The following is a 111,037-nucleotide window of genomic DNA, read 5'->3' as shown; positions in this document are numbered from 1 at the left end:
GCTGCGTGACCAGGAGGTTCAGGAACGCCTGCTTGTCCAGGTCGCCGCTGGGGGCGCTCGCGGGGGTCGACGCGCCTGCGGCCGCGCCGGTGGGCGACGTGGCGTACGAGGTGTCGATGGACATGGTGCCTCCGGAGAAGTTCGGGCGGTACGGGTGCCGGCGGGTTCCGGCGGTGTGTGGTGCGGCCGGTACGGCCGGTACGGCCGAGGGACGGTCAGACGAGAAGGTCGAGGCGGCCCGGCGACGCGCGGGACGTGGTGGGGTCGGGCCGGTGCCCCGCTGCATCGGCCGGCCGGGCGCCGGTCGTGCCGCCGCGGCGGTCGTCGGCCTGGCCGGCGCGCCCCCCGCCCTGGTGGCTTCCCGGGGCGTCCCCGAGCGCGTCCTGCGCCGAGCCGCCGCGCGGGCCGACGTCGACCTGCACGCCGGCGGCCGTGAGGTCGCGTCGCAGGTCGGCCAGGGACGACTTCAGCGCGTCGCGCGCGGCGTCGGTGGCGCCGACCAGCTCGACGCGCACGGAGTCGGGGCCGATGTGCGCGACGATCCGCACGGGTCCGAGGTGCTCGGGATCCACCGGGACGGTGAGGATGTGCGTGCCCTTGGCCAGCCCGTTGAGCGCGGTGAGCCGCGCTCCCAGCTGCTCCGCGAGCGGCGCGGGCGCGGGTGCCGTCGGGACGTGCGCGGGCGCCACGGCCGCGGCTGCCGGTGCCGGCGCGGGAGCGGCGGTCGGCACGGCGATCGAGGTGGCGACGACGGGCGCGGGCGACTCGTCGCCCGACGGGGTCGGGATCGCGGCCGGGCGCACGGCGGCCTCGGGGCCGGGCGTCGCCGCGGCGACTGCGGGCGTGGGCACGCCCGTCGCGGCGGTGGGCGTCGCGGCAGAGCTCGCCGCGGTCGCCGGTGCCGGCGCGGGGAGCGCGTCCGCGGCCGTCGCCGAGGCGTCGGCGAGCGGCGTCGCGACCGGTGCGTCGTCGGGTACGCCCGACGGGGCGCCGGTGGCCGGACTCGTCGGGGCTGCCGCCACCGGGGCGGTCGGGGTGGGCACCGTGGCCGCGGCGAATGCACCCGTCGGGCCGGAGGCCGGCACGGCGGACGCGTCGGCGGTCGTCGGCGCGACCACGGGCTCGGCCGGCGGCACCGTGGGCGCCACCTGAGCGGCGACCGCCAGCGCGGCAGCGGTGTCGATCGTCGCCGGGGCGGGCACCAGGGGTGCGGCAGGCGCGGTGGGCTCCGCGACAGGCAGCTCGACGCTGCTCGCGGCAGTGTCCGAGCCGGTCGCGGTGGCGTCGTCGGCGGCGGGCACGCGCGCCTCCTCGTCGTGCTGGCCCTCAGCGCGCCCGGCGCCCTCCGCACGGGCCGCGTGCGGCCGCTGCGTGCGGGGCTCGGTCGACCGCTGGGCCGGGGGCTCGGGTGCGGACGCGTCGCGCAGGGCGGTCGCGAACGGGTCCGCGGAGGCGGCGGCACGCTGGCCGCTCGTGGAGCGCACCGACGTGGCGGACGCCGCGGGGCTCGTGGCGACGGCTGCGGGCATCATGCCGCCGCTCCCGACAGGAGGTCCCACGCGAGACGCGAGGAGTCGGTGCCGCGGCTCGCGTCCTGCGAGACCTCGCCGGCCTGCGGCAGGATGCGCCGGATGGCCGTCGGCTCCGCGTAGACCTCGCGGATGTTCACGTGCTTGCCCGGCTTGGGTGCGTCGATCATCGTGCCGTTCCCGAGGTAGATCCCGATGTGGGTGCCGCCGTGGAACACGAGCAGGTCGCCCGGCTTCGCGGCCGCCATGGAGGGCACCGCGGTGCCGAGGTGCATCTGCTCGCGCGCGGTGCGCGGGACGCCCGTGATGCCCAGGTCGGCCAGCGAGCGCTGCACCAGGCCCGAGCAGTCCAGCCCGCCCTCGGCCAGGGACTCGCCGCCCCACACGTACGGGACGCCGAGGTACTTCTTCGCGGTCGCCACGAGGTCCTGCGCGGTGACGTCCGAGGCCGAGCCGGCCGACGAGACGGTCGACGACGGGACGGCCGAGACCGTCGAGGGCGCGGACGTCAGGGCAGCGGGCGACGCGCCCGCCGCCGACGTGCCGATCGCGGAACCGCCGCTCGACGTCTGCGAGGACGCGGCCGCGAGCGCGGCCTGGAAGTCGGCGGACGCAGCGGCACCGGTGGCACCGGTCGCGGCACCGGACACCGACCCGGCCGGCATGGCGGACGCGGACGGCCCGGCGAGCAGCGCGCGCAGCTCCTGCACGCGCGCCTGCACCTGGGCGATGGGATCGATGCTCACAGGGCGCCGCTCCCCACCCGGAGGGCGGCGGCCGCGCGCGCGCCCACCTCGTCCAGGACCACCTGCTCGGCGTGCAGCTCGGCCGCGCGCTCGGCGAACGCGTGGCGCTCCTCGAGCAGCTCGAGCGCGCGTGCGTCGCGGCGGGCCACGGACCACGCCTCGGTGCAGTCCTGCGTCACTTGGGTGGCCTGCGCGGCCAGGCGGTCGCGCTCGCACAGCAGCGCCGCGAGGGTCGTCCTGCTGGAGACGGCGGCGACCCAGGCGATCGCGTCGTTGGTGGAGGGCAGCCCGGCGCCCGCGAGCGCGGCCGCGGTGGCGCGGCGCAGCTCGGCGGCGCGGGCCTCGTCGCGACGCGCGACCGCCAGCTCGGCGACGGCTCGCTCCTCGGCGCGGCCGCGCAGGCGCAGCAGCCCGGCAAGGGGGAAGGCGCGGGTCATGTGAGGTCTCCCAGGGTGTGCACGAGCGCGGCGAGGCGCTGCCAGGACTCGTCGGACGTCGCCCGCTCGTCCATGGACTGCTGCAGGAATGCGTCGATGGCGCGCCCGTGCGCGACGGCCGCATCCACGAGCGGGTTGGATCCCGTCACGTACGCGCCCACGTCCAGCAGGTCCTGCGCCTGCCGCCGGGCGGCCATGACGAGCCGCAGCTGCCGGGCCAGGTCCCGCTGCGCCTGCGAGGTCACGCGGGTGGCGACGCGGCTGATCGAGCCGAGCGCGTCGATGCTCGGGAAGTGCCCGGCGACGGCCAGGCGGCGGTCGAGGACGACGTGGCCGTCGAGGATGGACCGTGCGGCGTCGGCGATCGGCTCGTTGTGGTCGTCGCCGTCCACGAGCACCGTGTAGAGCCCGGTGACCGAGCCCGTGGGGCCGGTCCCGGCGCGCTCGAGCAGCTGCGCCAGCAGGGCGAACGTGCTCGGCGGGTAGCCGCGCGTGGCGGGCGGCTCGCCGACGGACAGGCCGATCTCGCGCTGCGCCATGGCCACGCGGGTGAGCGAGTCCATCATGAGCACCGCGTGCCGGCCCTCGTCGCGCAGCTGCTCCGCGATGCGGGTCGCCACGAAGGCGGAGCGCAGGCGCACCAGGGCCGGCTCGTCGGACGTCGCGACGACGACCACGCTGCGGGCCAGCCCCTCGGGGCCGAGGTCGTCCTCGAGGAACTCGCGCACCTCACGCCCGCGCTCGCCCACGAGGGCGATGACCGACACCTCGGCCTCGGTCCCGCGCGCGATCATGGACAGCAGGCTCGACTTGCCGACCCCGGAGCCGGCGAACAGCCCGAGGCGCTGGCCGCGGCCCGCGCTCACCAGGGTGTCGAGCGCACGGACGCCGAGGCCCAGCGGCTGGTCGACGCGGGCGCGCTCCAGCGGGTGGGGCGCCTGCCCGTCGACGGGCACCCAGGCGTCCGCCCGCAGCGGCCCACGGCCGTCGATCGGGCGACCGAGGCCGTCGAGCACGCGGCCCAGCAGCCCCGATCCGACCGGGACGCGCAGGGCGCCCGCCGGCGTGACCGGCGTGCCGGCGCGCAGCCCGCGGGTCGCGCCGAGCGGCATGCAGCGGGCCGTGCCGGCCGACGACGCGACGACCTCGGCGAGCACGGCGTCCGGACCGGTCCCGATGCGGACGAGCTCGCCCACGGCCGAGCCCGTGCCGACCACCTCGAGCGTGAGCCCGACGATGGCCTGGAGCCGGCCCACCTGCTGCGGGCGGCCCGCGGCGAGCACCGACTGCGGCAGGGACGCGGTGAGGGTGGTGGTGGGACGCTCGGCGACGGCGGTCATGACGCCACCTCCAGCAGGGCGGCACGCGCGCGCCGCAGGGCGGCACCGATCCGTGCGTCGAGATGACCGTCGGCGTGCTCGGCCACGGCGTCGCCGGGCTCCAGGCTCGGGTCGGCCTCGAGCACCACGTCGACCGCGTCGGCGGTGCCGCTGGCCAGCACCGCGGCCACGTCACGCGGGTGCAGGCGGACGGTCACCGGGCCGGGACCTAGCTCGGCGGCGCGCACGCGCGCCAGGGCGGCCCGGGCGGAGCGCTCGTCGTCGGCGAGCTCCACGCCCAGCACCACCTCGGCGAGCTCGAGGGCCGCGGCGTGCACGGCAGCCGTGGTGTCCGTGAGCACCGGCGCGGCGATCTCCCGCACCACGAGCGCGGCGCGGGACAGCCCGCGCAACGCCTCGTCGACGCGGGCGGACGCCAGGACCGCGGCGCGCGCGGCCTCGGCGGCGACGGCCTCCGAGGCGACCCGCGCCTCGCGGTTGGCACGCTGCACCCCCGCCGCGTAGCCGGCGGCGAAGCCCTCGGCGCGCGCGTCGTCGTACGCCTCGGCGCGCGCGGGCGTGCTGCCCAGCGGCACGGGGCGGAACGTACGGACGTCGTCGTGCGACCCCGCAGGGGTCGACGACGCGCCCGGTGCGGCGACGTGGAACTCAGGCAACGTACTCGTCCTCGCCCTCGCGCCGGACGGTGATCTGGCCGCTCTCCTCGAGGCGTCGGATGGACTGCACGATCTCGGCGCGCGCCTCCTCGACCTGCGACAGGCGCACCGGTCCGAGCAGCTCGATCTCCTCGACGAGGTTCTCGCGCGCGCGCTCCGACAGGTTGCGCAGCACGGTCTCGCGGACCTCGTCGGCAACGCCCTTGAGCGCGACGGACAGCTGGTTGGTCTCGACCTGGCGCAGGACCATCTGCATGGCCCGGTCCTCGAGCAGCACGATGTCGCCGAACACGAACATGCGGCTGCGCACCTCTTCGGCGAGCTCCTCGTCGCGCGTCGCGAGGCCCTCGAGGATCGCCTTCTCCGTGGTCGGGTCGGCGCGGTTGATGATCTCGACGAGCGGCTGCACGCCACCGACGGCGGCGAGCTCGCGCGGCGCGAGCACGGTCGACGCCTTGCGCTGGAGCGCCTCGGCGATCACGGTGACGACGTCCGGCGAGGCACGCTCCATGAGCGCGATGCGGTGCGCGACCTCGCCCTGCAGGTTCGGCTCGAGCCCGGCCAGGATGGCGGACGCGTGGTCGGGGCGCAGGTGCGCCAGCACGAGCGCGATCGCCTGCGGGTGCTCGGCCGAGAGCAGCGAGACCACCTGGCGCGCGTCGGCGTGCTGGAGGAACTCGAACGGCTGGCCGGCCATGCTGATCTGCAGCCGCTCCAGGACACCCGCGGCCGCGTCGGCGCCCAGGGCGCCCTCGAGCAGCTGCTGGGCCATCCCGAGGCCGCCACCCACGCCGGGACCGATCACCGAGGCGGCGTAGAACTCCTCGAGCACCTCGTCGGCGACGCCCTGGTCGATGCGCTCCAGCCGCAGGATCTCGGCCGTGAGCTCCTCGATCTCCGCGACGTCGAGCGTCGACATGACGCGCGCGGCTCGCTCGCGGCCCAGCTGCATGAGCAGCATGGCCGCCTTCTGCGAGCCCGTCAGTGCGACGGCCATCAGCGCGCCCCGCTCGGGGATCCGAGCCACGTCCGCAGCAGGTCGGCGACCTCTTCGGGCTGCTCGTCGGCCAGGGCGGTGATCTCGGCGCGCTTGAGCGCGATCGGGTCCGGCTCGAGCGGGCGCGGTGCCGGGGGCAGCACGGGCAGCTCGTCCGCCCCGACGCCCTCGATGCCGAGCGCGGCCGCGCCGGGCGTGCCCAGCACGGGCAGCTCGCCGAGGTCGACGGCCGTGCGCCGGGCACGGCGCGAGCGACGAGCGAACACGATGAACGCGATGATGGCGAGGAGCACGAGGCCGCCGGCGATCGCCAGCTCGCGCACCTTCGCGTTCTCCGCGGCCACCTTCGCGTCGGCGTCGGCCTGGGCCAGCGCCGTCGCGGCGGCATCGGCCTGCGTGGTGTCGAACGCGGCCGCCTGCACGGCGAGCGTGTCGCCACGGGTGGTGTCGATGCCCGCGGCAGCGGCGATGGTCGCCTGCAGCTGGGTCAGGTCGAGGGCGGCCGCGGCCTTGTCGTCGACGACGACGGCCACGGACTGGCGCTCGACGCTGCCGGGGGCGGCCTTGACCACCTCGGTGGTCTTGTTCACGGCGTTGGTGAGGTCCTCGGTGGTGGACTTGTACGCGCCGGACTGGTCGTTGCCGTTCGGCCCGACGACGTTCTGGTCCGGGCCGAGCACGCCGGTCGCGGAGGAGTTCGAGCCCGAGTACTGCTCGGTCTTCTTCGAGGAGGCGAGCGGCGGGGTGTTCTTGGTCGCGTCGAACTTCTCGGTGGTGCGCTGCGCCTCGTCGAAGTTGAGCGACGCCGTGACGGTGACCGCCGACTTGCCGGGGCCGATCACGCGGTCGAGCAGGGTCTGCACGGACGTGCGGACGCGCTCCTCGTAGTCGGTCTCGCGGCCGCCGCTGACGCCGGTGGTGCCGGTGCCGACGGCGGAGAGCACCTTGCCGCTCGCGTCCACCACGGACACGTCGGTGGGCTGCATGTCGGGGATGCCGGCCGAGACGAGGTGCACGATCGACTGCACCTGGTCCACCGACAGCGTCTTGCCGGCACGGGTCCGCACGAACACCGACGCCGTGGGGTCCTGCTTGGTGTCCACGAAGACGGTGTCCTCGGGGATCGCGAGCTTGACGGTGGCCGCGTCGACCCCGTCGATGGAGCCGATGGTCTTGGCCAGCTCGCCCTCGAGGGCGCGCTGGTAGGTCTTCTCCTGCTGGAACTCGCTCGACGTCATGGGCATGTCGTCCAGCAGGGAGTAGCCGGCGCCGTCGGCGTTGGCGGGGATGCCGGCCGCCGCGAGGTGGATGCGCTGGCTGTACAGGTCCTTGGCCGGCACGAGCACCGTCGACCCGCCGTCGGCGAGCTGGTAGGAGACGCCCTGCGAGTCGAGCTCGTCGACGACGGCGCTCGCGTCCGCACCCGAGAGGCTGGTGAACAGCGGGCTCATGCTGGGACGGGACATCCAGCTGCTGAGGCCCACCGCACCGAGCACGAGCACGGCGACGCCGATGATCGCGAGGGTGCGCTGGGCGACGGAGAACTGCTTGACCGCGCCGGTCAGCCTCTCGAGCGCGGCCTGCATCTGCGCGGGCATCAGGCCTGCATCCGCATGATCTCGGTGAACGCCTCGACGGCCTTGTTGCGCACCGCGGCGGTCAGCTCGATCGCGAGCGAGGACTCAGCCGCGGCGATCGTGTAGTCGTGCACGTTCTCGAGCGAGCCGGTGGCGGCCTGCACCGCGAGGTCGCTCGTCGTCGACTGCAGCTGCTGCAGGCTGTCGACGGAGCCGAGGACGTTGTCGAAGGCGGCGCCGTGCGACGCGGGCATCGCGGAGGGAGCGGCCACCGAGGTGGCGGGCGCCGCGGCGGTGACCGCGCTGACGGCGGCGACGGGGAGGGTCATCAGGAGCGTCCGATCTGCAGTGCTGCGGTGTAGGTCTCCTTGGCGCGGTCCACCACGGCGGCGTTCGCCTGGTAGCCGCGCTGGGCCATGATCAGCTGGGCCATCTGGCTCGACATGTCGATGTCGGGGTAGCGCACGTAGCCCTGCGCGTCGGCCAGCGGGTGGTCGGGCTCGTACACGAGGCGACCCTCGGCGCTGCCGAACTCCACGCCGGCCACCTGCGCGCCGCCCTCGGCGCCCGGGGTCTCCTGCGCGACGACGTAGCGCTGCTGGAAGGCCGCCTCGGAGGTGGAGCGCACGGTCGAGACGTTGGCCAGGTTGTCGGACACCGCGTCGAGCCAGGTGCGGTGCACGGTGAGACCGGACTGCGCGATGCCGATCGCGCCGAAGATGCCCATCAGGCGGTCCTCAGCGCGGCGCGCATGGAGGCGAAGTCGCCCGAGATGGCCTGGGAGGCCACCTGGTAGCGCAGGTTGGTCTCGACGTTGAGCAGCGTCTGCTCGTCGAGGTTGACGTTGTTGCCGTCCTCGCGGGTCGCGGCGAGCGAGCGGTGCATCTGCGCACCTGCCGCGCCGTTCCCGTTCCGCACCGCACTCTCGAGCGCGCCCTCGAACTCCACGACGCGGGCGTGGTAGCCCGGCGTCTGGAGGTTCGCGACGTTGTCCGCGATCGCCCGCTGCCGCAGCGCGAGCCCATCGAGCGCGCTGCCGAGCGCGACATGGCTCACCGAGTCCATCAAACCCATGACAGGGTCACCCCATCGACGATGTGTGGTGCGGCCTGTCCGTGGCCTGAGAAGCGAGCGATCCGTGCTCGCTGTCCCCATCGGGCCGGTTCACGGCCATGTGAGGATTTCGCTGCGCGAGTTCGCGCGGCACTGCGCGAGGGTGGTCGTGCAGGTCAGGCCTGCGTGTCGACGTACACCGCGACCTCGTCGGGACGCGTGCGCAGCGCGTCCAGGGCCACCGAGTGGCGGCGGCTGCGCGTGATGGCCTCGACGGTCACCTGCGCCGCGCGCGTCTGGCGCTCGAGCAGGGCGGTGGCGCGGACCGTCAGGCTCGCCGGGAGCGGTCCGAGGCCTGTGGGCGGGACCCACGCGGCGAGGCGCGCGACCTCGGCGGGCGCGGGGAGGTGGGCGCTGCGCAGCGTCTCCTCGACCCAGGCGACGTCCAGCTCGAGCGCGTCGAGCGCGCTCGTCCAGGACGCGTCCCAGTTCCCGGTCGTGGACATCAGCCCACGCCGAGCAGTCCTGCGCCGTGCGCGTCGGTCGCCGCGGTGGTCTGCGGAGCGCTCACGGAGACGGCCTGAGCGGCGGCGTGCCATGCGGCCCGCAGCGGCTCGACCATGTCGCGGCACTCGGCCACCTTCTCGGAGTCGCCCTGAACGCCGGCGTCGACCAGCGTGGTGAACAGGTAGCGGTAGATCGCCATGAGCTGCTCGCCGCCGTCCCACACGCGCTCGTCGAGGCTCGACATGAGCTCGGCGACGATGTCCTGGGCGTGCTGCAGGTGCGACGCGCCGGTCAGCCGGTCGCCCATCACGAGCGCGGAGCACCCGCGGTCGAGGTCGAGCAGCAGGCGGTCGTACAGCATCGTGAGCAGCCTGGCAGGGCCGACGGTGGAGACGGCGTCGGTGACGTAGCGGGAGCGGGCGTCGATCATGGCGGTTCCTCGGTCAGCTCGACGTGGGGAGTGAGGACAGCTGGCCGGCGAGCCAGCTCGACTGCGACTTCAGGCCCGAGAGGGTGACCTCGAGCGCGGAGTAGGTGGCCTGCAGGCTCGCGCGGCGCAGCTCGAGCCGGACGTCCCAGTTGTCGATCTGGCTGCCGAGGTCCTTCACGAGCGTCTGCTGCCCGGCGATCTGGAGCGTGAGCGAGCCGTCGACCGAGTCGGAGGCGCCGTCGGCGACGTCGGCCACCCGCTGGGCGACCCCGGCGACGATCTTCTGGACCTGGGCCGGGTCGGCGGCGAGCGCCACGCTGAACGCCTTCTCGTCGAACGAGAACGTGCCGTCGCGGCCGATCACGATGCCGACCGTGGACGGTGACACGCCGTCGACGGGGTAGGAGGCGGCCTGCTGGAGCCGCTGCGTCAGCTCGCGGGTCGCGGCGCTGCCGGAGAAGATCCCGCCCGTGACGACGGAGCGGCCGTCGTCCCCGGTGGTCGTGGTGCTCCCGCTGCGGCTGGCGATCTCCGACAGGACCAGGCCCACCTGGCTGACGAGTCCGGACGCGAGCGACTTCGCGGCGTCGGTGTCGCGGGCGACGTCCAGGGTCACGGGCTTGCTCTCGACGGCCGAGACCGTGATGGAGACACCGGAGAGGACGCCGTCGAACGTGTTGGTGGACGACGTGACCGGCAGCGCGGCACCGGTGCCGGACCACAGGGTGATCGCCGCGTCGCCCGCGGCGCGCAGCGTGGTGGTCGCCAGCGCGGGCTTGCCGGCGCTGGCCGCGGCGGGACCCGCCACGAGCTCGAACGCCTTGCCGGCGCCCGTCTCGGCGCCCGTGAGCTGCAGGCGCGTCTGGCCGCCCGCCGTGACGACGGTGGCCGTGACGTTGGCGCCGGAGCCGCTGATGGCGCTGGCGAGGTCGGCGGCGCTGGAGCCGACGGCGACCTCGGTGGTCGAGCCGTCCGGCCGGCGCAGCGTGAGGGTGGTGGCGCCGCCGAGCCCGGCGACGAGGTCGTCGTACGAGACGAGCGAGACCTGGCTCGCCGCGACGGCGTCGACGGTGAAGGAGAGGGAGGACGGCGTCGCACCGGCGGTGGTGGTCGCCGTGACCGAGGTGGCGGAGGAGGTGGCCTTGGTGACCTGCCACGACGACGCCGTCGCGGCCTTGGTGGCGGCCTCGCCGAGCGAGGCGACCTTGGTGTTGAGCGCCTGCAGCGCGGTGACGAACGACGTCGTCTGCGTCTGCTTCGTCTTGAGCAGCGACTGCGGCGCCGACTCGACCTGCATGAGCTGGTTGATCAGGCTCGTGGTGTCGAGCCCGCTGACCAGCCCGTCGATGCCGAGCGAACCCATGTCTTCCTCCGTGCGAGTCAGGTGGCGCCCGGCGGCGGGCGACGGTCTGTCAGCCCGCCACCGGGCGGTCGAGCACCGGTCCGGGTCCGCGGCGTGGATGTGGTGCCTGCGGACCCGGCCCGGTCGAGCGATCAGCTCAGGTCAGGTCACCGCAGGAGCGAGAGCACGCCCTGGGGGATCTGGTTGGCCTGCGCGAGCATCGCCGTGCCGGCCTGCGACAGGATCTGCGAGCGCGTGAAGTTGACCATCTCGGAGGCCATGTCGGTGTCGCGGATGCGGGACTCCGAGGCGGACAGGTTCTCGACCGCGACGTTGACGTTCTTGATGGTGTGCTCGAGGCGGTTCTGGTCCGCACCGAGCTTGGCGCGAGCGGTCGAGACGTTGCCGATCTCGGTGTCGACGGTGCCGATCGAGGCGAGTGCCTTGGTGGCGTCCGAGACGTCGAGGCCCTTGACCGTGGCGCCCAGCGTCTTGATGTTCGCCATGTTGACCGTGACCTGGTCGTCGGCGGCCGTGGAGCCCGCGCCGACCTGGAACGTCAGCGACGCCTTGGAGCCGTCGAGCAGCTTGGTGCCGTTGAAGTTGGTCGAGCCACCGATGCGCGTGAGCTCGTCACCGAGGGAGTCGATCTCGGTCTTGATGTTGGCGCGAGCCGCCGCGTTGTTCGAGTCGTTGCCCGCCTGGACGGACAGGTCGCGCACACGCTGCAGGATGGAGTGCACCTCGGTCAGGGCACCCTCAGCGGTCTGCACGACCGAGATGCCGTCCTGGGCGTTGCGGGCCGCCATCTTCAGGCCGCCCACCTGCGAGCGCAGGCCCTCGGAGATCGCCAGACCGGCCGCGTCGTCCGCAGCGCGGTTGATGCGGAAGCCCGACGAGAGCTTCTCGAGCGACTTGCTCAGGTCGTTCTGCGTGTTGGACAGGTTGCGGTACGAGTTGACGGCCGCGATGTTCTGGTTGATCGAGAGACCCATGATGATCTTCCTCCTGAATAGGGGTCGGACTGCCCATCCGTGGGCATGTCCCTCCTATCGACCGCGCCACCGGGCCGATGAGGGTTTCTTCTGAAGCAGCTGCAGACATGAGAAGACCCGGCGGCCGGCCGGCACGAAGCCGACCCGCCACCGGGTCTCGTCGGGTGGTCGCCCCGAGGGGCTACCGGTCAGGTCACCGCAGGAGCGAGAGCACGCCCTGGGGGATCTGGTTGGCCTGCGCGAGCATCGCCGTGCCGGCCTGCGACAGGATCTGCGAGCGCGTGAAGTTGACCATCTCGGACGCCATGTCGGTGTCGCGGATCCGCGACTCCGAGGCCGACAGGTTCTCGACCGCGACGTTGACGTTCTTGATGGTGTGCTCGAGGCGGTTCTGGTCCGCACCGAGCTTGGCGCGAGCGGTCGAGACGTTGCCGATCTCGGTGTCGACCTTGCCGATGGAGGCGAGGGCGTTGGCCGCGGTGTCCACGGTCAGGGCCTTGACCTTGCCACCGAGGGCGCTGATGTCCGCCATGCCGACGGTGACCTGGTCGTCCGCGGCGACCGAGCCGGCGCCGACCTGGAACGTCAGCGAGGCGTTGGAGCCGTCGAGCAGCTTGGTGCCGTTGAAGTTGGTCGAGGCACCGATGCGGGTGAGCTCGTCGCCGAGGGAGTCGATCTCGGTCTTGATGTTGCTGCGAGCGGCCGCGTTGTTGGAGTCGTTGCCCGCCTGGACGGACAGGTCGCGCACACGCTGCAGGATGGAGTGCACCTCGGTCAGGGCGCCCTCGGCGGTCTGCACGACCGAGATGCCGTCCTGGGCGTTGCGGGCCGCGACCTTGAGGCCACCGACCTGCGAGCGCAGGCCCTCGGAGATCGCCAGACCGGCCGCGTCGTCCGCAGCGCGGTTGATGCGGAAGCCCGACGAGAGCTTCTCGAGCGACTTGCTCAGGTCGTTCTGCGTGTTGGACAGGTTGCGGTACGAGTTGACGGCCGCGATGTTCTGGTTGATCGAGAGACCCATGATGATCTTCCTCCTGAATAGGGGTCGGACTGCCCATCCGTGGGCATGTCCCTCCTATCGACCACCCCCGCGGGGCGATGAGGACTTCTCCCGTGGGATTCTCAGGCAGACGCGGGCTGCGCGGTGCGCGCCTCAGCGGCGTCCGACGCACCCACGGGCGTCGGCACGAAACCCAGACGCTCGCCGGCGAGCTGCGAGCTCTGGGCGGCGCGCGTGGCGATCGCCGCGAAGTAGGTCTGACGGCGACGCTCGGCGACACCGTCGGGGCGCTCGGCCTCGGCCACCAGGCTCGGCTCGAAGTGCGTGTTGAGCCCGTCGCGCAGCAGCAGCAGGGCCTCGGTGCGCAGCTGGCTGATGCGCGACTGCGTGACGCCCAGCGACTCGGCCACCTCGGCCACGGGGCGGTCCTCGAGGAAGATCGCGGTGACCACGCCGCGCAGGCGCTCGGGCAGGGAGTCGACCGCGGCGCGCAGCCACTGGATGCGCTCGGAGGCGAGCACCGACTCCTCGGGCGTGCTGGTGGAGTCGACGATCATGTCGGCGATGACGCCCTCGCTCGCGTCGATGCTCAGCACCCGGCGCTCCGCGTCCCCGCGGGTCTTGTCCACGGTGCGCACGTCGACGCCGAGCGCGGTCGCGAGCTCCTCGCGCGTCGCCGCGCGTCCCAGCGAGGCGGCGAGCTGCTCGGAGGTGGCCGCCAGCTCGCGGACGCGGGTGCGGGTCCCCCGGGTCGCCCAGTCCATCGATCGCAGCTCGTCCACGAGCGCCCCGCGGATCCGCAGCGACGCGTAGCGCGCGAACGGCACGCCGGTGCTGGGGTCGTACGCCCGCGCCGCCAGCACGAGGGCGAGGCTGCCCGCCGAGGCGAGGTCGTCGCGCGAGACGGTGGGGGGAACCCGCCGCAGCACCTCGGAGACGGCGTAGCCGACGAGCGCGAGGTTGGCCACGACGAGGTCGTTGGCGGAGGAGGTCTCTTGGGTCACAGGTCATCGCTCGGCGTCGCGGCCGCGAGGCTTAAGCAACTTCGTAAAGAAAGTTTTCGAGCGGCCGACTAGGCCGAACGGGGACTTTCGGCCCTGGTCCACAGTGTGACCTGGGCAATTACTGGCCTGTCAGCCACTGGGGGCTAGCACCCAACTACGGTGTGACATGAATCACACTCCGGCGTGGCGTCAACTGGACGTTTGTCTACGTTCTTCCGCTAGAACACGCACCACGCCCTCTGCCGGCTCGCGGCGACTCTGGACCGGTCGGGCAAAACGGGCTCAACTGGCCTCCCAGAAGATTCAGGACCACCACCCGGTTGCCGATAGTTCAGGGCGGAAGCGCGCCGACACCCCTCGTGCCGGCCGCGCGCAGACGACAGGAGGAACCGATGGCTCTCAACAGGCTGTCCGAGGTGCTGTGGCACGAGCGGAACCTGCTCGAGCTGCTGCTCTTCAAGCTGGAGGAGGAGCAGCTGCTGCTCACCAGCGGCCGTTCGCGCTGGCTCGCCCACGCGACGCGCGAGGTCGAGACGGTGCTCGCGCAGATCCGCGACGCCGAGCTCGGTCGCGCCGTGGAGGTGGCGACCGTCAGCGCGGAGCTGGGCCTGCCCGAGGGCGCCAGCCTCTCCGCACTGGCCGAGGCCGCGCCCGAGCCGTGGTCCGACCTCCTGCGCGCGCACCGCGAGGCCTTCGCCTCGCTGACGACCCAGATCTCCCAGCTGGCCGACGGCAACCGCGAGCTGCTCGCGATGTCGCACCGCGCCACGCAGGAGACTCTCGCCTCCCTGCACGACGTCCACACCTACGACGGCAGCGGCCAGAGCGCGGCCGCCGAGCCGGCGGCTCGCCTCGTCGACCGCACGTTCTGAGGAGAACGACACCGTGAGCACCTTTTCCGGCCTCGGCACCGCGCTGAGCTCCCTCGTCGCCCAGCGCCAGGCCCTCGAGGTCTCGGGGCAGAACATCGCCAACGCCAACACCGTGGGGTACACCCGCCAGCGGGCCACCCTCACGTCGATCTCCGCCACCCAGGGGGCGTCGATGTTCTCCACCGGCACCGGTGTCGGCCTCGGCACGCGCGTGAGCAGCGTCGACCGGCTCGGCGACATCTTCCTGGACGCGAAGGTCCGCACCAGCACGTCTGCGTCGTCCTACCTCGCCGCGCGCGCCGAGGCGTACGCGGCGCTCGAGAAGGGCGTGGGCGAGCCGGCCGACACCGGCCTGGCGTCGCAGCTGTCGACCATGTGGTCGGCGTGGCACGACGTGGCGAACGCTCCCGACAAGGCCTCGACGCGGGCCGTCCTCATCGAGGACTCCAAGGCCGTGGCCGAGCGCGTCGGCACGCTGTACTCCACCGCGGAGACGCAGTGGAACCAGACGCGCTCGACCACCGTCGCGCTGGTCGACCAGGTGAACACGGCCGCCGCGGGCATCGCCGACCTCAACAACCGCATCCTGCAGATCACCAACTCGGGCGGCACCGCGCACGAGCTCGCGGACCAGCGTGACCAGCTCGCGACCCAGCTCTCGAGCCTGGTCGGCGCCTCCACCGAGGTGCGCCCCGACGGTCGCGTCGACGTCTTCGTCGGTGGCAACGCCCTGGTCTCGGGCAACCGCTCCAACCCGCTGGCCGTGACCGGTGCCACCACGTTCGGCGAGGTCACCGCGAGCCCCGGCACCGCCGTCTCGGTGGTCTGGGCCGACCGCCCCACGCAGGGCGTGGGCCTCGAGGGCGGCCGGGTCGCCGGCCTGCTCTCGGTGCTCGCCCCCGCGGACGCGACCGGGACGGGCGGCGTCCTGGCCGAGGCCGCCGCGCGCTACGACGCTTTCGCCCAGACGCTCGCGACGCAGGTGAACGCGCTGCACGGCTCCGCGGTCACCCCGGGCGGGGCCGCGGGCGGGGAGTTCTTCACGTTCACGCCGGGCGTCCCCGCGGCCCTCGGGCTGCGCGTCGCCATCACCGACACCGCGGACATCGCCGTCGCCGCGCCGGGCGCGGGCGCGTTCGACTCGTCGGTCGCGGACGCGATCGCCGGGCTCCGCACGCGGGACGACGGCCCCGACGCCACGTGGAAGCACACCGTCGTCGAGGTCGCCACGCGCACCGCGAGCGCGGGCGCACGTGCCACGGTCGCCGAGGCGGCCCGCTCCACCGCCGAGGGTCAGCAGCTCGCGCAGGCGAGCGTCGACACCGACGAGGAGACTGTCAACATGCTCGCGTTCCAGCGTGCCTACGAGGGCGCCGCGCGGGTGCTGTCGGCCATCGACGAGATGCTCGACACCCTCATCAACCGCACCGGTCTGGTCGGAAGGTAGAACCCATCGTGATCACCCGAGTGACCCACCAGTCGATCCAGCGCAACACGCTGGCCAACCTCCAGGGCAACCTGACGGCCATGTCCGCGCTGCAGTCCAAGCTGTCGAGCGGCAAGAACATCACGGTGCCGTCGGACGACCCTGCCGCCGCCTCGGACATGCTCCAGCTGCGCGGCGACCAGCGCGCGATCTCGCAGTACCAGCGCAACACGTCCGACGCCGACTCGTGGCTCACCACGGTCGACTCGGCGTTGACCGGCTCGCTCGCGACGCTGCGCCGCGTGCGGGACATCACCGTCCAGGGCGGCAACGGCGCGCTCGGCACCACGTCCCGCGAGGCTCTCGCCGCCGAGCTGGACGGCCTGCGCTCCGCGCTGCTCGCGCAGGCGAACACCACCTACATGGGGCGCACGGTCTTCGCCGGCACCTCTGACGCGGGAGTCGCGTTCGACGCCTCGTACTCCTGGACCGGCACGGGCGCGCCCGTCGAGCGCCGGGTCGGCGCCGACGCCACCGTCCGCGTCGACGCCGACGGTGCCGCCGTCTTCGGCACGGGCGCGGGCTCGGTGTTCCAGCTGATCGACGACATCGCGACGACCCTGCGCGCGGGCGGCGACCCGACGTCCAGCCTGGGCGCGGTGGACACGCGCATGGACGCGATGCTCAACCAGCTCGCCGGCGTCGGCGCGCGGCACAAGCAGGTGCTCGACACGCAGAGTGCCCTGCTGGGCGACGCGCTCGACGTGAAGGCGCACCTGGCCAGCGTCGAGGACATCGACCTGGCCGAGGTCATCCTCGAGCTGCAGACCCAGGAGGTCGCCTACAAGGGGGCCCTCGGGGCAGGGGCCAAGGTGCTCCAGCCGACGCTGCTGGACTTCCTGCGATGAGCACGGCGACCGTGCGCGTCGGGGACCACGACGTCCCCGCCGTCCTCGAGATGGTCGAGGCGATCCCGGGCCTCCCCGGCCGCTCGACGTTCGGCCTCGAGCCGCTGGACGACGCGGGCGTGCTGTTCGCGATGCGCTCGCGCGGCGACGAGCCCCCCGCGCGGCTCTTCGTCGTGGACCCGGCCGCGCACTTCCCCGACTACGCGGCGCAGGTGGGCGCGGACGGCCAGGCCCTGCTCGTCGTCGTGCACCCCTCCGCCGCGGGCGAGCCGCCCACGGCGAACCTGCTCGCGCCGCTGGTCGTCGAGCTCGGCACGGGCCGTACGCGGCAGACCGTGCTGGACGAGGACTGGCCGCTGCGCGCACCGATCGGCTAGATGTCTCACGTCTGAGCGCTCCCGGCCGATGGGCAGGCCGAGTGCTCAGTCAAGGAGGCAGTCGATGTCATCATCCAGCCGCGTCGCGATCCAGCGGCAGGCCCTCGTGCACGGCGACGGCTCCCTGTTCGGCTACGCCGTTCGCGCCAGCGTGACGGACCCGCAGGACACCGCGACCGTGATGACCCCGGCCGCCGAGGAGCGCCTCGCCGACGAGGCCTACGCCGCGACGGACTTCCGCCAGCTGGTCGGCGACCGGCCCGTGCTGCTCCGCATGGGCTCCCGGATGCTGCAGGGCCACGAGCCCCTGCCGGCCACGCCCCGTGCCCTGGTCGCCGAGGTGCCCAGCGCGGTCGCGCGCACGGAGGGCGCCGACGAGCTGGTCGCCTCGCTCCGCGACCGCGGCGTGGGTGTCGCGCTGGCCGGGTACACCGCGAGCCTCGCCGAGGACGAGCTGCTGCCGCTGGCCGACCTCGTCAAGATCGACCTGCGCCGCGACCGCGAGCACCTCGCCGACCTCGTCGGCCGCATCCACGACGGCGGCGCGTGGGCCGTGGGCGAGCACGCCACCACGCGCGAGCGGTCGGCCCTGGCCAGCGAGCTCGGGATCGACCTCGTGCAGCGCCCCCTCATCCAGCGCCAGGAGCCCGGCCGCGGGCGCGCGCTGTCGGCCGGCGAGGTCCAGCACCTCGAGCTGGTCCGCCTGCTCGCGGCCGAGGTGCCCGACCACGCCCAGGTGGTGCGCGCCGTCAGCTTCGACCCCGAGCTCTCCATGCGCGTGCTCCAGGTGGTCAACGCGTCGGCCACCGGGCTGAGCCACCACGTCGACTCCCTCCCCCGCGCCGTCGGGCTGCTGGGCCCGCGCCGGCTCGGCACGCTCGTGTCGTCGATGCTCGTCGGCTCGGAGCCCGCGCCCGTCGACGTGCTCTGGTCCGTCCTCACCCGCGCCCTCGCGTGCTGGCGGCTCGCGTCGAACGACGACGCGGCCTACACCGTGGGGATGCTGTCGGCGATGGCCGGCGCCCTGGACGTGTCGATCGAGTCCGTCGTGGAGCGGTCCGGCGTCTCGGCGGAGCTGGCCCGCGGTCTGCGCGGCCAGGGCGGCTTCTACGGGTCCGTGCTCGACGCGGCGATGGGCCACGAGGCCGACGACCCGGCGGCGGTGCGCGCGGCGGGGTTCAACCCGATCGAGGTGGCGCGCACCTACCTGCGGGCCATGCCAGAGGCCCTCTCGGCCGCGACCGCCATGGGCGCCGGGGTGCAGCAGGCCGCGTAGGCTCGTCGCGTGGCTGCAGCTCCCCGACGGCGACCCGTCGACGACCCGCCCCTGGTCCCCCTCGAGGTCGACCTCGCGCGGGTGATGGTCGTCGGCACCGCGCTGTGGTCCGTGGCGCTCGTCGTGAGCGTCGTGCTGTGGCTCACCGGCACCATCGGCGCGATCCCGGTCGCCGTGTGCGCGGCCGGCGCCGTGCTGGGCGTGCTCGGCTGGGACTGGGCCCGCCGGCACCGCCCCCCGGCGACGCCGCCTGCGCCCTGACGAGCGCGGAGCCGGGCCGCAGCAGGAGCTACGGGAGTTGGTCGAGCGCCGCCTCGACGGCGCGGGCCGGATCCACGAGCACCGCCTCGAGCGCGTAGCGCAGGTCCCATCGACCCGCGCACTGCGCGAGCGCCGACGCGAGGCCGGCCAGGTGGACCGCGTGCGGCTGGCCGTCCTGCACCCACCACTCGACGGGGACGCCGTCGACCGTGAGGTCGTCGTGCTCGGTCCACGCGCGCGGCGCGTCGCGCAGCAGCAGGTGCACCGCGTCGGGCACCGGTGCGACCACGCCGCCGCTCCCGACCTGGCCGGGCGCGAGCTCCGCGGCGCGGGGCAGGTCGAAGACCGCCGCGGCCCGGCCCGCGTCGGACGCGGGGACCATCGCGGCCACGTCGGTGCGCTGCCACCACATCGGTGCGTCGGCGACGGCCGCCTCGACCGCGGGCACCACCTCGATGCGGCCCGGCGCGACGAGTGCGGGCAGGTGGTCGGGCACCTCGTCGGGCGCCGCCCAGCGCCACACCGCGGTCGCCGCGTCGACCGGCACCTCGGTCCCGGGCTCCCAGCGCGCCAGGATGCCGCTCCACGCCCGGGCGTCGAGCTCGCCCGGACCCGTGACACCGCCGAGGGCCCGCTGCAGCTCGGGATCGAGCCCGCGGACCGCCTCGGGCGCGCTGCGCACCAGCGGACCGTGGGCGCCGACCAGCAGGAACGGCTCACCCAGGTCGAGCCCGGAGCGCTCGCGCAGCCACCACGCGGTGTAGGACGACGCCGTCCCCCCGGTCTCGGAGCGGACCGGCTCGAGCACGGCGCGGCGCAGCTCCGGGTCGCGTGCCAGTCGCGCGAGCACGTCGACCAGCCGGCCGTCGTCCACCGCGTCCAGGTCGGCGATCGCGGCGACCTGGCCGACGTAGGCACCGTCGCCCAGCACCCGGCCCAGGTGCTCGAGGTAGTCCTCCCACCCGTCGAGCGACTGCCCCTGGAGCGCGGCCGGGTCGTCCCCGTCCCCCAGGGACGCCGGGTCGGCCAGCACGTCCTCGACGGTGACCACCACGAGGTCGCGCCGCACGCCGACCGCCACGAGGGCGTCGGCGCCCCACCGGTCGAGCACGTCGCGCGCCAGGGGCGCCATCACGCGGGGGTCCAGCAGGTCGGCCGCCGCGGATCCGGGCAGGACCAGCCCGTCGGCGGGCGTGAGCTCGCCGTCGGCCGCGGGGAGCTCGAGCAGCCCCGTCCAGGCGCGGACGTCGTCCGGCAGCGGGCCCGCCGACGCCAGCGCGAGCACCGTCTCGGTGGTCTGCTCGTCGTCCGGCGCGTCGAGCGCGGCGCGGCGCACGTCGGCCCGTCGCAGCAGGGCGACCGCGTCCGCGCCCTGCGCGCCCACCCGCTCCAGCAGCGCGTGCGCCGCCCGCGGGTCGACGATCCGGACGCCCCATCCCGCGAGCACCGCGAGCGCATCGGCGTCGAGGTCGGGAGGCACGACGAGCGTCCCGCGTGCGCCCCGCACGACGCGGCCGTCCACGAGCGGGACCGGCAACGAGCCGAGCGCCTCGCGGGCGGCACCATCGTGCGCGAGCGAAGCCAGCGCCTCGTACAGCTCGAGCCACTGCCCGGGCTCGGCCGCGGGCACGTCCTCCACAAGGTCGGCGAGCGAGCGGACGTCGACGCCGAGCGCGCGCGCCTGCGTCTCCCGGCCGTGCGGCAGCGTCACGAGGCCGGCGATCCGACCACCGAGCGCGGCGAGGGCGTCAGGGCGCACCGGACCCGCGAGGGCGACCGCCAGCGCCGCGGGCACCAGGCGTCCGGGGTCGGCGGCCGAGGTCAGCAGCGGCATGCGACCGAGCGCGTCGAGGACGCGCGGGCGCAGGGCCGCATCGACGGGGCCGGCGGGCAGGCCGGTGGGGACCAGCGCGAGGGGGTCCTCTCCCGCAGCAGCGAGGGTCGCGGCGAGCGCCGCGTACACGGCCGAGGCGTGCTCGAGCACCGCGTCGGCCAGCGGTCCGGCGGCGACGTGGCGGCGCGTGGGGTCGAGCGGCAGGGTGGCGACCAGCAGCGCGGGCAGGTCGAGGGGGTCGTCGGTCGGCGTCGGCGCATGCACGACGCGAGGAGCGCCCCCGTCGGGCGCGCCCCCGCGCGGCACGGCCCACGTCACGCGCCACGACCGCGCGGCGCGCTCCTCCACCGGTCGGTCGGCCAGAAGCGCGAGTGGCAGCTCGCCCTCGTCGGAGGCGACCGTCCACCGCTCGTGCACGCCGGCGATCCGGCGCGGCGGCGCGTCGGCGTCCTCGACCAGGATCTCGACGAGCCCGGGCAGGGCGAGCAGCAGCGGGTCGCCCACGGCCCGCAGCAGCACGCGCACCTCGTCGGCCGCCACCTCGTCGCGCAGCTCGAGCACCACCGCGGTGTCGTAGCCGCTGGGCGGGCTGCCGTCGGTGGGCAGGGGCAGCCGCAACGCCGGCAGCGAGCCGTCGCGGCGTCGCACCTCCTCGGCGAGCGCGGGCACCCGTGCACCGGCCTGGTCGAGCATCGCGGCGGTGTCCCGGAGGCTGAACCGCACTCCCCCGGTCGTCGACAGCACGCTCACCTCGTCGGCGACCGCGCGCACCGCGGCGAACCCGACGCCGAACCTGCCCACGGCCCGGGGACCGGCGTCGCGCTTGGACGACGCACGCATCGAGGCGAGCGAGGCGACCCCGGACTCGTCCAGCGGGGCGCCCGTGTTGGCCGCGACGAAGGTCGTGCCCTCCTCGGTGCGCGCCAGGCGCAGCAGGAGCCGACCGGGCACACCGGCCCGCAGCGCCGCGTCGGCGGCGTTCTGGGCGAGCTCGACCACCACGCGGTCGCGGTAGTAGCCGCGCGCGTGGTCCTCCTCGACGTTGGCGTCCTCGCGCAGCCGCGCGGGTGAGGCCTGCCACGCCCCCAAGGCGGCCGCGCGGACGGCGGCCGTGCCGAAGGGGTCGACGGTCACTGCTCCGGGTCGGGGACCGCGTCGGCAGGGGGCGTCGACAGCGCCGGGATCACGTCGATCCGCAGCTCGTCGATCAGCGGCGCGGGCTCCGGCCACTCGGTGGGCACGGGCTCGTTGCCGGTCTCCGAGTGCGCTCCGCAGCCGTGCTCGAGGCTGACCACCTTGCCGTCGTCGGGCGACCACTCGTTGGCGCACACGCCGAACACCAGACCGAGCGAACCCTGCAGCGGCACCAGGAACCCGCAGGTCTGGCACGCCGCGCTGGACGCGAGCGAGCCCGGGCTCGTGGGGCCGTGGGAACCGCGGAACCACCGCTCGGCGGCCTCGTCCCGCCCCTGCGGGGACAGCACGCGCACGCGGGCGAGCGCGAGCTCGTCGATCGCGACCTCGTCGAGCTCGGGGTCGCCCGAGGGCGTCCAGCCGGGCTCGAGGCGGGGGTCGTCGGCACGGAACGGCAGCACGTCGCCGGGGCCCACGTCACCGGGGCGCAGGCGCTCCGACCACGGCACCCAGGCCGCGCCGAGGATCGCGTCGTCGCCGGGCAGCAGCTCCGCCTCGCACACCGTGGCGATGCGACCGCGCGGGACGCGTGACACGGTCACGGTCCACTCCCAGCCGCGGTAGCCGCGGGCCAGGCAGGCGAACCGGTGCGAGATCAGCCGCTCGCCCTCGACGACGACGCCGAGGTGCTCGCCCACGTCGGCCGCGTTCCCCGCGAGCTCGATTGCGACCTCGCGCGCGAGGTCGACGGCTGAGCCGAGGACGGCGTCCTTGGTGGCGGTGGCCACGCTCAGGCCTCGAGGTCGGCGGCGACGGCCCGCAGCAGGGTCGCGTACTGCGCGGCGCGCGCCTTCTCGGGGTACCGGCCGCGGCGAAGGTCGTTGCCCACCCGGTCCAGCACCTTGATGAGGTCCTCGATGATCACGGCCATGTCGTCGACCGGCTTGCGGCTGGCCTTGGCCACCGAGGGCAGCGGGTCGAGGATCTTGACGGACAGCGCCTGCGGGCCGCGCCGGCCGTCGGCGACCCCGAAGTCGACCTTGGTGCCGACCGAGGGCGTCACGCCGTCGGGAAGCGCGGAGGCGTGCAGGAAGACCTCACCGCCCGCGTCGTCGGCGATGAACCCGAACCCGCGCTCGGCGTCGAACCACTTGACCTTGCCGGTGGGCACGGCATACCTCGTTCTTCAGTAGCTGCTGTGGATCTGACTCGTCTGCTCCCTAGGCTACCGGGCGGCGCCGCCGTTTATCGCGCGACGGCCTCGTCGCCCAGGCGGTCGAGCGCGAGCGCCGCGAGCAGGGCCGGGCCGATCGCCAGCGCGTCGTCGGAGAACCTGGCCTGCGCGGAGTGGTTGTACGGCGCCGTCCGCGGGTCCAGGCCGGGCAGGGTCGCGCTGACGAAGACGAACGCACCGGGCACCTCCTGCAGCACGAAGGAGAAGTCCTCCGCGCCGGCGAGCGGCTCGGGCATCGTGAACCAGGCCTGCTCCCCGAACAGCCCGCGCGTGAGCCGCGCCGTGCGGTCCACCTCGCCGGGGGTGTTCACGGTCACCGGGTAGCCCCGGCGGTAGTCCACCGTCGCGGTGAGCCCGTGCGCGGCGGCGACGTGCTCGCACACGTCGGTGAGCAGCGCGGGCGCCGCCTCCCACGACTCGCGGGAGAACGTCCGCACGGTGATCTTGAGCTCGGCCGACGACGGGATGATGTTGTCCGCCGTCCCGGCCTGGATCGAGCCGACCGTGACCACCACCGGGTCGAACACGGAGAACCGCCGCGTGACCATGGACTGCAGCGCGAGCACGATCTCGGCGGCCACCGGCACGGGGTCGAGCGCGCGGAACGGCGCCGAGCCGTGCCCGCCGCGCCCGTTGACCACCACGCGCACGCTGTCGGCCGCCGCCATGGCCGTCCCGCCGCGGCCGGACACGACGCCCGGGGGCAGCAGCCCGGCCGCGACGTGCACGCCGTACGCCGCCATGACGCGCTCGCCCGCCGCGTCGAGCACGCCCTCGTCGATCATGTGCTGGGCGCCACCGTCGCCCTCCTCGCCGGGCTGGAACATGAAGACGACCGAGCCCGCGATCTGGTCCCGCCGGGCCGCGAGCAGCCGCGCCGCGCCCACCAGGCCGGCGACGTGCTGGTCGTGGCCGCACGCGTGCATGACGCCGGGGTGCTCGGACGTGAACTCCTCGCCGCTGTCCTCCGTGACGGGCAGCGCGTCCATGTCGCCACGCAGCAGCACGGCCGGGCCCGGACGCGCACCGCGCAGCACGGCCGTCACCGAGTGCAGCCCCCGGCCCGTGCTGATCTCGAGGTCCAGGTCCGCGAGCGCCTCGAGCACGAGCGCCTGCGTGAGCGGCAGCTCGAGCCCGATCTCCGGGACGCGGTGCAGCGCGTGCCGCAGCGCGGCCACCTGCGGCAGCTGGGCGGACGCGTCGGTCCGCAGGTCGGCCAGGAGCTGGTCGGACAGTGGCACGCGGGGCTCCGGTTCGTCGTGGTGGGCGCTCTCGACGCGTCGACGTTACCGCCCCCGTAAGGTGGGACGGATGTCCACGTTCACGGGGTTCCTCCGCTCCCGCACCGACGACGAGCTCGTCGCGCTGCTGCGCGGGCGGCCGGACCTCGCGTCCCCCTCGCCGACGACCATCGCGTCGCTCGGCGTGCGCGCCACGAGCCGCGGAAGCCTGGAGCGCGCGCTCGCCTCCGTCGACGCCGGGGTGCTGCAGGTGCTCGAGGCAGTCGTCGCGCTCGGGCCGGGGTGCGACCTGCACGCCGCGATCGCCGACTCCCCCGCCAGCGCCGCGCTGGTGGACCAGGCGCTCGCGCGGGCGACCGAGCTCGTCCTGCTGTTCCGCGACGAGGAGGGCCTGCACCCCGCGCCCGGCCTGGTGGAGCTGCTGGGGCCGTACCCGGCGGGACTGGCCCCGGCGGGCCCCACCGACCCGCCCGCGGGCGTCGTCGACGTGCTTCCGGAGGCCCCCGCGGGCGTCGCGCCCGTGCTCGAGGCGCTCACGTGGGGCCCGCCCGTGGGCCTCGCGCCCTCCCACGCCACCGCTACCGCCGCCGCCGTGGACTGGATGGTCCGCCGCCGGCTGCTGGTGATGGGCGACGGGCGGCACGTGATCCTGCCGCGCACCGTCGCCCTCGCGCTCCGCGGCGGGCGCACGCACCGGGCGGCCGCCGTCGCACCCACCCCCGTCGTCCCCGTCCGCCGCGCCGCCACCGTGCTGGCCGAGGGCGTCGACGCCGGGGAGCGCGTGGTGCGCCTGGTGACCCAACTGGGGCGGCTGTGGGAGGAGTTCCCGGCGAGCGTGCTGCGCTCGGGCGGCCTCGGCGTGCGCGAGCTGCGCCGCGTCGCCGCCGAGCTGGACGTCGAGGAGCGCCTCGCCGCGCTCGTCGTCGAGCTCGCCGCGGCGGCCGGCCTGGTCGGGGACGACGGCGAGGAGCAGCCGACGTTCGTGCCGACGGTCGCGATGGACGAGTGGTCCGTGCGACCCGTGGCCGAGCGCTGGTCCGCGCTGGCCGCCACCTGGCTGGCCACGCCGCGCACGCCGTGGCTCGTGGGCGGGCGCGACGAGGCCGGCGTCGTGCGCCCCGCGCTCAGCCCCGACCTGCAGCGTGCGTGGGCACCCCGGCTGCGGCGCTCCGTGCTCGGCGTCCTGGCGGAGCTCGAGCCCGGCGCGGCACCGAGCCCCGACGCCGCGCTCGAGGTGCTCGCCTGGCGCACCCCGCGCTCGGTACCGCCCATCGCGGCCGTGGCGGCCATCCTCGCCGAGGCCGCCGACGTGGGCGTGCTCGGCGCCGGCGCCCTGTCCGAGCCCGGTCGCGCCCTGCTCTCGTCGGCCGACGAGGCGGCCGCGGCCTTCGACGCGGCCCTGCCGCCGTCCCTCGACGAGATCCTGCTGCAGGGCGACCTCACGGGCATCGTCCCCGGACGGCCCAGCGACGAGCTCGAGGCCCTCCTGGCACGCACCGCGCGCGTGGAGTCCCGCGGCGGCGCCGTGACCGTGCGCTTCACGGCCGACTCGGTGCGGACGGCGTTCGACGACGGCGCGACGGCCGAGGGGCTCCTGGCCGAGCTCGGGCGCTTCGCGCGCGGCCCGGTCCCGCAGCCCCTGGAGTACCTGGTTCGGGACGCCGCGCGCAGGCACGGGCGGCTGCGGGCCGGCGCCGCGTCGAGCTACCTGCGCAGCGACGACCCCGCGCTGCTGGCGGGGCTCGTCGACAACCCGAGGCTGTCCGGCCTCGGGCTCTTCGCGCTCGCGCCCACGGTGCTGGCCGCGCACGCGCCGACGCGTGAGCTCATCGACGCGCTGCGCGCGCAGGGCCTCGCGCCCGCCGCCGAGACGCCCGACGGGCACGTGCTGCACATCGCGCGGGAGGTGCGGCGGGTCGGTCGGCGGGGGCGGTCGGCGGCGCGCCGCCGCGAGGGTGGCGAGGCGCCTGCGTCCGCCTCGGACGCGCAGCTGGCAGCGCTCGTCGCGCGCCTCCGCGCTCCGGAGCCCGTCGCCCCGGAGCTTCCGGCCGCGCCGGCGACCGCGGCCGACGAGCAGCCCGAAGGAACAGACGAGCCGGGCGACGCGTTGCTGCTGCTGCGCGAGGCGGCGGCCGACAAGACCGAGGTGTGGGTCGAGCTGGTGGGTCCCACGGGACGGCCGGAACGGCGCCTGCTGCGGCCCCTGCGCATCGACGGGGGCCGGCTGCGGGCGGCCGACGTGCAGCGCGAGTCCGAGCTGACGGTCGCGGTGCACCGCATCGCCTCCGTGCGCCGCGTCCGGCCCGCCGCGGCCGACGACGCCACCACCGACGAGGAGACCGCGTGACCAACGGACCGCTGATCGTGCAGAGCGACAAGACGCTGCTGCTCGAGGTCGACCACGACCAGGCGGACGCCTGCCGCCGCGCCATCGCGCCGTTCGCCGAGCTCGAGCGTGCGCCCGAGCACGTGCACACGTACCGGCTCACGCCGCTCGGGCTGTGGAACGCGCGCGCCGCCGGGCACGACGCCGAGCAGGTGGTCGACGTGCTGCTCGAGTACAGCCGCTACCCGGTGCCGCACGCGCTCCTGGTCGACGTCGCCGACACCATGTCGCGCTACGGGCGGCTGCAGCTGGTCCAGCACCCGGTGCACGGCCTGGTGCTGCACGCGCTCGACGCGGCGGTGCTGGCCGAGGTCACCCGCTCCAAGCGCACCGCGGGCCTGCTGGGCGCGCGCCTGGACGACACCGACGTGATCGTGCACCCCTCCGAGCGCGGCCACCTCAAGCAGGTGCTCCTCAAGCTGGGCTGGCCCGCCGAGGACCTGGCCGGGTACGTGGACGGCGAGGCGCACGCGATCGCGCTCGACGAGGCCGGGTGGCAGCTGCGGCCGTATCAGAAGCAGGCCGTCGAGGGGTTCTGGCACGGCGGCTCCGGCGTCGTGGTCCTGCCCTGCGGCGCGGGCAAGACGCTCGTGGGCGCGGGTGCGATGGCGAAGTCGTCGACCACGACGCTGATCCTCGTGACCAACACGGTCTCGGCCCGGCAGTGGCGCGACGAGCTGGTCAAGCGCACGTCGCTCACCGAGGACGAGATCGGCGAGTACTCGGGCGCCCGCAAGGAGATCCGTCCCGTCACCATCGCCACCTACCAGGTGCTCACCACCAAGCGGAAGGGCGTCTACTCGCACCTCGAGCTGCTCGACGCCCGCGACTGGGGTCTCGTCGTCTACGACGAGGTGCACCTGTTGCCCGCGCCCATCTTCCGCATGACCGCAGACCTGCAGGCCCGGCGCCGGCTCGGCCTGACCGCCACGCTGGTGCGCGAGGACGGCCGCGAGGACGAGGTCTTCTCGCTCATCGGTCCCAAGCGGTTCGACGCGCCGTGGAAGGACATCGAGGCACAGGGCTACATCGCGCCGGCCGACTGCGTCGAGGTGCGCCTCACACTGCCCGACCACGAGCGCATGCTGTACGCGACCGCCGAGCCGGAGGACAAGTACCGCCTGGCAGCGACCGCCTCGGGCAAGAACCACGTCGTGGAGAAGCTCGTCGCGCAGCACGAGGGCGACCAGATCCTGGTGATCGGGCAGTACCTGGACCAGCTCGACGAGCTCGCGGAGCACCTCGGAGCGGACCTCATCACGGGCCAGACCCCGGTCGCGGAGCGGCAGCGGCTGTTCGACGCGTTCCGCACGGGTGAGATCCACAAGCTCGTGGTCTCCAAGGTCGCCAACTTCTCGATCGACCTGCCGGAGGCGTCCGTCGCGATCCAGGTGTCCGGCTCGTTCGGCTCGCGCCAGGAGGAGGCGCAGCGGCTCGGCCGCATCATGCGCCCCAAGGGCGACGGCCGCACGGCGCACTTCTACACCGTCGTCTCGCGGGACACCGTCGACCAGGAGTTCGCGGCGCACCGCCAGCGCTTCCTGGCCGAGCAGGGCTATGCGTACACGATCGTCGACGCGGAGGACCTGGGCCTGGGCGAGCGCGCGGCGGACTGACCGCGGAAAACGCTGGCGCGCGTCCGGGAGAATGGGTCCCATGGCAGCGACCGTGCAGGTGAAGGGGGTCGCCGCCGGCTTCGGCGACCGGGAGCTGTTCACCGGGGCCGACCTGGTGGTCGCCCCGGGGGACGTGGTGGGTCTGGTCGGGCCCAACGGCTCGGGCAAGTCGACGCTGCTGCACATCCTGGCGGGGCTGCGGGTACCCGAGGCCGGCTCGGTGCAGGTCGCACCCCCGGGCGCCGCGCTCGGCCTGCTGGCCCAGGAGGTGGAGCGCCGGCCGGACGAGAGCGTGGCCGCGCACCTCGAGCGCCGCACCGGCGTGACGGATGCGCAGGCCGCGATGGACCGGGCGGCCGACGCGCTCGCCGCGGGCGAGCCCGGCGCGGACGACGAGTACTCCCGTGCCCTCGACCGCTGGCTCGCGCTCGGCGGCGCGGACCTGGACTCGCGCATCGGCACTGTCGTCGACGAGCTGGGGCTCGACGTGGACCTCGAGCTGCCGATGACCGCCCTGTCCGGCGGTCAGGCCGCGCGCGTCGGCCTCGCCGCGCTGCTGCTGTCCCGGTTCGACCTGTACCTGCTCGACGAGCCGACCAACGACCTGGACGCGGCCGGCATCGCGCTGCTGGAGGACTTCGTGCACCGGGCCGACGCGCCCGTCGTCGTCGTGAGCCACGACCGGGAGTTCCTCAGCCGGACGGTCACGTCGGTGGTGGAGCTGGACCGCAGCCTGCTCCAGGTGCGCGTGTACGGAGGGAGCTACGACGCCTACCTCGAGGAGCGCTCGATCGCCCGCCAGCAGGCGCGCGCCGCGTACGAGGGCTACGCCGCGCGGCTCGAGACCCTGCAGGCGCGGGCCCGCACGCAGCGCGCCTGGATGGAGAAGGGCGTGCGCAACGCCCGCCGCAAGGCCACCGACCCCGACAAGCACGTCAAGCACTTCCGGGGCGAGACCTCGGAGAAGCAGGCCGCCAAGGCTCGGCAGACCGACCGGGCGATCGAGCGGCTGGACGTGGTGGAGGAGCCCCGCAAGGAGTGGCAGCTGCAGATGAGCATCGCGAGCGCACCGCGCTCGGGTGCCGTCGTCGCCGTCGCGCGCGCCGCCGTGGTGCGACGCGGCCGGTTCACCCTCGGGCCCGTCGACCTGCAGCTGGACTGGCAGGACCGCGTCGCGGTGACGGGACCCAACGGGTCGGGCAAGTCCACGCTGCTCGCGCTCCTGCTGGGCCGCCTGGCGCCCGACGAGGGCAGCGCGTCGCTCGGCGCGGGCGTGCTGGTCGGCGAGGTGGACCAGGCGCGGCGCGCGTTCGAGGGCGACGAGCCCCTCGTCGACGCGTTCGCCGCGCAGGTGCCGGACTGGCCGACCGCCGACGTGCGCACGCTGCTGGCGAAGTTCGGGCTCGCGGGCCACCAGGTGCACCGGACGGCCGCCTCGCTGTCACCGGGCGAGCGCACGCGCGCGGCGCTGGCGCTGCTGCAGGCGCGCGGGGTCAACCTGCTGGTGCTCGACGAGCCGACGAACCACCTCGACCTGCCGGCCATCGAGCAGCTGGAGGCGGCGCTCGACGCGTTCGACGGGACGATCCTGCTGGTCACGCACGACCGCCGGATGCTCGAGACGGTCCGGCTGACGCGCCGCTGGCACGTCGAGGACGGTCAGGTCACCGAGGTGACGCCCGACGAGGGCTGAGGCTCAGGCGCTCACGCGCGCGGCCGCGACCGCCCGCACGTGGTCGACGAAGCCGCCGACCAGTGCCTCGCCGATCCCGACCAGCTCGGCCTCGCGCTCGGCGTACTCGGCGAGGATCGCCTCGGTGTCGACGTCGCCGTCCCGCGTCGCCCACTCGCGCAGCGTCGCCGCGGACGCCTCGGGGTGGAACTGCACGCCCCACGCCGAGCCGATGCGGAACGCCTGGTAGGGGTACTGGTTGGAGGATGCCAGCCACACCGCGCCCGCCGGGAGGTCGACGACCGCGTCGGAGTGCAGCGTCGGCTGCGGCGTCGCGCGGCGCTCCGTGAGCCCGGCGACGAGCGGGCCCGCCACGGGGTCCGAGACAGCCTCGACACGCCAGTAGATGGTGACCACGCCGGCCTCGGTCCCGGGAGGGGCCGCCACCTGTACCCGGCCGCCGCGCGCGACGGCCAGCAGCTGCGCGCCCAGGCAGATGCCGAGGGTGGGGACCTCGGACCGGGAGGCGTCCGCGAGCAGCTGGCGCACCGCGGGCAGCCAGGGCGCGGCGCTGTCGTCGTACGCGTGGTGGTGGCCGCCGAGCACCACGAGACCGTCGCCGAGCTCGTCGACGGCGGGGATCGGCTCGCCCAGGTCGGCGCGCACGACGGTGAGGGTCGCGTCCTGCGCCCAGCCCTCGAGACGGTCGAGGGGGACGTCCGGCGCGTTCTGTACCACGGTCAGCACGAAAGTCACCGTTCGACGGTACCTGCCGACCGCCGCACGTCCGAAATGCCGGAGTGGCGCCCGTCGACGCCATGCGGGCGACATCCAGCGAACTCCCAGGCATCGGGGCCATGATGCGGCCATGACTGCGCACGAGCCCGAGGCCACGCTCCTGGTGGTGGACGACGAGCCGAACATCCGCGAGCTGCTGGCCACGTCGCTGCGCTTCGCGGGGTTCGAGGTGCATGCGGCCGCCGACGGGTCGACGGCCCTGCGGATGGCGCGCGAGATCGAGCCCGACCTGCTGGTGCTCGACGTCATGCTGCCGGACATGGACGGCTTCTCGGTCACGCGCCGGCTGCGCGAGAAGGGTCAGCACACGCCCGTGCTGTTCCTCACGGCGCGGGACGACACCGCGGACAAGGTGCAGGGGCTGACGGTGGGCGGCGACGACTACGTCACCAAGCCGTTCAGCCTCGAGGAGGTCGTCGCCCGCATCCGGGCGATCCTGCGCCGGACGGGTCCCGACCGCGACGACGACGCGCGCATCCTGCGCTACGCCGACCTCGAGCTCGACGACGACTCGCACGAGGTGCGCCGCAGCGGACGCGAGATCGACCTGTCCCCCACCGAGTTCAAGCTGCTGCGGTACCTCATGCTCAACCCCGGGCGGGTGCTGTCCAAGGCGCAGATCCTCGACCACGTCTGGCAGTACGACTGGGGCGGCGACGCGAACATCGTGGAGTCCTACATCTCCTATCTGCGTCGCAAGGTGGACCAGGTCGACGACGGCACCGGGACCCGGCTCCCGCCCCTCATCCACACCAAGCGCGGAGTGGGCTACCTGCTGCGCGCGTCGGCATGACGTCAGCGGCGGCGCACGAGGTCAAGAACGCGCGTCCGACCCGGCGCCCGGGCCGCTGGTGGGCGGGCGTGCCGCTCGTCGCGCGGCTCGTCGGCCTCATCACCATCCTGCTCGCGGTGGGTCTGACGCTGGCCGGCCTGGTGAGCGCCACCCTGCTGAGCCGCTCGCTGGTGGCACAGGTCGACGAGAAGCTGGTGACCGAGGGCGCCCAGCTGGGGCAGATGGCCGTGGACCCGTTCGCCGGGGGCGGCGCGGCGGACACGCTGCCCACCGACTACTACGTCCAGCTCACCGGTGAGTCGACGGCGACGCAGTGGCGGGCGCGGCCCACCGTGATGCGCACCTACGGCCGACCCACGGTGCCCACGCTGACGCCGGCGCAGGCCGATGCCCGCGCCGGCGTCCCGTACACGGTGTCGTCCTCGAAGCCGGGCTCGCGGTGGCGCGTCGTCGTCTACCCCGTGCAGGTCGGCTCGTTCGTGGGCGTGGTCTACGTGGCCCTCCCCCTCGGCGACGCGCACGACACCGTGGAGCAGATGACGCTCACGCTGGTGCTGTCCGGCCTGGGCATCGTGCTCCTCGGTGGCGGGATCGCGGCGCTCGCGGTGCGCCGCACCCTGCGCCCGCTGCGGGAGATCGAGACGACGGCCGCCGCCATCGCCGCAGGGGACCTGACCCAGCGCGTCCCGGCGGCACCGTCGTCCACCGAGGTCGGCCGCCTCGGCGACGCGCTCAACGGCATGCTCACGCAGATCGAGCAGGCGTTCGGCGCCCGCACCGCGTCCGAGGCGCGGATGCGCCGCTTCGTGGCGGACGCCTCGCACGAGCTGCGGACCCCTCTGGCCACGATCCGCGGGTACGGCGAGCTCTACCGGATGGGCGCCCTGACCGAGCGCGACCAGGTGGACGACACCATGCGGCGCATCGAGGAGTCCGCCACCCGCATGGGCGGGCTGGTCGAGGACCTGCTGTCGCTGGCCCGGCTCGACGAGGGCCGCCCGTTGCAGAGCGCGCCCGTCGACCTGACCGTCCTGGCCGCGGATGCGGTGAGCGACCTGCACGCCCTGGACCCGTCGCGCAGCCCGCGTCTCGTGCCGCTCGTGGACGGCGGGCCGAGCGGGCCGTGCCTCGTGCTGGGCGACGAGGCGCGGCTGCGCCAGGTGCTCGCCAACCTGGTGGGCAACGCCGCGCAGCACACGCCCGCCGGCACCGCGGTGGAGATCGCCGTGGGCACGGACGGCGCGCGCGGGATCGTCGAGGTCCGCGACCACGGCCCCGGCATCGACCCGGAGCACGCCGCGCGGGTGTTCGAGCGGTTCTACCGCGTCGACGCCTCGCGGGGCCGCTCGTCGGGCGGCTCGGGGCTGGGCATGGCGATCGTCGCTGCGATCGTCGCCGCGCACCATGGGAGCGTCGAGCTCGCCGAGACGGCCGGCGGCGGGACGACGGTCCGGGTGGCGCTCGCGTCGGCGGCCCCGCCAGCGGCGGACTGAGCCGCCGCTGGCTCAGCCCCAGGTGAGCAGCGGCTCCCCGGCACTCACGGTGTCGCCCGGTGCAGCCAGTCGTGTCACCGCGTCGGCGCCCGCGTCGAGCCCGACGACCGGGCAGACCGGCGAGCGGCCGCCGGAGGCCACGGCGTCCGGGTCCCAGCTCACGACCACCTGCCCGGCGTGCACCTGCTCGCCCTCGGCCGCGTGCAGCGTGAAGCCCGCGCCGCCCAGCTCGACCGTGTCGATGCCGAGGTGCACCAGCACCGCGCGCCCGTCGTCGTGCTGGATGACGAACGCGTGCGGGTGCAGCTTGGCGATGACGCCGGCGATCGGTGCGAGCACCTGCGAGCGCGGCTCGCGCGTCGGGTCGAGCGCGATGCCCGGGCCCACCAGCTCGGCCGAGAACACGGGGTCGTCCACGTCCGCGAGGCTCAGCACCTGGCCGGCGACCGGGGCGAGCACCGTCAGTGCGCCCATCAGCGCAGGTCCTCGATGTCCGAGGCGAGCGTGTCCGCCTCGGGCCCGACGATCACCTGCACCGCGATGCCGGAGCGCACCACCGCGATGACACCCGCGGCGCGCAGCGCCGGCTCGTCGACGAGCGCGGGATCCTCCACCTCGACGCGCAGTCGCGTGATGCAGGGCTCGAGGTCGAGCACGTTGGCGTCTCCCCCGAGTGCGGCGAGGATCTTCTCGGCCTTGCTCATGGCTGCTCCCGTCCGTGTCATGAGGTCACATCAGCTCGTCGAGGTCGGTGGCGATCAGGTCCACGTGCGGACCGACCACGACCTGCACCACCCGGCCCGAGATCATCACGCCGAACGCGCCCGCGGCTCGCAGCCCGGCGGCGTCGACCCGTCCGGCGTCGCGCACCAGCGAGCGCAGCCGGGTGGTGCACGGCTCGATCTCGTCGATGTTGTCGACTCCTCCGAGCGCGGCGAGGATCGCCGCCGCCTGTTCCCTGCCTTCGGGCCTCATGGCCGTCCTCCCGATGCTCCGGCGACTGACGCGGCCGCCGGGGTGGTGGCGTCTGCCGCAGCGGGCGCCGCGGCAGGGGATCGCTCGTGGTCGACCGGCCGGGCGTCGTTGTCGCGGCGGCGAGGGACGAGCGTGGGGCGGGGCGCGCGCAGCGGCACCCAGACGCTGTAGCGGTCGGCGCGGTAGCAGGCGCGCGAGAACATCGCGGCACCGTCGACGCTGTAGGTGCGCCGCTCCGCGCGCAGGACGGCGCGCGCGTCGCCGAGCCCGAGCAGGGACGCCTCGGTGTCCGTGGCCTCGTCGGCCGAGAGGGTGTCCTCGCCCCACTCGGGCGCGAGGCCCCGGTCCCGCAGTGCCGTGTACATGCTGGCCGGCGGCCCGTCGTCGAACAGCCCGGGGGCGAGCGCGACCGGCACCCAGACCTGCTCGATGCACATGGGGGTGCCGTCCGCGCTGCGCACGCGGTAGAGGTAGTGGACCTTGTCGCGCGGCTCGATCTCGAGCGCGGTCGCCACGTCCGGGGTCGCGGAGACCACCTGTGCCGTGAGCACCGTCGTCGCGGGGGTCATCCCCCGGCTGCGCATCTCCTCGCCGAACGTGGTGAGGCGCATCTCGAAGTCGATGCGCTGGGGCGCGACGAAGGTGCCGCGGCCCTGCTCGCGGACCAGCACGCCCTCGGTGACGAGGGTGTCCACGGCCTGGCGCACGGTCATCCGCGACAGGCCGAACTGCTGGCTCAGGTGCCGCTCGGACGGGATCGCGTCGCCCACCCGCAGCTCCTGGGCGACGAGGGAGGCCAGGTGGTCGCGCACCGTCAGGTACTTGTGCGCAGCTGCCTGCTCGGGCTCCTCCACGTGCGGTCCACTCCTTCGTGCGCGCTCCGGTCGACCCCGCCCCGGGGCGATGCCCTGAGGACCGGGGCCTCCGTCGCCCGTCGCGACGTGACCCTTGACACATCATGAGGTCTAGACCAGTCTGCTCGCAACTGGTCCAGACCAGACACATGCCACCCGGGTGAGGAGCCCCCTCGTCACCCCGCCATCCCGGGCGAACGGCACGCATCGTTCCGCCGCCCGGCTGCCCCGCACGTCATCGACACGCAACGAGGAGTGCTCCATGACCACCGCCACCGCAGACGTCGCTCAGCGGCGAGGCTTCCCTGGGCTCGCCCAGCTCCAGCGCATCGGCCGCTCGCTGATGCTGCCCATCGCCTCCCTCCCGGCGGCGGCCCTGCTGCTGCGCCTCGGGCAGCCCGACATGCTCGGCGCCAAGGGCCTCGGCGCGCACGCGTCGTGGCTGCTTCCCGTCGCCGACGTCTTCGGCGCCGCGGGGAACGCGCTGTTCAAGTACCTGCCGCTGCTGTTCGCCGTGGGCGTCGCCGTCGGCTTCGCGCGCAAGTCCGACGGTTCGACGGGACTCGCCGCCGTGGTGGGGTACCTGGTCTTCACGGGGGTCACCGCGGCGCTCTCGCCCCACGTCCTGGGCGTGGCAGCCGAGGGAGAGACCCAGGAGCTCATCGACTACGGCGTGCTGGGTGGCATCACGATCGGGCTCGTGACCGCGCTGCTCTACCAGAGGTACTACCGGATCAAGCTCCCGGCGTACCTCGCGTTCTTCGGCGGCCGACGGTTCGTCCCCATCGTCACGGCGGGCGCGTCGGTGCTGATCGCCGTCGCGGCGTCGCTCATCTACCCCGCCTTCAACGCGGGCTTCACGGCCGTGGGTGACTGGGTGACCGGCTCCGGACCGCTCGGTGCGTTCGTGTACGGCACGCTCAACCGGCTGCTCGTCCCCCTCGGCCTGCACCACATCCTCAACTCGCTGCCGTGGTTCCAGTTCGGCACGTACACCGCCGCGGACGGCACGGTCGCGCACGGCGACATCAACCGGTTCCTGCTCGGCGACCCCACGGCCGGCACGTTCATGACCGGCTTCTTCCCGATCATGATGTTCGCGCTGCCCGCCGCGGCCCTGGCGATCGTGCACACCTCGCGCGCCCGCAACCGCAAGGTCATCGCGGGCATCATGGGCTCGGCCGCGCTCGTCGCCTTCGTCACCGGCGTCACGGAGCCGCTCGAGTTCGCCTTCGTCTACGTCGCCTACCCGCTGTACGTCATCCACGCGCTGCTCACCGGCACCTCGATGGCCCTGGTGAACGCCCTCGGCATCAAGGACGGCTTCGGGTTCTCGGCGGGCGCGATCGACTACGTGCTCAACTTCCGCATCGCGACGATGCCGCTCCTGCTGATCGTCATCGGGCTGGGCTACGGCCTCGTCTACTACTTCCTGTTCCGGTTCGTCATCACGCGGTGGAACCTGCGGACCCCGGGCCGCGAGGACGACGACGGCAGCGGCCTCGCGCTCGACCCCACGGCCGACCAGAGCGACCACGACGACGCGGCGGCCCAGCGTCGGGCGGCCACGAGCGCAGGACCCGTCCCGGCGGACCGGGCGCTGCTCGGCGACGAGAGGCCCGTCGGCCGATGACCGCCCCGTCGAGCCTGGACTCGCCCACCGCACCGGCACCCGCGGTGCTGCGCGGCTTCGGGGTGAGTCCGGGCCGGCGGGTCGGCACCGTGGCGCGGATGCCCGACGCCGCGCCCGCACCGTCTCCGGAGCCGGCAGCACCGGGCGCCGACCTGGAGGCGGGCGCCCGGGCCGTCGACGCGGCCGCGGCGCGGGTCAGGCAGACCCTGGCCCGCGCCGCAGAGGCGGCCACGGGCGAGGCGGCGGACATCCTGGGCGTGACGGCAGCGATGGCCGCCGACCCGTCGCTCGCTGCCGAGGCGGCCCGGCGGGTCCGGGAGAACCGCTCCACGCCGGCCCGCGCGGTGTGGGACGCCGCCGAGCTGGTCGCGGAGCAGCTGCGTGCGCTGGGCGACCTCTTCGCCGAGCGAGCGCGCGACGTGCAGGACGTGCGCGACCGGATCATCGCGGAGCTCCTGGGGCTGCGGCCACCGGGAGTCCCCGACCCGGGCACGCCGTTCGTCCTCGTCGCCCGCGACCTCGCGCCGGCCGACACCGCCCGCCTCGATCCGCAGCGCGTGCTCGCGATCGTGACCTCGGGCGGGGGGCCCACCGCGCACACGGCCATCCTGGCGCGGTCGCTCGGCATCCCGTGCGTCGTCGCGGCGCCGGGCGCCGACGCGATCGCCGACGGCGAGACGGTCCTGGTCGACGGCGCGAAGGGTGAGGTGCTCCGACACCCGGGCGCCGATGCGATCGCGCGCGCCACGCGGGTCCGGCAACGGCCCTCGCGGCTCGAGCACCCCGGACGCACGGCCGACGGTCGGCCGGTCGCGCTGCTCGCGAACGTCGGCGACCCCGCCGGCGCCAGGGCCGCCGCCGCGGCGGGCGCCGAGGGCATCGGGCTGTTCCGCACCGAGTTCGGCTTCCTGGGCCGGCAGTCGCCGCCGTCCGTCGACGAGCAGGTGGCCGCGTACTCGCAGGTGCTCGAGGCCTTCCCCGGCGGCCGGGTGGTCATCCGCACCCTGGACGCCGGTGCGGACAAGCCGCTGCCCTTCGTGACCCCGCAGGGGGAGCCGAACCCGGCCCTCGGCGTGCGCGGGCTGCGCACGTCGTGGTCCTACCCCCAGGTGCTCGAGGACCAGCTCACCGCGATCGCGCGTGCGGCCGCGTCGGCGACCGCCCAGGTGTGGGTCATGGCGCCCATGGTGGCCACCGCCGACGAGGCGGACGCCTTCGTCGCCCGGTGCCGGGCCCTCGGGCTCGACGACGCCGGGATCATGATCGAGGTGCCGTCGGCCGCGCTGCGGGCCGGACAGCTCCTGGCGCAGGCGCAGTTCGCCAGCGTCGGCACCAACGACCTCACGCAGTACGCGATGGCCGCCGACCGCGAGCTCGCCGAGCTGGCGCAGCTGTCCACCCCCTGGCAGCCCGCGGTGCTGGACCTGGTCGCGGCTGCGTGCCGCGGCGGCGCGGCGGCGGGTCGACCGGTGGGCGTCTGCGGCGAGGCCGCCGCCGATCCCGCGCTGGCGCCGGTGCTCGTCGGCCTCGGCGCCTCGTCGTTGTCCATGACGGCTCGGGCGCTGCCCGACGTCGGCGCCGTGCTGGGCGCCGTGACCGCACACCGGTGCCGGGAGCTGGCCACCCTCGCGCTCGCGCAGCGCACGGCGGACCAGGCACGCAGCGCGGTGCGCGCGGCGCTCCCCGAGCTGGAGGAGCTCGGCCTCTAGCCCTGGCCATTGGTGGTCTAGACCAATATGCTCGCCATGTCTCGTCGTTCTCGAGCAGGAGGAACACCCATGCAGCGCTCCGTCGTCGTCGCGCTCTCCGAGGGGCTGCATGCGCGGCCCGCCGCGCAGTTCGTCGCGGCCGTCGGCCAGCAGCCGGTCGCGGTGACCATCGCCAAGGGCGACGGCGCCCCCGTGGCCGCCGGTTCGATCCTCGCCGTCATGATGCTCGGGGTGGGCGCCGGCGACGAGGTGGTGCTGGCCACGGAGTCGGACGACGCGACCGCGGCGGCATCGCTCGACGCGCTCGAGCACTTCCTGAGCAGTCCCGTCCTCGCCTGACGGACGACCCGGCCCGACCGGCCCGCAGCGGGCCATCGCCGGGGCTACGATGGCGCGTCCTAGTCACCGTCGTGAGGTTCATCCATGGGCGTCCATGACGCACCGCAGTGGTTGCTGTCAGCCTTCCAGCGAAGCGCACGCGGGGCCGGTGCCACCGCGACCGACGAGCAGGTCCGCGACGTCGGGCAGGCACTCGTCGACCGGTGGTCCGAGCCGGGTCGCGAGTTCCACAACCTCAAGCACCTGGTCGACGTGCTGGTGCGTGTCGACGAGCTCGCCGAGGAGACGCACGAGCCGGACCTGGTGCGGCTCGCCGCCTGGTACCACGGCGTCGTCTTCGACCTGGCGGACGCGAAGTCGTACGCGAACAAGGGCGGCGAGGACGAGGCGGCCAGCGCGAGCCTGGCACGCGCCGAGCTGACCGCCCTCGGCGTGCCCGAGGACCGCGCGGCCCGCGTGCACGACCTCGTGGTCGCCCTGGTGCGGCACTCGCCCGACCCCAGCGACTTCGACTGCGCCGTGCTGTGCGACGCCGACCTCGCGATGCTGGCGGCCGAGCCGCAGCGCTACAAGGCGTACCTGCACGACGTCCGCGCGGAGTACGCGCACCTGCCCGTCGAGGACTACGTCCGGGCCCGCATCCGCATCCTCAAGAAGCTCCTCGCGCGCCCCACCCTCTTCTCCTCGCCCCTGGGCGCGGCGTGGGAGGAGCCGGCGCGCCAGAACGTGTCCGCCGAGCTCCAGCGGCTCGAGAAGGAGCAGGCGACCTTCGACGCGGGCGTCTGAGGCTCGCGGGCGTCTGAGGCTCGCGGGCGTGTGCGCTCGCGAGCGGCTGAGGCTCGCGGGCTGCTGAGGCTCGCGTCGCGGCTGAGGCTCGCGGGCGCCGCGACGCGTCCACAGCCCCTCGGTCTGCCGCCATCCCGCCCTGGGACGACGGCGGGCCGCCCTCGTGCCGCGCCCCGGACCTACCGTCGACGCCATCGGGGCCATCCCGGCGCCGCGGTCGCAGGAGGCAGCATGAGCAGGTACGAGGTCGACAGCGCACAGGTCACGGCCACCGCGGCGGCCGTGCAGTCGCGGGCCACTACCATCCGCTCCGAGGTCGCCGCGATGCAGCGCCAGCTGGTGGCGCTGCAGGACACCTGGCGTGGATCCGCGGCGACCCAGTTCGCCGCGGTCATGCACGAGTGGTCGACCGCGTCGGCACGGCTCGACCACGCGCTGGGACGGATCGGCGACGCCATGCAGGCCGCGGGCCGCACCTACGCGGACGCCGAGGCGCAGGCGGCGCGCATGTTCACGCCGTCGTGAGCGCAGTCCCGCCCACCGGGAACGGCCGTACGCTCGGGTGGTGACGGTGCTCGTGGATCCCCCGATGTGGCCGCGGCACGACCGGCTCTGGGCCCACCTGGTCAGCGACTCCTCCCTCGAGGAGCTGCACGCGTTCGCGGCCCTCGCGGGCATCCCCGAGCGGGCGTTCGACCAGGACCACTACGACGTGCCGGACAGCCGGTACGACGAGCTCGTCGCGCTGGGGGCGACGCCCGTCAGCGCGGGCGACCTGATCCGTCGGCTGCGTGCGTCCGGCCTGCGCATCCCGGCGCGTGACCGGACCGGGCACCACTAGCTGCCCTGCCCTACCGGTTCTGCTGGGCCCCGACGTCGGCCGGCTCGCCGTGCGCGGCCTCGCTCCGCTCGCCGAGAACGCCCGCGCTCTGCTCCTCCCGGCCGACCGCGGTCGCTGCCGGGTCCGCGAGGTCGGGTCCGCCTCGTGCGGGTGCGTGCTGGGCTGCGTGCTCGACTCCCCGCTCGGCAGGGTGCTCGCCTGCCCGTTCGTCGGCACGCCCGGTCGGCTGGTCGGTGGCGCGCCCCGCGGGTTCCTGCCTCGGTCGTCCGAGGTACAGCCGGGCCATCTCGTCGAAGCCGAGCGGGCCGGGCGCGTCGGCACCCCGGCGCGCGAGGGCCGGTGCGAGCAGGACGCGCACCAGCAGCACCACGGCGAACACCACCACGGGGGCGATGGCCAGCAGCGGCCGGAAGAAGCTGTGCACGGCCACCACCCAGATCACGACCGCGGCGACGCCCGCAGCCATGCCCCATCCCAGTGCTCGTCGCATCGTGGGCCCCCCGGCCAGTGGATCTCCCCTTCGGCAGACGGTATCGCGCACCCCCGACGCGATGGCAGCGTTTACCTGACGGCGAAAGGCCGCAGGTCGTGCGCCTCGACGCGCGCGCGCCGGGCCGGTCTACCCTGCGACCATGCCGTTGCGCCCCCTGGACCAGTCGTCCAAGCTCAAGAACGTCCTGTACGAGATCCGCGGCAAGGCCCTCGACGAGGCCGCCCGGCTCGAGGCCGACGGCTACAGCGTGCTCAAGCTCAACACGGGCAATCCCGCCGCGTTCGGCTTCGACGCCCCGCACCAGATCGTGCGCGACGTGGTCGCGGCGATCCCGAGCGCGCACGGTTACACCGACAGCCGGGGCATCCTGTCCGCGCGCCGGGCTGTGGTGACCCGGTACGAGACGGAGCCCGGCTTCCCCCAGCTCGACGTCGACGACGTCTACCTCGGCAACGGGGTGTCGGAGCTCATCACCATGGTGCTGCAGGCTCTGCTCGACGAGGGCGACGAGGTGCTCATCCCCTCGCCCGACTACCCCCTGTGGACCGCGATGACCTCGCTGTCGGACGGCAGGCCCGTGCACTACCGCTGCGACGAGGCCGCCGGCTGGCAGCCGGACCTCGAGCACCTCCGCTCGCTGATCACCCCCCGCACCAAGGCGATCGTCGTCATCAACCCCAACAACCCGACGGGCGCCGTCTACTCGCGTGAGGTGCTGGAGGGCATCGCGGCCATCGCGCGCGAGCACAGCCTGCTGCTGCTGTCCGACGAGATCTACGACCGCATCCTGTTCGACGGCGCGAAGCACACCCCCATGGCGACCGTCGCGCCCGACCTGCTGTGCCTGACGTTCAACGGCCTGTCCAAGACCTACCGCGTGGCCGGCTACCGGTCGGGCTGGCTCGTGGTCACCGGGCCCCGCGACCACGCCAAGGGCTTCCTCGAGGGCATCACCCTGCTCGCCTCGACGCGGCTGTGCCCCAACGTCCCCGCGCAGCACGCGGTCCAGGCGGCGCTCGGTGGCGTCCAGTCGATCGAGGCACTCGTCGCCCCCGGCGGCCGCCTGCACGAGCAGCGCGAGGTCGCCTACACCGGGCTCACCTCGATCCCCGGCGTCACGTGCGTCCGGCCCGACGGCGCGCTCTACCTCTTCCCGCGCCTCGACCCTGAGGTGCACGAGATCCACGACGACTCTCGGCTGGTGTACGACCTGCTGGTCAGCGAGCACATCCTGCTGGTGCAGGGCACGGGCTTCAACTGGCCCGAGCCGGACCACCTGCGGATCGTCACGCTCCCCGAGGCGCGGGTGCTGGCCGAGGCGGTCGAGCGCCTCGGCAACTTCCTCTCGTCCTACCGGCAGTAGATGGGCGCGCGGCGTCGGGTCCTGGCCCTGGTGGCCGGCGCGATACCGGAGCGTGCCACGCCCGTCCTCGTGGGGATCGACGGGGTGGACGGCGCCGGCAAGACCTGGTTCGCCGACGACCTCGCACGCGTGGTCGACCTGCCGGTGCTGCGCGTCTCGCTCGACGACTTCCACCGCCCGCGGTCGCAGCGCTACGCCCGGGGCCGCGACTCGCCGGAGGGCTTCTGGCTCGACTCCTACGACTACCCGGCGTTCCGCGAGCGCGTCCTCGCGCCCCTGGCCGAGGGCGGCTCGGGGCTCGTGCGCACCGCGTCGCACGACCTCGCCTCGGACGCCCTCGTCGACCCCGCGCCCGTCCTGGTCACCGGCGCGGCCGTCGTCCTCGTCGACGGTCTGTTCCTGCATCGCGACGAGCTGGTCGGCGCGTGGGACGTGTCGGTGTTCCTCGACGTGCCCTTCGAGGTCACGGTCGCCCGGATGGCCGTGCGCGACGGCGCGTCGCCCGTGGTCGACGACCTCACCAACGCGAGGTACGTCCAGGCGCAGCGTCACTACCTGCGCACGTGCGACCCGGCCGCCCGTGCCACGCTCGTCGTCGACAACACCGACCCCGCCGCCCCGACGCTGCGGCCCCGCACCGTCCGCTAGCCGCCCGAACGCTGAGCCTCGGGTGACGCGGCCCGGTCCCGCGGCAGCGCGGCGGCGGCCACGATCATGAGCAGGGCGACCACGAGCACGGCCACCAGGGCGCTGCGCACGGCGCCCTGCAGCTGCGCAGGATGGGTGTCGCCGTCGAGCCCCCGCAGCGAGGCGTTGACGATCGCTCCCATCACGGCGACCCCCACCGCGGAGCCGATGGACCGCGCGAACAGGTTGGCGCCCGTGACGACGGCGCGCTCGCCCCAGTCCACGCTCGACTGGGCCGCGATGAGCGTCGGCGACGCCGTCAGCCCAAGCCCGAGCCCGACGACGAGGCAGGCTCCCCCGACCGCCCACACGGACGGCGAGCTCGCCGCGAGCAACAGCCCCGCGCAGCCCAGCGCGCAGATCGCCGTCCCCACCAGCGCGGTGAAGCGGAACCCGAAGCGCAGGTAGAGCCGGCCCGACTGCGAGGCCGAGATGGGCCAGCCGATGGTCAGCAACGCGAGCGTGAGCCCGGAGACGAGGGGCGTCACCCCCAGCAGGGCCTCGAGGTACGACGGGATGTAGGACGTGAGCCCGATGAGCACCACGCCTACGCCCACCGAGATGAGCGCCGCGGTGGCCAGGAGGCGGCGCGAGAGCAGCCGCAGGGGCAGCACGGGCTCCTGCGCGCGCTTCTCGACGACCAGGAACGCCGCCATGAGCACCAGGCCCGTGCCGAGCACGAGGACGCTGGCCGTCGAGTCCCACGCCCAGCCGTTGCCGCCCTCGAGGATGCCGAGCACCAGGAGGCTGAGGGAGGCGGTGAGCAAGGCGCCGCCCGCCCAGTCGATCCGGTGCTTGCGCCGCTCGACGTCCTCCTGCAGCCGCCGCCAGAGCAGCCACGCGGCCACGACGCACAGGGGGATGTTGACGAAGAAGATCCACCGCCACGACAGCACCTGGCTGAACAGCCCGCCGAGCGTGGGGCCGACCACCGAGGACACGCCCCAGACGCTCGCGATGTAGCCCTGCACCTTCGCGCGCTCGGCCACCGTGTAGATGTCTCCGGCGATCGTGACCGCCATGGGCTGCACCGCGCCGGCACCCAGACCCTGCACCGCGCGGAACGCGATCAGCGCCGGCATCGACCACGCGAGGCCGCACAGCACCGAGCCCAGCCCGAACAACGCGATGCCGACGAGCACGACGGGCTTGCGACCCCACGTGTCGGCGAGCTTGGAGTAGATGGGGACGGTCACGGCCTGGGTCAGCAGGTACAGGGAGAACAGCCACGGGAACGACGCGAAGCCGCCCAGGTCGCGCACGATCGTCGGGACCGCCGTCGCCAGGATGGTCGAGTCGATGGCGACCAGTCCCGTGGTCACCATGAGCGCGACGAGCACCGGACCCCGCTCCGAGCGGAAGCCGACGGTCGAGCGGTCCACCTGCGCGGTCACCCTTCCGTCCCCGTGTGCACCCGCACACTCAACGCGCCGCTCCGGCCGTCGGCAACCCGATTCCACCGCGGGACGTGGTCATCCGATCCCGCGTCGGCCACGATGGGCACAGCATGTCGCCGACGAAGGAGCGCTCCATGACCGACAGCACGCCCGACCCGGCTGACCGCTACCGCGTGCTGCCCGAGCCCGTGCGGCTCGTCGACACGGTGGCGCTGGTCGACACCACGACCGCCCCCGACCCGCAGATGGGTCGCGACACCGAGACGGAGTTCCTGCTCCGCAACGCGGGCTAACCCCGCCGGCCGCCGCCGCGGCGGAGTGCGGACGACCGGTCCATGACGCACGACGGGCCGGCCACCCGAAGGTGACCGGCCCGTCCGAACGGCCGAGCGGCTCAGCGCCGCCGGAGGTTCAGCTGCGGATCAGAAGCCGCCGCCGAAGTCCTCGCCGCCGCCACCGGCCGGAGCAGCAACCTTCTCCGGCTTGTCGGCCACGACGGCCTCGGTGGTGAGGAAGAGCGCGGCGATGGACGCCGCGTTCTGCAGCGCGGAGCGCGTGACCTTCACCGGGTCGTTGACGCCCGCGGCGAGCAGGTCCTCGTACGTGTTGGTCGCGGCGTTGAGGCCGTGACCCACGGGGAGGTTGCGCACCTTCTCCGCGACGACGCCACCCTCGAGGCCGGCGTTGATCGCGATCTGCTTGAGCGGGGCCTCGATCGCGAGCTTCACGATCGCAGCACCCGTCGCCTCGTCGCCCTCGAGCTTGAGGCCCTCGAACGCCGTCTTGCCGGCCTGGATCAGCGCGACGCCACCACCGGCGACGATGCCCTCCTCGACGGCCGCCTTCGCGTTGCGCACGGCGTCCTCGATGCGGTGCTTGCGCTCCTTGAGCTCGACCTCGGTGGCCGCGCCCGCCTTGATGACGGCCACGCCGCCGGCGAGCTTGGCGAGGCGCTCCTGGAGCTTCTCGCGGTCGTAGTCCGAGTCGGAGTTCTCGATCTCGGCACGGATCTGCGAGACGCGACCGGCGATCTGCTTGGCGTCGCCCGAGCCCTCGACGATCGTGGTCTCATCCTTGGTCACGACGACCTTGCGCGCCGTGCCGAGGACCTCGAGACCCACGGTGTCGAGCTTGAGGCCGACGGTCTCCGAGACGACCTGACCACCCGTGAGGATGGCGATGTCCTGGAGCATGGCCTTGCGGCGGTCGCCGAAGCCGGGCGCCTTGACGGCGGCCGACTTGAACAGCCCGCGGATCTTGTTGACGACGAGCGTGGCCAGGGCCTCGCCCTCGACGTCCTCGGCGACGATGAACAGCGGCTTGCCGGCCTGGATGACCTTCTCCAGGAGGGGCAGCAGGTCCTTGACGTTCGAGATCTTGCCCTCGACGAGCAGGACGTACGCGTCCTCCAGGACGGCCTCCTGGCGCTCGGGGTCGGTCACGAAGTACGCCGACAGGAAGCCCTTGTCGAAGCGCATGCCCTCGGTGAGCTCGAGCTCGAGGCCCAGCGCGCTGGACTCCTCGACGGTGATGACGCCTTCCTTGCCCACCTTGTCGAGGGCCTCGGCGATGAGCTCGCCGATCGCGGTGTCACCGGCGGAGATCGCGGCGGTCGCGGCGATCTGCTCCTTGGTCTCGACGTCCTTGGCCTGCGAGAGCAGGGCGCCCGTGACGGCCTCGACGGCGGCCTCGATGCCCTTCTTCAAGGCGATCGGGTTGGCGCCGGCCGCGACGTTGCGCAGACCCTCGCGCACGAGCGCCTGCGCCAGCACGGTGGCGGTGGTGGTGCCGTCGCCAGCGACGTCGTCCGTCTTCTTGGCGACCTCCTTGACGAGCTCGGCGCCGATCTTCTCGAAGGGGTCCTCGAGGTCGATCTCCTTGGCGATGGAGACACCGTCGTTGGTGATTGTGGGAGCGCCCCACTTCTTGTCCAGGACGACGTTGCGGCCCTTGGGGCCCAGGGTGACCTTGACGGTGTCGGCGAGGGTGTTGAGACCCCGCTCGATGCCGCGACGGGCCTCCTCGTTGAAGGCAATGATCTTGGCCATGGGGCTGTGATCCTTCACTGTGTGCGTGGGTGGGTCGCCGATGCCCGCGACGGAAAGACCGGCGACCGCGGTCATGTCCCGCGCGCGCCGAACCTCATCGGACGACCGAGGTGGTTCTGTCACTCTCAACCCGAGAGTGCTAAGTCAATGGTTAGCACTCGGCACCGGAGAGTGCAAGCAGGTTCGCTCTCGGCAGTGCGGCGCAGGCCCCGTGGAGCCGCCTCAGCCGTTGGGGTCGGAGACCAGCACGACGCTGACGCCGTCACCCGCGTCCGAGGCGGACAGCTCGAGCGCGTCGATGCCCAGGGTCTGGCCGACGAGCGCCGCGGTGGGCTCGAGGTCCTCGGACGCGTAGTAGATCGTCGATGCGGCGGGCTTCGTGCCCGAGAAGTTGGTGCTCGTCACCGAGGTGAAGCCGGCGGCCTCGAGCTCGCCCGCGGTGCTCTTGGCGAGACCGCTGATACCGGCGGCGTTGTACACGACCACGGGCGTGCCGAGCTCGGCGGTTGCGGTCGGCTCCTCGCTGGCGGGGGGCTCGCTCGTGGTCTCCGTCGACGGCTCCTGCGACTTCGGGGTCTCGCTCGTGCCCGGCGACCCCGACGTCGCCGGGGCGCTCGCCGACGAGCTCGGCTCGCCGCTCGCGTCGTCGTTCGTGCTGTTGTCGCGCGACGCCCACGTCACCAGCGCGTACGCGAGGGCGGGGACGAGCACGATGACGACGACGAACGGCCACCAGCGGCTCCACGCCGACCGGGGCGCCCGGTGCACGCCGCGCGGGACGTCAGGTCCCGCGGGTGCGTCGAACTCGTCATCGGCGTAGGGGTAGTCGGCCTTGCTCACGGCGGCAAGGCTAACGGCTGCGGGACCCGGCGGGGGTCAGTGCCAGGATCACGGCCCGGCGTGGCGACCGAATGCGGCTCGCCACGCTCGGATCAGGCGAGTGACGTGGTGCGGCTCACGCCGCGCGCGGGCCTCTCAGCCCTGCGAGTCAGCCTTGCCAGTCAGCCCTGCGCGCCCAGGCGCCGGGCCGTGCGGGCGCGCTGGCGCGAGGAGCGCATGCGGCGCAGGCGCTTGACCAGCATCGGGTCGTGCGCGAGCGCGGCCGGGTCGTCGATGAGGGCGTTGAGCACCTGGTAGTACCGGGTGGCCGACATGTCGAACAGCTCGCGGATGGCCTGCTCCTTGGCACCGGCGTACTTCCACCACTGCCGCTCGAAGGCCAGCACCTGCTCGTCCCGCTCGGACAGGCCGGAGGGCGCGCCGGCGGAGGGCAAGGACTCGAGCGTGATCGTCGCGGCGTCCATACGTCCTCCGTGATGTCCCGAGCCGGGGCTCGTCCGTGCGTGGTGCCGAGCGGCTCCCCGCTCGTCGTCGGACATCGTACGGCCGGAATGACACGCATGTCATTCGCCCCGGCGAGTCTGCCGCGACCCGCCGCGTGTCGGGCCGGGGCGGTCCGAAGTCGAGCCCGTGCTGACCGGTCACGCCCGGTAGCGTCGGGCCCGTGGAGACCCTCCCACTCGACCAGCTCGTCGCTCCGGACTGGGCTCGGGCGCTCGCCCCGGTCGAGCCCCAGGTGCACGCCGCGGGAGCCTTCCTGCGCGAGGAGCTGGCCGAAGGACGCACCTACCTCCCGGAAGGGCCGGCGGTGCTCCGCGCGTTCCAGCGCCCGATGGCGGGGGTGCGGGTGCTCGTCGTCGGTCAGGACCCCTACCCCACCCCCGGGCACGCGATGGGCCTGTCCTTCTCGGTGCGCCCCGACGTCCGCCCGGTGCCGCGCTCGCTGGCCAACATCTTCCGCGAGCTGGTCGACGACACCGGTGTGCCGATGCCCACCACGGGCGACCTCACGCCGTGGGCGGACCGTGGCGTCATGCTGCTCAACCGGGTGCTCACCGTCCGCCCCGGCGAAGCCGCGTCCCACCGCCGGTGCGGCTGGGAGGCCGTGACCGACCGGGCGATCGCGGCACTCGTCGAACGGGGCGGACCCCTGGTTGCCGTGCTCTGGGGCCGCGACGCGCAGTCCCTCAAGCCCGCTCTCGGTCCCGTGGCGACCGTGGAGAGCGCCCACCCCAGCCCGCTGTCCGCGAGCCGTGGCTTCTTCGGATCCCGACCGTTCTCGCGGGTCAACCAGCTGCTGGTCGCGCAGGGCGCCGAGCCGATCGACTGGTCCCTTCCGTGACCTGGAGCCGCCGCGCAGGAGTCCGCTGCCTCGTCCCGAGGACGCCGCTGCGCCTACCCCGGTGCAGAATGACGCGGTGAACACGCCGAACGACGCACCCCGCTGGAGCCGCTACGTCGCCATCGGCGACTCCTTCACGGAAGGCCTGTGGGACAGCCCCGACGGTGCCGACCAGGCGCAGCGCGGGTGGGCGGACGTGCTGGCCGCCACCCTGAGCGCGCGGCGGGTGGCCGCCGGGGAGACCCCGCTGGAGTACGCGAACCTCGCGATCCGCGGCAGGCGGCTCCGGCCGATCCTCGTGGACCAGGTGCCGCTGGCTCTCGAGATGAAGCCCGACCTGGTCTCGCTGATCGGCGGCGGCAACGACATCCTGCGGCCGACGGCCGACGTCGACCGCATGGCCCGCAACCTCGAGGCCGCGGTCGTCAGGCTCCGGGACGCGGGCATCGACGTGCTGCTCGGCACCGGCGTCGACGCCGCCGACAGCCCGTTGGTGAAGGCCACCCGCGCGCGCGTCGGGATCTTCAACGCCCACGTCTGGTCCATCGCCCGTCGTCACGGCGCGCACGTGCTCGACCAGTGGGGCATGCGCTCGCTGCGCGACTGGCGCATGTGGGCCGACGACCGCATCCACCTCACCACCGACGGCCACGCCCGGGTGGCGCAGGCGGCGCTCGTCGCCCTCGGCCTCACGCCTGACGTGCCGGACTGGGACGACCCGCTGGAGCCCCTGCCGCCACTGCCCCGCGGTGACCGCATGCGCGAGGACGCGCGATGGATGCGCGAGCACGTCTACCCCTGGGCGACGCGACGGCTGCGCGGCCGCTCGTCCGGCGACCTGCGCGTGCCGAAGCGACCGGAACTGCGTCCGGTGGAGTGAGCTAGCTGCACAGGCGCCCGGCGGCCCGCCGGTCCGAGAGCGTGATGTACACGTTGGGGGTCGCGCCGAGGTTCGACCCCTCCCGGCCCGTGATCTGCGGGAGCGCGTCGCACGCCGACGTGATCGTCGCGTTGTTGTTCACGCTCGTCACGCTGCTCGTCGACCAGTCCCACCAGGCCGGCTTCGAGGCGCTCGGGACGGTGAGGTCGAACGCGACGTACTGGTTGACGGCGATGCCCGGGGCCGAGAAGTCGGCCGTGAGACTCCCCTGCCCGGAGCCGGGCGATCCCCAGAACTGCGCGCTCACGCTGGTCACGGTGCAGGGCTTCGACGCGTCGAGCGAGCCCGAGGCGTTGCGCACGGTGCACGTGAGCGGGCCCTGCCAGGTGCCCGTGCTCGCGGTCGCGGTGACGTAGGCGGGATCAGTCCACGCGGCGCTCGTCGGGCCGACCCCGGCCAGGGCCGCGAGGACGCCGACGAGCGCGACGGCGAGCGCGGAGAGGCCGACCGCCCGACGTCGGCCCGCACGAGAGATCCTGCTCAATACACCGCCGCCGTGACCGGCTCCATGACCCACACCCTGCTGCGGTTCGCGGCCGTGCAGTCGCGCACCCGCGCGGTGGTGCCGGTGACGACGCTTCCCGACGGCACGTCGAGGCAGCGCGCGGCCCCGCCCGTGCCGTTGAGGCGCGAGCGGATCGTGACGGTCCCGGTCCCCGCCGTCTGGACGTACCACTTCTGGTTCGCCTGGGTGACGCTTCCCGCGGTCATCACGCACGTGCGGATCTGCAGCGCGATGTCCTGCCCCGTGCTGGAGCCCGGCACCTCGAGGCAGCGGGGGGTGGGGTTGTCCGTGGCGTTCCACTGACCGGCCGCCTGGTAGACCTTGAGCGACTCGTCCGCGTTCAGCGTCCAGATCTGGGCCGGCGTCGAGTTGCACGCGTAGATCTGCACGCCGAGCCCGTCGGTGTTCTCACGGTTGAGGACGTCGAGGCACAGCTGCGTGCCGGACAGCCGGATCTGGTACGCCCACGTGCCGGTCGCCGGTGCCGCGGTCGCGAAGGCCGGGTCGGTCCACGCCGCGCGCGTCGCCGACGACGACGCACCGAGCCCGATCACCCCGGCGACCGCGAGCGCCGCGCCGAGCGCGATCGCGGCGACGGCCCCGAGCCGTGCGCGCCTCACGACGTGGTCCCGGTGAACTGGAGGACCAGGGAGCCCGTCTTGTTCTGGCAGGTCAACGGCAGGTTCGGCACGGTCACGGTGACCGTCATCGTCGTGGTCGCCCCCACCGCGAGAGTGGTGGCGCCGAGCGCCGTGGTCGTGACCGTGAGCGCGCAGGGGGCGGTGAACAGGTCGCCGGTCTTGACCGGGGCGACGGCCGCCACGGTCAGCGGCACGCTTCCCGAGTTCTTCAGGTACACCGTCAGGGGGCCGCGCGTGGTGTTCGGCCGCAGGTCGGCCAGGCTGCTCGACAGGTCGACCGCGACGCCCGCGTCCGCGGTGTCGGCGTCCAGCCACGTCGTGCCGTTCGTGCTGGCCTGGAGGTCGACGCTCGCCCCGCTCGCTGAGGCCTGGAAGTAGGCCGAGTTGGTCCAGAGCGCGGACGTCGCGGCGGCGCCGATGCCGAACAGTGCGAAGGCCGCCAGCACCAGCTGGACCATGCGGCGCCGCGGGATCCGCCGCCTCACGGCTGGCCGTCCGCGTCGTCCTGCCGGCGGCGGCGGCCGACGAGCAGGAGCACCACCCCCACCACGCCGGAGGCCAGGGCGCCGAGCAGCAGCGGGGTCGTGCTGCCGCCGGTGAAGGCGAGCCCCGCGTCGGCCTCGCGCACGCGCAGGCGGCCCTCGAACTCCTGCGACGTGTTGGGGTCGATCTGCTTCACGGTGACGCCGACGCGCAGCTGGTACGTCCCGGCATCGAGCAGGTCGCCCGTCCGGAGCGCGGCCAGGTCGACGCAGTCCGCGCCGCTGGTCGGGCACAGGGTCGCGGTCCAGAGCAGGCCGCCCGACGCGACGGGGTCGACGACGATCGACGTGACCTCGGCCTGGTAGTCGAGCGACACCGGCCAGGACTTCTCCGCGTGGGCGCCCGCGTGCAGCTCCGTGAAGTCGACGTGCAGCGGCACGTCCTGCGGCAGCGCGTCGGACCCGCTGGCACCGAGCACGACGCAGCCCAGCGCGAGGGCGGCCGCGAGGGCGGCGCTCAGCGCGGGGAAGCGACGCGGGTTGGTGGTCACGACGGGACAGGCACGCTTTCGTTCTCGGCGGGCTCGGCCTCGAGCTCGGGGGTCTCACCGGGGTCGGCGGTCTGGTCGGGCTCGGCGGTCTGGTCGGGCTCGGCGGTCTGGTCGGGCTCGGCGGTCTGGTCGGCGTCGGCGCCATCGGCCTCGTCGCGGCCGTCGGGCGTCTCGTCGCGGCGGTCGCGGGACTCGCCCGGGAAGAGGGTCAGCGCCATGAGGGCCAGCAGCGTCACGCCCAGGGGGATGACGACGGACGGCTCCGTCAGGCGGGCGACGACGCGGCCGCCACCGGGGATCTGCAGGGCGGGCTGCCAGACGTCGCCCGTGACCTCGTAGACCTCGCCGTCGGGCGACTTGTTGGCGTCGCCCTTCATCGAGAACAGCCAGGTGCCGTCCTCGGCGCGGTCCTTCTTGATCACGCGGTGCGTGACGATGTTGCCCGTGACCTCGGAGTGCAACGAGGTCACCTGCCCCACGCGAACCTCGGACGGGTCGTGGGGACGGGCGATGAGGAGATCGCCGGTCATGATCCCGGGCTCCATCGAGCCCGAGATCACGACGAGGGGCTTGAGGTAGCCCATGCTCGTCCCGGCCCAGACGAGGATGCTCGCCAGACCGACCGCGGCGACCACCCAGAGCAGGGCGTTGCCGAAGAACCGTAGGACTCGCATCTCTACCTCCTGGGTCGGAGCCGCCCGGCCCGGTCAGACGCTGCTGACCGGGCGGGCGGCCTCGCGGTGCTCAGCGGATCACGGAGCGGCGACGGCGGGCGTCGCGGTGCCGGTGAAGGTGATGCGCACAGCCTGCGACTTGCCCTGGTTGGTGCTCGCCCAGGTGGTCGGCGTCGTGACGGTCACGGTGACCGTGGTCGCGGCCGAGTTGGCGGCCAGCGACGTCGGGGCCCCGGTGAACGCAACCGTCGGCGCGGTGGTGAAGTCGCTGGCACCGGCCGCGACCCACGCGCTCGTCGTCGCGATGTCGAGCGGCACCGAGCTCACGTTCTTGATCTTGAGCGTGAAGGTGCGCTTCTCGCCCTGCACGAGGTTCTGCAGCTGGGCGGCCGGGATCACGATGGACGACGCAGAGTCGTCCGCCGAGACGAACGCCGGCGTGGCGGCGAAGTTCTCGCCCTGGAGGTCGATCGTGGCACCCGTCGCGGTCGCGGAGAACCAGGCGTCGTTGGTCCAGTAGGCCGACGTCGCGGCGGCACCGATGCCGAGCAGCGCTGCGCCCGCGAGCGACAGCTTGATGATCGCGCCGCGCTTGCGCTTCTTGCGGTCGGTGTCCGTGGCGTCCGCGGGGCGCGGGGTGGTGGTGGTCATGGTGACTCCTGGTGGCGTGAGGATCGACTGGGCGAGCCCCCGGACGACCCTCCGAGAACCCGTTCACGGCCGCCCTGTCCCCCTCAGCAGCCGACCGCGAACGTAAATGTCATCGGAACGCACGAACGTGCTGGGCTGGGTGGCAGCACCCCCACCGCCCGAAACGCCGGTTTCTTTCATCCGCCTCGTATCGGCGCAGACCCCGACAAGTGCGGGCGAACGTTAGTGCCCCGTACGGGTGGTCGTCTCTCCGCCGAACGGGGGACCCTTGCGTACCGGTCGGTAGCAGGTCGCGTCAGCCACCGACGAGCGGGATCCGCGCCTCCAGGCGCGCCCCGCGGGTCTCCCCCGGCGTCAGCGCGAGCGTGCCGCCTACCATCTCGAGCCGGTCCCGCAGCCGGGCGGTCCCGGAGGCGATGCCCGCCGTGAGCGGGTCGTACAGCTCGCCGTCGTTCTGCACGGCGACGACGAGCGCGCCGTCGACGACGTCGAGGGTCACGGCCACCAGCGAGGCCGGCCCGTGCTTGAGGGCGTTCGTCACGCCCTCCTCGACGACGCGGACGGCCAGCAGCTTCTCCCCGACGGACACGTCACCGGCCACCGGGTCGTCGATCGCGCGGACGGCGTCGGAGGCGGTGAGCCTCGTCGCGATCGCCGCCGGGAGCCGTCCCAGCAGGGCGCGGACGGCGGGCACCAGGCCCAGCTCGAGCCGCTCGGGGTAGAGCAGCCGGCTCATCTGGCGCACGTCGATGTCGCGGGCGACCTCGAGCTCCTCCCGGACCCAGGCCAGGGCGGCGACGTCCTCGTCGGACAGGGTCGGCGCGTGCTCGATGACCTCGCGCAGCCGCGCGTCCACGAGCACGAGCTTGGCCTGCAGCGTGCCGTGCAGCCCTTCGGCGACCTCGCGCCGGACGCGGATCTCCTCCTGCTCGAGCGCCTCGACGGCGAGCTCGACGTGCACCGCGCGCCGCTCGGAGGCCCGGATGCGGCTGCGCGCGCGCCTCCGGGCCACCACCGTCCAGCTGCCCGCGCTCGCCGAGATCATCGCGGTGATGAACCCGCCCATGAGCTCGGCGTCACGCACGGACTGCGTGGGGTCGTCGTACACGCCGAGCACCGTCTGCGCCCACCACCGCAAGACCGAGCAGACCGCCGCGGCGACGGCGCTGCCCGCCAGGAGCAGCCAGAGCGAGCGCGCCCGGTACACCCGGAGCAGCGCCAGGACGCCCACGAGCGTGACCACGGCGACGAAGTTCGCGCCGATCCGGGACCAGATGGAGATCTCGGTCCACGCCGGGATCGCCTGCGTGTACACGTACGCCGACTGGAAGGACGCCCCGAGCGCGTACCCGGTGGAGACGATCGCCGTCGCGCGCAGCAGCACGGTCCGGTCGTTGCGGACGTCGTCCGCACGCTGGGCGGTCACGAGGGCCAGCTCGGTCACGGCCGTCCCTTCGTCGCCGTTCCGGCGCGCATCCCCGCGCGCCTCTGGGCGCAGACGATACTGGCCTGGATGAGCATCCCCAGCACTCGCCCTCTGCGCGTCGTCGTGGTCGAGGACCAGCCGCTGTTCCGCTCGATGCTGGAGCGGACCTTCGCCGGCACGCCCGGCATGCAGGTCGTCGCCGCACTCGGCACCTCGACCGAGGCCCTCCGCATGGTGCGGCCCGGTTTCGCCGACGTCGCCGTCCTCGACATCGACCTGCCGGACGGCAACGGCATCGCGCTGGGCGTGAGCCTGCGGCGCCGGCAGCCCACGCTCGGCATCCTGCTGCTCTCGGCGCACGACGCCATGGCGCTGCTGCTCGACCTGCCGTCGGACGTCGCCGCGGGCTGGGGCTACCTGTCCAAGACCTCCTCGACGAGCGAGGCCGTGCTGATCGGAGCGGTGCGCGCCGCGGCGGTCGGGGAGACCGTGCTCGACCCGGCACTCCTGGCCCGGATGACGCCGCGCGCCGGGTCGGACGTCGCACGGCTCACCGACCGCCAGTACGAGGTGCTCCGGCTCCTGGCGGCGGGCCTGTCGAACGCCGGCATCGGCGAGAAGCTCGGCATCACCGAGAAGTCGGTGCAGAACCACGTCAACGCGATGTACGCGACGCTGGGCATCGACGCCGACCCGCAGCGCAACCCCCGAGTGAGCGCCACGCTCCGCCTGCTCGAGGAGACCGGCCCAGCGCACTGAGCCTCGCTCAGCGCACCAGGTAGTAGTCGTTCGAGGTGTCGTCGAAGCCCACGAGGTTCTTGCCGGCCACCATCAGGCGGTCGACATGGGCCGGGTACGCGGCGCGGAACAGGCGTTCGCCCGAGCTGGGGTCGAACGCGACCAGGAAGTGGCTCCCCGGCTCCCCGCCGCTCTCGTAGGTCGCGACGACGCGCCTGCCGTCGGTGAGGACGCCGGTGGCCTGCTGATCCGGCTTCGCGTCGCTCGACCAGCGCACGTCGCCCGTGCGACCGTCCACAGCCATGAGCGCGCCGTCCACCACGGTGTACACGACCCCCCGCAGGACGACCGCCTCCGACCGGAACACCTGCGACCCGCCCTCGAGGCTCCATCGCGGTCGGCCGGTGGCCTCGTCCCAGGCACGGATCGTGTCGTCCTGAGTGAGCACGAGCCCGGGCACGCTCCCGTCGTCGACGGTCATGGGCACGAGTCCCCCGGTGAGCTGCCGGTCGCGCGCGGGAGCCGCGTCATCGCCGAGGAGGATGACGCTCGACCCGCCGTCCGTGCCCGACGTGGTGCACACGACGCCCACCGAGGGCTGCTCACCGCACGAGACGTAGGCGCTCGCCTGGTCGCCGCCGGCAAACCTGCGCACCTCGGTGCCATCTGGGCGCAGGAAGGTGACCTCTGTCTCGGACGCCTGCACGGCGAGCAGTCCTGCCGCACGCCCCACGGAGACGCCGCCCCACCCCGAGTCGCCCCGCGGAGGAGCCGTGCTCGGCCGGTACGACCACCGCTGCGCACCGGTCTCGATGTCGTACGCGGTGACAGCTCCCGGACCGCCGTCAGGCGGAAGCGCCCCGACCGCCACGAGATCACCCAGCACGGCGACGCTCGCCTGGTGCGGGACGGCCCACCGCGCCACGGCCGTCCCGTCCGCCGCGTCGAGGACAAGCACGTCCGACCGCCTCGCCGGCACCTCCGAGCTCATGACCGGGTCGTCAGGGGCCTGCACCCAGCCGCCGTCGCTCACGGCGCACACGACGAACCGCGCGGTCGACGCGCCCTCGGGCGGTGCCGTGTCGGGCTGGCACCAGGAGGTTGCCTGGGCGTCCGCGGCGGCGAGCGCCGGAGTCGGCCCCATCACGGTCGCGGTCCACGACCCGCCCGGACTGCCGGCCGACCAGGTCAGCGTCTGCGCGCCGTCCGCGTCGAGCACGGCGGGCCGTCCACCACCCAGCAGCGGCCCGAGCACGGCCTGCATGGTCGGGCTCGCCACCAGCTCGGCCCCGAGCGGGCCGACGACCCCCGGCAGGGACAGCAGCCGCGCGACGGCGGCCCCCTCCCGCCGGTCGACGACCCACTGCCCGGCCACCAGCGCGAGCACGACGGCGCCGACCGTTCCGCCGACCCACCAACTCGCGCGACGGCGCTTCGGCGACCGCGCCGCCTCGGCGGGCGCGTCCTCCAGCAGGACGTGCTGCATCTCGTGCCCCCGCGCCATGTCGGGAGACTAGACCCGCCGCGCGGCGAACGGGGGCGGTTCCGGCGCTACTCGCCGCGCAGGATCGACGCCATCTTCTTGCCGCGCGCGACCTCGTCCACCAGCTTGTCCATGTACCGGATCTTGCGCATCAGCGGGTCCTCGATCTCCTCGACCCGCACGCCGCAGATCACGCCGGTGATGAGCGACGCGTTCTCGTTCATGGCGGGCGCCTGCTCGAAGAAGGTCTCGAGGTCCACCTCGTCGGCGATCGCCTTCTCCAGGCCCGCCTCGTCGTAGCCGGTGAGCCAGGTGACCACCGTGTCGACGTCGGCGGGGTCGCGGTCCTTGCGCTCGACCTTCTTGACGTAGAGCGGGTAGATGCTGGCGAAGCTCATCCCGAAGATCCTGTGCCCGGCCATGCCGTCCTCCCCGAGGTCGTGCTCTGGAGCCCCCTATCGGATTCGAACCGATGACCCCCTGTTTACAAGACAGGTGCTCTGGCCAGCTGAGCTAAGGAGGCGGGTGTGACCAGCGTACCGAGGCCGGCCCCCGCACGTGGCGAGGGCCGGGCCCGTGGTCACTTCGCGGCGGCGGCCGCCTCGACGGCGGTCTTGAGCTCGCCGGGCGTCTGCCAGCTGCCCTCGTACGCCTTGTCGTCGATGAGGATCGTGGGCGTCGAGACCTTGCCGATCACGCTCTGCATGGTCGCGGTGTTCGAGGTGATCCACGGCGAGAACGTCCGCCACGTGCCGGACTTCTCCTCGTCGGAGCCGTTCACCTTGTAGGTGCCGTCGACCGTGTCCGTGAACGTGTCCGAGACGGCCGTGGGGACGCCGGCCTCGGTCGCGATGGCGGCGATGTCCGGGTCGGGCAGGCCGTCCGTGTTCTCGGCGGGCTGGTTCGAGTACAGCGCCGTGAGGAACGCGGTGAAGTGCTCGGGGTCCTTGTCGGCCACGATGGACGCGGCGTTCGCGGCCCGGGACGAGTAGTACGTGCCGTTCGACATCGAGTCCAGGAACTGCACCGGGAAGTACTTCACGGTGATGCCGTCCTCGGCCGCGAGCGCGTCCAGGTCGGCGCCGTTGACGGCGTCGAACTGCTGGCAGACCGGGCACTGCAGGTCGAAGTAGACGCTCAGCGTGGTGTCGCCGTCGCCGGCCGTGCCCACGCCCGCCTTGCTGACGGGGATGAACGCGCCGTCCGCGGTCGACGGCGCCTCGGGGTCGGTGGGGGGCACGACGTTGTCGGCGCCGCCGCCGTAGGCGACCTGTCCGTACTGGTCCGCCTTGTCGGCGTTGGACTTGAGGATGAAGGCGACGGCGGTGCCGAGCGCGAGGACGACGACGACGCCGAACGCGATCACGAGCAGGCGGGTGCGCTTGGCCTTGCGCTCCTGCTCGATGCGCATGAGGCGCGCCTTCTCGCGCGCCTCGTCTCGTCGCTGGTTCTTGCTGGGCCGCGGGTCGTTGGTGGGCATGGTGCTCCTTGTGGCAGTGAGGGGGTGGCGGGGGTCAGGCCGCCACGGGAGGCCCGCGCCGGGCGATGCCGCCCACCAGCACCCGCGCCACGGGCCGGGCCACGAGAGGGACCAGGACGAGCGGCCGGCGCTCGACGGCAACGGTCGGGCGGTCGCTGCGGGCGACGGACGGCAGCACCAGGCGGCCGACGAGCCGTGCGAGGCGCGCGACCGCCGCGACGGCGCCGAGGCCGCCGATCGCGAGGACGACGTACGCCGCGAGCACGGGCAGGGCCACGCTGAGCAGCACCAGGGCCGTCGGGCCGGCGCCGAGCGTCCCGTCGGGGCAGTCGGCGACCCGGCGCAGCACGGCGAGGCGCAGCCCTGCGGCACCGAGAGCGTCGGCCTGGACGCAGCCGTGCAGGAGCAGGCGCGTGGAGGCGGCCATGAGGCCGGCCACGACGAGGGCCGTCGTCGCCAGGGCCACCGCGAGCGCCGGGCGCGCGGCGGCGGCCACGGGGCGTCGTCGCGCGGTCATGGGCACAGGGTAGAGGCAGGAGGTGTGGAGCGGGTTCACGGGTAGGTGGGCGGGGTGAGCGGCGCCCACACGATCTCCACCTCGTTCATCACCAGCGCGACGAGCACCACGCACGCCACGAGGCACAGGCCCACGAGGATCGCGGCCCCCAGGCCTCCGGGCGCGACGATGGCGAGCACGCGCCGCGCGCCGGTCCGCGTCATGGCGGACAGCGGCCCGAACCACACCACCAGGACGCCGAGGAGCACGACCGAACCGGCGAGGATCGACGCCTGCGTCCCCTGCAGCTCCTGTCCCGAGGTCAGGTCCCCCAGCACCCACGTGCCCTCGTCGAACAGCCACCAGATGACCCCGACGACGATCACCATCACGCTCGCGCTCACCACGAGCGAGGGCACCAGGCCGGCGGCCGCGCGCACCAGGTGCCACGGGCCCGTGGCGACGGCACGCGCGGCGTCGCCCCGGCGCACGCCCGACCGCTCGCGGCGCGCGTGCATGGACTCGATCGTCGATCCGATGGTGCGGACGACGAGCAGCGCGACCCCCACCACGATGAGCACGATCACCGGGAACAGCGCGCCGGCCGCGCCCACCAAGGCGCCGAGCGCGAGCACGGATCCCCACCGCCGGCGGGCGGGAGGGCGCTCGTACCCCGACCCCTCGGGGGCCTCGCCCTCGGACGCGTCGAGGTCGTCCTCGATCCAGTCGACGCCGTCCGGCTGCTGCGGGCCGTCGGCGTCCTCGTCGTCCCAGCCGTCGTCGGCCGCCGGCTCCACAGGGAACGCGACCGTGCGGCCGTCCCGCGGCTCGGCGACGGGCGGTGCCGCGACCACCGTCGTCGCGCCTGCCATCGGGACGGCCGTGGCGACGCCCGCGTCGAGCACCACCGTGCCGTCCTCATCGGGCGGCAGGTCCCCCTCGGCCGCCACGGTCGTCAGCGCGGCGATGACGTCCTGCGGGTCCGTGCGCAGGGCCGGGTCCGGCTCGAGGGCACCGCGCAGGGTCGCGGCGGTCAGGGCACCGAGCCCGTCGACGTCCACCTCGCCGGTGCGGGCCCGCGCGAGCACGGCCTCGACGGGCCGCGCACCGAACGGCGGACGGCCCGTCGCCGCGAACGCGAGCACCGCCGCCCAGCCCCACAGGTCGCTCCCGGCGGACGGCTCGTCGCCGTCCAGCAGCTCGGGTGCCAGGTAGCCCGGGGTGCCGATCACCAGGCCAGCGGACGTCAGGGGCGCCGTGTCGTCGGCCGCCTGGGCGATCCCGAAGTCGATGAGCACCGGACCGTCGTCGGTGATCAGCACGTTGGACGGCTTGAGGTCGCGGTGCACGACGCCCGCGCCGTGCACCGCGGTGAGCGCGTCGAGCAGACCCGACGCAAGCTCCAGCAGGTCGCCGGCACCCAGCGGCCCGCGCTCCCGCACGTGGTCGGCCAGGTTCTCGCCGTCGACGAGCTCGGTGACGATGAACGCCTCGGTGGAGTCGGCCTCGGCGTCGAGGACGGCCGCCACCGCCGGGTGCCGCAGCCGCTGCAGCGCCGCCACCTCGCGGCGCAGGCGCTCGCGCCCCGCGGCGTCGGCGCCGACATGGGGGTGCAGCAGCTTGAGCGCCACCGACGTGCCGCCACCGTCCACAGCCCGGTAGACGGTGCCCATCCCGCCCGCGCCCAGCGGAGCGACGACGGTGTACCCGCCGATCTCCGACCCCGGTGTCAGACCGATCCGCTCCATGAGCGGCCACGCTATCCGCCCGGATCGCGAATGCACGCCACGATCGCGGGCGTGCCGCGACGGTGGCGACTAGGGTCGTGGACAGATCCCGAGGAGTTGATGCTGTGCCCTTCGCTGCGCCCGCCCGCGGCTATGACCTGGTGGTCGTCGCCAACCGCCTTCCCGTGGACGTGAGCGTCGAGGACGACGGCACCACGAGCTGGGTCCGCTCGCCCGGCGGGCTCGTCACGGCGCTCAACCCGGTGATGGCCCAGGCCGACGGCGCGTGGGTCGGATGGGGCGGCGCGCCCGACCTCGAGCTCGAGCCGTTCGCGGTGGACGGCACCGAGCTGATCCCCGTGACGCTCTCGGCCGAGGACATCGCGAAGTTCTACGAAGGCTTCTCCAACGACACGCTGTGGCCGCTGTACCACGACGTCATCGCCTCGCCCACGTTTCACCGCGCCTGGTGGGAGGCCTACCAGCGCGTCAACCGGCGCTTCGCCGAGGCCGCCGCAGCGCAGGCGGCGCAAGGCGCGACGGTGTGGGTGCACGACTACCAGCTGCAGCTGGTCCCCAAGCTGCTGCGCGAGCTCCGCCCCGACCTGCGCATCGGCTACTTCCACCACATCCCGTGGCCGCCGCTGGAGCTGTTCAGCCAGCTGCCGTGGCGCAAGCAGGTGGTGGAAGGGCTGCTCGGGGCCGACCTCATCGGCTTCCAGCGCGGGGGCGACGCCGCGAACTTCGTCCGCGTGGTGCGCCGGCTCACGGGCCTGACCACCCGCGGCCAGGTCATCACCCTGACCAAGCACGGGAAGGTCGAGCGGCACGTGCGGGCCGCCGCCTTCCCCATCTCGATCGACTCCGGCGCGTTCGACGAGCTCGCCCGCACACCGGAGGTGCAGGCGCGCGCCAAGCAGATCCGGGCCGAGCTGGGTGACCCCGAGGTGCTCCTGCTCGGCGTCGACCGGCTGGACTACACCAAGGGCATCCGGCATCGGATCAAGGCCTACGGCGAGCTGCTGCACGACGGCCGGCTGTCGACCGTCTCCACCACGCTGGTCCAGGTGGCGAGCCCCAGCCGCGAGAACGTCGACGCGTACGTCCAGCTGCGCGACGAGGTGGAGCAGCTGGTGGGCCGCATCAACGGCGACTACGGGCAGGTGGGGCACGCGCCCGTGCAGTACCTGCACCAGTCGTTCCCCATGGAGGAGATGGCCGCGCTGTACCTCGCGGCCGACGTGATGCTCGTGACGGCCCTGCGCGACGGCATGAACCTCGTGGCCAAGGAGTACGTGGCCGCCCGCTCCGACGACCGGGGCGCGCTCGTGCTCTCGGAGTTCACTGGCGCCGCCGACGAGCTGACCGGCGCGATCCTGGTCAACCCGCACGACATCGACGGGATGAAGGACGCGATCACCTACGCCGTCCACATCGACCCCCGCGAGTCGCGCAAGCGCATGCGCCGGCTCCGGCGCCGCGTGCTGGGTCACGACGTGAACGCGTGGTCGCAGGAGTTCCTCGCGGTGCTCACCGCGGTCCCGTCGCGCGAGGGTCGGGGGGGTCATGTCTGAGCACGTCTCTGATCTCGTCTCAGCGCTCGCCGCGACGCCGCGGCCCCTGCTCGTCGGGCTCGACTTCGACGGAACGCTCGCACCCCTGCAGGACGACCCGAGCGCGTCGCGGATCATCCCCGCGGGCGTCGAGGTCCTGGCGCGGGTCGCCGAGCTGCCCGACGTCTCGCTCGCGCTCGTGTCCGGCCGCGCGCTGCACGACCTGCACGCGATCGCCGAGGTGCCCGAAGGCACCTTCCTCATCGGCAGCCACGGCGCCGAGCGGGCGCGCGTGACCCGCTTCGGGCTCGACCGCGACGTCGTCCAGCTCGCCGACGAGGAGGCCGACCGGCTCGCCTCGCTCGGCGCACGCGCGGCGCAGATCGCCCGCGGCAAGGACGGCGTGTGGGTGGAGACCAAGCCGACGGCCGTCGTCGTGCACACGCGGCTCGCGCAGGACGAGGACGCCCGCGCGGCCGAGGAGGCCGCGCTCGCCCTCGGCGCCGAGCTGGGCTCCGGTGTGCTGCACGGCAAGGACGTCGTCGAGATCTCCGTGCTGCACGCCAGCAAGGGCGAGGCGCTGGCCGCCCTGCGCGACGAGCTGGGCGCCGCGGCGGTCGTCTACGCCGGCGACGACACCACCGACGAGCACGCGTTCGCGGTGCTCGGCGACGGGGACGTGGCCGTGAAGGTGGGGACGGGTGACACGGCCGCCGCCTACCGCGCGGACTCGCCCGAGGCCCTGGTCGAGGCGCTCGCCACGCTCGCCTGACGGCGGCTCGCAGAATCACCCCCTGGCGGCACGCGATCCCCCGGCCCCGGCCCGGCGCCTGCGCACGTCCGGGACTACCGTCGAGGCATGTCCGCACCGATGCGGTCGGTGGAGCTGGTGGAGGCCGACGAGCCTGAGGCGGCGACGCCCGAGCCCACCCGATCGTGGGCCCGGCGCCACGCGTGGTGGGGTGCTGCCGTCGCGGTTCTGCTGGCCGTGACGCTGGTGGCCCTGCAGGCCCGGGCGGACGCGGCCGAGCGGGCACACCTGCGTGCGCTGGCGCTGGTGCCCGAGGTGCTGCACCCGGTGGACGACGCGCTCGACGTCGCCTGGCGGCTCGACACGCGGCACGCCGGGGCCATCTGGAACGGACCGGCCGACGGCGTGCTGGTGTCCGGGGCGAGGGTGGGCGCCGCGTTCCACCTGCAGGGCACGGACGTGGAGACGGGTCGCGAGCGATGGAGCACCCCGGTGCGGCCCAGCCCGGGCCCCGCGGCGTGGACGTGGTGCCTGCCGCTGGGCGCGGGGTCCACGGCGACGTTCGTGTGCACCGCCGGCAGCAACTCGGGCCTGTGGGACGTGACCGCACCCGACCCGGTGCTCTGGGTGGTGCAGCCGGCGACCGGCCGGCTGCTCGGGCAGCACGAGGTGCCGGTCACGGCGCAGATCGCCGCGCTGGGCCGCCACCTGCTGCTGGTCCGCGCCCTCGACGAGAACCGGTGGCGGCTCGAGGCCGTGGACCCGGTGACCTGGGTACCGGTCTGGACGTTCACGACCGAGCCGGTGCCGGGCCTGACCACGCACCTGCTCAACCCTCCGCAGCTCGTCACCACCGCCGACGCCGTGGTGCTGTCGGTGCCCGGTCACGCGTGGTCGGTCGACCACGCAGGCCGGCTGCGTGCGGTGGTGCCGCTCAGCGGGGCCACGTGGTGGTCGGCCCTGCGCGCCGGCGTCGCGCTCGGCGTGACCCAGCCGTCGGACGATCGGTACGGGAGCGTGCTGCTGCTGCCCGGCGGCTCGCGCGTCGACGGCACGGACGGCGAGCTGCGGGTCTCGCCCGACGACGGCACGGCCCCGGACGTCTTCTTCACCACCGAGCACACCGACGGCGGCTCGCTCGTGGCGCGGTCGGCGGTCGACGGGGCCGTCCGCTGGCGCGCCGACGAGACGCCCACCGCGGCCCTGCTCGTCGACGGACGGCTCGTCGTCGCCACGGGTGACGCGGTCGTCGCGTTCGACGCCGAGACCGGCGAGGAGCGGTGGCGCCGCACGCTGGCCGGGCCCGCGACACAGATCTCGACCGACGGGCGCACGGTCGTGGTGGCGCACGAGTCGCCCACGGTCGACGCCCTCGCGCTGCACGACGGCACCCCCGCGTGGTCGACGGACGTCCGCACGGTCGTGGGGGACGACGTCGGCTCGGTCGGGTTCTACGGCTCCACCCGCTACCTGCTGGTGGCCATGGCGAGCGGGGCCATGGTGGCGCTGCGATGAGCCGCGCCTCCATGCACGACGTCGAGCTCGTCGAGCAGGACCGGGCCGACGAGCGGACCGCGGCACCGCCCAGGCTGCGGCGCTACCGCTGGTGGGCCGCCGCCCTCGTCGTCGTGCTGGCGGGCGGCGCCGTCGCGTGGCAGCACCGGAGCGACGAGCGTGCCGACGCGCGCGCGGCGCGGCTCGCCGCGGTCACCGGCGTGCTCGCCTCGCCCGCCGGGTCGCTCGAGCCGATGTGGACGCTGCACCATCCCGACGCGGCCGTCGCGTACGGGCGCGCCGCCGACGGCGTGCTGCTCGGCGGGTCGTCGGTGGACGGCGACGTCGAGCTGCACGGCGTCGACGCAGTCACGGGCACGGTGCTGTGGCGGACCCCCGTCACGGTGCCCGTCGACGAGACGCTCTGGGCGTGGTGCGACCCCGTGCACGACGCGGAGGGCCGCATGCTCGCGGTGTGCACCGCCGGGCCGGACGCGCCGGCGGCGGCCGTCGCGCTCTCGTCGCGCACCATCTGGACCGTCGAGCCGCGCACGGGCCGGATCCTCACGTCGTGGCACGTCCGCGGCGACACCACCCTGCTCGTCACGTCCGACCAGCTGGTGGTCGCGGAGACCACCGGCACGGGCACCTGGCAGGTGCGGTCCCTCGACCCGGCGTCCGGCGAGACGCGCTGGTCGTTCGCGCCCCCGGGCGCGCACGGGCGCGGCGGGCTGGTCCAGCCGCAGCTGATCGACGACGGCGGCGGCCGCGTGCTCGCCTCGGTCGGGAACCACGTGTGGGTGCTGAGCCGGTCCGGCGCGCCCGTCGTGGACCGTGAGACGCCCACCGACACGTGGTGGGTCGCGCTGCGCGCCGGCTCGTCGATCGGGCGCTCGTTCCCGCCGGGCCGCGAACCGGAGGGGCTCACGCTCCTGCCGGGCCGCACCACGGTGCCGCTCGCGGAGCAGCCGGTGTACGTGTTCCCGGACGACGGCAGCGCGCCCAACCTGATCTTCACGCTCGGTCCCCGCCTGGACCCGGAGCTGGTCGCGCGCTCGACCGCGACGGGGCGCGTGGTGTGGCGGTCGGCCGACAACGTCCTCACGTCGTTGCTGATCGACGGCATCCTCTACGTCGGCACCGTGCGCGAGATCGTCGCCCTCGACGCGACGTCGGGAGCGGTCCGGTGGCGCCGCGACGTCGGGCACGCCGTCGACCAGATGACGACCGACGGCGAGGACCTGCTCGTGGTCGCTCCCCCGACGACCGTCGCGACCTACGCGCTCGACGACGGCCGGCCCGGCTGGGCGGTCGACGTCCGCGACGCGCTGGGCCCCGCAGCCGGCCCGATCGCCTCCGTGGGGTTCGCCCCCGGCACGCGCACCGTCGTGGCGTGGAACCAGAACGGCTCCGTCACGGCTCTGGGCTGAGGCCGTCCGAGCCCGGGGCGCTGACCACGACCCGAGACGGGACTGTGACCTAGGTCATTGTCCGCGTGTGCGATCATGGACGCAGTCCGAGGGGGGCCCGACGGCCCGCCTCGTTCTGTGTCAGTGAAGACACTGCACACCTTTCACGACGGATCGTCCGGCACGTACCTGCCGGTGGAGGGATGGGTTTCACCATGGCCACTGTCACTTTCGACAAGGCGACCCGGGTCTACCCCGGGACCGAGCGCCCCGCAGTCGACGCGCTCAACCTGCACATCGAGGACGGCGAGTTCCTCGTCCTCGTCGGCCCCTCGGGCTGCGGCAAGTCGACCTCCCTGCGCATGCTCGCGGGCCTCGAGGACGTCAACGCGGGCCGCATCCTCATCGGCGACCGCGACGTCACGGACGTCCAGCCGAAGGACCGCGACATCGCGATGGTCTTCCAGAACTACGCGCTCTACCCCCACATGTCGGTCGCCGACAACATGGGCTTCGCGCTGAAGATCGCCGGCACGCCGAAGGCGGAGATCCGCCAGCGCGTCGAGGAGGCCGCCAAGATCCTCGACCTGACCCAGTACCTCGACCGCAAGCCCAAGGCCCTCTCGGGTGGCCAGCGCCAGCGCGTCGCGATGGGCCGCGCCATCGTGCGTCAGCCCCAGGTGTTCCTCATGGACGAGCCGCTGTCGAACCTCGACGCCAAGCTCCGCGTCCAGACGCGTACGCAGATCGCCTCGCTGCAGCGCCGCCTCGGCGTCACGACGGTCTACGTCACGCACGACCAGACCGAGGCGCTCACCATGGGCGACCGCATCGCGGTGCTCAAGGACGGCCTCCTGCAGCAGGTCGGCACGCCGCGCGAGATGTACGACACCCCGCAGAACGTGTTCGTCGCCGGCTTCATCGGCTCGCCGGCCATGAACATCGGCACGTTCCCTGTGCTCGACGGCCACGCCTCGCTCGGCCGGGCCCGCGTGCCGCTGGCCCGCGAGATCATCGCCAAGTTCACCGAGGAGGACCAGAACCACATCACGTTCGGGTTCCGCCCGGAGGCCCTGGACGTCGTCCCGGCGAACACGCCCAACGCGATCCCGGTGGTCGTCAACATCGTCGAGGAGCTCGGCTCCGACGCGTTCGTGTACGGCTCGCTGACCAACGAGTTCGGCCGCGCGGCGACCGTCCACTCCGGCGCCGGCGACGCGCAGATCATCGTGCGCGTCGACCCCCGCCAGGTCCCCGCCAAGGGCGAGACGATCGGCGTGACCATCCGCGCCGGCGAGTCGCACCTGTTCCACGCAGGCTCGGGCGAGCGCTTCTGATCGACCGCAGCACCTCCACGACGGCGGGTCCGGATGTCCGGGCCCGCCGTCGTGCTGCGCGGGCCGCCCGCGGCCCGGCTCGTGTCCGCGACGACGAGGTGGACGACGGCTGCGAGGATAAGCGCATGAGCCCCCACCCGCAGCAGCTGCAGATCACGGCCGCGCGGCCCGACCCCGCGCTGCTGGACCTGCCCTGGGACGTGCCGCTCGAGGAGTGGCCCGCCGAGACGCTGGCCGCGCTGCCCCGCGGCATCTCGCGGCACATCGTCCGGTTCGCACGCCTGTCCGGCCGCGTGGTGGCGATCAAGGAGATCGGCGAGACGGTCGCGTACCGCGAGTACGAGCTGCTGCGCCAGCTGGACCGCCTCGACGTGCCGTCGGTCGAGCCGGTGGGCGTCATCACGGGGCGTCGCAGCCCCGACGGGGAGCCGCTCGAGGCGGTGCTCATCACCAAGCACCTGCAGTTCTCGCTCCCCTACCGCGCGCTGTTCAGCCAGTCGCTGCGCCCGGACACGGCCACGCGCCTCATCGACGCGCTCGCCGTGCTGCTGGTGCGCCTGCACCTGGCCGGCTTCTACTGGGGCGACGTGTCGCTGTCCAACACCCTCTTCCGCCGCGACGCGGAGACGTTCGAGGCCTACCTCGTCGACGCCGAGACGGGCGACCTGCACGAGAAGCTGTCGGAGGGCCAGCGCGGCTACGACCTCGAGGTCGCGCGCGTGAACATCATCGGCGAGCTCATGGACCTGCAGGCCGGCGAGTTCCTCGAGGCCGACGTGGACGCCGTCGCCATCGGCAACGCGCTGGCCGAGCGGTACACGGACCTGTGGAGCGCGCTGACCGAGGTCGAGTCGTTCGGGTTCGGCGAGCGGTGGCGCGTGCAGGCCCGCATCGACCGGCTCAACGACCTCGGCTTCGACGTCGGCGAGCTCGACATCACCACCGACGTCGACGGCACCACCGTGCGGATCCAGCCCAAGGTCGTCGACGCCGGTCACCACTCCCGCCGGCTCATGCGGCTCACCGGGCTCGACGTCGGCGAGAACCAGGCACGCCGGCTGCTCAACGACCTCGACGAGTTCCGCGCCGCCACCGACCGCCAGGCGGAGGACGAGTCCTTCGTCGCGCACGACTGGCTCACGGGCGTGTTCGAGCCTGCCGTCCGCCGCGTGCCGCGGGAGCTGCGCGGCAAGCTCGAGCCGGCCCAGATCTTCCACGAGCTCCTCGACCACCGGTGGTACCTGTCCCAGCAGCAGGAGCGGGACGTGCCGATGAAGGAGGCGGCGAAGAGCTACGTGAAGAACATCCTGCCCAACCGCCCCGACGAGCAGTCGATCCTGGGTGTGCAGGCGGGCGACCTGCGCGAGACGGGCCAGGTGCCGGCGGTCGACGAGGACCAGATCATCGGCTGACGCCGGTCGACGTACTCCCCTGTCAGGGCGAGTTGGGCTCGTCGGCCGACGAGAGGCGCCCGACGCGCGCCTCGGCGCCGTGCTTGCGCGCCGCCGCCGCCGACCGCTCCGCCTGCTCGCGGGTCAGCGGCCCCGACGTGTACGTCCCCGACGACTCGGTGACGAACGTCATCGCCTCGAACCACGTCAGCCCCGTCGAGGCGAGCACCTGGATGGCGCGCAGCCGCCCCATGGCCGCGACGTCGCGGATCTCCACGCCCCACGAGGCGTCGGCCGGCGCCATGTCAGGCACGCTGCCGGCTGACCTCGTACAGGGCGATGCCTGCGGCCACGCCCGCGTTGAGCGACTCGACGGCCGAGGCGATCGGGATCGAGGCGATGGCGTCGCACTGCTCGCGCACCAGGCGCGACAGGCCCTTGCCCTCGGAGCCCACGACGAGCACCAGGGGGTCGGTGGCGTAGGGCAGGTCAGCGATCGCCACGTCGCCGCCGCCGTCCAGCCCGACGACGAACGCGCCGGCCTGCTTGTACGCCTGCAGCGTGCGGGTCAGGTTGGTCACGCGCGCCACGGGCACCCGCGCCGCGGCACCGGCCGAGACCTTCCAGGCCGACGCGGTGACGCCCGCGGCCCGTCGCTCGGGGACGAGCACGCCGTGCGCGCCGAACGCGCCCGCCGAGCGCAGGACCGCGCCCAGGTTGCGCGGGTCGGTCACGCCGTCGAGCGCGACGATCAGCGGGGCCTGGCCGAGGCTCTCGGCGACGTCGAGCAGGTCCTCGTCGTCGGCGTAGGCGTACGGCGGCACCTGGATGGCCACGCCCTGGTGCACCGAGCCGTCGGTGAGGCGGTCGAGCTCGGCACGGCTGACCTCGAGCAGGGGGTAGCCCTCGTTGCCCGCCACGGAGATGATCTCGCGCGTGCGGTCGTCGGCCTCGAGCCGAGAGGCCAGGTACACCGTCGAGACCGGGATGCCCGCCCGCAGCGCCTCGACCACCGAGTTGCGCCCTGAGACGATCTCGTGGGTGGACGACCCGCGGCCACCGCGGCTGCCCGCCGCGCTGCGCGAGCTGCCCGACGCCGGGCGCCCCGAGGTGGCGCTCTTCTCGGCCGAGACCGGCTTCTTGTACGCCTTGTGGTAGGTCCGGTCCTCCGCCTTGGGCGTCGGGCCCTTGCCCTCGAGCGACTTGCGCCCGTGACCGCCCGTACCGACCCTGGCGCCCTTCTTCGAGCCCGCCTTGCGGGTCGCGCCGCGGCGCTGGGAGTTGCCGGCCATGAGATGACTTCCTTCGTTCTGCGTGTGGGTCGTGCGTGGTCCGTCGAGCCGGACCGCAAGATCAGGGTGCTGCGAGCGACCAGCGCGCGCCGGTCGGTGAGTCCTCTACCACGATGCCGGCCGCCGCGAGGCGGTCCCGGATCGCGTCGGAGGTGGCGAAGTCGCGCGCGGCACGCGCGGCGGCGCGGGCCTCCAGCTCCGCTGCCACGACCGCCTCGAGCGCGGCCGCGTAGCGCTCGTCGGACCCCTTGGCCCGCCACTGCGCGCCGCCGGGGTCGAGCCCGAGCACGTCGAGCATGGCACGGAGCACGACCATCGCCGAACGCGCGCCGTCCAGGTCGCCCGCCGCGAGCGCCGAGTTCCCCGCCCGGAGGTGCTCGTGCACCACCGCGAGCGCGGCGGGCACGTTGAGGTCGTCGTCCATCGCGGCGACGAACTCACCGGGCAGCTCGACCTTGGCCACCTCGTCGTCGTCGGCCACGCCCACCTTCTCGGCCGCGCGCTCGACGAACCCGGCGAGCCGATCCCACGTCGCCTCTGCCTCGGTCAAGGTGTCGTCGGTCCACTCGAGCATCGAGCGGTACTGCACCGCGGTCATGGCGTAGCGCAGCACCGCCGGGCGCACGTGCGCCAGCACCGCCGTCACGAGCAGGCCGTTGCCGAGCGACTTGCTCATCTTGGCGCCGCCCTGCGTCACCCAGCCGTTGTGCAGCCAGTGCCGCGCGAAGCCGTAGCCCGCCGCGCGCGACTGCGCCTGCTCGTTCTCATGGTGGGGGAAGCGCAGGTCCAGCCCGCCGCCGTGGATGTCGAACTCCTCGCCCAGGTAGCGGTGGGCCATGGCGGAGCACTCGAGGTGCCAGCCCGGCCGGCCGCGCCCGTACGGGGTGTCCCACGAGGCGGTTGCCGGCTCGCCCGGCTTGGCCGCCTTCCAGAGCGCGAAGTCCCGCTCGTCGCGCTTGTCGCCGCCCGCGGGCGCGGCGTCGGGCGCGGGCACCATGTCCTCGACGCGCTGGTTGGTGAGCGCGCCGTACTGGTCGAACGACGCGACGTCGAAGTACACGTCACCGGAGTCGAGCGCGTAGGCGTGCCCCCGCTCGACGAGCCGCTCCATGAGCTCGACCATGTCGGGGATGTGGCCCGTCGCGCGGGGCTCGTAGGACGGGGGCAGCACCCCGAGCGCGTCGTAGGCCGCCGTGAACGCACGCTCGTTGATCGCGGCCCAGGCCCACCACGGCTCGCCCGCGTCGGCGGCCTTGGCCAGGATCTTGTCGTCGATGTCTGTCACGTTGCGGACGAGCGTCACGCGGTGCCCCGTGCGGCGCAGCCAGCGCACCAGGACGTCGAACGCGACACCCGAGCGCAGGTGGCCGATGTGCGGTGGCGCCTGCACCGTCGCACCGCACAGGTAGATGCCGACCTCGCCCGCGGTGAGCGGGACGAAGTCGCTCACCTGGCGGGTGGCGGAGTTGAACAGGCGCAGGGTCACCGGGCAAGGCTACCGGCCGCGCTGGTCAGCGACCGTGCAGCGGCCTGCCGTGCCGGGCGCGGGCACGGACGCGCCGAGCGGAGTGCGACCGTAGGCGTCCGCCGGGCCGGCTGGAGTGCGCTCCGCCGGGCCTCAGCCGAACGTGCCGCCCTCGCCCCGGTACGTCGGAACGCTCGCCTCGATCGCCTCCCCGCGGACGAGGTGCGCGGTGGCGAAGCGCTCCATGACCTCACCGGACTTGGCGTGCCGGAACCACACCCGGTCCCCCACCCGCAGGTCGGTGCCGGAGGACAGCCGCAGGGGGGTCTGCACCTCGCCGGCGCCCTCGCGGTCGGTGAGCGCGAGGCCGGCGGGCCAGACGGGGCGCGGCTGGCGCGACTTGGTGGCAGGCCCCGAGGCGATGTACCCGCCGCCGAACGCCGTCGCATACCCGGGCGCGGGGATGCGCACCACGTCGAGCCCGAAGAACGCCGCGGGGCGCGGCTCGAAGGAGCGGTACTCGTCGAAGAGCGTGGGCACGAACAGGCCCGAGCCGGCGGTCACCTCGGTCACCGACGGCGCGGCCGCGCTGGTCTGCACCGAACCCGACCCCCCGGAGTTGACCAGGTCGAGCGGGTGGCCCACCGCGGCGGTGACCGCGTCGACGACGGCCGACCGGCGCGTCGCGAGGTCCGCGATGGACAGCCGCTTGACCATGCGCACGGCCGGCGAGGTGTCGGGCAGCCCGGCCACCTGCGCCTCGTAGAACATCACGCCGCGCACCTCGATGCCGTCGCGGCTGGCGATGAGCGCCGCGAGCTCGCCCGCGTGCTCGGCGGTGTGCACGGGCGAGCGCCGCACGCCCAGGTGCGCCCGCCACGGACCCACCTTGACCTGGAGGGACGCGTCGATGTCCAGGCACACCCGCAGCGTGGTGCCGTGCGCGACGGCCGCCTTGGCCGCGAGGTCCACCTGCGCGATGTCGTCGACCATCAGCGTCACCGCGGCGGCCGCGCGGGGATCGGCGGCCAGCTCGTCGAGCGCGCCGGTGTCCACGGTCGGGTAGCCCAGCAGCACGTCGTCGACGCCCTGGGAGACGAGCCAGAGCGCCTCGCGCAGCGAGTAGCCCATGACACCCGCGAAGCCGGGGCGAGCGAGCACGCGCGTCAGCACCTCGCGGACGCGGACCGACTTGCTCGCGACCCGGATGGGCATGCCCCCCGCGCGGCGCACCAGGTCGTCGGCGTTGGCCTCGAGCGCGTCGAGGTCGACCACGGCGAGCGGGGCGGGCAGGTGGCCGGTCGCGGCGTCGAGCCGGGTTCCGAGGGTCATGCGGGTACCTCCGTGCGCGGGGCGGACACGTCCCTGGACACTCCCGGCCGGCCCGCGAACCCGCCGGCGATCACGGCGACCAGCAGGGCGAGCACGAGCGGGAGCGCGAACGCGACGCGGTAGCTGGTGGCGGTGCCGATCAGCGGCAGGAGCACGGCTCCCAGCAGCGTGCCCACGTAGTTGAAGACGTTGAGGCGCGCGACGACGGCATCGGCATGGTCCGGCGCGAGGACACCCACGGTGGCGAAGCACAGCGGCGCGACGAGTCCCAGGCCGGCGCCGGCGACGGCGAAGCCGAGGATCGCGACGAACGGCGCGGGCGCCGCCACCACGAGCACGAACCCGGCGGCGCCGATCAGCGACGCCGTGCGGACCACGCGCACGCGGCCCCACCGGCGCACCCAGGCGTCGCCGACCAGCCGCGAGGCGAGCGTGGTCGCGAGGTACGCGGCCGCACCCAGCGGCGCGACCGACGACGAGGCGTCGAGCGTCTTCTCCAGGTAGGTGGTGCTCCACGACTGGGTGCCGTTGTCGATCGCGAAGTAGGCCACGACCGCGATGGCGAGCACCCCGACGGCGGCCCAGGGCACGTGCTTGCCGGGCTTGTCCTCGGCCGACACCGGCGCCACGTCGTGCGACCGGCGACCGTGGCGGAGCACGAGGAACGCCGCGACGAACGCCACGGGGATCGCCGCGAGGAACAGCAGCGTGACGGGCTCCACGGCCAGCCGGTCGCCGTCCAGCGCCGACAGCAGCGCCGCCGCGATGCCACCCACGGACCACGCGGCGTAGAAGCTGGACAGGAGCGGACGCCCGTAGGCGCGCTGGACGGCGACGGCCTGCATGTTGGACGCCGCGTCGACCATGCCGAGCGCGACGCCGTAGAGGGCGAACGCCGCAACGGCCGTGACGAAGCTGGGTGCGACCGCGATGAGCGGGATGAACACGCCGATCAGCGCGAGGCCGGCCGCGAGCGCCACGCGGCTGCCGCCGCTCGAGCGCGCGATGCGGTCCGCGATGCCCGTGCCGAGGGCGGCCGCCAGCAGCACGCCGAGGATCGCGTAGGAGATGGTGTCGTCGTCGACCCCGTACCTGTCCTGCACGCTGCCCAGATTGGTGAGCAGGAGCATGAGCCCGAAGCCCTGCGCGGCGAAGGCGCCGCTCGTCGCGACCCGGGCGCGCGCGTCGGGTGTCACGCGGGGGACTCGTCTGACTGCGGGGCGACTGCGTCGTCGTCCATGGGTGCACCGCTTCCGGGAGCGCCGTTCTCGATCGGGACCGCGAGCGTAGCGAGGTAGCCGCCCAGGCCGCGCAAGCCACGCAGCGCGAGGTCGGCGTTGCCGTCCACCAGCCAGCCCAGGGAGTAGCCGTCGACCACGGCGACGACGATGCGGGAGAGCTCCTCCGACGGCAGCGCCCACGTGACGCCGGCGGCTTTGCCCACGACGTCGAGCACGTACTCCGCCGCGGCCCACTGGCCGCGGTACTGCTCGATGGCGACCTGGTTGAGCTCGGGATGGCGCAGCGAGGACGTCGTGAGCTCGTAGCTGAGCAGCTGGGAGCCCCGCGTGGAGCTGATCGAGGCCCACAGCGCGTCGATGGCGAGCTCGAGGACCTCGGCGACCGGCAGGCCGCGCGGGATCTGGTCCAGCCCCTGCACGGTGTTGCGCTCGGTGATGGCGTGCGCCATGGCGCGCAGCAGCTCGTCCTTGTCCTGGAAGCAGTAGTGCACGACGCCCAGCGAGACGCCCGCCTCGGCGGCGACGGCGCGAACCGTGGCGGCCTCGATGCCGTCCCGGCTCGCGACGGCCAGTGCGGCCTCGACGAGCTGCTCACGCCGCTCTGCGACGGGCATGCGGTTCATGCGGGTCCCCTCCCTCACGCGCACCGGCCCCGCGGCCGGGCGCGCGCCCCTGCGTTCCTGCCCCAGTACAGCACGTCGCGGACTTGACTTGGACAACCGCCCAAGTCACTGTCTGTAGTTATGGCACACACACAGGGCGCGACCTGGCGTAACTGGGCGCGCACTGCGGCCGCCTCTCCGTACCGTAGCGAAACCCCCCGTGACCTGCAGGAATTGTCGTCGCTGGTGGTCAGCGGAGTGTCGGGCGGGCACCAGGTGCGCGCGGTCGGGGGCGGGCACTCGTTCACGCCCGCGGCCGTCACGGACGGCATCCACCTGCACCTCGACCACCTGAGCGGCCTCGAGAGCATCGAACGCTTCGGTGACGGCACCGCCCACGTCACCGTGGGTGCGGGCACGCGACTTTTCACCCTCAACGCGCTGCTCGCCGCCCACGGGCTCGCGATGCGCAACCTGGGCGACATCGACAAGCAGACCGTCGCGGGTGCGATCTCGACGGGCACGCACGGCACGGGCGCCCGCCTGGGCGGGATCGCCACGCAGGTGGTGGGCGTCCGGCTGGTGACCGCGACGGGCGACGTCGTCGACGTCTCGCGCGACGCCCAGCCCGAGCTGTTCGAGCTCGCGCGCCTCGGCCTGGGGACCGTGGGCGTGCTCGCGGCGGTCACGCTCGAGGTGGTGCCCGCGTTCCGGCTCGAGGCCCGCGAGGAGCCCTGGGCCCTGGACGCGGTCCTCGACGGCCTCGACGAGCTCGTCGACGGCAACGACCACTTCGAGTTCTACTGGTTCCCGCACACGCGACGCGCGCTGACCAAGCGCAACAACCGCGTGGGCGACGACGTCGAGGCGCGGCTCAACCCGGTGCGGGCGTGGGTGGACGACGAGCTGCTGGCGAACGCCGTGTTCGGCATGGTCAACCGGCTGGCGACGCTCGTCCCGCCCGCCACGCCCGCCATCAACGCGGTGGCCGCGCGCGCGCTCAGCGCCCGGCGCTTCGTGGCCCCGTCCGCGGAGGTCTTCATCTCCCCGCGCCGCATCGTGTTCCGCGAGATGGAGTACGCGGTGCCGCGCGCGGAGCTGCGGGGCGTGCTCGCGGAGATCGACGGGTGGCTGCGCTCGTCGGGCGAGCACGTGCCGTTCCCGCTCGAGGTGCGCTTCGCCGCGGCCGACGACCTGTGGCTGTCCACCGCGCACGGACGCGAGACCGCCTACGTGGCCGCGCACCAGTACGTGAAGATGCCGTTCAAGCGCTACTTCCAGGCCGTCGAGCGGATCATGGCCCAGGTGGACGGTCGGCCGCACTGGGGCAAGATGCACTGGCTCGACGCCGAGCGGTTCGGGCAGCTGTACCCGCGCTTCGCCGACGCCCAGCGCGTCCGGGCCGAGGCAGACCCCACCGGGGTGTTCGGGAACCCCTACACGGACCAGGTCTTCGGGGCGCGTCACCCGCAGGGGTGAACCACGCCCGGCGCGCCGGGGCGACCTGGCGCCTCCGGGGTGGCCGGTGCACTCTTTCCGGGTGACATCCAACCGCGTCGTCGTGGCCACGGCCTTCGGCGGTCCCGAGGTCCTGCAGCTCGTCGACGGCCCCCGGCTCGAGCCCGGCGCGGGCAACGTGGTGATCGACGTCCGCGCGGCCGGCGTGAACCCGATCGACTGGAAGACGTACGCCGACGGGCCCGGCACCGACCCCTCGCGGTTGCCCCTGCGGCTCGGCTTCGAGGTGGCGGGGGTCGTCAGCGCGGTCGGTCCGTCGGTGCGCTGGCTCGCCGAGGGCGACGAGGTGATCGCCTGGCGGGTGTCGGGCGGCTACGCGGACCGGCTCGAGGTGGCCGAGCAGGTCACGGTCCGACGCCCCGCGGATCTCGCGTGGTCGGCAGCGGCCGGCCTCATGCTCACGGGCTCGACGGCAGTGCACACGCTGACCGCGACGAACGTCGGCACCGGCGACGTCGTGCTGGTGCACGGCGGCTCGGGCGGAGTGGGACGCATGATCGTCCAGCTCGCGGAGCTGCGCGGCGCGGCCGTCGTCGCGACCGCCTCCCCGCACGCGCACGACGACCTGCGCGCTCTGGGGGCGATCCCGGTGGAGTACGGACCCGGGCTGATCGAGCGCGTGCGCGCCGCGGCGCCGGGCCCGGTCACGGTGGCGATCGACACGGTGGGCACCGACGAGGCGCTCGACACCTCGGTGGAGCTGGTCGCCGACCGCGACCGCATCGCGTCCATCGCGGGCTTCCGGCGGGGACCGTCGCTGGGCATCCGGATGCTCGGTGGCGGACCCGGCGCCGACCCGGGCACCGCCGTGCGCGAAGCGGCGCGGGCCCAGCTCGTCGACCTCGCGGCGGACGGCGTGCTCGACGTGCGGGTCGCCCGCACCTACCCGCTCGCCGCGGTCGCCGACGCGCACCGTGAGGGCCGCGGCGGACACCCGAGCGGCAAGCTGGTCCTGATCCCCTGAGGGCGGCGGGCGGTCCCCTCAGGCGGCGATCTCGGAGGCCACCTGCCGCAGCTCGTCGAGCACGCGACGGACGGCCATGCGCTCGGCCCGGTCGGCCCGGAGCAGGACGTCGATGCGGCGTCCCGCGCGCACGCCGGTGAGCGGCAGCAGACGCAGGCCGGCGGCGTTCCCGAAGGAGTGCCGCGGCAGCAGGGAGATCCCGTGCCCCGCGGCCACGAGCGCAGCGGCCACGTGGAAGTCGTTGATGCGGTGCACGATGCGCGGGTCGGTCCCGGACGCGGCCGCGACCGCCGCCAGGACGGTCGAGACCGGGAAGCCTTCGCGCACCGAGATCCACGCCTCGCCGTCGAGGTCCGCGGGCTGCACCCGTGCCTGGTCCGCGAGCCGGTGGTCCCGCGGGACGGCGACGTCGAGCGGCTCCCGCAGCAGCGGCTCCACGCGGACGTGCTCGCCCCAGGTGCCCGCGCCGTCGGGGCGGTGCGCGACCACGAGGTCGATGCGGTCCGTGAGGCCGGCGAAGTCGGCCTGCGCGACGTCCTCGTCGGCGCACTCGATCTCGATCCCCGCGGGCATGCGGTCGAGGAGGCGCGGGAACAGCAGCTGCGCGGCGCTCGCGAAGGCGCTCACGCGCACCGTGCCGCGCGGCTCCACGAGGAAGGCGTCGCACGCGGCCCGGGCGCGCTCGAGGGCCACCGCGACGTCCAGGGCGGCGTCGGCGAGTGCCTCCCCCGCCGGCGTGAGCCGCACCCCTCGACCGACGCGCTCCGTCAGCGCCACCCCCGTCTCGCGCTGCAGGACCGCGACCTGCTGCGAGACCGCCGACGGCGTCAGGTGCAGCGCTGCCGCCGCGGCCGTCACGCCGCCCTGGGTGCCCACGGCCCGCAGCGTCTCGAGCAGGCGTGGGTCCATGTAGCCACGCTACATCGTCACATCAGAACATTTCGATGGTGCTACGTGCTTGAGCGACCCCATGATCGGTCCATGACCCACCGCGACCGCCTGCTCGCCGTGCTCGTCGCCGTGTGCTGGGGGCTCAACTTCCCCGCGATCCACCTCTCGCTGGGCCAGTTCCCACCGTTCTTCCTGGTCGCGCTCCGCTTCGCGCTGATCGCGGTGCCCACGCTGCTGCTCGTCCCCCGGCCGGCCGTGCCCGTGCGGTGGCTGCTCGGCTACGGCGCGGGTTTCGGCATCGTCCAGTTCGTCTTCCTCTACTGGGCGATGTCGGCCGGGATGCCGACCGGGCTCGCGTCGCTGGTGCTGCAGTCGTCCGCCCCCTTCACCGTCGTGCTGGCCGCGGCGCTGCTCCGCGAGCGCCTGACGCTGCGGCAGGGGGCCGGGGTGCTGGTGGCCGTCGCCGGCCTCGCGGGGATCGCGGTGCACCGAGCGGGCCTGGACGGCGGCGCGACGCTCGTGCCGGTGCTTCTCACGCTGTGCGGCGGACTGGGCTGGGCGTTCGGCAACCTGGCCAACCGGCTGGCGGTCCGCTCGGCCCCCGGCGAGTCGTTCCGGCTCATCCTGTGGATGTCGGTGGTGCCGGTGCTGCCCATGCTGGCGCTGTCGTTGGTGATCGAGGGCCCGGACCGGATCGCCGCGTCCTTCACGCACCTCGGCAGCTCGACCGGCCTGCTCGCGCTGGCCGGCCTCGCCTTCACCGTGCTCGTCGCGACGTTGCTGGGCACGGGGTTGTGGACCGCGCTCATGAGCCGCAACCCGTCCAGCACGGTCGCCCCGTTCTCGATGCTGGTGCCCGTGGTGGGCATCGCGTCGTCGTGGCTGCTGCTCCGCGAGCGCACGTCGGGCGTGGAGCTGGCCTGGGGTGCGCTCGTGGTCGCCGGCGTGCTGCTGGGCAGCCTGCGGCGTCAGTCGCGCGCGACGACCAGAGCGGTCGCGATCGCCGCCACGCCCTCGCCGCGCCCCGTCAGCCCGAGCCCGTCCGTGGTCGTCGCCGACACCGCCACGGGCGCACCGGCGGCCGACGAGAGGGCGGCCTCCGCCTCGGCGCGCCGCTGACCCAGCCGGGGCCGGTTGCCGATCACCTGCACGGCGACGTTGCCCACGTCGTACCCCGCCTCGCGGACGCGACGTGCGGCCTCGGCCAGCAACGCGGTGCCCGCGGCGCCGGCCCACTGCGGCTCGGCGGTGCCGAAGTTGGAACCCAGGTCGCCGAGCCCCGCGGCGGACAGCAGGGCGTCGGCGGCCGCATGAGCGGCGACGTCTGCGTCCGAGTGCCCCGCCAGCGGGCGTTCCCCGGGCCAGGCGAGGCCGGCCAGGTGCAGGACAGACCCGGGTCCCGCGTCTTCGTCGTACGCGTGCACGTCGACGCCGATGCCCGTGCGGGGGATGCCCGACATGTCAGGAGCCTTCCTCGGTGGCGAGCAGCTGGGCGATCGCCAGGTCCCGCGGGGTCGTGATCTTCGCGGCCCGCTCGTCGCCGGGGACCACCCAGACGGGCAGCCCGAGGCGCTCGACGAGGCCCGCGTCGTCCGTGGCCGGCGCGTCGGCGCCCGCGGCGTGCGCGCGCTCCAGCAGCTCACGGGTGAAGCCCTGGGGCGTCTGCACCGCCCGCAGCTCGGCGCGGTCGACGGTCGCGTTCACGGGCCGCCCGTCGTCGCCGCCCGGCCCCACGCGCTTGATCGTGTCCGCCACGGGCAGGCCAGGGACCACGGCGTCGTGCCCCGCCTCGACGGCGGCCACGACGCGCTCTGCGAGCTCCGCGGGGGCGAAGGCGCGTGCCGCGTCGTGCACGAGCACCACGTCGATGCCGTCGGGGGGCAGGGCGGCGAGGGCCGCGGCGACGGACTCCTGCCGCGTCGACCCGCCCGGCACCACGACGACGTCCGGGCCCAGCAGCTCGGCGAAGGCCGCGACGTGCTCCGCGGGTGCGGTGACGACCAGGGCAGCGAGCGGCAGTCCCGCCGGGCGGGCCGCGAGCAGCCGCCGGGCTGCGTGCACCACCACGGGCACGGCCAGCACGGGCACGAGCGCCTTGGGCAGGGCGTGGCCGAGCCGCGAGCCGCTGCCCGCGGCGGTCAGGATCGCAGCCGTGCTCACCATGTCGTCATCGCCCACCGGACGCGCACCAGAGACGACTCGACCGCACCCAGAGGCGGTCCCACGCGTGGTGGCGGACCCCCGGGTGCGGTCGAGCAGCGTCTCTCAGGAGGCGAGGACCTCGTCGAGGATGGCTTCCGCCTTCTCCTCCTCGGTGTGCTCGGCGAGCGCGAGCTCCGAGACGAGGATCTGACGGGCCTTGGCCAGCATGCGCTTCTCGCCCGCGGACAGCCCGCGGTCGGCGTCACGACGCGAGAGGTCACGGACGACCTCGGCCACCTTGATGACGTCGCCGGAGGCGAGCTTCTCGAGGTTGGCCTTGTAGCGGCGCGACCAGTTGGTCGGCTCTTCGGTGTACGGGGCTCGCAGGACCTCGAAGACGCGGTCCAGGCCCTCCTGGCCCACCACGTCGCGGACGCCCACGAGGTCGACGTTCTCGGCCGGAACCTCGATCGTCAGGTCGCCCTGGGCGACCTTGAGCTTGAGGTAGAGCTTGGCCTCCCCGCGGATGGTCCTGGTCTTGATCTCTTCGATCAACGCTGCACCGTGGTGCGGGTAGACAACGGTCTCCCCAACAGTGAAAGTCATCTGCAGGTGTCCCCTTTCGCAGAGGCGCATCTTATCACGGGGGGAATTGCCCAAATCCGGCGATGGCGGTTGTCCGCGCTGGTCACGGGGCCGCCCCGAGCCGGCGCCTCATGCGGGCGAGCCTCCCTCCTGCGGGCATCCCTGCCAGCCATTGGAGAACAGTCCGGCGATGTCCACGGCGTCGAGCCGCCGTGAGTGAGCCGGATCACGAGCAGGACCGCCCGGTGAGGTGCCGACCCGACGCACCCCGTGCACCTGTCCGGCTACGCTTGCGTGGCGACCGCGCGCCGACGTGCCGGTCGCGCGCATCTGCCGCCCCCCTCGCACCGAGGAGTCATCGTGACCTCGCTCCGCCCCCGCTCCCGCCTCCTGCTCGCCGCGGGGCTGTGCATCGCCGGCGTCGCCCTGTCCGGGTGCTCCGCGACCAACGAGATCACCACCGAGAAGCCGTACAGCGCCTCCAACGGCGTGCGCGTGGCGCTCGGCGACGTGCGGGCCTCCGACCTCCTGGTGGTCGCGAGCGGCGAGGGCGCCGAGGGCCTGCTCCTGGGCGGCCTGACCAACGACGGCGACGACCCCCGCACCGTGACCCTGACGTTCGGCGACCAGACCGCCACGGTTCCGGTGGAGGGCCACGCGACCGTGCTGCTCGACGGCACCACGGGAGACGGTCACGCGGACGTGCGGGTGACCGCGGTCTCCGTGCCGCCCGGCGCTCTGCTGCCCAGCACCATCGCGACCGACGCCGCCGGCAGCCAGGACGTGGGCATCCCCGTCCTGGACGGCTCGCAGCCGGAGTACGCGTCGCTGGTGCCCACGCCGCCCGCCTCCTGATCGACGACGAAGGCCCCGGACCGCGGTCCGGGGCCTTCGTCGTGCGTGCGTCAGCGGCTCACCCGAAGCGGCCCGAGATGTAGTCCTCCGTCGCCTGCTCGCGCGGGGCCGAGAAGATGGTCGCAGTGTCGTCGATCTCGATGAGGCGGCCCGGCTGGCCCGTGCCCGCCAGGTTGAAGAACGCCGTGCGGTCCGAGACGCGCGCGGCCTGCTGCATGTTGTGCGTGACGATGACGATCGTGTACTCGGACTTGAGCTCGGCGATGAGGTCCTCGATCGCGAGGGTCGAGATGGGGTCGAGCGCCGAGCACGGCTCGTCCATGAGCAGCACCTGCGGCTTGACGGCGATGGCCCGCGCGATGCACAGGCGCTGCTGCTGACCGCCGGACAGCCCGGAGCCCGGGCGGTCCAGCCGGTCCTTGACCTCGTTCCACAGGTTGGCGCCCTTGAGCGACTGTTCGACCATGTCCTGCGCGTCGCCCTTGGAGATCCGCTTGTTGTTGAGGCGGACGCCCGCGAGCACGTTGTCGGCGATCGACATGGTCGGGAACGGGTTGGGGCGCTGGAACACCATGCCCACCTGCCGACGCACGGCCACGGGGTCCACGTCCGCGCCGTACAGGTCCACGCCGTCCATCGCGACGGTGCCCTGCACGTGCGCCCCGGGGATCACCTCGTGCATGCGGTTCAGGGTGCGCAGGAAGGTGGACTTGCCGCAGCCCGAGGGGCCGATGAAGGCCGTCACCGAGCGCGGCTCGACGGCCATCTCGATGTCGGCCACAGCGCGGAAGTCGCTGTAGTAGATGTTCAGGTCCTTGACGTCGATGCGCTGTGCCATGGGGGGGTCCTTAGCCGAAGTTCTTGGGAGCGAAGAAGCGGGTGACGAGACGGGCGACGAGGTTGAGCAGCATGACGATGAGGATCAGCGTCAGGGCTCCGGCCCAGGCCCGGTCGTAGGTGATGGTCGCGATGCAGTTCGCCTGGTCGGGCGCGCACGGCACGAGTCCCTGCTGGAACTGGCGGTAGACGTACACCGGGAGGGTCATCATCCGGCCCTCGAACAGGTTGTAGTTGATCGAGTCGATGACGCCGACCGTGATGAGCAGCGGCGCCGTCTCACCGATGACGCGGGCCACCGAGATCATGATGCCCGTGACGAGGCCGGCCACGGCCGTGCGCAGCACCACCTTGATGACGACGAGCCAGCGCGGCACGCCGAGCGCGAGGGCGGCCTCGCGCAGCTCGTTGGGCACGAGCCGCAGCATCTCCTCCGACGAGCGGACGACCACCGGGATCATGAGCACCGACAGCGCGACCGAGCCGACCACGCCCATCCGCACGCCGGGGCCGAGGAAGACCGCGAACAGCGCGTAGGCGAACAGGCCCGCGACGATCGACGGGATGCCCGTCATCACGTCGACGAAGAACGTGACCGAGCGAGCCAGCTGGCCCCGGCCGTACTCGACGAGGTAGATCGCCGTCAGCAGGCCGATCGGCACGGAGATGAGCGCCGCGAACAGCGTGATCTCGATGGTGCCGACGATCGCGTGGTAGACGCCGCCTGCGTCCATGCCGCCGTACACCCCGCGCATCGAGTGCGTGAGGAAGTAGGCGTTGAAGCGCTCGATGCCCTTCGACACGACCGTCCAGGCCACGGACACCAGGGGCACCACGGCGAGCACGAACGCGAGATAGACGAGGCCCTTCATGAAGCGGTCGACACGGTGCCGCTTCTTGTCGACCTGCCTGAGCAGGGCGCGCAGCTCGGGGTTGCCCTGCTGCGGGCTGCCGGCTTCGGGGGCGATGGTGGTCATCAGTTGGCTCCCGAGAAGTCCTTGCGGCGCGCGACGATCGCGCGCGCGGCGACGTTGACCACGAGGGTGATGGCGAACAGTGCGAGACCCGTCGCGATCAGGGTCGAGACGCCGAGCGGGTCAGCCTCGGGGAACTGCGCCGCGATGTTGGCCGCGATGGACTGCTGCTGGCCCGCCTCGAGGATGTGGAAGGAGTAGAGGAACCCGGGAGACAGGATCATCAGCACGGCCATCGTCTCGCCGAGCGCGCGCCCCAGGCCGAGCATCGCCGCCGAGATCACGCCCGAGCGCCCGAACGGCAGGACCGCCATGCGGATCATCTCCCAGCGGGTCGCGCCGAGGGCGAGGGCCGCCTCCTCGTGCAGCCGCGGGGTCTGCAGGAACACCTCGCGGCTCACGGCCGTGATGATGGGGAGGATCATCACCGCGAGCACGATCGCGACGGTGAGCAGCACGCGCGCCGTCGGCGAGACCTTGCCCGCGAACAGCGGGAACCAGCCGACGTTCTCGTTCAGCCAGGCCCACACGGGCTGGACGATCGGCGAGAGGACGAGCGCGCCCCACAGGCCGTAGACCACGGAGGGGACCGCGGCGAGCAGGTCGATGACGTACCCGAGCGTGCTGGCCAGGCGTCGCGGCGCGTAGTGCGAGGTGAACAGCGCGATGCCGATCGCGACCGGCACGGCGAAGATCAGCGCGAGCGTCGCGGCGAGCACGGTGCCGAAGATCAGCGGGCCGACGTAGTCGAGCAGCGAGCTCGAGTTGCGCAGCAGCCCGACCTTCTCGACGAGCTCGTCCGACGGCATCGAGATCGCGGGCCACGCCTTGATGACGAGGAAGACGGCGACGGCGACGAGCAGGATGAGGATGAGGGCACCGGCGCCGGTCGCGAGCCAGCGGAACGCGCGGCTCGCGCCGCGGTCCGAGGAGCGAGCGCCGCGCCTGCGGCGTCGAGGGCCGGCGGGCTCCAGGCTGCTCGTGGCGGCCGGGCCGGGAGCCGGCGGACTCTGGGTGGTGGACACGAATGCTCCGTCTGTGGTGGGGGGGACGTTCGCCGGTGGTCGGCCCGGGTCCCCCCCGGGACGGGCCGACCACCGGCTGCTGGCTGCGGTCAGGCGCCCTTGATGGCGTCTGCCGCGGTCTTCGCGTCGGCCGCGAGCGCGTCCGGCAGGGGCGCCGAACCGGCGGCCGCCTGCGACGCCGCCTGGCCCTCGGGGCTGACGATGAAGCTGATCAGGCCCTTGACGAGGTCTGCCTTGGCGGCGTCGGGGTAGGTGCTGCACGCCACCGCGTAGGAGACGAGGATCAGCGGGTAGGCGCCCGCCGCGGTGGTGGTGCGGTCGACCTTCACGACGACGTCGTTCGTGCCGCGCGTGTCGTCGCGGGGCGAGGCGTCGACGGCGACCGCGGCGGCCTCCGCCGTCGGGCCGACGAACGCGTCGCCGACCTTGATGCTGACCTTGCCGAGCGAACCGGCAGCGGACTCGTCGGCGTAGCCGATCGTGCCCTGGCCACCCTGCACCGCCTGGATCAGGCCCGAGGTGCCCGTGCCGGACTCACCGCCCTGGAGCGGCCAGTCGTCACCGGCCTCGTCGGCCCACGCGCCGTTGCCCGCCTTGTTCAGGTAGTCGGTGAAGTTCTTCGTGGTGCCCGACCCGTCCTGGCGGTGCACCGGCGTGATGTCGCTGGACGGGAGGGTCGCGTCGGGGTTGTCGGCCTTGATGGCCTCGTCGTCCCACTTCGTGATCTTGCCCGAGAAGATCTTGGCGATCGTCTCGGCCGAGAGGTTCAGCGAGGTCACGCCGTCGAGGTTGAACACCACGGCGATCGGGCTGACGTAGACCGGGATGTCGATCGCGTCGCTCTTGCACGTCTCCTTGGCCTGGGTCAGCTCCTCGGGCTTGAGCGCCGAGTCCGAGCCGGCCCAGTCGGCGCCACCCTCGATGAACTGGGTGCGGCCGGCCGAGGAGCCCTGTGGGTCGTAGTTGACGGTCACGTCGGGGTTGGCGGACTGGAACCCGGCGCGCCAGGCGTCCATGGCCTTCTCCTGCGCCGACGAGCCGACGCCGTTGATCTCGCCGCTCAGGGAACCGCCGCCGTTGCCGCCGGTCGTGCCGCTCGCGCTGGGGCTGTCGCCGACCGGGTCATCCGATCCGCACGCCGTCAGCGAGAGGGCGAGCACACCGGCAAGGGCGACCGCACCGACGCGGCTGGGAAGGGAGAGCTTCACTGTGAGTCCGTCCGTTCGTTGTCGAGCGCACGTGGGGTGGTGCGCAACGAGACAGACGCTAGGAAGCGGATGTGACCACTCGGTCGGTCCGAGTTGAACCCCGGGTGAACGCTGGCCGACGGTTGCACGAGCGTCCAGGTCCGGACGGAGCCCTCGACGAGCGCCGGTCAGACCCGGTCAGCCCTCCGGGGTGAGCTTGTAGCCCAGTCCCCGCACCGTCACCAGCAGCGTGGGGTTGGCGGGGTCGGGCTCGACCTTGGCGCGCACGCGCTTGACGTGCACGTCGAGCGTCTTGGTGTCGCCCACGTAGTCCGAGCCCCAGATGCGGTCGATGAGCTGCCCGCGGGTGAGCACCCGGCCCGCGTTGCGCAGCAGCAGCTCCAACAGCTCGAACTCCTTGAGCGGGAACGAGACGAGCTCGTCGTGCACGCGCACGGTGTGCCGCTCGACGTCCATCCGGATCGGACCGGCCACCAGCAGGTCGTCGTCCTCGTCCTCCAGCGGCGCGGCACCGCCGCCCGACGGGACGCCCACGACCGAACGGCGCCGCAGCACCGCGCGCACCCGGGCGAGCAGCTCGCGCGACGAGTACGGCTTGGTGATGTAGTCGTCGGCCCCGAGCTCGAGGCCCACCACCTTGTCGATCTCGTCGTCCTTGGCGGTGAGCATGATGACGGGGACGTCGCTGGTGAGCCGGATGGTGCGGCACACCTCGGTGCCCGACAGCCCGGGGAGCATGAGGTCCAGCAGGACCAGGTCCACTCCCCCGTCCGCGAAACGGTCGAGGGCGTCCGTGCCGGTGGCCGCCTCGACCACCTCGTACCCCTCGCGGCGCAGCTGGTAGGTCAGCGGGTCGCGGTAGGACTCCTCGTCCTCGACCACGAGGATGCGCGTCATGACGCGTTCCTGTGCACGTGAGCTCCTTCGGTGGATGCTGCGGGGGCAGGTGCTTCAGCGGGTGCTGCGGGGGACGCCGCGCGCGGGAGTCGCAGCGTGAAGGTCGAGCCGCGGCCCGGCTGGGACCACACGGTGACGTCGCCGCCGTGGTCCGCCGCGACGTGCTTGACGATGGACAGGCCGAGGCCCGTCCCGCCGGTCTCACGCGAGCGGGCCGGGTCCACGCGGTAGAACCGCTCGAAGACGCGCTCCTGGTCGGCGGCGGAGATGCCGATGCCCTCGTCGACCACGGCGATCTCGACGATGTCGCCGACCAGCCGGACGCCCACGCCCACGTGCGACGCCTCGCCCGAGTAGGCGACGGCGTTGTCGACGAGGTTGCGCACCGCCGTGACGAGCAGGTCGTGCTGGCCGAACACGGTGACGCCCTTCTGACCTCCGACGGACAGCCGCACGTTCTTGCCGTCCGCCGTCGTCCGGGCGCGGTCGACCGCCTCGGCCAGCACGGTGTCCACGTCGACCGCCGCGAGCTCCGTCAGCGCGCCGGCCACCTGGAGGCGAGAGAGCTCGATGATCTCGTGCACCAGCGCCGAGAGCCGCACCGCCTCCGTCTGCATGCGGCCCGCGAAGCGGCGCACCGCCTCGGGGTCGTCGGCCGCGTCCTGGACCGTCTCCGCCAGGAGGGTCAGGGCGCCGACGGGCGTCTTGAGCTCGTGCGAGATGTTGACGACGAAGTCGCGGCGGATGGCCTCCAGGCGCCGCGCCTGCGTCTGGTCCTCGGCGAGCACGACGAGGTGGCCCGGCGTGACCTGGGCGACGCGCACCTGGACGAGCAGCGTCCCGCCGCCGAGCGGGCCGCGGGGCACCTCGAGCTCCTCGTCGCGGATCACGCCGTCGCGTCGCACTCCCGCGATGAGGTCGCGGATGGCGGCCGGGACGACCACGCCGTCGCGCACCAGGCCGAGCGCATACGCGGGCGCGCTCGCGCGCACCACCCGGTCGGACTCGTCGAGCACCACGGCCGCGGACCGCAGGACCGCGAGCATGCGCACGAGGCCGTCGTCCAGCTCGGGCGCGGGCTGCTCGGGGATGCCGTGCAGCTGGCGCTGGCTCAGCCAGTAGGCGGCGACGGCGAAGGCGCCGACGAGGATGCCGAGGCACCCCGCGACGATGAGCTCCCAGCCGTCCGCGTTCACGCCCCCAACCCTAGAGCGCGCGCCACACCCGATCCGCGCCGATGGGGTGTTGCGACGGCCAGTCGCCGACGAGCATTCACCGAGCGTTCACCGAGGCGGGCCGCACGGCGACAATGACCAGGTCAGGCGAGCAGCCTCTCCTTGGCGGCGGTGAACTCGGCCTCGTCTAGCACGCCCGCCGAGTACAGCTCCGCGAGCTGGAGCAGCCGGGCGGTCACGTCGTCCGGGGCCGGGGGCGCGGCGGTCTGGTCGCCCTGTGCGGCGGCCTGGCGTGCCGCGGCCTCACGCTGTCGCTGCTGCTCCGCCGCGTCGAGCTGCTGCTGCTCGAAGGTGGCCTGCTCGTGGCTCGTCCGCTCGTCGGCTGCTTGGTCCCTGGCGGCCTGGCGCCTGGTGACCGCGTTGGCGGTCGCGGTCGCGGTGCCCGAGATCACGGCCGTGCGCGCCATGGTGCCGATCAGGCCGGGCCGGCCACGGCGTCTCAACGGAGGCATGCGTGCTCCTCAGCTCTGGGGGTGGGTGTCGAGCTCGAGCTCGGCATGGTCGAGCTCCGCGAGCTCGGCGACGGCGGTGACGACCTCGGCGGGGATGCGCTCGGACGTGAGCAGGATGCCGCCGCTCGCGCGCACTGCGTCCGCGACCCCGCTCGCCCACAGGTGCTCGAGCACCAGGATCACCGCCGCGGTGCCCGGCAGCAGGTCGGACGCGATCTGGTCGATGTCCTCCTGCCCAGCCAGGCCGGCGCCCTTCAGCTGGGGCTCGACGAAGTCGAGCTCCTCGCTCAGGTCGGACAGCTCCACGACCTCGATCGTCGAGGGGTCGGGCCGCCGCACGCCGACGAGGTCGACGATGCGCACCTGGTCCGTCGCGACCAGGTGGGCCACCTCGGCCCTGACCGCGTCGGGGACCCGCAGCTGCGGGAACGCGAACGCGACGAGCTCGACCGGACCGAACTTCTCAGGCACGTGCTACCTCCTGCGTCGGGGTCGTCCGGGGACGTGGGGTCAGGTGGCGGGGCGGTCAGGCGGCCGAGCGGTCGTCGGCGTGCACGACGACGGCCCAGAGCACCACGACATTGAGGCCGATGATCACGAGCGACCACGTGGGGGTCACCGGGATCGAGAGGAACTGCGCGACGAGGCTCAGCAGGACCAGCAGCACGGCCGCCGTGCGCGCCCACGCCGCGCCGCCGCGGAGCGCGAGCGCGACCAGGGCGAGTGCCACACCGATGACGAGCTGCACCCAGCCCCAGGCCTCGACGTCCACGATCTCCGCACCCGTGCCGCTCCAGCGGATGAGCTTCGCGGAGTCCAGCACGGCCACGAGGCCGGTGATGACGTTGAAGAGACCGACCGTGAGGAGGGTGAGCGCGGCGAACGACACCCAACCCGCAGACCTGGAGACCTGGTTCGTCGTCATCGATGCCCCTCCCTGAGGTGTGCTGAGCAGGGCGCGGGCCCTCCGGGAGCCCGTGCGGAGCCCCGGTGAGCCGCGTGACCTGCGTGTCGACCGCCAGTCTGCACCCTCACCGCCCGACATGTGCCGTTTTGCGCACATCGGCACGCTCAACATCCAAACGCCGCTGGGCGTTCACCTGACAGGGCCCCGCCGTTCACCTGCCGGTGCGACCCTGGCCGTCGCCATCCGGCACCAGCACGAGAGGGAACCCATGCGGGACATCTTCGAGGCCGAGCTCACCCAGCTCGGCGAGGACCTTGCGGCCATGAGCCGCCTGGTCGAGCACGCCATCACGAATGCCGGCATCGCGCTCCTGACCGCCGACCTGGCGCTGGCCGAGTCCGTGATCGTCGACGACGCGGCGATCGACGCCATCGAGGCGGACATCGACGAGCGCTGCGTGCAGCTGCTGGCGCAGCAGGCCCCCGTCGCCACCGACCTGCGGGTCGTCGTCTCCTCCCTGCGCGTCAGCGCGTCGCTCGAGCGCATGGGCGACCTGGCCCGGCACGTCGCGCAGGTGGCGCGTGGCCGCTACCCCCGCCACGCCGTCCCGCAGAGCATGGCCGGCACGTTCGCGGAGATGCACGACGCCGCGGTCCGCGTGGCCCGTCGCACGTCCACCCTGCTGACCAACCGTGAGCTCGCGCTCGCCGAGAGCATCGAGGCGGACGACGACCTGCTCGACGAGCTGCACGAGGACACGTTCACGGCGCTGCTCGGCGGCTCGTGGGCCGGCACCCCGCAGGAGACGATCGACGTCACGCTCCTGGGCCGCTACTACGAGCGGTTCGGCGACCACGCGGTCTCCGTCGCCAAGCGCATCGTCTACCTGGTCACGGGCGTCACGTCCGACGACCTGGACCGTTCGGCCACCTGAGCGTCTGGCCACCTGGCGGGGGTAGCGTCGGTCCGCATGAGCGAGCCGACCGTCCGCCAGCTGCGCGTCGTCCTGACCGTCGCCGACCTCGATGCCGCGATCGCGTTCTACCGCGACGCCCTGGGCCTGCGTGAGCAGGACGCGTTCAGCGATCCCGACGGCCGGGTGGTGATCCTCGAGGCGGGCCGCGCCACGCTCGAGCTGTCCGACGAGCCGCACGCGCGGTTCATCGACGAGGTCGAGGGCGTGGCCGCCGGAGACCCGCCGCGCGTGCGGCTCGCGTTCGAGGTGGAGGACGGCGCCGGCAGCACGCAGCGGCTCGCGGCCTCGGGCACCCTGGTCGTCGCCCCGCCCGTCCGCACCCCCTGGGACTCGCTCAACGCCCGGCTCGCCGGGCCCGAGGGCATGCCCGTGACGCTGTTCGAGGAGCTGCCCCCCTCCGGCTGACGCAGCACGACGCCCCGGTCACCCGCACAGGGTGACCGGGGCGTCCGCGTCGGCTCAGCTTGGCGCCGGCTCAGCGACCCTGGTTGGCGACGGCCTTGATGGCCTCCGCCGCGGCCTCGGGGTCGAGGTACGTCCCGCCCGGGTTGGTGGGCTTGAGCGTCTCCTCGTCGAGCGTGTAGAGCAGCGGGATGCCCGTGGGGATGTTGATCCCGGCGATCGTGCCCGAGTCGACGTCGTCGAGGTGCTTGACCAGGGCGCGGATCGAGTTGCCGTGCGCCGCCACCAGGACGGTCTTGCCCGTCTTGAGGTCGGGGACGATCTCGGACTCCCAGTAGGGCAGCGCGCGGACCAGCACCTGCTCCAGCGCCTCGGCGCGCGGGATCGGCTCCCCCGCGTACCGCGGGTCGCTGTCCTGCGAGAACTCCGAGCCGAGCTCGATGTCCGGCGGCGGCACGTCGTACGAGCGGCGCCAGAGCATGAACTGCTCCTCGCCGTACTCGTCGAGGGTCTGCTTCTTGTCCTTGCCCTGCAGCGCGCCGTAGTGGCGCTCGTTGAGGCGCCAGGACCGCTTGACGGGGATCCAGTGCCGGTCCGCCGCGTCGAGCGCCAGGTTGGCCGTGGTGATCGCGCGGCGCAGCAGCGACGTGTGGACCACGTCGGGCAGCACGCCCGCGTCCGTGAGGAGCGCGCCGCCGCGCTTGGCCTCCTCGACGCCCTTCTCCGAGAGGGCCACGTCGACCCAGCCGGTGAAGAGGTTCTTCGCATTCCACTCGCTCTCGCCGTGGCGGAGCAGCACGAGGGTGTAGGTCATGGGTTCATCCTGCCGCAGCCCGGACCCCACGGCGCAGGGACGTCAGTCCCTGGACGGTGTGCGCGGCTCGCGCGCCACCGCGTAGACCTTGAGCAGCTGGTCGGCGGCCGTGTCCCAGCCGAGCCTCTCCGCGACGGGCCGCGCGGCCTCGCCGAAGGCCTGCAGCCGCGCGCGGTCGGCGAGCAGGTCCGCCAGCTCGTCGGCCCAGCGCGCCGGGTCGTGCCCGCGCACCAGACGGCCCGACACGTCGTGCTCGACGATCGAGCGCAGGCCACCGACCGCGGCGGCCAGCACCGGCACGCCCGACGCCTGCGCCTCGGCGGCCACGAGGCCGAACGACTCGGAGCGCGACGGCATCGCGACGACGTCGGCCGCGTGGTACCAGCCGGCCAGGGTGTCGCGGTCGGCGGGCGGGCGGACGACGACGTCGTCCGCCACCCCGGCCACGGACGCGAGCGCGAGCAGCTCGCGCACCGACGTCGACCGCCCGGACGGGCCGCCCAGCACGACGAGCAGCGGCACCGGGCGGCCCGTGGCGCGGAGCACCCCGAGCGCGCGCACCAGCACGTCCGGCGCCTTGAGCGCCTGCACGCGGCCTGCGAACAGCACGACGTCGCGGTCCACCGGGAGCCCGAGCGAGCGACGTGCGGCGACGCGCTCGGCGGACGGGACGGGGGCGAACCTGCGCAGGTCGACCCCGGGCTCCACGACGTGCACGCGGGCGGGGTCGGCCCCGTACAGCTCGACGAGCTCGGCCGCTTCGGTGGGCGTGGAGGCGACGAGCGCATCCGCCTCCGCGACCACCTGCTCCTCCCCCAGCTCGCGCGCGGGCGGCTCGGCGTCGTCCCCGGGCGCGAGCGCCGCGTTCTTGACGCGCGCGAGCGTGTGCGCCGTGTGGACGAGCGGCACCTCCCACCGGTCGGCCGCGATGCGACCCACCTGGCCGGAGAGCCAGTAGTGCGAGTGCACCACGTCGTACCAGCCCGGACGGCGCGCCGACTCGGTGCGCAGCACGCCGGCCGCCATGCCGCACAGGACGCCCGGCAGGTCGTTCTTGTCGAGGCGCTCGAACGGCCCCGCGGGCACGTGGTGCACGAGCACGGGCGGCACCACACCGGGCGGCACGTCCTCGTCGAGCAGCACCGCGCGACTCTCCTCGGGTGCGAGCGGGGCACCGGAGGCGTCCGCCCCGGGGAGGACCACGGTCTCGGGCAGGTCGGAGGAGGTGGCGCGCGTGAAGACCTCGACGCGGGCGCCCCTGGCCGCGAGCGCGCGCGAGAGCTCGAGCACGTACACGTTCATGCCGCCCGCGTCGCCCGTACCGGGCTGCTCCAGGGGAGAGGTGTGCACCGAGAGCATGGCGACGCGTGGGGCGCGGGTCACGTGGGCTCCTGTCGGCGGGCGGCTGCTGCGCTCATTCTCCCGCACGCCGCGGGTCCTCGCGCTGGGACCTGTGGACGTCTCGGATGGTGATCGGCGGTGCGGACGGTCAGCGGGCGCGCACGACGCACGCGGGCGCCGGGAGGTCCAGGCGCGACGCCACCGCGCCGTCGGGTCCGAGCACGGTCAGCGCGGCGCCCACCTGCTCGGCGACCACCGTCCACCCGTCCACCACCTCGTGGTGCCGCGGCCAGCCGCCCGGCAGCCGGTGGTGGACCGGCTCCGCCAGCAGGCCGTCGGCGCCCACGGTCAGCTCGGCGATCGTGTCGCTGATGCGGACGCCGACGAGCAGCCGCTCACCGTCGAGCAGCACGTGGGACAGGAGCGAGTCCGTCGCGACAGGCACCGACTGCACGAGCGTTCCGGTCGTCTCGCGCCACTCCAGCACGTGCACCGCGTTGTCGAGCTCGCCCACGACGTAGGCGTGGAGCCCGTCGGGGGCGAAGGCGAGGTGCCGCGGACCCGTGCCCGGCGCGAAGGTCATGGCGATGCCGTCGGGCACGAGGCCGTCGTCGGTGCGGCGGTAGCGGCGGATCTCGTCGGTACCCAGGTCCACGACCAGCACGTGCCTGCCGCCCGGGTCCAGAGCCACGAAGTGGGCGTGCGGCGACTCCTGGCGCTCGCGGTTCGGACCGCTGCCGACGTGGCCGAGCACCGTCGCGTCACCCGCGAAGCCGCCCGTGGCGTCCAGCGGGATCGCCGCGAGCGTGCCGGAGCTGTAGTTGGCCACGAGCAGCGTGTCGCCGTCGACCACGACGTGGCACGGGTCGTCGCCACCCGAGGGCACCGACCCCCGCTCGCGCAGACCGTCGGGCGTGACGTCGAACGCCGTGACGGTGCCGTCGCTGTGCTCGTTGACGGCGTAGAGGGTGCGGCCGTCGGCGTGGACCGCCAGGAACGAGGGCGACGGCGTCGCGGCCAGCAGCCGCTCGCCGGACAGCTGGCCGGTCGCGGCGTCGAGCTCGACGCTCCACACCCCCTCACCGAGCCCGACGGGCGTGCCGGCGCCCGCCGACGGATAAGTACCGATCCAGAGCGTGGTCACGGCGGACGAGCCTACGGCGTCTCGGCCAGCCAGTCCGCCGGGTCCGCGAGGACGCGGCCCAGCTGGGCCAGCGCGCCCCCGGTCATCGCGGGCAGCTCTCCCGCGCGGGCCACGTCCACCTGCGGTGCCGCCCAGGGCGAGGCGAGCACGTGGGTGCGCAGCGCGCTGAGGACGGGCTCCCGCAGCCAGGGCGCGAGCCGCGCGTAGGTGCCGCCGAGCACGATCCCCGAGACGTCGACGAGGTTGACCACGTTGGCCAGCGCGAGGCCGAGCGTGCGGCCGGCGAGCTCGATCGCCTCGGTCGCGTGCGCCTCCCGCCGGCCTGCGGCGTCGACGAGCGCGTCGAGTCCGCCGTCGGGGTCGAGCCCCGCCGCGCGCAGCAGCGCGTCCTGGCCCGCCACCTGCTCGAGCGTGCGGCCGCCGGGGACGACGGTGTGACCGATCTCGCCCGCCCAGCCGTGGCGTCCGCCGAACAGCTCACCGTCCAGCACGAGCGCCGCACCGATGCCGATCTCGCCCGAGACGTACACGAAGCTGGGCCGCTCACCGGCGGGCCCACGACGCGCCGCAGCCTCCGCGCGGGCGGCCAGGTCGGCCTCGTTGGCGAGGGCGGGCGGGGACGTGGCGGCCGTCGACGAGGCGGCGGCGAGCAGCCGGACGACGTCCGCCTCCCGCCAGCCGAGGTTGGGCGCGAGGCGCAGGATGCCGGCGTCGCGGTCCACCAGCCCGGGCAGGGCCAGGGTGGTGCCGACCAGGCGGGGCGCGGGGCCGATGGCCGCGGCGGCCTCGTCGAGCAGCGTGCCGAGCATGCTCAGCACGGCGCCCGGCTCGCTCTCGCGCAGGTCGAGGTGCCGGACCCGCTCGTGGAGCACGCGGCCCGAGAGGTCCAGCACGCGCACGCCGAGGTAGTCGACGTTGACCTCGGCCCCCACGGCGGCGAGCGTGCCGGCGGGAGCGACCAGCGGCACGGCCGGCCGGCCGGCGCGCAGCGGGGCAGCGGGGGCGAGCTCGGCGAGCAGCCCGCCGGCGACGAGCCGGTCGACGAGCGCCGAGACGGTCGCCTTGGCCAGACCGGTGGTGCCGGCGACGTCGGCGCGCGAGGGGGCCACCTCGGCATCGAGGACCGTGCGCAGCACCAGGCCCAGGTTGTGCTCGCGCAGGCTGCCCTGCCGCGCCGCCGTGGCTCTCATGGGGCTTGACCCTAGCGGCTTTCGCGCATAAGTTCATTCATACAACTAATCCCGTCTCAACGTTGAGAGGTCGCCTGATGGTGCGCAAGCCCACCCCCGCTGACAAGTTCTCCTTCGGCCTGTGGACCGTCGGCTGGAACGCCCAGGACCAGTTCGGGTCGGCCTCGCGGCCGTGGCTCGACCCGGTCGAGTCCGTGCACCGCCTGGCCGAGCTGGGCGCGTCGCACGTCACGTTCCACGACGACGACGTGGTGCCGTTCGGCTCCTCCGAGGCCGACCGCGAGCGGATCCTCGACCGGTTCCGCGGCGCGCTCGCCGAGACCGGCATCACGGTCGAGATGGTCACCACCAACACGTTCAGCCACCCGATCTTCAAGGACGGCGCGTTCACGTCGAACGACCGCCGCGTGCGCCGCTACGGCCTGCGCAAGGTGGTGCGCAACGTCGACCTCGCCGCGTCGCTCGGTGCGGACACCTTCGTCATGTGGGGCGGCCGCGAGGGCGCCGAGTACGACTCGGCCAAGGACCTCAACGCCGCGCACGACCGGTACGCCGAGGGCATCGACACCGTCGCCGCGTACATCAAGGAGAAGGGCTACGGCCTGCGCATCGCGATCGAGCCCAAGCCCAACGAGCCCCGCGGCGACATCCTGCTGCCGACGGTCGGGCACGCGCTCGCGCTCATCGCCAAGCTGGAGCACGGCGACATCGTCGGCCTCAACCCCGAGACGGGTCACGAGCAGATGGCCGGCCTGAACTACACCTCGGGCATCGCGCAGGCGCTGTGGGCGGACAAGCTCTTCCACATCGACCTCAACGGCCAGCGCTCCATCAAGTACGACCAGGACCTCGTGTTCGGCCACGGCGACCTGTTCTCGGCGTTCGCCACCGTGGACCTCATCGAGAACGGCTTCCCGTCGGGCGGACCCCGCTACGACGGCCCCCGCCACTTCGACTACAAGCCCTCGCGCACCGAGGACTTCACGGGCGTGTGGGACTCGGCTGCCGCCAACATGTCGACCTACCTGCTGCTCAAGGAGCGTGCGCAGGCGTTCCGGGCCGACCCCGAGGTCCAGGCGGCCCTCGAGGAGTCGGGCGTGCTGGAGCTGTCGCAGCCGACGCTGGCGCCGGGCGAGACGCTGGCGGACCTGCTGGCCGACACCAGCGCGTACGAGGAGCTCGACGTCGACGCCGTCGCCGCACGCGGCTTCGGCTTCGTGCGCCTCAACCAGCTGGCGCTCGAGCACGCGATCGGCGCTCGCTGACCCACACCCCTCGGCGTCCGGGCGGTGCTCACCGCCCGGACGCCCTGTCACCTCGGAGGTTCGTCGTGCCGCTCGTCGCCGGCGTCGACTCGTCGACGCAGTCCAGCAAGGTCGTCGTGCGCGACGCGGAGACCGGCGCCCTGGTGCGCTCGGGACGCGCCGCGCACCCCGACGGCACGTCCGTCGACCCCCGGCACTGGTGGGACGCGCTGCAGTCCGCGATCCAGGAGGCCGGCGGGCTCGACGACGTCGAGGCGGTCTCGGTGGGCGGGCAGCAGCACGGCATGGTCGCCCTCGACGCGTCGGGCGAGGTGGTGCGCGACGCGCTGCTCTGGAACGACACCCGCTCGGCCGGCGCTGCGCTCGACCTGATCGACGAGCTCGGCGGCCCGCAGGCGTGGGCCGACGCCGTCGGCTCCGTCCCGGTCGCCTCGCTCACGGTCACCAAGCTGCGCTGGCTGCGGGACGCCGAGCCGGACAACGCCGCGCGGGTCGCCGCGGTCGCGCTCCCCCATGACTGGCTGACCTGGCGGTTGTCCGGAGCCGCCGGTCTCGACACGCTCGTGACGGACCGGTCCGACGCGTCGGGCACGGGCTACTGGTCGCCCGTGGACGAGGGCTACCGGCGGGACCTGCTCGAGCTGGCCCTGGGTCATGACGCCCAGCTGCCCCGGGTGCTCGGCCCGTCCGAGTCGGGGCTGCGGTCCTCGGCCGGGGCACTCCTGGGCCCCGGCGCGGGCGACAACGCCGCGGCCGCCCTCGCCCTGGGCCTGGGGCCCGGGGACGTCGCGGTCTCGATCGGCACCTCGGGCGTCGTGAGCGCCATCAGCTCGGCCCCGACGGCCGACGGCTCCGGGCTCGTCACCGGCTTCGCGGACGCGACCGGGGCCTTCCTCCCCCTCGCGTGCACGCTCAACGCGTCGCGCGTGCTGGACGCCGCGGCCCGCATGCTCGGGGTCGACCACGCCGGCCTCTCCTCGCTCGCGCTGTCCGCCCCTGCCGGCGCCGAGGGCCTGGTGCTGGTGCCCTACCTGGAGGGCGAGCGCACGCCCAACAAGCCCGATGCCACCGGCGCGCTGCACGGCATCCGCCTGGCCAACACCACGCCCGCACACCTGGCCCGCGCCGCGGTGGAGGGCATGCTGTGCGCGCTGGCCGACGGCCTCGACGCGCTGAAGGCGCAGGGCGTCGACGTGCGCCGGCTCTTCCTCGTGGGCGGCGGCGCGCAGTCCCAGGCGGTGCGGGAGATCGCGCCTTCCGTCTTCGGGCTGCCGGTGCACGTCCCGACGCCCGGCGAGTACGTGGCGGACGGCGCGGCCCGCCAGGCCGCGTGGTTGCTGTCCGGCGCCGCGGAGCCGCCGGCCTGGTCCGCCGCGGCGGCCGCCGAGGTGCACGAGGCTCCGGCCACGCCGGAGGTGCGCGAGCAGTACGCCGCGGTGCGCGAGCTCACGGGCGTGCGACCCGCGTGACGGCACGAGCCCGGCCCCCGTCAGGCGGGGGCCGGGCTCGTCACTGCGGGGTGTGAGCGGGGTGTCAGCTGTCGGCCTCGAACGCCGCGCGCACCTCGGCCGAGATGCGACCGCGCTCGGAGACCGCGAGGCCGCGGGACTTGGCCCACTCGCGGATCGCGTGGGCGTCGGAGGCGGACGAACGACGTGCCGCCGGCCGGGAGCTGCTGGGACGCGAGCTGCGTGCGCCGACCTTGCGTGCGTGGCCCACCCACTGGGCGAGCGCGTCGCGCAGCTCGGCGGCGTGCGCCGTGGTGAGGTCGATCTCGTAGGTGACGCCGTCGAGACCGAAAGTCACGGTCTCGTCGGCCGTGCCGCCGTCGATGTCGTCGACGAGCAGGACCTGAACCTTCTGTGCCATCGTGGGCTCCGTTTATGCGTGCGGACCGAGGTGTGCCCCCAGTGGGCAAATTGCCCGACCTGAACAGCATCGCATCGCGCACAAACGGCGGTCAAACGCTAGTCGTGATTCTTTTCCCGCTCGTCCGCCGCGGCCTGCTGTTCGGCGAGATCCATTCGCGCCAGCGCCTGCCGCTCCGTGCGGTCGGCATTGATGACCGCACGCATGCCGAACCAGAACAGCAGACCCACGCCGATCGACGGGATCAATGCGGCAAGTGCCGGTCCCCATCCGTCCATGGCGATCAGGCCTGCGGCTTCACGAGCGGGAAAAGGATCGTGTCGCGAATTCCGCGGCCCGTGAGCGCAATGAGCAGCCGGTCGATGCCCATTCCCATTCCGCCCGACGGGGGCATGGCGAACTCCATGGCGGTGAGGAAGTCCTCGTCGATCCGCATCGCCTCGTCGTCGCCGCGCGCCGCGAGCGCGGCCTGCGCCTCGAAGCGCTCACGCTGGATCACCGGGTCGACGAGCTCGGAGTACGCCGTCGCGAGCTCCATGCCGCGCACGTACAGGTCCCACTTCTCCACGAGCCCGCGCTTGGTGCGGTGGTCGCGCGTGAGCGGAGACGTCTCGACGGGGAAGTCGACGACGAACGTGGGAGCGACCAGTCCGCTGCCCACGTGGTGCTCCCAGAGCTCCTCCACCATCTTGCCGTGGTTGCGCTGGGCCGGCGCGAGCTCGATCTCGGCCTTGTCGAGAAGTCGCAGCAATACGTCGTCGGGGCTGTCGTGCGTGATCTCGTCGCCGATTGCGGCGCTCAACGAGTCATACATCGGCAGACGCGCCCACTCGCCACCGAGGTCGTATTCCGAGCCGTCGGCCAACGTGACGACCGTGGAGCCGAACGCGTCGTTCGCGGCGGTCTGCACCAGGTCTTGCGTGAGCTCGGCCATGGTGTGGTAATCGCCGTACGCCTCGTATGCCTCGAGCATCGCGAACTCCGGGGAGTGCGTCGCGTCGACGCCCTCGTTGCGGAAGTTGCGGTTGATCTCGAACACGCGCTCCACGCCACCCACCGCGGCACGCTTCAAGAAAAGCTCGGGCGCAATTCTCAGGAAGAGCGGGATGTCGAACGCATTCATGTGCGTCTCGAACTGACGTGCCGCCGCACCCTCCGGCCGCACCTGCAGCATCGGGGTCTCGACCTCGATGAACGAGCGGCGGTGCAGGTTCTCCCGCACGGAGCGCAGCACCGCGGCGCGCTGACGCACCATGTCCCGCGAGCGCTGGCTGACCACCAGGTCCACGTAGCGCTGGCGCACCCGCGCCTCCTCGGAGAGCTCCGTACCCTCGTAGAGGTTGGGCAGCGGCCGGATCGCCTTGGCCGCGAGCTGCCAGGCGTCGGCGAACACGGACAGCTCGCCGCGCCGCGAGGCGATGACCTTGCCGTGCACGAAGAGGTGGTCGCCGAGGTCGACGTCGGTCTTGAACGCCGCGAGCCGCTCCTCGCCCACCGCGGCGAGGCTCAGCATCGCTTGGAGCCGGTTGCCCTCGCCGTCCTGCAGCGTGGCGAAGCAGAGCTTGCCGGTGTTGCGCAGGAACACGACGCGACCGGCGACGCCCACCTCGTCGTCGGTCTCCGTCCCGGCCTCGAGGTCGGGATAGGTCGCACGGACCTGCGCGATGGTGTGCGTGCGCGGCACGGAGACCGGGTACGCCTCGGTGCCCTCGGCGAGGAGTCGCGCGCGCTTGTCGCGGCGGATGCGGATCTGCTCCGGGGTGTCGTCGGCAAGATCCTGGGGTGCGTCGCTCACCCGGTGATCCTACCGACGCCGCCCGAGGCTCCCGTCCCCGGGGGATGTCTCTCGCATCACGCGGTGGTGAGGTCCAGGGCGAGGTCGAGGATGGGCGACGAGTGCGTCAGGCCGCCGACCGACAGGTAGTCGACGCCCGTGAGGGCGACGTCGCGCGCGCGGTCGAGCGTCAGGTTGCCCGTCGCCTCGAGCTCGACGCGACCGCTGGCGGCCTCGCCCTCCCGGACCGCGGCCACGACCCGAGCCAGCAGCGGCGTGGCCATGTTGTCGAGCAGCAGGAACCGGGCGCCCGCGGCGATCGCCTCACGGGCCTGGTCCTCCGTGTCGGCCTCCACCTGGATGGCCACCCCGGGGAACCGTGCGCGCACCGCCTCGACCGCGGCGGTCACGGAACCGGCGGCCGCCACGTGGTTGTCCTTGACCATCGCGACGTCGTACAGGCCCATCCGCTTGTTGGTGCCGCCGCCGCAGCGCACGGCGTACTTCTCGAGCGCGCGCAGGCCGGGGGTGGTCTTGCGGGTGTCCAGCACCAGCGCGCCGGTCCCGGCGAGCGCGTCGGCCCAGCGGCGCGTGTGCGTGGCGACCCCGGACGCGCGCGAGGCGAGGTTGAGCAGCGTGCGCTCGGCCACGAGCAGCACCTGGACGGGACCGGTCAGCCGCGCCAGCACGTCCCCGCGGCGCACGCGCGTGCCGTCCGGGACGACCACCTCCACGGTGGCACGCGGCAGCGCGAGACGCCGCGCCACCGCGTCGAGCACGACGGGGACCACGACGAGCCCCGCGACGACACCGTCCGCACGGGCCACGAGGTCCGCGGCACCTCGCTCGTCGGGCACGATCGTCGCCTGCGTCGTGACGTCCCTGCCGGCCCCGGGGCCGAGGTCCTCGTCGAGCGCGGCGGCCACCACGCGGTCGATGGCTGCCGGGTCGGGCCCCGGATCTCCGGGCAACCCGCCCACCACGTCGCTCACCCGGCCCACGCTACCGGCCCGCCCACCCCGGGCCGCGCCGGCGCCCGCCGCCGGACCTGCACACCCGCCGGACGTCTTGCGTGGCCGAGCCTCAACCTGTGGGCGGTTTGGCGGGCGTCAGCGCCCGCAGCTTGAGGCTCGGCGACGAGTTAGCGGCGGACGAGGGCGTAGAGCGGGCTCGGTAGCCCGGGGCACGAGAGGCCAGCGACCGGCATCCCGCACCGGTTCAGCCGGGGGGCGTCCGGTCGGCCGAGAGGCAGCCGTCGGGCGTGAGCGAGAGGTCCAGCCGGAGCCGCCAGGCGTCGTCCCGGAGCGGGAAGTCGGTGCGGGCGTGGCCGCCGCGGCTCTCCTCGCGCAGCAGCGCCGCGTACGTCAGGGCGGTGGCGACCTGGTGGATGTTCGTCGTCTCCCACTCGGCCACCTGCGGCACCGCCAGCATGCGTCCGTCGTCGTGCCGGGAGTGCGCGTCCGTGGGCACCGCGTCCAGCCGGACGAGCGCGGCGCGCAGCCCGTCCCCGGAGCGCAGCACGCCCGGACCGTCGCTGGCGATGCGCTGCACGCGGGCCCGGGAAGCTGCGGCGACCAGCGCCTCGGGTCCCGGCCGCGGCACGGGCTCCACCTGCGGGAGCGAGCCGTCGGCGACGCGCGCGGCGATGTGCCGCGCCGCCCGCGTGGCGAAGACGAGGCCCTCGAGCAGCGAGTTGGACGCGAGGCGGTTGGCGCCGTGCACGCCCGAGCACGCCACCTCGCCCACCGCGTACAGCCCGGTCACGGACGTGCGCCCCACCAGGTCCGCGACGACACCGCCCGAGTGGTAGTGCTGCGCCGGGGCGACGGGGATGAGCTCGGTCGCCATGTCGATGCCGCTCGCGGCCAGCCGCTCGTGGATGGTGGGGAACCGCTTGCGCAGGAACTCCGCGCCGAGGTGCCGCGTGTCGAGCCACACGTGGTCCGACCCGGTCTCCGCGAGGCGGCGGACGATGGCGTGCGCTACCACGTCGCGCGGCGCGAGCTCGGCCATGGGGTGCACGTCGGGCATGAACCGGACGCCGTCCGTGTCGAGCAGCAGCGCGCCCTCGCCGCGCACGGCCTCGGACACGAGGGTCAGCTGCCCCTTCATGCCCGAGCCCAGCCACAGCACGGTGGGGTGGAACTGGACGAACTCCACGTCGCCGAGCACGGCGCCCGCGCGCAGCGCCGCGGCGATGCCGTCGCCCGTGGCCTGCGCGGGGTTGGTGGATGAGCGGAACACCTGCCCGATGCCGCCCGTGGCGAGCACCACCGCGCGCCCGAGCGCGGCTCCGACCCCGTCGCGCTGCCCCTCGCCGATCACGTGCAGCGTGACGCCGCACGCCGCGCCGGGTCGCCCGTCCGGCCCCGGAGGGCCCGTGAGCACGTCGAGCACCAGGGCGTGCTCGATGACCTCGATGCCCGGGTCGTCGCGCACGGCCTCGATCTGGGCGACGAGCGCGCGCGAGATCTCGGCGCCGGTCGCGTCCCCGCCCGCGTGCGCGATGCGGTCGGCGTGGTGGCCGCCCTCGCGGGTCAGCGAGATCCGGCCGTCGGGCGCCGTGTCGAACACCGCGCCGCGGGCCACGAGCTCGCGCACCCGCGCCGGGCCCTCGGTCACCAGCACCTCGACGGCGCGCGGGTCGCACAGGCCGGCACCGGCGTCGAGCGTGTCCTGCAGGTGCGCCTCGGCCGAGTCCGACGGGTCGAGCGCCGCGGCGATGCCGCCCTGCGCCCACACGGTCGAACCGGAGGCGAGCGTGTCCTTGGTGACCAGCAGGACGCGGGGCACGCGCGTGCGCAGCTCGAGCGCCGCGGTCAGGCCCGCGATGCCGGAGCCGACGACGACCGCGTCCGCCTGCACGGTCCAGCCGGGCCCGGGCGCGGCGAGACGAGCCGCCAGCCGGGGTGGTTCGACGGGCGGGCGGCTCACCGAGCGATGCCGGCGTCGGGCGTCGGGAAGTCGTGCGGGTGCTCGACCAGGTCACGCCCTCGGGCGAAAGGGACGCCGCTCGCCACCAGCCCCGAGCGCTCGGTCCACTCAGCGGGCACCTGCCCCGGGTCCTCGCTCAGGTCGACGATCCGGTTGTCGGCGTCGACGAGCACCACGTGGGGTGCGTAGGTGCGCGCCTCGGCGTCGGACATGACGCCGTAGGCGATGAGGATGACGACGTCGCCCGGGTGGATGAGGTGCGCGGCCGCGCCGTTGATGCAGACCTGGCCCGAGCCGGCCTCGCCCGCGATGGCGTACGTGGTGAGGCGCGCGCCGTTGGTGACGTCGACGATGTCGACCTGCTGGCCGGGCAGCAGGTCCGCCGCGGCGAGCAGGTCGGCGTCCACGGTCACCGAGCCGACGTAGTGCAGGTCGGCCTGGGTCACGGTGGCGCGGTGGATCTTGCCGGTCATCATGGTGCGCTGCAGGGTGGTCACGCGCGCTCCTCCTGTCGGTGTGCGCCCAGCACGAGCGCGGTGTTGTCGATGAGTCGCGTGCTGCCGAGGCGGGCCGCGAGCAGCAGCAGCGCCTCGCCGGAGTGGTCGTCGGGCACCTCGTCGAACGAGTCCGGGTCGACGAGCGCGACGTAGTCCACGTGGTCGACGGCGTGGTCGACCGCGTGCAGCCGGGCGCGCGCTGCGGCCCGCACGGCGTCGGCGCCGTCGCCGGCCGCGGCGACCCCGGCCGCGAGCGCGGCCGAGAGCGCGAGCGCGCTCGTCCGCTGCTCGGGCGAGAGGTAGGCGTTGCGGCTGGACAGCGCGAGCCCGTCGTCGTCGCGCACCAGGGCCGCGCCGACGATCTCGACCGGCACCTCGAGGTCGCGCACCATCCGGCGGATGGCGGCGAGCTGCTGGGCGTCCTTCTGGCCGAACAGCGCCACGTCCGGCTGCGTGAGGTGCAGCAGCTTGAGCACCACGGTGAGCACGCCGTCCAGGTGCCCGGGCCGGACCGCGCCCTCGAGCACGTCCCCGATCCGGCCCGCGGAGACGCGCACCACCGGGTCGCCGCCGGGGTACATGACGGCCACGTCGGGGGCGAACACGACGTCGTCAGGACCCAGCAGGTGGGGACCGGTCAGCAGCGCGAGGTCGGCCTCGAGGTCGCGCGGGTAGCGGGCCAGGTCCTCCGTGGGCCCGAACTGCAACGGGTTGACGAAGATCGTGACGACCACGTGGTCCGCGAGCTGCCGCGCCTGCTCGACGAGGGACAGGTGTCCGGCGTGCAGCGCGCCCATGGTCATGACGACGGCACGGCGGTACGGGCGGCCACGTCCGGGGGTCAGGTCCTGCCCGACGAGGGCAGCCGCGAGCTCGTCACGCGTCCGCGCGAGCGTCGTGGTCCGGGTGGTCATTCCTCGTCCTCCTGCGGGTCGTCCTCCTGCTGCAACGATCCCGCACCCGGTTCGATGCCCGCGACCGGGGTGTCGTGGATCGCATCCAGCACGCCGGTGGCGGCGGCGTCGGAGATGAGCCCCGCCGCGAGCGCCCGACCGGCCGCCGAGCGCGCGAGCGCGCGGTAGTCGGCGACCACGTCCACGGCGCCGGTCGCGGCCGCGAACGCCGTTAGCGCCACCTGGTGCTCCCGCACCGTACCGGCATCGCCGCGCCGCACGGGCCCCGTGAGTGCTCCGATCGCGCCGACGCCCCGCTCGGCGACGGTCGTCTCGGCACGCAGGGCGCCGTCCAGCGCCGCCTCCAGCAGCGGGGTGAGCAGGCGACCGGGGTCGTCGACGCCGGCCGCCGCGAGCGCCTGGGCGGCCTGCGCGACGAGCACCACCAGGTGGTTGGCCCCGTGCGCGAGCGCCGCGTGGTAGAGCCCGCGGTCGGCCTCGTCGACGACGACGGGCTCCGCACCCACCTCGACCACGAGCGCCTGCCCGATGGGCAGGACCGGCGCGGGCGCCGTCACGGCGAACGACGCGCCCACCAGCCGGGCGAGGTCGAGCGACGTGCCCGTGAACGTCATGGCGGGGTGCAGGGCGAGCGGGATGACGCCGGCGGGGCGCGCCGGCGCGAGCACGTCGGTGCCGAACCGCCCCGACGTGTGCGCCACGATCTGGCCGGGCTGCCACGCGCCCAGGTCGGACAGGCCCTGGACCAGCCCCGGCAGCACGTCGTCGGGGACGGCGAGCAGCACCAGCTCGGCGCGACGCACCACCTCGGGGACCTCCACGACGGGGACGCCGGGCAGCAGCAGCTCGGCGCGCTCGCGCGAGGCGTGCGAGATCGCGCTCACGGCGACCACCGGGTGGCCCGCCGCGCGCAGGGCGTTGCCGAGCACGGCACCCACGCGGCCCGCGCCGACGACGCCGACGCCCAGCCGGCCGGGACGCCGGGAGGGTTCCGTCATGCCGACGGCCCCGTCATCCACTGCTCGGGGACGGCCGCGGCTCGGGCGGTGCGCGCGCGGGCCGCCTGCTCGTCCAGCAGCGCGGCCGCGACCTTGGCGTCCAGGTGCGCCACCGAGGGGCTCACCGGACCGGGCGTGGAGTGCACGACGAACGACGCGAGCCCGAGCCGGCGCTGCAGCGGCCCCTGCGCGAGCCCGAGCGACTGCGTCCGCTCGTGGGGGACGACGTCGAGCTGCCGGAAGACGCGACCGGAGCGGGCCAGGAGGGCGCGCTCGGTCACCAGCACGCCGTGCCGCCGCCAGCCGATCGGGTCCACCCACCGAGCCGCGCGCGGGGCCGCCGTGAAGCCGCCGTCCTGGTCGCGACCGTGCAGCGCGGCGTCCAGCGTCGCCTGCGGGCTGTCCACCCCCAGGTCCGGGAGCACGAGCCAGACCGCGACCATGGCCTCCTCGAGCGTCGCCACGGGGTGCAGCACGGTCTCGCGCGCCTGGTCCTCGCCGTGGCCGTAGCCCGCGACGTTGATCTCGATGCGCCACCAGTCGCGCGCTCGCCACCAGGGGCTCTGGCTCAGGCGGATGGCCTGCACGCGGCCCGGCGGCACGGTCTGGGCGCGGGACTCCGTCAGGCCGTGACGCAGGCGGATGCCGTCGGGCGAGAGGGCCGCGCGGAAGCTCGCGCCCTGGTTGATCCGCGTCCAGATGAACCCCGCCGACGCGAACAAGCCGGGCACCAGCACGAAGGCCGCGCCGACGTCCCGCGAGAGGATGCTGACCACGACGGCACCCACCGCGAGCACCGCGAGGCCCACCATGGCTCCGGACCGGAGGGTGGCGACCAGCAGGCGCGGCATCGGCACCTCGTACATCGCCCGCTCGGGCGCGTCCGCGAAGGCGGCCCGCGGCAGGGCGGCGGGCAGCGCCTCCGGCTCGGCCTCGGCCCGCACGGCGTGCGGCCGCTGGAGCCCGGCGGCGAGCGCCAGCAGCTCCGCGCGGAGCACCTCCGCGTCGTCCTCCTTGAGGAACGCGAGCGAGACCGCGGAGCCTGCGCCGCCCGCGACCTCGAGCTTGAGCTCGGACAGGCCGACGAGCCGCGCGAGCAGCGGCTGCACCACGTCGACGGCCTGCAGGCGGTCGAGCCGCGCCTGGCGCTGCTGACGGAACAGCACGCCGGAGCGCAGGTGCACCGCGTCGTCGGTCACCGCGAAGCGCGTCGAGCGCCAGGCGAGTGCCGAGTAGACGAGCCCGACGAGCCCGACGGCCACCAGCGCGGCGACCAGGACGAGCCACACGTGGCGGACCTGCTCCAGCGCGTCCAGGTTGTCCAGCAGCTGGTAGCCGACGATCGCCAGCACCGCGACGAACACCTTCCACGCCTTGATCGCCGGCGTGACGGGATGCATGCGCCGCCACGCGGTCGCGTCGACGCGCTCGGCGGCGACCGCCGCGTCGGCCGCGGCCTCGGCGGCGGCGTCCGTGACGGCCGCCGGGACCGGGCCGGTCGGACCCCCGGTGGTCGCGGAGTTCGCACGCACGTCGTCGGTGGTCACAGACCCGCCAGCCGCGCCTCGCCCCGCGACGCCAGGCGCTCCCGCAGGCGCGCGGCCTCCTCGGGTGCCAGCCCGTCGATCGTGGCCGTGGTGGCGGGCGACGCGGTGTGCAGCTGCACCGCGGCGATGCCGAACTTGCGGGCGAGCGGGCCGGCGCTGACGTCGACGTACTGCATGCGGCCGTAGGGCACCACGACGAGCTCGCGGAACATGATGCCGCGGCGCACCAGCAGGTCGTCGGCGCGCTCGGCGTACCCGATGGCGCGCACCTGGCGGCCGATCAGCAGCACGAGCCAGAGCAGCACGGCCGCGAGCACGGCGACCGGCAGCCACACCCAGGGCTCGCCGGTGAGCACGGCCACGACGACGAGGATCAGCAGCGGCACCCCGAACACGATGCTCGTGGTGGTGATCCGTGCCGCGGCCAGGCGGGGCGAGACGCGGGTCCAGGTGACGTCCGCCGGGTCGAACGGTTCGCTCATGCGCCCATCCTTGCACCGGCCGCGACCTGCACGTCCTACCGGGCCGCGGGGCCGACCTCGACGTGCGGCTCCGCCGGCGGGACGCGGCAGAAGCCCTCCGCGACCAGCCCCACGACCGCCATCGCGAGCGCGCCCGCGGTGGCGAGCCCCGCCGCCCACGCGCGAGGGGCGGAGGCGGGCATGTCGAGCGCACCGAGGCGCACCGCGAGCTGTCCGCCGTACCAGCCCACGAGCATCGCGCCCGTGTAGGCGCACGCCTTGGCCAATACCGCGGTGCGGGCCGCGCGGATGGGGTTGAGGGTCGGGCGCTTCCCGCGCAGGAACTGGCGTACGGCCCAGCCCATGGACAGCACCACGCCGGCGATGAGCAGCTCCACCGGGCCCACCAGCCACGAGACCTCGGGGATCGTGGTGCCGCGGTCCCTCAACGACTCGAGCAGCCACCAGGTGACCGCGCCGACGCCGAGCGCGACGGCGACGAGCGTGGTCCAGCGGGTCCGGCTGATCACGCCGGCTGCACGTCGCCGGCGGGATCGGCGGGCGTCGTCGGTGCCGTCAGCCAGTCGAGGGCCAGCCACCGCACGCCGTCCCGGTCCGGGGCCGTCGCGGCGAGGACGGCGACCGGTCCGCCGCCGAGCCCGGGCAGCACCGCGTCGGGGGCCACCTGCGCCCACGGCTGCAGCACGAACGCGCGCTCGTGGGCCCGCGGGTGCGGCACCTCGAGGTCGTCCGCGACCGCGGTGAGGCCCCCGTACACGATGATGTCGACGTCCAGGGTGCGCGGGCCCCAGTGCTCGTGCCGCTCCCGGCCGTGCGCCTGCTCGACCGCCTGCGTGGCGCGCAGCAGGTCACGGGCGGACAGCACCGTGCGCGCGAGCACCACGGCGTTGAGGAAGTCGGGCTGCTCGGGGCCGCCCACGGGGGCCGTGCGGGCCAGGGGCGACACGTCGACCACCTGGACTCCCGGGATCGCGCCGAGGTCGGAGACAGCCCGGCGCAGGGTGTCCTGCGGGGCGCCGAGGTTCGAGCCGAGCGCGAGCACCACGTCCACGGGAGCGTCCGGCGTGCGGTCGAACGCGTCGACGACGACCTCGCCGTCGACCGGGCGCGCCGCGACGCCGTCGGGCAGCGCTCCGCGCGGCGCGGGCGCGACGATCACCGGGCCGCTCGGGTTGTCGACGCCCGCCGTGGGCGCGAGGGGCGCGGCAGGGGTCGGGGCCGGCACCGCGGGCAGCGCGGCGGTGGGCGTGGGCCCTGCGGGTGCGACGGTGGCGGGTGCCGGGCCTGCGGGTACCGGGCCTCCCGGTGCCGGCGCGGCGGCTTCCGCTCCGGCGGCCGACCGCGCCGTGTACGGCTCCGCGGCGGGGAGCTTGGTGCGGTCGCGACGGATCGCCACCACCACGTCGCCGAAGGGCACCTCGATGGGCGCCTGGGGCTTGTGCACGCTGACGTCCACGGCCTGCACCAGGGCGTGCGCGAGCACCGTCGCGGCGATCCGCTCGGCGACCGTCTCGATGAGGTCGACCGGCTCCCCCGACAGGACGGCCGAGACCTGGACGGCGAGCTCGCCGTAGTTGAGCGTGTGGGCGAGGTCGTCGCGGGCGGCCGCCCGGCGCGTGTCGAGGTGCACCACGACGTCCGCGACGAACGTCTGGCCCTCCCGGCGCTCGTGCTCGAACACGCCGTGGTAACCCGTCGCGGTGATGCCCGTCAGGCGGATCTGGTCCAGCTTGCGTCGCTGGTCGTCCGCCACGGCACCTTCGTCGAACTGGCTCACGGGCCCGTCCCTCCTGTCCTCGCCTCGTCGTCGACAGCGAGCTCGTCGTCCACACCCGATCCCGGCGCAGGCTGCTGCGCAGACTGCCATGCCGCCGCCACGCGCACCGCGTCGACCGAGGCGGGAACATCATGGACCCGGACGCACCAAGCCCCGTGCACCGCGGCGAGCGCGGTCACCGCGGCGGTCGCCCCGTCACGGGCCAGGGGCGGCGCCGGGGTGCCGTCCGCATCGGCGAGCAGGTGGCCCAGGAACCGCTTGCGGCTGGCGCCCACCAGCACCGGGAAGCCGTCCGCCACGAGCTCCGGCAACCGGGCCAGCAGCGGCCAGTTGCTGGCGCCCGGCTTCGCGAAGCCCAGGCCGGGGTCCAGCACCACCTGGTCGTCGTGGACTCCATGGCTGCGCAGCACCGCCCGGCGCTGCGCGAGCTCGTGCCGCACGTCGGTGACGACGTCGTCGTAGTCGGCCAGCTCGTCCATGACGTCCGCGTGGCCCCGCCAGTGCATCGCCACGTAGGTGACGCCGGTCTCCGCGATCACCCGAGCCATGTCGTCATCAGCGAGCCCGCCGGAGACGTCGTTGACCAGCACCGCCCCGCGGTCGACGGCGGCGCGCGCGACCTGCGCCCGCGTGGTGTCCACGCTCACGGGCGCGCCGCGGTCCACGAGCGCCTCGACCACGGGCAGCACGCGCTGCAGCTCCTCGTCGACCGGGACGCGGCGGGCGCCGGGGCGGGTCGACTCGCCGCCCACGTCGAGGAGGTCCGCGCCCTGCTCGAGCAGCGTGAGCCCGTGCGCGACGGCCGCCGCGGGCGTGTACCAGCGCCCTCCGTCGGAGAAGGAGTCGGGCGTCACGTTGACCACGCCCATCACGAGCGTGCGCCCGCGCGCGAGGTGCGCCGGCAGCCGCGGCGGGCCGAGGGGACTCACGTCAGCGATCGTAGGGCGGCGTGCCGGAGCGGCGGTCAGCGACCGATGACCAGGCTCATGGCCTCGGCCCGGGTCGCGACGTCGCGCATCTGACCGCGCACGGCCGACGTGACCGTGCGCGAGCCGGGCTTGCGCACGCCGCGCATCGACATGCACAGGTGCTCGCACTCCACGACCACCAGCACCCCGCGCGGCTGGAGCGCCTCGACCAGCGCGTCGGCGATCTGCGACGTGAGCCGCTCCTGCACCTGCGGCCGACGCGCGTAGACGTCCACGAGGCGCGCGAGCTTGGACAGCCCGGTGATCCGCCCGTCGGCACCCGGGATGTAGCCGACGTGGGCGACGCCGTGGAACGGCACCAGGTGGTGCTCGCACGTGGAGTACACCTCGATGTCCTTGACCAGCACCATCTCCTCGTGACCGAGGTCGAACGTGGTGGTCAGGACGTCGGCCGGCTCCTGGAAGAGGCCGGCGAAGATCTCGCGGTAGGACCGCGCGACGCGCGCCGGGGTCTCCCGCAGTCCCTCGCGGTCGGGGTCCTCACCGACCGCGAGGAGCAGCTCGCGGATGGCCGCCTCGACCCTATCCTGGTCGTACTCGCCCACGGCGTTGCCGGGCGCGCTCACCGGGTCGACCATCAGGCGTCCGGGGTCTGCGTCGGAGGGACCTCGATGACCTCGGTGGCGGGGTGCTCCTCGTGGGCCGCCGCGGCCTCGTCCTCGGGGACAGTCGCGTGGCCGTTGAGCAGCTTCTTCTCGCCGGGCCCCAGCACGGGCGGCCGGTCGGAGACCGCGCGCTGGTCGCTCGAGAGCCACACCGTGCGGGGCTCGCGCTTGACCACGGGGGCGAAGATGCGCGCCAGCTGCTCGGCGTTCAGGGTCTCCTTCTCCAGGAGCTCGAGCACCAGCTCGTCGAGCACGTCGCGGTACTCGACCAGCACCTCCCACGCCTCGTCGTGCGCGCGCTCGATCAGGGCGCGCACCTCGAGGTCGATCGACCCGGCGACGTCCTCGGAGTAGTCGCGCTGGTGCCCCACGTCGCGGCCCAGGAACATCTCCGAGGACTCGGCACCCAGGCGGATGGCGCCCAGGCGGGCGCTCATGCCGAACTGCGTCACCATGCGACGCGCGGTGGCGGTGGCCTTCTCGATGTCGTTGCTCGCGCCCGTCGTGGGGTCGTGGAACACGAGCTCCTCGGCGACACGGCCACCCATCGCGTAGGCGAGCTGGTCGAGCAGCTCGTTGCGCGTCGTGGAGTACTTGTCCTCGAGCGGCATGACCATCGTGTAGCCCAGCGCGCGCCCTCGCGGCAGGATCGTCACCTTGGTCACCGGGTCGGTGTACCGCAGCGCCGCCGCCACCAGGGCGTGCCCGCCCTCGTGGTACGCGGTGATCTTCTGCTCCTTGATGTTCATCGCCCGCGTGCGCTTCTGCGGTCCGGCGATGACGCGGTCGATGGCCTCGTCGAGCGCGTTGTCGTCGATGACCTGCGCGTTGTGCCGCGCGGTGAGCAGGGCCGCCTCGTTGAGCACGTTGGCCAGGTCGGCACCCGTGAACCCGGGCGTGCGACGCGCCACGGCGAGCAGGTCGACGTGCGGCGCCATGGGCTTGCCCTTGGCGTGCACCTGCAGGATCCGCTCGCGGCCCTTGAGGTCGGGCGGGTCCACGGCCACCTGGCGGTCGAACCGGCCGGGGCGCAGCAGCGCGGGGTCGAGGATGTCGGGGCGGTTGGTCGCCGCGATGAGGATGACGTTCGTCTTGACGTCGAAGCCGTCCATCTCGACCAGCATCTG

The 111,037-nt window shown here is 73.9% G+C and carries 117 protein-coding genes, 1 tRNA gene and 1 pseudogene (2 of these 119 cut by a window edge); 37 read left to right on the top strand and 82 right to left on the bottom strand.

Annotation, left to right across the window (positions count from 1 at the left end; all coding sequences use genetic code 11):
- From QRT05_RS04335 to QRT05_RS04255, 17 genes are all read right to left on the bottom strand, one after another.
- Positions 1-124: the 5' end (the start) of a flagellar hook assembly protein FlgD gene (locus tag QRT05_RS04335; protein ID WP_289445607.1), read on the bottom strand. It extends 332 nt beyond the left edge of the window; only the first 124 of its 456 coding nucleotides appear in the window; its start codon is at positions 122-124; its stop codon lies beyond the left edge, outside the window.
- 91 nt (positions 125-215) lie between these two features.
- A complete protein-coding gene (locus QRT05_RS04330; RefSeq protein ID WP_289445605.1) occupies positions 216-1,532 on the bottom strand; it encodes a flagellar hook-length control protein FliK in 1,317 nt (438 codons plus the stop codon).
- A complete protein-coding gene (locus tag QRT05_RS04325; RefSeq protein WP_289445603.1) occupies positions 1,529-2,275 on the bottom strand; it encodes a C40 family peptidase in 747 nt (248 codons plus the stop codon). The genes QRT05_RS04330 and QRT05_RS04325 overlap by 4 nt, the downstream gene beginning before the upstream one ends.
- The gene (locus QRT05_RS04320; RefSeq protein ID WP_289445602.1) at positions 2,272-2,712 is read right to left on the bottom strand and encodes a flagellar export protein FliJ; all 441 of its coding nucleotides are present in this window, start codon (positions 2,710-2,712) and stop codon (positions 2,272-2,274) included. Before QRT05_RS04320 ends, QRT05_RS04325 begins: the two co-directional genes overlap by 4 nt.
- A complete protein-coding gene (locus QRT05_RS04315; protein ID WP_289445599.1) occupies positions 2,709-4,052 on the bottom strand; it encodes a FliI/YscN family ATPase in 1,344 nt (447 codons plus the stop codon). The genes QRT05_RS04320 and QRT05_RS04315 overlap by 4 nt, the downstream gene beginning before the upstream one ends.
- Complete coding sequence (locus QRT05_RS04310) at positions 4,049-4,708, bottom strand: FliH/SctL family protein (RefSeq protein ID WP_289445597.1); 660 nt, start codon at positions 4,706-4,708, stop codon at positions 4,049-4,051. Before QRT05_RS04310 ends, QRT05_RS04315 begins: the two co-directional genes overlap by 4 nt.
- Positions 4,701-5,705, bottom strand: a complete 1,005-nt coding sequence (gene fliG / locus QRT05_RS04305; protein ID WP_289446116.1) for a flagellar motor switch protein FliG — start codon at positions 5,703-5,705, stop codon at positions 4,701-4,703. The genes QRT05_RS04310 and fliG overlap by 8 nt, the downstream gene beginning before the upstream one ends.
- On the bottom strand, positions 5,705-7,303 hold the full coding sequence (gene fliF, locus QRT05_RS04300; RefSeq protein ID WP_289445595.1) for a flagellar basal-body MS-ring/collar protein FliF: 1,599 nt from the start codon (positions 7,301-7,303) through the stop codon (positions 5,705-5,707). Before fliF ends, fliG begins: the two co-directional genes overlap by 1 nt.
- Positions 7,303-7,611 (bottom strand): flagellar hook-basal body complex protein FliE, encoded by a 309-nt coding sequence (locus QRT05_RS04295; protein WP_289445593.1) that lies wholly within the window; start codon positions 7,609-7,611, stop codon positions 7,303-7,305. The genes fliF and QRT05_RS04295 overlap by 1 nt, the downstream gene beginning before the upstream one ends.
- On the bottom strand, positions 7,611-8,009 hold the full coding sequence (gene flgC / locus QRT05_RS04290) for a flagellar basal body rod protein FlgC (protein WP_289445591.1): 399 nt from the start codon (positions 8,007-8,009) through the stop codon (positions 7,611-7,613). Before flgC ends, QRT05_RS04295 begins: the two co-directional genes overlap by 1 nt.
- Positions 8,009-8,356, bottom strand: coding sequence for a flagellar basal body rod protein FlgB (locus QRT05_RS04285; protein WP_289445589.1), 348 nt, complete (start codon positions 8,354-8,356; stop codon positions 8,009-8,011). Before QRT05_RS04285 ends, flgC begins: the two co-directional genes overlap by 1 nt.
- 155 nt (positions 8,357-8,511) lie before the next feature.
- Positions 8,512-8,841: a hypothetical protein gene (locus QRT05_RS04280; RefSeq protein WP_289445587.1), complete on the bottom strand. Its 330-nt coding sequence runs from the start codon at positions 8,839-8,841 to the stop codon at positions 8,512-8,514.
- Positions 8,841-9,272 (bottom strand): flagellar export chaperone FliS, encoded by a 432-nt coding sequence (gene fliS / locus QRT05_RS04275; protein WP_289445585.1) that lies wholly within the window; start codon positions 9,270-9,272, stop codon positions 8,841-8,843. Before fliS ends, QRT05_RS04280 begins: the two co-directional genes overlap by 1 nt.
- 13 nt (positions 9,273-9,285) lie before the next feature.
- Entirely contained in the window at positions 9,286-10,635 is a 1,350-nt protein-coding gene (fliD, locus tag QRT05_RS04270) for a flagellar filament capping protein FliD (RefSeq protein WP_289445583.1), read from the bottom strand.
- A 146-nt stretch (positions 10,636-10,781) separates the two neighbouring features.
- Positions 10,782-11,609: a flagellin N-terminal helical domain-containing protein gene (locus tag QRT05_RS04265; protein ID WP_289445581.1), complete on the bottom strand. Its 828-nt coding sequence runs from the start codon at positions 11,607-11,609 to the stop codon at positions 10,782-10,784.
- Positions 11,610-11,802: 193 nt separating this feature from the next.
- On the bottom strand, positions 11,803-12,630 hold the full coding sequence (locus QRT05_RS04260; protein WP_289445579.1) for a flagellin N-terminal helical domain-containing protein: 828 nt from the start codon (positions 12,628-12,630) through the stop codon (positions 11,803-11,805).
- A 101-nt stretch (positions 12,631-12,731) separates the two neighbouring features.
- Entirely contained in the window at positions 12,732-13,613 is an 882-nt protein-coding gene (locus QRT05_RS04255) for a sigma-70 family RNA polymerase sigma factor (protein ID WP_289445577.1), read from the bottom strand.
- 392 nt (positions 13,614-14,005) lie between these two features.
- Here QRT05_RS04255 and flgN point away from each other — a divergent pair, with 392 nt between their 5' ends.
- The 6 genes from flgN (at position 14,006) to QRT05_RS04225 (ending at position 18,733) form a co-directional block, all read left to right on the top strand.
- Positions 14,006-14,485 carry a flagellar export chaperone FlgN gene (flgN, locus tag QRT05_RS04250; RefSeq protein ID WP_289445575.1) on the top strand — a complete coding sequence of 160 codons (480 nt, stop codon included), beginning with the start codon at positions 14,006-14,008 and terminating at the stop codon, positions 14,483-14,485.
- A gap of 13 nt (positions 14,486-14,498) precedes the next feature.
- Positions 14,499-15,932 (top strand): flagellar hook-associated protein FlgK, encoded by a 1,434-nt coding sequence (gene flgK, locus QRT05_RS04245; RefSeq protein WP_289445573.1) that lies wholly within the window; start codon positions 14,499-14,501, stop codon positions 15,930-15,932.
- An 8-nt stretch (positions 15,933-15,940) separates the two neighbouring features.
- The gene (gene flgL, locus QRT05_RS04240; protein ID WP_289445571.1) at positions 15,941-16,819 is read left to right on the top strand and encodes a flagellar hook-associated protein FlgL; all 879 of its coding nucleotides are present in this window, start codon (positions 15,941-15,943) and stop codon (positions 16,817-16,819) included.
- Positions 16,816-17,196 (top strand): flagellar assembly protein FliW, encoded by a 381-nt coding sequence (locus tag QRT05_RS04235; protein ID WP_289445569.1) that lies wholly within the window; start codon positions 16,816-16,818, stop codon positions 17,194-17,196. The genes flgL and QRT05_RS04235 overlap by 4 nt, the downstream gene beginning before the upstream one ends.
- A 64-nt stretch (positions 17,197-17,260) precedes the next feature.
- Positions 17,261-18,472, top strand: a complete 1,212-nt coding sequence (locus QRT05_RS04230; protein ID WP_289445567.1) for an EAL and HDOD domain-containing protein — start codon at positions 17,261-17,263, stop codon at positions 18,470-18,472.
- 9 nt (positions 18,473-18,481) lie between these two features.
- Positions 18,482-18,733 carry a DUF2530 domain-containing protein gene (locus tag QRT05_RS04225; RefSeq protein ID WP_289445565.1) on the top strand — a complete coding sequence of 84 codons (252 nt, stop codon included), beginning with the start codon at positions 18,482-18,484 and terminating at the stop codon, positions 18,731-18,733.
- A 28-nt stretch (positions 18,734-18,761) separates the two neighbouring features.
- Here QRT05_RS04225 and QRT05_RS04220 read toward each other — a convergent pair whose 3' ends face one another.
- The 4 genes from QRT05_RS04220 to QRT05_RS04205 form a co-directional block, all read right to left on the bottom strand.
- Positions 18,762-21,701 (bottom strand): ATP-binding protein, encoded by a 2,940-nt coding sequence (locus QRT05_RS04220; protein WP_289445563.1) that lies wholly within the window; start codon positions 21,699-21,701, stop codon positions 18,762-18,764.
- Positions 21,698-22,489, bottom strand: coding sequence for a DUF3027 domain-containing protein (locus QRT05_RS04215; RefSeq protein WP_289445561.1), 792 nt, complete (start codon positions 22,487-22,489; stop codon positions 21,698-21,700). Before QRT05_RS04215 ends, QRT05_RS04220 begins: the two co-directional genes overlap by 4 nt.
- A gap of 2 nt (positions 22,490-22,491) precedes the next feature.
- Positions 22,492-22,872 carry a cold-shock protein gene (locus QRT05_RS04210; RefSeq protein WP_289445559.1) on the bottom strand — a complete coding sequence of 127 codons (381 nt, stop codon included), beginning with the start codon at positions 22,870-22,872 and terminating at the stop codon, positions 22,492-22,494.
- A gap of 74 nt (positions 22,873-22,946) precedes the next feature.
- Positions 22,947-24,176 carry a M20 metallopeptidase family protein gene (locus tag QRT05_RS04205; RefSeq protein ID WP_289445557.1) on the bottom strand — a complete coding sequence of 410 codons (1,230 nt, stop codon included), beginning with the start codon at positions 24,174-24,176 and terminating at the stop codon, positions 22,947-22,949.
- A gap of 70 nt (positions 24,177-24,246) precedes the next feature.
- On the opposite strand from QRT05_RS04205, the gene QRT05_RS04200 reads away from it, so the two are divergent.
- From QRT05_RS04200 to QRT05_RS04190, 3 genes are read left to right on the top strand one after another with little or no spacing between them, the layout of a single operon-like run.
- The gene (locus QRT05_RS04200; RefSeq protein ID WP_289445555.1) at positions 24,247-26,523 is read left to right on the top strand and encodes a helicase-associated domain-containing protein; all 2,277 of its coding nucleotides are present in this window, start codon (positions 24,247-24,249) and stop codon (positions 26,521-26,523) included.
- Positions 26,520-28,178, top strand: coding sequence for a DNA repair helicase XPB (locus QRT05_RS04195; protein ID WP_289445553.1), 1,659 nt, complete (start codon positions 26,520-26,522; stop codon positions 28,176-28,178). The genes QRT05_RS04200 and QRT05_RS04195 overlap by 4 nt, the downstream gene beginning before the upstream one ends.
- A gap of 40 nt (positions 28,179-28,218) precedes the next feature.
- Positions 28,219-29,871: an ABC-F family ATP-binding cassette domain-containing protein gene (locus QRT05_RS04190; protein ID WP_289445551.1), complete on the top strand. Its 1,653-nt coding sequence runs from the start codon at positions 28,219-28,221 to the stop codon at positions 29,869-29,871.
- Between the two features lie 3 nt (positions 29,872-29,874).
- On the opposite strand, the gene QRT05_RS04185 is transcribed toward QRT05_RS04190, so the two are convergent.
- A complete protein-coding gene (locus QRT05_RS04185; protein ID WP_289445548.1) occupies positions 29,875-30,606 on the bottom strand; it encodes a type 1 glutamine amidotransferase in 732 nt (243 codons plus the stop codon).
- Between the two features lie 112 nt (positions 30,607-30,718).
- On the opposite strand from QRT05_RS04185, the gene QRT05_RS04180 reads away from it, so the two are divergent.
- Both QRT05_RS04180 and QRT05_RS04175 read left to right on the top strand, forming a co-directional pair.
- Positions 30,719-31,441, top strand: coding sequence for a response regulator transcription factor (locus QRT05_RS04180; RefSeq protein WP_289445547.1), 723 nt, complete (start codon positions 30,719-30,721; stop codon positions 31,439-31,441).
- The gene (locus QRT05_RS04175) at positions 31,438-32,934 is read left to right on the top strand and encodes a sensor histidine kinase (protein ID WP_289445545.1); all 1,497 of its coding nucleotides are present in this window, start codon (positions 31,438-31,440) and stop codon (positions 32,932-32,934) included. The genes QRT05_RS04180 and QRT05_RS04175 overlap by 4 nt, the downstream gene beginning before the upstream one ends.
- Before the next feature lie 12 nt (positions 32,935-32,946).
- Here the strand turns inward: QRT05_RS04175 and QRT05_RS04170 are convergent, their stop codons facing one another.
- Genes QRT05_RS04170 through QRT05_RS04155 form a run of 4 tightly spaced genes read right to left on the bottom strand, consistent with a single transcriptional unit; the run spans position 32,947 to position 34,763 of the window.
- Positions 32,947-33,408, bottom strand: coding sequence for a PTS sugar transporter subunit IIA (locus QRT05_RS04170; protein ID WP_289445542.1), 462 nt, complete (start codon positions 33,406-33,408; stop codon positions 32,947-32,949).
- Positions 33,408-33,638, bottom strand: coding sequence for a PTS glucose/sucrose transporter subunit IIB (locus tag QRT05_RS04165; RefSeq protein ID WP_289445540.1), 231 nt, complete (start codon positions 33,636-33,638; stop codon positions 33,408-33,410). The genes QRT05_RS04170 and QRT05_RS04165 overlap by 1 nt, the downstream gene beginning before the upstream one ends.
- A 25-nt stretch (positions 33,639-33,663) precedes the next feature.
- Positions 33,664-33,909: a glucose PTS transporter subunit EIIB gene (locus tag QRT05_RS04160; RefSeq protein WP_289445538.1), complete on the bottom strand. Its 246-nt coding sequence runs from the start codon at positions 33,907-33,909 to the stop codon at positions 33,664-33,666.
- Positions 33,906-34,763, bottom strand: a complete 858-nt coding sequence (locus QRT05_RS04155; protein ID WP_289445536.1) for a GntR family transcriptional regulator — start codon at positions 34,761-34,763, stop codon at positions 33,906-33,908. The genes QRT05_RS04160 and QRT05_RS04155 overlap by 4 nt, the downstream gene beginning before the upstream one ends.
- A gap of 262 nt (positions 34,764-35,025) precedes the next feature.
- Between QRT05_RS04155 and QRT05_RS04150 the strand changes: the two genes are divergently transcribed.
- From QRT05_RS04150 to QRT05_RS04125, 6 genes are all read left to right on the top strand, one after another.
- Entirely contained in the window at positions 35,026-36,396 is a 1,371-nt protein-coding gene (locus tag QRT05_RS04150; RefSeq protein ID WP_289445533.1) for a PTS transporter subunit EIIC, read from the top strand.
- A complete protein-coding gene (ptsP, locus tag QRT05_RS04145; RefSeq protein WP_289445531.1) occupies positions 36,393-38,105 on the top strand; it encodes a phosphoenolpyruvate--protein phosphotransferase in 1,713 nt (570 codons plus the stop codon). Before QRT05_RS04150 ends, ptsP begins: the two co-directional genes overlap by 4 nt.
- 69 nt (positions 38,106-38,174) lie before the next feature.
- Positions 38,175-38,444, top strand: coding sequence for an HPr family phosphocarrier protein (locus QRT05_RS04140; RefSeq protein WP_289445529.1), 270 nt, complete (start codon positions 38,175-38,177; stop codon positions 38,442-38,444).
- 84 nt (positions 38,445-38,528) lie between these two features.
- Complete coding sequence (locus tag QRT05_RS04135; protein ID WP_289445528.1) at positions 38,529-39,230, top strand: HD domain-containing protein; 702 nt, start codon at positions 38,529-38,531, stop codon at positions 39,228-39,230.
- Between the two features lie 231 nt (positions 39,231-39,461).
- On the top strand, positions 39,462-39,755 hold the full coding sequence (locus QRT05_RS04130; protein WP_289445527.1) for a WXG100 family type VII secretion target: 294 nt from the start codon (positions 39,462-39,464) through the stop codon (positions 39,753-39,755).
- Positions 39,756-39,795: 40 nt separating this feature from the next.
- The gene (locus tag QRT05_RS04125) at positions 39,796-40,071 is read left to right on the top strand and encodes a DUF4031 domain-containing protein (protein ID WP_289445525.1); all 276 of its coding nucleotides are present in this window, start codon (positions 39,796-39,798) and stop codon (positions 40,069-40,071) included.
- 10 nt (positions 40,072-40,081) lie between these two features.
- On the opposite strand, the gene QRT05_RS04120 is transcribed toward QRT05_RS04125, so the two are convergent.
- Positions 40,082-40,537, bottom strand: a complete 456-nt coding sequence (locus QRT05_RS04120; RefSeq protein ID WP_289445524.1) for a hypothetical protein — start codon at positions 40,535-40,537, stop codon at positions 40,082-40,084.
- A 166-nt stretch (positions 40,538-40,703) separates the two neighbouring features.
- Between QRT05_RS04120 and QRT05_RS04115 the strand changes: the two genes are divergently transcribed.
- Positions 40,704-41,927 (top strand): pyridoxal phosphate-dependent aminotransferase, encoded by a 1,224-nt coding sequence (locus QRT05_RS04115; protein ID WP_289445522.1) that lies wholly within the window; start codon positions 40,704-40,706, stop codon positions 41,925-41,927.
- Positions 41,928-42,575: a nucleoside/nucleotide kinase family protein gene (locus tag QRT05_RS04110; protein ID WP_289445520.1), complete on the top strand. Its 648-nt coding sequence runs from the start codon at positions 41,928-41,930 to the stop codon at positions 42,573-42,575.
- On the opposite strand, the gene QRT05_RS04105 is transcribed toward QRT05_RS04110, so the two are convergent.
- Positions 42,572-43,939 carry an MDR family MFS transporter gene (locus tag QRT05_RS04105; RefSeq protein ID WP_289446115.1) on the bottom strand — a complete coding sequence of 456 codons (1,368 nt, stop codon included), beginning with the start codon at positions 43,937-43,939 and terminating at the stop codon, positions 42,572-42,574. The genes QRT05_RS04110 and QRT05_RS04105 overlap by 4 nt on opposite strands.
- Before the next feature lie 206 nt (positions 43,940-44,145).
- Here QRT05_RS04105 and QRT05_RS04100 point away from each other — a divergent pair, with 206 nt between their 5' ends.
- Entirely contained in the window at positions 44,146-44,304 is a 159-nt protein-coding gene (locus QRT05_RS04100; protein WP_289445518.1) for a heme biosynthesis protein HemY, read from the top strand.
- A gap of 129 nt (positions 44,305-44,433) precedes the next feature.
- On the opposite strand, the gene groL is transcribed toward QRT05_RS04100, so the two are convergent.
- The 3 genes from groL to QRT05_RS04085 all read right to left on the bottom strand — a co-directional run bounded on the left by groL (position 44,434) and on the right by QRT05_RS04085 (position 47,363).
- The gene (groL, locus tag QRT05_RS04095; RefSeq protein ID WP_289445515.1) at positions 44,434-46,059 is read right to left on the bottom strand and encodes a chaperonin GroEL; all 1,626 of its coding nucleotides are present in this window, start codon (positions 46,057-46,059) and stop codon (positions 44,434-44,436) included.
- Positions 46,060-46,281: 222 nt separating this feature from the next.
- Positions 46,282-46,899 (bottom strand): LytR C-terminal domain-containing protein, encoded by a 618-nt coding sequence (locus QRT05_RS04090; protein WP_289445513.1) that lies wholly within the window; start codon positions 46,897-46,899, stop codon positions 46,282-46,284.
- Positions 46,900-47,060: 161 nt separating this feature from the next.
- Entirely contained in the window at positions 47,061-47,363 is a 303-nt protein-coding gene (locus tag QRT05_RS04085) for a DUF3263 domain-containing protein (RefSeq protein WP_289445512.1), read from the bottom strand.
- A 200-nt stretch (positions 47,364-47,563) separates the two neighbouring features.
- On the opposite strand from QRT05_RS04085, the gene QRT05_RS04080 reads away from it, so the two are divergent.
- A complete protein-coding gene (locus QRT05_RS04080) occupies positions 47,564-48,241 on the top strand; it encodes a uracil-DNA glycosylase (protein WP_289445510.1) in 678 nt (225 codons plus the stop codon).
- Between the two features lie 76 nt (positions 48,242-48,317).
- On the top strand, positions 48,318-49,121 hold the full coding sequence (locus tag QRT05_RS04075) for an SGNH/GDSL hydrolase family protein (RefSeq protein ID WP_289445508.1): 804 nt from the start codon (positions 48,318-48,320) through the stop codon (positions 49,119-49,121).
- 1 nt (position 49,122) lies between these two features.
- On the opposite strand, the gene QRT05_RS04070 is transcribed toward QRT05_RS04075, so the two are convergent.
- From QRT05_RS04070 to QRT05_RS04040, 7 genes are all read right to left on the bottom strand, one after another.
- Positions 49,123-49,665, bottom strand: a complete 543-nt coding sequence (locus QRT05_RS04070) for a hypothetical protein (RefSeq protein WP_289445506.1) — start codon at positions 49,663-49,665, stop codon at positions 49,123-49,125.
- A complete protein-coding gene (locus tag QRT05_RS04065; protein ID WP_289445504.1) occupies positions 49,662-50,306 on the bottom strand; it encodes an RICIN domain-containing protein in 645 nt (214 codons plus the stop codon). The genes QRT05_RS04070 and QRT05_RS04065 overlap by 4 nt, the downstream gene beginning before the upstream one ends.
- The gene (locus QRT05_RS04060) at positions 50,303-50,812 is read right to left on the bottom strand and encodes a hypothetical protein (RefSeq protein WP_289445502.1); all 510 of its coding nucleotides are present in this window, start codon (positions 50,810-50,812) and stop codon (positions 50,303-50,305) included. Before QRT05_RS04060 ends, QRT05_RS04065 begins: the two co-directional genes overlap by 4 nt.
- A complete protein-coding gene (locus QRT05_RS04055) occupies positions 50,809-51,360 on the bottom strand; it encodes a hypothetical protein (RefSeq protein WP_289445500.1) in 552 nt (183 codons plus the stop codon). Before QRT05_RS04055 ends, QRT05_RS04060 begins: the two co-directional genes overlap by 4 nt.
- Complete coding sequence (locus tag QRT05_RS04050; RefSeq protein ID WP_289445498.1) at positions 51,357-52,034, bottom strand: signal peptidase I; 678 nt, start codon at positions 52,032-52,034, stop codon at positions 51,357-51,359. The genes QRT05_RS04055 and QRT05_RS04050 overlap by 4 nt, the downstream gene beginning before the upstream one ends.
- Before the next feature lie 78 nt (positions 52,035-52,112).
- Positions 52,113-52,685 (bottom strand): hypothetical protein, encoded by a 573-nt coding sequence (locus QRT05_RS04045; protein ID WP_289445497.1) that lies wholly within the window; start codon positions 52,683-52,685, stop codon positions 52,113-52,115.
- A 295-nt stretch (positions 52,686-52,980) separates the two neighbouring features.
- Complete coding sequence (locus QRT05_RS04040; protein WP_289445495.1) at positions 52,981-54,129, bottom strand: sensor histidine kinase; 1,149 nt, start codon at positions 54,127-54,129, stop codon at positions 52,981-52,983.
- 69 nt (positions 54,130-54,198) lie between these two features.
- On the opposite strand from QRT05_RS04040, the gene QRT05_RS04035 reads away from it, so the two are divergent.
- Complete coding sequence (locus QRT05_RS04035) at positions 54,199-54,870, top strand: response regulator transcription factor (RefSeq protein ID WP_289445493.1); 672 nt, start codon at positions 54,199-54,201, stop codon at positions 54,868-54,870.
- 7 nt (positions 54,871-54,877) lie between these two features.
- Here QRT05_RS04035 and QRT05_RS04030 read toward each other — a convergent pair whose 3' ends face one another.
- The 6 genes from QRT05_RS04030 to QRT05_RS04005 all read right to left on the bottom strand — a co-directional run bounded on the left by QRT05_RS04030 (position 54,878) and on the right by QRT05_RS04005 (position 60,056).
- Positions 54,878-56,353, bottom strand: a complete 1,476-nt coding sequence (locus tag QRT05_RS04030) for an outer membrane protein assembly factor BamB family protein (RefSeq protein ID WP_289445490.1) — start codon at positions 56,351-56,353, stop codon at positions 54,878-54,880.
- Between the two features lie 47 nt (positions 56,354-56,400).
- Complete coding sequence (locus tag QRT05_RS04025) at positions 56,401-56,754, bottom strand: DUF2200 domain-containing protein (protein ID WP_289445488.1); 354 nt, start codon at positions 56,752-56,754, stop codon at positions 56,401-56,403.
- Positions 56,755-56,778: 24 nt separating this feature from the next.
- Positions 56,779-56,855 (bottom strand) — tRNA-Thr (locus QRT05_RS04020).
- Between the two features lie 57 nt (positions 56,856-56,912).
- Positions 56,913-57,812 carry a DsbA family protein gene (locus tag QRT05_RS04015; RefSeq protein ID WP_289445486.1) on the bottom strand — a complete coding sequence of 300 codons (900 nt, stop codon included), beginning with the start codon at positions 57,810-57,812 and terminating at the stop codon, positions 56,913-56,915.
- Positions 57,813-57,846: 34 nt separating this feature from the next.
- Positions 57,847-58,329 (bottom strand): hypothetical protein, encoded by a 483-nt coding sequence (locus QRT05_RS04010; protein WP_289445484.1) that lies wholly within the window; start codon positions 58,327-58,329, stop codon positions 57,847-57,849.
- A 35-nt stretch (positions 58,330-58,364) separates the two neighbouring features.
- A complete protein-coding gene (locus QRT05_RS04005; protein WP_289445482.1) occupies positions 58,365-60,056 on the bottom strand; it encodes a serine/threonine-protein kinase in 1,692 nt (563 codons plus the stop codon).
- Positions 60,057-60,160: 104 nt separating this feature from the next.
- On the opposite strand from QRT05_RS04005, the gene QRT05_RS04000 reads away from it, so the two are divergent.
- From QRT05_RS04000 to QRT05_RS03975, 6 genes are all read left to right on the top strand, one after another.
- Complete coding sequence (locus QRT05_RS04000; RefSeq protein WP_289445481.1) at positions 60,161-61,609, top strand: alpha,alpha-trehalose-phosphate synthase (UDP-forming); 1,449 nt, start codon at positions 60,161-60,163, stop codon at positions 61,607-61,609.
- The gene (gene otsB / locus QRT05_RS03995; RefSeq protein WP_289445479.1) at positions 61,602-62,360 is read left to right on the top strand and encodes a trehalose-phosphatase; all 759 of its coding nucleotides are present in this window, start codon (positions 61,602-61,604) and stop codon (positions 62,358-62,360) included. Before QRT05_RS04000 ends, otsB begins: the two co-directional genes overlap by 8 nt.
- A gap of 87 nt (positions 62,361-62,447) precedes the next feature.
- On the top strand, positions 62,448-63,854 hold the full coding sequence (locus QRT05_RS03990; protein WP_289445476.1) for an outer membrane protein assembly factor BamB family protein: 1,407 nt from the start codon (positions 62,448-62,450) through the stop codon (positions 63,852-63,854).
- A complete protein-coding gene (locus tag QRT05_RS03985; RefSeq protein WP_289445474.1) occupies positions 63,851-65,263 on the top strand; it encodes an outer membrane protein assembly factor BamB family protein in 1,413 nt (470 codons plus the stop codon). Before QRT05_RS03990 ends, QRT05_RS03985 begins: the two co-directional genes overlap by 4 nt.
- A 194-nt stretch (positions 65,264-65,457) precedes the next feature.
- A complete protein-coding gene (locus tag QRT05_RS03980; protein ID WP_289445472.1) occupies positions 65,458-66,579 on the top strand; it encodes an ABC transporter ATP-binding protein in 1,122 nt (373 codons plus the stop codon).
- 125 nt (positions 66,580-66,704) lie between these two features.
- Positions 66,705-67,991, top strand: coding sequence for a DUF4032 domain-containing protein (locus QRT05_RS03975; protein ID WP_289445470.1), 1,287 nt, complete (start codon positions 66,705-66,707; stop codon positions 67,989-67,991).
- 22 nt (positions 67,992-68,013) lie between these two features.
- Here the strand turns inward: QRT05_RS03975 and QRT05_RS03970 are convergent, their stop codons facing one another.
- The 6 genes from QRT05_RS03970 to QRT05_RS03945 all read right to left on the bottom strand — a co-directional run bounded on the left by QRT05_RS03970 (position 68,014) and on the right by QRT05_RS03945 (position 73,923).
- A complete protein-coding gene (locus QRT05_RS03970) occupies positions 68,014-68,274 on the bottom strand; it encodes a hypothetical protein (protein WP_289445468.1) in 261 nt (86 codons plus the stop codon).
- Between the two features lies 1 nt (position 68,275).
- Positions 68,276-69,262, bottom strand: a complete 987-nt coding sequence (gene rlmB / locus QRT05_RS03965; RefSeq protein WP_289445466.1) for a 23S rRNA (guanosine(2251)-2'-O)-methyltransferase RlmB — start codon at positions 69,260-69,262, stop codon at positions 68,276-68,278.
- 61 nt (positions 69,263-69,323) lie between these two features.
- A complete protein-coding gene (gene cysS / locus QRT05_RS03960) occupies positions 69,324-70,748 on the bottom strand; it encodes a cysteine--tRNA ligase (protein ID WP_289445464.1) in 1,425 nt (474 codons plus the stop codon).
- A gap of 132 nt (positions 70,749-70,880) precedes the next feature.
- Entirely contained in the window at positions 70,881-72,059 is a 1,179-nt protein-coding gene (locus tag QRT05_RS03955; protein WP_289445462.1) for an alanine racemase, read from the bottom strand.
- Positions 72,056-73,255, bottom strand: coding sequence for an MFS transporter (locus QRT05_RS03950; RefSeq protein ID WP_289445461.1), 1,200 nt, complete (start codon positions 73,253-73,255; stop codon positions 72,056-72,058). Before QRT05_RS03950 ends, QRT05_RS03955 begins: the two co-directional genes overlap by 4 nt.
- Positions 73,252-73,923 (bottom strand): TetR/AcrR family transcriptional regulator, encoded by a 672-nt coding sequence (locus tag QRT05_RS03945; protein ID WP_289445459.1) that lies wholly within the window; start codon positions 73,921-73,923, stop codon positions 73,252-73,254. Before QRT05_RS03945 ends, QRT05_RS03950 begins: the two co-directional genes overlap by 4 nt.
- Before the next feature lie 120 nt (positions 73,924-74,043).
- On the opposite strand from QRT05_RS03945, the gene QRT05_RS03940 reads away from it, so the two are divergent.
- Both QRT05_RS03940 and QRT05_RS03935 read left to right on the top strand, forming a co-directional pair.
- Entirely contained in the window at positions 74,044-75,381 is a 1,338-nt protein-coding gene (locus QRT05_RS03940; protein WP_289445457.1) for a D-arabinono-1,4-lactone oxidase, read from the top strand.
- A 61-nt stretch (positions 75,382-75,442) separates the two neighbouring features.
- On the top strand, positions 75,443-76,384 hold the full coding sequence (locus QRT05_RS03935) for an NADP-dependent oxidoreductase (RefSeq protein ID WP_289445455.1): 942 nt from the start codon (positions 75,443-75,445) through the stop codon (positions 76,382-76,384).
- Positions 76,385-76,402: 18 nt separating this feature from the next.
- Here the strand turns inward: QRT05_RS03935 and QRT05_RS03930 are convergent, their stop codons facing one another.
- Complete coding sequence (locus tag QRT05_RS03930; protein WP_289445453.1) at positions 76,403-77,293, bottom strand: LysR family transcriptional regulator; 891 nt, start codon at positions 77,291-77,293, stop codon at positions 76,403-76,405.
- A gap of 72 nt (positions 77,294-77,365) precedes the next feature.
- Here QRT05_RS03930 and QRT05_RS03925 point away from each other — a divergent pair, with 72 nt between their 5' ends.
- A complete protein-coding gene (locus QRT05_RS03925; protein WP_456064480.1) occupies positions 77,366-78,394 on the top strand; it encodes an EamA family transporter in 1,029 nt (342 codons plus the stop codon).
- Here QRT05_RS03925 and QRT05_RS03920 read toward each other — a convergent pair.
- The 3 genes and pseudogenes from QRT05_RS03920 to QRT05_RS03910 form a co-directional block, all read right to left on the bottom strand.
- Positions 78,316-78,735 (bottom strand): annotated as a pseudogene (locus QRT05_RS03920) (2-C-methyl-D-erythritol 2,4-cyclodiphosphate synthase); the annotation flags it as partial. The gene QRT05_RS03925 and the pseudogene QRT05_RS03920 sit on opposite strands and share 79 nt — an antisense overlap.
- A 1-nt stretch (position 78,736) precedes the next feature.
- Complete coding sequence (gene ispD / locus QRT05_RS03915; protein ID WP_407650307.1) at positions 78,737-79,435, bottom strand: 2-C-methyl-D-erythritol 4-phosphate cytidylyltransferase; 699 nt, start codon at positions 79,433-79,435, stop codon at positions 78,737-78,739.
- A gap of 105 nt (positions 79,436-79,540) precedes the next feature.
- Complete coding sequence (locus QRT05_RS03910; protein ID WP_118767174.1) at positions 79,541-80,023, bottom strand: CarD family transcriptional regulator; 483 nt, start codon at positions 80,021-80,023, stop codon at positions 79,541-79,543.
- Positions 80,024-80,362: 339 nt separating this feature from the next.
- Between QRT05_RS03910 and QRT05_RS03905 the strand changes: the two genes are divergently transcribed.
- On the top strand, positions 80,363-80,857 hold the full coding sequence (locus QRT05_RS03905; protein ID WP_289445444.1) for a hypothetical protein: 495 nt from the start codon (positions 80,363-80,365) through the stop codon (positions 80,855-80,857).
- A gap of 58 nt (positions 80,858-80,915) precedes the next feature.
- Here QRT05_RS03905 and pstB read toward each other — a convergent pair whose 3' ends face one another.
- The 9 genes from pstB to QRT05_RS03860 form a co-directional block, all read right to left on the bottom strand.
- On the bottom strand, positions 80,916-81,695 hold the full coding sequence (pstB, locus tag QRT05_RS03900) for a phosphate ABC transporter ATP-binding protein PstB (RefSeq protein WP_289445442.1): 780 nt from the start codon (positions 81,693-81,695) through the stop codon (positions 80,916-80,918).
- A 10-nt stretch (positions 81,696-81,705) separates the two neighbouring features.
- Positions 81,706-82,671, bottom strand: a complete 966-nt coding sequence (pstA, locus tag QRT05_RS03895; protein WP_289445440.1) for a phosphate ABC transporter permease PstA — start codon at positions 82,669-82,671, stop codon at positions 81,706-81,708.
- Complete coding sequence (gene pstC / locus QRT05_RS03890) at positions 82,671-83,693, bottom strand: phosphate ABC transporter permease subunit PstC (RefSeq protein ID WP_407650292.1); 1,023 nt, start codon at positions 83,691-83,693, stop codon at positions 82,671-82,673. The genes pstA and pstC overlap by 1 nt, the downstream gene beginning before the upstream one ends.
- An 89-nt stretch (positions 83,694-83,782) precedes the next feature.
- A complete protein-coding gene (gene pstS / locus QRT05_RS03885) occupies positions 83,783-84,901 on the bottom strand; it encodes a phosphate ABC transporter substrate-binding protein PstS (RefSeq protein WP_289445438.1) in 1,119 nt (372 codons plus the stop codon).
- Positions 84,902-85,078: 177 nt separating this feature from the next.
- Positions 85,079-85,798, bottom strand: coding sequence for a response regulator transcription factor (locus tag QRT05_RS03880; RefSeq protein ID WP_289445436.1), 720 nt, complete (start codon positions 85,796-85,798; stop codon positions 85,079-85,081).
- Positions 85,795-86,994 carry a sensor histidine kinase gene (locus QRT05_RS03875; protein ID WP_289445435.1) on the bottom strand — a complete coding sequence of 400 codons (1,200 nt, stop codon included), beginning with the start codon at positions 86,992-86,994 and terminating at the stop codon, positions 85,795-85,797. Before QRT05_RS03875 ends, QRT05_RS03880 begins: the two co-directional genes overlap by 4 nt.
- 122 nt (positions 86,995-87,116) lie before the next feature.
- Entirely contained in the window at positions 87,117-87,485 is a 369-nt protein-coding gene (locus tag QRT05_RS03870) for an SHOCT domain-containing protein (protein WP_289445433.1), read from the bottom strand.
- A 9-nt stretch (positions 87,486-87,494) separates the two neighbouring features.
- Positions 87,495-87,956: a DUF6325 family protein gene (locus QRT05_RS03865; RefSeq protein ID WP_289445430.1), complete on the bottom strand. Its 462-nt coding sequence runs from the start codon at positions 87,954-87,956 to the stop codon at positions 87,495-87,497.
- 55 nt (positions 87,957-88,011) lie between these two features.
- Positions 88,012-88,410, bottom strand: coding sequence for a DUF7144 family membrane protein (locus QRT05_RS03860; RefSeq protein WP_289445428.1), 399 nt, complete (start codon positions 88,408-88,410; stop codon positions 88,012-88,014).
- Positions 88,411-88,660: 250 nt separating this feature from the next.
- On the opposite strand from QRT05_RS03860, the gene phoU reads away from it, so the two are divergent.
- Both phoU and QRT05_RS03850 read left to right on the top strand, forming a co-directional pair.
- On the top strand, positions 88,661-89,326 hold the full coding sequence (gene phoU, locus QRT05_RS03855; protein WP_289445427.1) for a phosphate signaling complex protein PhoU: 666 nt from the start codon (positions 88,661-88,663) through the stop codon (positions 89,324-89,326).
- A 36-nt stretch (positions 89,327-89,362) separates the two neighbouring features.
- A complete protein-coding gene (locus QRT05_RS03850; RefSeq protein ID WP_289445425.1) occupies positions 89,363-89,773 on the top strand; it encodes a VOC family protein in 411 nt (136 codons plus the stop codon).
- Positions 89,774-89,843: 70 nt separating this feature from the next.
- Here QRT05_RS03850 and QRT05_RS03845 read toward each other — a convergent pair whose 3' ends face one another.
- The 4 genes from QRT05_RS03845 to QRT05_RS03830 form a co-directional block, all read right to left on the bottom strand.
- Positions 89,844-90,584 carry a phosphoglyceromutase gene (locus tag QRT05_RS03845; protein WP_289445423.1) on the bottom strand — a complete coding sequence of 247 codons (741 nt, stop codon included), beginning with the start codon at positions 90,582-90,584 and terminating at the stop codon, positions 89,844-89,846.
- 42 nt (positions 90,585-90,626) lie between these two features.
- Positions 90,627-91,943 (bottom strand): glycosyltransferase, encoded by a 1,317-nt coding sequence (locus QRT05_RS03840; RefSeq protein WP_289446113.1) that lies wholly within the window; start codon positions 91,941-91,943, stop codon positions 90,627-90,629.
- Positions 91,944-92,073: 130 nt separating this feature from the next.
- Entirely contained in the window at positions 92,074-93,069 is a 996-nt protein-coding gene (locus QRT05_RS03835; RefSeq protein WP_289445421.1) for a lactonase family protein, read from the bottom strand.
- Positions 93,070-93,080: 11 nt separating this feature from the next.
- Positions 93,081-94,259 carry an ROK family protein gene (locus QRT05_RS03830; protein WP_289445419.1) on the bottom strand — a complete coding sequence of 393 codons (1,179 nt, stop codon included), beginning with the start codon at positions 94,257-94,259 and terminating at the stop codon, positions 93,081-93,083.
- A 77-nt stretch (positions 94,260-94,336) separates the two neighbouring features.
- Here QRT05_RS03830 and xylA point away from each other — a divergent pair, with 77 nt between their 5' ends.
- Together xylA and xylB are read left to right on the top strand one after the other, a co-directional pair.
- A complete protein-coding gene (gene xylA / locus QRT05_RS03825; RefSeq protein WP_289445417.1) occupies positions 94,337-95,524 on the top strand; it encodes a xylose isomerase in 1,188 nt (395 codons plus the stop codon).
- A 65-nt stretch (positions 95,525-95,589) separates the two neighbouring features.
- Entirely contained in the window at positions 95,590-96,993 is a 1,404-nt protein-coding gene (gene xylB / locus QRT05_RS03820) for a xylulokinase (protein WP_289445416.1), read from the top strand.
- A gap of 64 nt (positions 96,994-97,057) precedes the next feature.
- Here xylB and QRT05_RS03815 read toward each other — a convergent pair whose 3' ends face one another.
- The 15 genes from QRT05_RS03815 to ftsH form a co-directional block, all read right to left on the bottom strand.
- Complete coding sequence (locus tag QRT05_RS03815; RefSeq protein WP_289445415.1) at positions 97,058-97,393, bottom strand: histone-like nucleoid-structuring protein Lsr2; 336 nt, start codon at positions 97,391-97,393, stop codon at positions 97,058-97,060.
- 98 nt (positions 97,394-97,491) lie between these two features.
- Positions 97,492-97,623: a hypothetical protein gene (locus QRT05_RS03810; protein ID WP_326522632.1), complete on the bottom strand. Its 132-nt coding sequence runs from the start codon at positions 97,621-97,623 to the stop codon at positions 97,492-97,494.
- 53 nt (positions 97,624-97,676) lie between these two features.
- Positions 97,677-99,188: a lysine--tRNA ligase gene (gene lysS, locus QRT05_RS03805; protein ID WP_289445413.1), complete on the bottom strand. Its 1,512-nt coding sequence runs from the start codon at positions 99,186-99,188 to the stop codon at positions 97,677-97,679.
- Positions 99,189-99,244: 56 nt separating this feature from the next.
- Entirely contained in the window at positions 99,245-100,159 is a 915-nt protein-coding gene (nadC, locus tag QRT05_RS03800) for a carboxylating nicotinate-nucleotide diphosphorylase (protein WP_289445411.1), read from the bottom strand.
- A gap of 226 nt (positions 100,160-100,385) precedes the next feature.
- Positions 100,386-102,101: an L-aspartate oxidase gene (locus tag QRT05_RS03795; RefSeq protein ID WP_289445409.1), complete on the bottom strand. Its 1,716-nt coding sequence runs from the start codon at positions 102,099-102,101 to the stop codon at positions 100,386-100,388.
- Entirely contained in the window at positions 102,098-102,598 is a 501-nt protein-coding gene (gene panD, locus QRT05_RS03790) for an aspartate 1-decarboxylase (RefSeq protein WP_289445408.1), read from the bottom strand. The genes QRT05_RS03795 and panD overlap by 4 nt, the downstream gene beginning before the upstream one ends.
- On the bottom strand, positions 102,595-103,512 hold the full coding sequence (gene panC / locus QRT05_RS03785; protein ID WP_289445407.1) for a pantoate--beta-alanine ligase: 918 nt from the start codon (positions 103,510-103,512) through the stop codon (positions 102,595-102,597). The genes panD and panC overlap by 4 nt, the downstream gene beginning before the upstream one ends.
- Complete coding sequence (locus tag QRT05_RS03780) at positions 103,509-104,510, bottom strand: Rossmann-like and DUF2520 domain-containing protein (RefSeq protein ID WP_289445406.1); 1,002 nt, start codon at positions 104,508-104,510, stop codon at positions 103,509-103,511. The genes panC and QRT05_RS03780 overlap by 4 nt, the downstream gene beginning before the upstream one ends.
- Positions 104,507-106,057, bottom strand: coding sequence for a PH domain-containing protein (locus tag QRT05_RS03775; RefSeq protein ID WP_289445404.1), 1,551 nt, complete (start codon positions 106,055-106,057; stop codon positions 104,507-104,509). The genes QRT05_RS03780 and QRT05_RS03775 overlap by 4 nt, the downstream gene beginning before the upstream one ends.
- Complete coding sequence (locus QRT05_RS03770; protein ID WP_289445402.1) at positions 106,054-106,539, bottom strand: PH domain-containing protein; 486 nt, start codon at positions 106,537-106,539, stop codon at positions 106,054-106,056. The genes QRT05_RS03775 and QRT05_RS03770 overlap by 4 nt, the downstream gene beginning before the upstream one ends.
- A gap of 35 nt (positions 106,540-106,574) precedes the next feature.
- On the bottom strand, positions 106,575-107,048 hold the full coding sequence (locus QRT05_RS03765) for a DUF3180 domain-containing protein (protein WP_289445400.1): 474 nt from the start codon (positions 107,046-107,048) through the stop codon (positions 106,575-106,577).
- Positions 107,045-108,316, bottom strand: a complete 1,272-nt coding sequence (folK, locus tag QRT05_RS03760) for a 2-amino-4-hydroxy-6-hydroxymethyldihydropteridine diphosphokinase (protein WP_289445398.1) — start codon at positions 108,314-108,316, stop codon at positions 107,045-107,047. The genes QRT05_RS03765 and folK overlap by 4 nt, the downstream gene beginning before the upstream one ends.
- Entirely contained in the window at positions 108,313-109,185 is an 873-nt protein-coding gene (gene folP, locus QRT05_RS03755; RefSeq protein ID WP_289446112.1) for a dihydropteroate synthase, read from the bottom strand. The genes folK and folP overlap by 4 nt, the downstream gene beginning before the upstream one ends.
- 95 nt (positions 109,186-109,280) lie before the next feature.
- The gene (gene folE, locus QRT05_RS03750) at positions 109,281-109,883 is read right to left on the bottom strand and encodes a GTP cyclohydrolase I FolE (RefSeq protein ID WP_289445396.1); all 603 of its coding nucleotides are present in this window, start codon (positions 109,881-109,883) and stop codon (positions 109,281-109,283) included.
- Positions 109,883-111,037, bottom strand: the 3' portion of a protein-coding gene (gene ftsH / locus QRT05_RS03745; protein ID WP_289445394.1) for an ATP-dependent zinc metalloprotease FtsH. 876 nt of this gene lie beyond the right edge of the window; only the last 1,155 of its 2,031 coding nucleotides appear in the window; its start codon lies beyond the right edge, outside the window — the gene reads right to left on this strand; it ends in the stop codon at positions 109,883-109,885. The genes folE and ftsH overlap by 1 nt, the downstream gene beginning before the upstream one ends.

The sequence above is a fragment of the Cellulomonas edaphi genome, from assembly GCF_030362815.1.
GTDB lineage: Bacteria > Actinomycetota > Actinomycetes > Actinomycetales > Cellulomonadaceae > Cellulomonas > Cellulomonas edaphi.
Note: the sequence above shows the minus strand (reverse complement) of the source record. Positions and strands in the feature narration are given on the sequence as shown.

Coding starts and splice junctions, on each gene's coding strand:
- QRT05_RS04330 (WP_289445605.1), bottom strand. CDS start 1,532: ATGATGCCCGCAGCCGTCGCCACGAGCCCCGCGGCGTCCGCCACGTCG.
- QRT05_RS04320 (WP_289445602.1), bottom strand. CDS start 2,712: ATGACCCGCGCCTTCCCCCTTGCCGGGCTGCTGCGCCTGCGCGGCCGC.
- QRT05_RS04315 (WP_289445599.1), bottom strand. CDS start 4,052: ATGACCGCCGTCGCCGAGCGTCCCACCACCACCCTCACCGCGTCCCTG.
- fliG (WP_289446116.1), bottom strand. CDS start 5,705: ATGGCCGTCGCACTGACGGGCTCGCAGAAGGCGGCCATGCTGCTCATG.
- fliF (WP_289445595.1), bottom strand. CDS start 7,303: ATGCCCGCGCAGATGCAGGCCGCGCTCGAGAGGCTGACCGGCGCGGTC.
- QRT05_RS04295 (WP_289445593.1), bottom strand. CDS start 7,611: ATGACCCTCCCCGTCGCCGCCGTCAGCGCGGTCACCGCCGCGGCGCCC.
- flgC (WP_289445591.1), bottom strand. CDS start 8,009: ATGGGCATCTTCGGCGCGATCGGCATCGCGCAGTCCGGTCTCACCGTG.
- QRT05_RS04285 (WP_289445589.1), bottom strand. CDS start 8,356: ATGGGTTTGATGGACTCGGTGAGCCATGTCGCGCTCGGCAGCGCGCTC.
- QRT05_RS04280 (WP_289445587.1), bottom strand. CDS start 8,841: ATGTCCACGACCGGGAACTGGGACGCGTCCTGGACGAGCGCGCTCGAC.
- fliS (WP_289445585.1), bottom strand. CDS start 9,272: ATGATCGACGCCCGCTCCCGCTACGTCACCGACGCCGTCTCCACCGTC.
- fliD (WP_289445583.1), bottom strand. CDS start 10,635: ATGGGTTCGCTCGGCATCGACGGGCTGGTCAGCGGGCTCGACACCACG.
- QRT05_RS04265 (WP_289445581.1), bottom strand. CDS start 11,609: ATGGGTCTCTCGATCAACCAGAACATCGCGGCCGTCAACTCGTACCGC.
- QRT05_RS04260 (WP_289445579.1), bottom strand. CDS start 12,630: ATGGGTCTCTCGATCAACCAGAACATCGCGGCCGTCAACTCGTACCGC.
- flgN (WP_289445575.1), top strand. CDS start 14,006: ATGGCTCTCAACAGGCTGTCCGAGGTGCTGTGGCACGAGCGGAACCTG.
- QRT05_RS04235 (WP_289445569.1), top strand. CDS start 16,816: ATGAGCACGGCGACCGTGCGCGTCGGGGACCACGACGTCCCCGCCGTC.
- QRT05_RS04230 (WP_289445567.1), top strand. CDS start 17,261: ATGTCATCATCCAGCCGCGTCGCGATCCAGCGGCAGGCCCTCGTGCAC.
- QRT05_RS04200 (WP_289445555.1), top strand. CDS start 24,247: ATGTCCACGTTCACGGGGTTCCTCCGCTCCCGCACCGACGACGAGCTC.
- QRT05_RS04190 (WP_289445551.1), top strand. CDS start 28,219: ATGGCAGCGACCGTGCAGGTGAAGGGGGTCGCCGCCGGCTTCGGCGAC.
- QRT05_RS04180 (WP_289445547.1), top strand. CDS start 30,719: ATGACTGCGCACGAGCCCGAGGCCACGCTCCTGGTGGTGGACGACGAG.
- QRT05_RS04175 (WP_289445545.1), top strand. CDS start 31,438: ATGACGTCAGCGGCGGCGCACGAGGTCAAGAACGCGCGTCCGACCCGG.
- QRT05_RS04170 (WP_289445542.1), bottom strand. CDS start 33,408: ATGGGCGCACTGACGGTGCTCGCCCCGGTCGCCGGCCAGGTGCTGAGC.
- QRT05_RS04165 (WP_289445540.1), bottom strand. CDS start 33,638: ATGAGCAAGGCCGAGAAGATCCTCGCCGCACTCGGGGGAGACGCCAAC.
- QRT05_RS04160 (WP_289445538.1), bottom strand. CDS start 33,909: ATGAGGCCCGAAGGCAGGGAACAGGCGGCGGCGATCCTCGCCGCGCTC.
- QRT05_RS04150 (WP_289445533.1), top strand. CDS start 35,026: ATGACCACCGCCACCGCAGACGTCGCTCAGCGGCGAGGCTTCCCTGGG.
- ptsP (WP_289445531.1), top strand. CDS start 36,393: ATGACCGCCCCGTCGAGCCTGGACTCGCCCACCGCACCGGCACCCGCG.
- QRT05_RS04140 (WP_289445529.1), top strand. CDS start 38,175: ATGCAGCGCTCCGTCGTCGTCGCGCTCTCCGAGGGGCTGCATGCGCGG.
- QRT05_RS04135 (WP_289445528.1), top strand. CDS start 38,529: ATGGGCGTCCATGACGCACCGCAGTGGTTGCTGTCAGCCTTCCAGCGA.
- QRT05_RS04130 (WP_289445527.1), top strand. CDS start 39,462: ATGAGCAGGTACGAGGTCGACAGCGCACAGGTCACGGCCACCGCGGCG.
- QRT05_RS04120 (WP_289445524.1), bottom strand. CDS start 40,537: ATGGCTGCGGGCGTCGCCGCGGTCGTGATCTGGGTGGTGGCCGTGCAC.
- QRT05_RS04115 (WP_289445522.1), top strand. CDS start 40,704: ATGCCGTTGCGCCCCCTGGACCAGTCGTCCAAGCTCAAGAACGTCCTG.
- QRT05_RS04110 (WP_289445520.1), top strand. CDS start 41,928: ATGGGCGCGCGGCGTCGGGTCCTGGCCCTGGTGGCCGGCGCGATACCG.
- QRT05_RS04105 (WP_289446115.1), bottom strand. CDS start 43,939: ATGGTGACCACGGGACTGGTCGCCATCGACTCGACCATCCTGGCGACG.
- QRT05_RS04100 (WP_289445518.1), top strand. CDS start 44,146: ATGACCGACAGCACGCCCGACCCGGCTGACCGCTACCGCGTGCTGCCC.
- groL (WP_289445515.1), bottom strand. CDS start 46,059: ATGGCCAAGATCATTGCCTTCAACGAGGAGGCCCGTCGCGGCATCGAG.
- QRT05_RS04085 (WP_289445512.1), bottom strand. CDS start 47,363: ATGGACGCCGCGACGATCACGCTCGAGTCCTTGCCCTCCGCCGGCGCG.
- QRT05_RS04050 (WP_289445498.1), bottom strand. CDS start 52,034: ATGCGAGTCCTACGGTTCTTCGGCAACGCCCTGCTCTGGGTGGTCGCC.
- QRT05_RS04045 (WP_289445497.1), bottom strand. CDS start 52,685: ATGACCACCACCACCCCGCGCCCCGCGGACGCCACGGACACCGACCGC.
- QRT05_RS04035 (WP_289445493.1), top strand. CDS start 54,199: ATGAGCATCCCCAGCACTCGCCCTCTGCGCGTCGTCGTGGTCGAGGAC.
- QRT05_RS04030 (WP_289445490.1), bottom strand. CDS start 56,353: ATGGCGCGGGGGCACGAGATGCAGCACGTCCTGCTGGAGGACGCGCCC.
- QRT05_RS04025 (WP_289445488.1), bottom strand. CDS start 56,754: ATGGCCGGGCACAGGATCTTCGGGATGAGCTTCGCCAGCATCTACCCG.
- QRT05_RS04015 (WP_289445486.1), bottom strand. CDS start 57,812: ATGCCCACCAACGACCCGCGGCCCAGCAAGAACCAGCGACGAGACGAG.
- QRT05_RS04010 (WP_289445484.1), bottom strand. CDS start 58,329: ATGACCGCGCGACGACGCCCCGTGGCCGCCGCCGCGCGCCCGGCGCTC.
- QRT05_RS04005 (WP_289445482.1), bottom strand. CDS start 60,056: ATGGAGCGGATCGGTCTGACACCGGGGTCGGAGATCGGCGGGTACACC.
- otsB (WP_289445479.1), top strand. CDS start 61,602: ATGTCTGAGCACGTCTCTGATCTCGTCTCAGCGCTCGCCGCGACGCCG.
- QRT05_RS03990 (WP_289445476.1), top strand. CDS start 62,448: ATGTCCGCACCGATGCGGTCGGTGGAGCTGGTGGAGGCCGACGAGCCT.
- QRT05_RS03985 (WP_289445474.1), top strand. CDS start 63,851: ATGAGCCGCGCCTCCATGCACGACGTCGAGCTCGTCGAGCAGGACCGG.
- QRT05_RS03980 (WP_289445472.1), top strand. CDS start 65,458: ATGGCCACTGTCACTTTCGACAAGGCGACCCGGGTCTACCCCGGGACC.
- QRT05_RS03975 (WP_289445470.1), top strand. CDS start 66,705: ATGAGCCCCCACCCGCAGCAGCTGCAGATCACGGCCGCGCGGCCCGAC.
- QRT05_RS03970 (WP_289445468.1), bottom strand. CDS start 68,274: ATGGCGCCGGCCGACGCCTCGTGGGGCGTGGAGATCCGCGACGTCGCG.
- rlmB (WP_289445466.1), bottom strand. CDS start 69,262: ATGGCCGGCAACTCCCAGCGCCGCGGCGCGACCCGCAAGGCGGGCTCG.
- QRT05_RS03955 (WP_289445462.1), bottom strand. CDS start 72,059: ATGACCCTCGGAACCCGGCTCGACGCCGCGACCGGCCACCTGCCCGCC.
- QRT05_RS03945 (WP_289445459.1), bottom strand. CDS start 73,923: ATGAACCGCATGCCCGTCGCAGAGCGGCGTGAGCAGCTCGTCGAGGCC.
- QRT05_RS03940 (WP_289445457.1), top strand. CDS start 74,044: ATGGCACACACACAGGGCGCGACCTGGCGTAACTGGGCGCGCACTGCG.
- QRT05_RS03930 (WP_289445453.1), bottom strand. CDS start 77,293: ATGGACCCACGCCTGCTCGAGACGCTGCGGGCCGTGGGCACCCAGGGC.
- QRT05_RS03925 (WP_456064480.1), top strand. CDS start 77,366: ATGACCCACCGCGACCGCCTGCTCGCCGTGCTCGTCGCCGTGTGCTGG.
- QRT05_RS03910 (WP_118767174.1), bottom strand. CDS start 80,023: ATGACTTTCACTGTTGGGGAGACCGTTGTCTACCCGCACCACGGTGCA.
- pstB (WP_289445442.1), bottom strand. CDS start 81,695: ATGGCACAGCGCATCGACGTCAAGGACCTGAACATCTACTACAGCGAC.
- pstA (WP_289445440.1), bottom strand. CDS start 82,671: ATGACCACCATCGCCCCCGAAGCCGGCAGCCCGCAGCAGGGCAACCCC.
- QRT05_RS03880 (WP_289445436.1), bottom strand. CDS start 85,798: ATGACGCGCATCCTCGTGGTCGAGGACGAGGAGTCCTACCGCGACCCG.
- QRT05_RS03870 (WP_289445433.1), bottom strand. CDS start 87,485: ATGCCTCCGTTGAGACGCCGTGGCCGGCCCGGCCTGATCGGCACCATG.
- QRT05_RS03860 (WP_289445428.1), bottom strand. CDS start 88,410: ATGACGACGAACCAGGTCTCCAGGTCTGCGGGTTGGGTGTCGTTCGCC.
- phoU (WP_289445427.1), top strand. CDS start 88,661: ATGCGGGACATCTTCGAGGCCGAGCTCACCCAGCTCGGCGAGGACCTT.
- QRT05_RS03850 (WP_289445425.1), top strand. CDS start 89,363: ATGAGCGAGCCGACCGTCCGCCAGCTGCGCGTCGTCCTGACCGTCGCC.
- QRT05_RS03845 (WP_289445423.1), bottom strand. CDS start 90,584: ATGACCTACACCCTCGTGCTGCTCCGCCACGGCGAGAGCGAGTGGAAT.
- QRT05_RS03840 (WP_289446113.1), bottom strand. CDS start 91,943: ATGCTCTCGGTGCACACCTCTCCCCTGGAGCAGCCCGGTACGGGCGAC.
- QRT05_RS03830 (WP_289445419.1), bottom strand. CDS start 94,259: ATGAGAGCCACGGCGGCGCGGCAGGGCAGCCTGCGCGAGCACAACCTG.
- xylA (WP_289445417.1), top strand. CDS start 94,337: ATGGTGCGCAAGCCCACCCCCGCTGACAAGTTCTCCTTCGGCCTGTGG.
- QRT05_RS03815 (WP_289445415.1), bottom strand. CDS start 97,393: ATGGCACAGAAGGTTCAGGTCCTGCTCGTCGACGACATCGACGGCGGC.
- panC (WP_289445407.1), bottom strand. CDS start 103,512: ATGACCACCCGGACCACGACGCTCGCGCGGACGCGTGACGAGCTCGCG.
- QRT05_RS03780 (WP_289445406.1), bottom strand. CDS start 104,510: ATGACGGAACCCTCCCGGCGTCCCGGCCGGCTGGGCGTCGGCGTCGTC.
- QRT05_RS03770 (WP_289445402.1), bottom strand. CDS start 106,539: ATGAGCGAACCGTTCGACCCGGCGGACGTCACCTGGACCCGCGTCTCG.
- folP (WP_289446112.1), bottom strand. CDS start 109,185: ATGGGCGTGGTCAACGTGACGCCCGACTCCTTCTCCGACGGAGGGCGC.
- folE (WP_289445396.1), bottom strand. CDS start 109,883: ATGGTCGACCCGGTGAGCGCGCCCGGCAACGCCGTGGGCGAGTACGAC.